Source organism: Streptomyces sp. NPDC002588 (genome assembly GCF_040295925.1).
Taxonomy (GTDB): domain Bacteria; phylum Actinomycetota; class Actinomycetes; order Streptomycetales; family Streptomycetaceae; genus Streptomyces.
Genome location: NZ_JBEOWF010000012.1, coordinates 57,189 through 171,305, shown reverse-complemented (window position 1 = coordinate 171,305; position 114,117 = coordinate 57,189). Strand labels below are relative to the sequence as shown.

At 70.9% G+C, this 114,117-nt stretch carries 104 protein-coding genes and 6 pseudogenes (2 of these 110 running past the window's edge); 56 read left to right on the top strand and 54 right to left on the bottom strand.

The window, feature by feature from the left end:
* Positions 1-439: the beginning of a LysR family transcriptional regulator gene (locus ABT057_RS16275; protein WP_352343708.1), read on the bottom strand. 467 nt of this gene lie to the left of the window's left edge; 439 of the gene's 906 nt are visible here — the first part of the coding sequence; its start codon is at positions 437-439; its stop codon lies off the left edge, out of view.
* 87 nt (positions 440-526) lie between these two features.
* On the opposite strand from ABT057_RS16275, the gene ABT057_RS16270 reads away from it, so the two are divergent.
* The 3 genes from ABT057_RS16270 (at position 527) to ABT057_RS16260 (ending at position 3,404) form a co-directional block, all read left to right on the top strand.
* Complete coding sequence (locus ABT057_RS16270; protein ID WP_352343633.1) at positions 527-1,438, top strand: EamA family transporter; 912 nt, start codon at positions 527-529, stop codon at positions 1,436-1,438.
* A 68-nt stretch (positions 1,439-1,506) separates the two neighbouring features.
* Positions 1,507-2,742, top strand: a complete 1,236-nt coding sequence (gene aroA, locus ABT057_RS16265; protein WP_352343632.1) for a 3-phosphoshikimate 1-carboxyvinyltransferase — start codon at positions 1,507-1,509, stop codon at positions 2,740-2,742.
* Positions 2,739-3,404, top strand: a complete 666-nt coding sequence (locus ABT057_RS16260; RefSeq protein ID WP_352343631.1) for a GNAT family N-acetyltransferase — start codon at positions 2,739-2,741, stop codon at positions 3,402-3,404. Before aroA ends, ABT057_RS16260 begins: the two co-directional genes overlap by 4 nt.
* 10 nt (positions 3,405-3,414) lie before the next feature.
* On the opposite strand, the gene ABT057_RS16255 is transcribed toward ABT057_RS16260, so the two are convergent.
* On the bottom strand, positions 3,415-4,209 hold the full coding sequence (locus ABT057_RS16255) for a sugar phosphate isomerase/epimerase family protein (RefSeq protein ID WP_352343629.1): 795 nt from the start codon (positions 4,207-4,209) through the stop codon (positions 3,415-3,417).
* Positions 4,206-5,147 (bottom strand): bifunctional helix-turn-helix transcriptional regulator/GNAT family N-acetyltransferase, encoded by a 942-nt coding sequence (locus tag ABT057_RS16250; RefSeq protein WP_352343628.1) that lies wholly within the window; start codon positions 5,145-5,147, stop codon positions 4,206-4,208. The genes ABT057_RS16255 and ABT057_RS16250 overlap by 4 nt, the downstream gene beginning before the upstream one ends.
* Before the next feature lie 176 nt (positions 5,148-5,323).
* Here ABT057_RS16250 and ABT057_RS16245 point away from each other — a divergent pair.
* A pseudogene (locus ABT057_RS16245) lies at positions 5,324-5,743 on the top strand (DUF4158 domain-containing protein); the annotation flags it as partial.
* Positions 5,744-5,847: 104 nt separating this feature from the next.
* Here the strand turns inward: ABT057_RS16245 and ABT057_RS16240 are convergent.
* The 3 genes and pseudogenes from ABT057_RS16240 to ABT057_RS16230 form a co-directional block, all read right to left on the bottom strand.
* Positions 5,848-5,991, bottom strand: a pseudogene (locus ABT057_RS16240) (transposase); the annotation flags it as partial.
* A 626-nt stretch (positions 5,992-6,617) separates the two neighbouring features.
* Positions 6,618-7,286 (bottom strand): transposase, encoded by a 669-nt coding sequence (locus ABT057_RS16235; RefSeq protein ID WP_352343627.1) that lies wholly within the window; start codon positions 7,284-7,286, stop codon positions 6,618-6,620.
* A 252-nt stretch (positions 7,287-7,538) separates the two neighbouring features.
* Entirely contained in the window at positions 7,539-8,201 is a 663-nt protein-coding gene (locus tag ABT057_RS16230) for a hypothetical protein (RefSeq protein ID WP_352343626.1), read from the bottom strand.
* Between the two features lie 705 nt (positions 8,202-8,906).
* Here ABT057_RS16230 and ABT057_RS16225 point away from each other — a divergent pair.
* Positions 8,907-9,005: pseudogene (locus ABT057_RS16225) on the top strand (AraC family transcriptional regulator); the annotation flags it as partial.
* A 472-nt stretch (positions 9,006-9,477) separates the two neighbouring features.
* A complete protein-coding gene (locus tag ABT057_RS16220) occupies positions 9,478-10,440 on the top strand; it encodes a tyrosine-type recombinase/integrase (RefSeq protein ID WP_352343624.1) in 963 nt (320 codons plus the stop codon).
* A gap of 206 nt (positions 10,441-10,646) precedes the next feature.
* On the opposite strand, the gene ABT057_RS16215 is transcribed toward ABT057_RS16220, so the two are convergent.
* Entirely contained in the window at positions 10,647-11,693 is a 1,047-nt protein-coding gene (locus ABT057_RS16215; protein WP_352343623.1) for a LacI family DNA-binding transcriptional regulator, read from the bottom strand.
* Positions 11,694-12,086: 393 nt separating this feature from the next.
* Between ABT057_RS16215 and ABT057_RS16210 the strand changes: the two genes are divergently transcribed.
* Genes ABT057_RS16210 through ABT057_RS16200 form a run of 3 tightly spaced genes read left to right on the top strand, consistent with a single transcriptional unit; the run spans position 12,087 to position 15,219 of the window.
* Entirely contained in the window at positions 12,087-13,238 is a 1,152-nt protein-coding gene (locus tag ABT057_RS16210) for a Gfo/Idh/MocA family protein (RefSeq protein ID WP_352343622.1), read from the top strand.
* Positions 13,235-14,389, top strand: a complete 1,155-nt coding sequence (locus tag ABT057_RS16205) for a dihydrodipicolinate synthase family protein (protein ID WP_352343621.1) — start codon at positions 13,235-13,237, stop codon at positions 14,387-14,389. The genes ABT057_RS16210 and ABT057_RS16205 overlap by 4 nt, the downstream gene beginning before the upstream one ends.
* Positions 14,390-14,421: 32 nt before the next feature.
* On the top strand, positions 14,422-15,219 hold the full coding sequence (locus ABT057_RS16200; protein WP_352343707.1) for a sugar phosphate isomerase/epimerase family protein: 798 nt from the start codon (positions 14,422-14,424) through the stop codon (positions 15,217-15,219).
* Positions 15,220-15,293: 74 nt separating this feature from the next.
* Here the strand turns inward: ABT057_RS16200 and ABT057_RS16195 are convergent, their stop codons facing one another.
* Positions 15,294-15,845, bottom strand: coding sequence for an RICIN domain-containing protein (locus ABT057_RS16195; RefSeq protein ID WP_352343620.1), 552 nt, complete (start codon positions 15,843-15,845; stop codon positions 15,294-15,296).
* 323 nt (positions 15,846-16,168) lie between these two features.
* Between ABT057_RS16195 and ABT057_RS16190 the strand changes: the two genes are divergently transcribed.
* From ABT057_RS16190 to ABT057_RS16175, 4 genes are all read left to right on the top strand, one after another.
* Entirely contained in the window at positions 16,169-16,543 is a 375-nt protein-coding gene (locus ABT057_RS16190) for a DUF6507 family protein (RefSeq protein ID WP_352343618.1), read from the top strand.
* Positions 16,540-18,612, top strand: a complete 2,073-nt coding sequence (locus ABT057_RS16185) for a hypothetical protein (RefSeq protein ID WP_352343617.1) — start codon at positions 16,540-16,542, stop codon at positions 18,610-18,612. Before ABT057_RS16190 ends, ABT057_RS16185 begins: the two co-directional genes overlap by 4 nt.
* Positions 18,609-19,490: a hypothetical protein gene (locus ABT057_RS16180; RefSeq protein ID WP_352343616.1), complete on the top strand. Its 882-nt coding sequence runs from the start codon at positions 18,609-18,611 to the stop codon at positions 19,488-19,490. Before ABT057_RS16185 ends, ABT057_RS16180 begins: the two co-directional genes overlap by 4 nt.
* Before the next feature lie 257 nt (positions 19,491-19,747).
* Entirely contained in the window at positions 19,748-21,184 is a 1,437-nt protein-coding gene (locus tag ABT057_RS16175) for a DUF6177 family protein (RefSeq protein WP_352343615.1), read from the top strand.
* A gap of 48 nt (positions 21,185-21,232) precedes the next feature.
* On the opposite strand, the gene ABT057_RS16170 is transcribed toward ABT057_RS16175, so the two are convergent.
* The 6 genes from ABT057_RS16170 to ABT057_RS16145 all read right to left on the bottom strand — a co-directional run bounded on the left by ABT057_RS16170 (position 21,233) and on the right by ABT057_RS16145 (position 28,255).
* Positions 21,233-22,030, bottom strand: coding sequence for a trimeric intracellular cation channel family protein (locus ABT057_RS16170; protein ID WP_352343614.1), 798 nt, complete (start codon positions 22,028-22,030; stop codon positions 21,233-21,235).
* Between the two features lie 363 nt (positions 22,031-22,393).
* Positions 22,394-22,783: a D-ribose pyranase gene (gene rbsD, locus ABT057_RS16165; RefSeq protein WP_352343613.1), complete on the bottom strand. Its 390-nt coding sequence runs from the start codon at positions 22,781-22,783 to the stop codon at positions 22,394-22,396.
* Positions 22,780-23,685 (bottom strand): ribokinase, encoded by a 906-nt coding sequence (locus ABT057_RS16160; RefSeq protein ID WP_352343612.1) that lies wholly within the window; start codon positions 23,683-23,685, stop codon positions 22,780-22,782. Before ABT057_RS16160 ends, rbsD begins: the two co-directional genes overlap by 4 nt.
* Positions 23,686-23,728: 43 nt before the next feature.
* On the bottom strand, positions 23,729-25,684 hold the full coding sequence (locus tag ABT057_RS16155) for an ABC transporter permease/substrate-binding protein (protein WP_352343611.1): 1,956 nt from the start codon (positions 25,682-25,684) through the stop codon (positions 23,729-23,731).
* Complete coding sequence (locus ABT057_RS16150; RefSeq protein ID WP_352343610.1) at positions 25,674-27,197, bottom strand: sugar ABC transporter ATP-binding protein; 1,524 nt, start codon at positions 27,195-27,197, stop codon at positions 25,674-25,676. Before ABT057_RS16150 ends, ABT057_RS16155 begins: the two co-directional genes overlap by 11 nt.
* Positions 27,194-28,255, bottom strand: a complete 1,062-nt coding sequence (locus ABT057_RS16145) for a LacI family DNA-binding transcriptional regulator (RefSeq protein ID WP_352343608.1) — start codon at positions 28,253-28,255, stop codon at positions 27,194-27,196. The genes ABT057_RS16150 and ABT057_RS16145 overlap by 4 nt, the downstream gene beginning before the upstream one ends.
* 214 nt (positions 28,256-28,469) lie before the next feature.
* On the opposite strand from ABT057_RS16145, the gene recD2 reads away from it, so the two are divergent.
* Together recD2 and ABT057_RS16135 are read left to right on the top strand one after the other, a co-directional pair.
* Positions 28,470-30,716 carry an SF1B family DNA helicase RecD2 gene (gene recD2, locus ABT057_RS16140; protein WP_352343607.1) on the top strand — a complete coding sequence of 749 codons (2,247 nt, stop codon included), beginning with the start codon at positions 28,470-28,472 and terminating at the stop codon, positions 30,714-30,716.
* Positions 30,717-30,965: 249 nt separating this feature from the next.
* Positions 30,966-32,255, top strand: a complete 1,290-nt coding sequence (locus ABT057_RS16135) for a citrate synthase (protein WP_352343605.1) — start codon at positions 30,966-30,968, stop codon at positions 32,253-32,255.
* 646 nt (positions 32,256-32,901) lie between these two features.
* Here ABT057_RS16135 and ABT057_RS16130 read toward each other — a convergent pair.
* The 3 genes from ABT057_RS16130 to ABT057_RS16120 form a co-directional block, all read right to left on the bottom strand.
* A complete protein-coding gene (locus tag ABT057_RS16130; RefSeq protein WP_352343604.1) occupies positions 32,902-35,145 on the bottom strand; it encodes a heavy metal translocating P-type ATPase in 2,244 nt (747 codons plus the stop codon).
* 14 nt (positions 35,146-35,159) lie between these two features.
* Positions 35,160-35,399 carry a heavy-metal-associated domain-containing protein gene (locus tag ABT057_RS16125; RefSeq protein WP_352343603.1) on the bottom strand — a complete coding sequence of 80 codons (240 nt, stop codon included), beginning with the start codon at positions 35,397-35,399 and terminating at the stop codon, positions 35,160-35,162.
* Positions 35,400-35,589: 190 nt separating this feature from the next.
* Positions 35,590-36,288, bottom strand: a complete 699-nt coding sequence (locus ABT057_RS16120; protein WP_352343602.1) for a TetR/AcrR family transcriptional regulator — start codon at positions 36,286-36,288, stop codon at positions 35,590-35,592.
* A gap of 153 nt (positions 36,289-36,441) precedes the next feature.
* Between ABT057_RS16120 and ABT057_RS16115 the strand changes: the two genes are divergently transcribed.
* The gene (locus ABT057_RS16115) at positions 36,442-38,673 is read left to right on the top strand and encodes an MMPL family transporter (protein ID WP_352343601.1); all 2,232 of its coding nucleotides are present in this window, start codon (positions 36,442-36,444) and stop codon (positions 38,671-38,673) included.
* Positions 38,674-38,773: 100 nt separating this feature from the next.
* Positions 38,774-39,817, top strand: coding sequence for a zinc-dependent alcohol dehydrogenase family protein (locus ABT057_RS16110; protein WP_352343705.1), 1,044 nt, complete (start codon positions 38,774-38,776; stop codon positions 39,815-39,817).
* Between the two features lie 133 nt (positions 39,818-39,950).
* Here ABT057_RS16110 and ABT057_RS16105 read toward each other — a convergent pair whose 3' ends face one another.
* The 3 genes from ABT057_RS16105 to ABT057_RS16095 form a co-directional block, all read right to left on the bottom strand.
* Positions 39,951-40,151 carry a helix-turn-helix transcriptional regulator gene (locus ABT057_RS16105; RefSeq protein ID WP_352343599.1) on the bottom strand — a complete coding sequence of 67 codons (201 nt, stop codon included), beginning with the start codon at positions 40,149-40,151 and terminating at the stop codon, positions 39,951-39,953.
* Between the two features lie 308 nt (positions 40,152-40,459).
* Complete coding sequence (locus ABT057_RS16100; protein ID WP_352343597.1) at positions 40,460-41,419, bottom strand: helix-turn-helix domain-containing protein; 960 nt, start codon at positions 41,417-41,419, stop codon at positions 40,460-40,462.
* An 85-nt stretch (positions 41,420-41,504) separates the two neighbouring features.
* Positions 41,505-42,431: a sugar phosphate isomerase/epimerase family protein gene (locus ABT057_RS16095; protein WP_352343596.1), complete on the bottom strand. Its 927-nt coding sequence runs from the start codon at positions 42,429-42,431 to the stop codon at positions 41,505-41,507.
* 176 nt (positions 42,432-42,607) lie between these two features.
* Here ABT057_RS16095 and iolC point away from each other — a divergent pair, with 176 nt between their 5' ends.
* The 7 genes from iolC to ABT057_RS16060 all read left to right on the top strand — a co-directional run bounded on the left by iolC (position 42,608) and on the right by ABT057_RS16060 (position 52,424).
* Complete coding sequence (gene iolC / locus ABT057_RS16090) at positions 42,608-43,558, top strand: 5-dehydro-2-deoxygluconokinase (protein WP_352343595.1); 951 nt, start codon at positions 42,608-42,610, stop codon at positions 43,556-43,558.
* A gap of 56 nt (positions 43,559-43,614) precedes the next feature.
* Entirely contained in the window at positions 43,615-44,544 is a 930-nt protein-coding gene (locus ABT057_RS16085; RefSeq protein ID WP_352343704.1) for a Cgl0159 family (beta/alpha)8-fold protein, read from the top strand.
* A 7-nt stretch (positions 44,545-44,551) separates the two neighbouring features.
* A complete protein-coding gene (gene iolB / locus ABT057_RS16080) occupies positions 44,552-45,364 on the top strand; it encodes a 5-deoxy-glucuronate isomerase (RefSeq protein ID WP_352343594.1) in 813 nt (270 codons plus the stop codon).
* Positions 45,361-47,238: a 3D-(3,5/4)-trihydroxycyclohexane-1,2-dione acylhydrolase (decyclizing) gene (gene iolD / locus ABT057_RS16075; RefSeq protein ID WP_352343592.1), complete on the top strand. Its 1,878-nt coding sequence runs from the start codon at positions 45,361-45,363 to the stop codon at positions 47,236-47,238. The genes iolB and iolD overlap by 4 nt, the downstream gene beginning before the upstream one ends.
* Before the next feature lie 14 nt (positions 47,239-47,252).
* A complete protein-coding gene (gene mmsA / locus ABT057_RS16070) occupies positions 47,253-48,755 on the top strand; it encodes a CoA-acylating methylmalonate-semialdehyde dehydrogenase (RefSeq protein ID WP_352343591.1) in 1,503 nt (500 codons plus the stop codon).
* A 178-nt stretch (positions 48,756-48,933) separates the two neighbouring features.
* Positions 48,934-51,573, top strand: coding sequence for a CocE/NonD family hydrolase (locus ABT057_RS16065; RefSeq protein WP_352343590.1), 2,640 nt, complete (start codon positions 48,934-48,936; stop codon positions 51,571-51,573).
* The gene (locus ABT057_RS16060) at positions 51,570-52,424 is read left to right on the top strand and encodes an ABC transporter permease (RefSeq protein ID WP_352343588.1); all 855 of its coding nucleotides are present in this window, start codon (positions 51,570-51,572) and stop codon (positions 52,422-52,424) included. The genes ABT057_RS16065 and ABT057_RS16060 overlap by 4 nt, the downstream gene beginning before the upstream one ends.
* A 78-nt stretch (positions 52,425-52,502) precedes the next feature.
* Here the strand turns inward: ABT057_RS16060 and ABT057_RS16055 are convergent, their stop codons facing one another.
* Positions 52,503-52,901, bottom strand: coding sequence for a rodlin (locus ABT057_RS16055; protein ID WP_352343586.1), 399 nt, complete (start codon positions 52,899-52,901; stop codon positions 52,503-52,505).
* Positions 52,902-53,003: 102 nt separating this feature from the next.
* Positions 53,004-53,408, bottom strand: coding sequence for a rodlin (locus ABT057_RS16050; protein WP_352343585.1), 405 nt, complete (start codon positions 53,406-53,408; stop codon positions 53,004-53,006).
* A gap of 315 nt (positions 53,409-53,723) precedes the next feature.
* On the opposite strand from ABT057_RS16050, the gene ABT057_RS16045 reads away from it, so the two are divergent.
* A complete protein-coding gene (locus ABT057_RS16045) occupies positions 53,724-53,978 on the top strand; it encodes a chaplin (RefSeq protein ID WP_352343583.1) in 255 nt (84 codons plus the stop codon).
* A 106-nt stretch (positions 53,979-54,084) separates the two neighbouring features.
* Complete coding sequence (locus ABT057_RS16040; RefSeq protein ID WP_352343581.1) at positions 54,085-54,969, top strand: hypothetical protein; 885 nt, start codon at positions 54,085-54,087, stop codon at positions 54,967-54,969.
* A 94-nt stretch (positions 54,970-55,063) separates the two neighbouring features.
* Here the strand turns inward: ABT057_RS16040 and ABT057_RS16035 are convergent, their stop codons facing one another.
* The gene (locus tag ABT057_RS16035; protein WP_352343580.1) at positions 55,064-56,329 is read right to left on the bottom strand and encodes a carboxylate--amine ligase; all 1,266 of its coding nucleotides are present in this window, start codon (positions 56,327-56,329) and stop codon (positions 55,064-55,066) included.
* A 116-nt stretch (positions 56,330-56,445) separates the two neighbouring features.
* Between ABT057_RS16035 and ABT057_RS16030 the strand changes: the two genes are divergently transcribed.
* Complete coding sequence (locus tag ABT057_RS16030) at positions 56,446-57,714, top strand: glycoside hydrolase family 26 protein (RefSeq protein ID WP_352343579.1); 1,269 nt, start codon at positions 56,446-56,448, stop codon at positions 57,712-57,714.
* A gap of 28 nt (positions 57,715-57,742) precedes the next feature.
* Here ABT057_RS16030 and ABT057_RS16025 read toward each other — a convergent pair whose 3' ends face one another.
* The 8 genes from ABT057_RS16025 to ABT057_RS15990 are packed head-to-tail and all read right to left on the bottom strand — an operon-like array spanning position 57,743 to position 67,064.
* Positions 57,743-58,927 (bottom strand): GNAT family N-acetyltransferase, encoded by a 1,185-nt coding sequence (locus ABT057_RS16025; protein WP_352343578.1) that lies wholly within the window; start codon positions 58,925-58,927, stop codon positions 57,743-57,745.
* A gap of 11 nt (positions 58,928-58,938) precedes the next feature.
* Positions 58,939-59,586 carry a YveK family protein gene (locus tag ABT057_RS16020; protein WP_352343577.1) on the bottom strand — a complete coding sequence of 216 codons (648 nt, stop codon included), beginning with the start codon at positions 59,584-59,586 and terminating at the stop codon, positions 58,939-58,941.
* Positions 59,583-60,758, bottom strand: a complete 1,176-nt coding sequence (locus ABT057_RS16015) for a glycosyltransferase (protein WP_352343576.1) — start codon at positions 60,756-60,758, stop codon at positions 59,583-59,585. Before ABT057_RS16015 ends, ABT057_RS16020 begins: the two co-directional genes overlap by 4 nt.
* The gene (locus ABT057_RS16010; RefSeq protein ID WP_352343574.1) at positions 60,755-61,477 is read right to left on the bottom strand and encodes a polysaccharide deacetylase family protein; all 723 of its coding nucleotides are present in this window, start codon (positions 61,475-61,477) and stop codon (positions 60,755-60,757) included. Before ABT057_RS16010 ends, ABT057_RS16015 begins: the two co-directional genes overlap by 4 nt.
* Complete coding sequence (gene murJ, locus ABT057_RS16005) at positions 61,461-63,134, bottom strand: murein biosynthesis integral membrane protein MurJ (RefSeq protein WP_352343573.1); 1,674 nt, start codon at positions 63,132-63,134, stop codon at positions 61,461-61,463. The genes ABT057_RS16010 and murJ overlap by 17 nt, the downstream gene beginning before the upstream one ends.
* Positions 63,131-64,462, bottom strand: coding sequence for an O-antigen ligase family protein (locus tag ABT057_RS16000; protein ID WP_352343572.1), 1,332 nt, complete (start codon positions 64,460-64,462; stop codon positions 63,131-63,133). The genes murJ and ABT057_RS16000 overlap by 4 nt, the downstream gene beginning before the upstream one ends.
* A gap of 8 nt (positions 64,463-64,470) precedes the next feature.
* Positions 64,471-65,892, bottom strand: coding sequence for a sugar transferase (locus ABT057_RS15995; RefSeq protein ID WP_352343571.1), 1,422 nt, complete (start codon positions 65,890-65,892; stop codon positions 64,471-64,473).
* Complete coding sequence (locus ABT057_RS15990) at positions 65,889-67,064, bottom strand: glycosyltransferase (protein ID WP_352343570.1); 1,176 nt, start codon at positions 67,062-67,064, stop codon at positions 65,889-65,891. The genes ABT057_RS15995 and ABT057_RS15990 overlap by 4 nt, the downstream gene beginning before the upstream one ends.
* 446 nt (positions 67,065-67,510) lie before the next feature.
* Between ABT057_RS15990 and ABT057_RS15985 the strand changes: the two genes are divergently transcribed.
* From ABT057_RS15985 to ABT057_RS15950, 8 genes are all read left to right on the top strand, one after another.
* Positions 67,511-67,750, top strand: coding sequence for a chaplin (locus ABT057_RS15985; protein WP_352343569.1), 240 nt, complete (start codon positions 67,511-67,513; stop codon positions 67,748-67,750).
* 179 nt (positions 67,751-67,929) lie between these two features.
* The gene (locus tag ABT057_RS15980; RefSeq protein WP_352343567.1) at positions 67,930-68,565 is read left to right on the top strand and encodes a hypothetical protein; all 636 of its coding nucleotides are present in this window, start codon (positions 67,930-67,932) and stop codon (positions 68,563-68,565) included.
* A 177-nt stretch (positions 68,566-68,742) separates the two neighbouring features.
* On the top strand, positions 68,743-69,030 hold the full coding sequence (locus ABT057_RS15975) for a hypothetical protein (RefSeq protein WP_352343566.1): 288 nt from the start codon (positions 68,743-68,745) through the stop codon (positions 69,028-69,030).
* 171 nt (positions 69,031-69,201) lie between these two features.
* A complete protein-coding gene (locus tag ABT057_RS15970; protein WP_352343564.1) occupies positions 69,202-69,705 on the top strand; it encodes a DUF5949 family protein in 504 nt (167 codons plus the stop codon).
* Between the two features lie 5 nt (positions 69,706-69,710).
* Positions 69,711-70,295: a vitamin K epoxide reductase family protein gene (locus ABT057_RS15965; protein ID WP_352343563.1), complete on the top strand. Its 585-nt coding sequence runs from the start codon at positions 69,711-69,713 to the stop codon at positions 70,293-70,295.
* 132 nt (positions 70,296-70,427) lie between these two features.
* Positions 70,428-70,949, top strand: coding sequence for a hypothetical protein (locus tag ABT057_RS15960; protein ID WP_352343561.1), 522 nt, complete (start codon positions 70,428-70,430; stop codon positions 70,947-70,949).
* A gap of 188 nt (positions 70,950-71,137) precedes the next feature.
* Entirely contained in the window at positions 71,138-71,617 is a 480-nt protein-coding gene (locus tag ABT057_RS15955; protein WP_352343560.1) for a tyrosinase cofactor, read from the top strand.
* The gene (locus tag ABT057_RS15950; RefSeq protein ID WP_352343559.1) at positions 71,601-72,467 is read left to right on the top strand and encodes a tyrosinase family protein; all 867 of its coding nucleotides are present in this window, start codon (positions 71,601-71,603) and stop codon (positions 72,465-72,467) included. The genes ABT057_RS15955 and ABT057_RS15950 overlap by 17 nt, the downstream gene beginning before the upstream one ends.
* A 74-nt stretch (positions 72,468-72,541) precedes the next feature.
* On the opposite strand, the gene ABT057_RS15945 is transcribed toward ABT057_RS15950, so the two are convergent.
* The 4 genes from ABT057_RS15945 to ABT057_RS15930 all read right to left on the bottom strand — a co-directional run bounded on the left by ABT057_RS15945 (position 72,542) and on the right by ABT057_RS15930 (position 76,087).
* Positions 72,542-72,856, bottom strand: coding sequence for a chaplin (locus ABT057_RS15945; protein WP_352343558.1), 315 nt, complete (start codon positions 72,854-72,856; stop codon positions 72,542-72,544).
* A gap of 116 nt (positions 72,857-72,972) precedes the next feature.
* A complete protein-coding gene (locus tag ABT057_RS15940) occupies positions 72,973-73,251 on the bottom strand; it encodes a phosphopantetheine-binding protein (RefSeq protein ID WP_352343557.1) in 279 nt (92 codons plus the stop codon).
* Complete coding sequence (locus ABT057_RS15935; RefSeq protein WP_352343556.1) at positions 73,248-74,327, bottom strand: HAD-IIIC family phosphatase; 1,080 nt, start codon at positions 74,325-74,327, stop codon at positions 73,248-73,250. Before ABT057_RS15935 ends, ABT057_RS15940 begins: the two co-directional genes overlap by 4 nt.
* Positions 74,324-76,087 carry a GNAT family N-acetyltransferase gene (locus tag ABT057_RS15930; RefSeq protein WP_352343555.1) on the bottom strand — a complete coding sequence of 588 codons (1,764 nt, stop codon included), beginning with the start codon at positions 76,085-76,087 and terminating at the stop codon, positions 74,324-74,326. Before ABT057_RS15930 ends, ABT057_RS15935 begins: the two co-directional genes overlap by 4 nt.
* A gap of 425 nt (positions 76,088-76,512) precedes the next feature.
* On the opposite strand from ABT057_RS15930, the gene ABT057_RS15925 reads away from it, so the two are divergent.
* From ABT057_RS15925 to ABT057_RS15880, 10 genes and pseudogenes are all read left to right on the top strand, one after another.
* A complete protein-coding gene (locus tag ABT057_RS15925; RefSeq protein ID WP_352343553.1) occupies positions 76,513-76,893 on the top strand; it encodes an S-adenosylmethionine decarboxylase family protein in 381 nt (126 codons plus the stop codon).
* 27 nt (positions 76,894-76,920) lie between these two features.
* Entirely contained in the window at positions 76,921-77,628 is a 708-nt protein-coding gene (locus ABT057_RS15920; protein ID WP_352343552.1) for a 4'-phosphopantetheinyl transferase family protein, read from the top strand.
* Positions 77,629-77,705: 77 nt separating this feature from the next.
* Positions 77,706-77,948 carry a hypothetical protein gene (locus ABT057_RS15915; RefSeq protein ID WP_352343702.1) on the top strand — a complete coding sequence of 81 codons (243 nt, stop codon included), beginning with the start codon at positions 77,706-77,708 and terminating at the stop codon, positions 77,946-77,948.
* Positions 77,945-80,221 carry a heavy metal translocating P-type ATPase gene (locus ABT057_RS15910; RefSeq protein WP_352343551.1) on the top strand — a complete coding sequence of 759 codons (2,277 nt, stop codon included), beginning with the start codon at positions 77,945-77,947 and terminating at the stop codon, positions 80,219-80,221. Before ABT057_RS15915 ends, ABT057_RS15910 begins: the two co-directional genes overlap by 4 nt.
* Positions 80,218-80,739: a copper chaperone PCu(A)C gene (locus ABT057_RS15905; protein ID WP_352343550.1), complete on the top strand. Its 522-nt coding sequence runs from the start codon at positions 80,218-80,220 to the stop codon at positions 80,737-80,739. The genes ABT057_RS15910 and ABT057_RS15905 overlap by 4 nt, the downstream gene beginning before the upstream one ends.
* A 93-nt stretch (positions 80,740-80,832) precedes the next feature.
* Complete coding sequence (locus tag ABT057_RS15900; RefSeq protein ID WP_352343548.1) at positions 80,833-81,504, top strand: hypothetical protein; 672 nt, start codon at positions 80,833-80,835, stop codon at positions 81,502-81,504.
* A 208-nt stretch (positions 81,505-81,712) separates the two neighbouring features.
* Positions 81,713-82,381: a sigma-70 family RNA polymerase sigma factor gene (locus ABT057_RS15895; RefSeq protein ID WP_352343547.1), complete on the top strand. Its 669-nt coding sequence runs from the start codon at positions 81,713-81,715 to the stop codon at positions 82,379-82,381.
* A gap of 103 nt (positions 82,382-82,484) precedes the next feature.
* Positions 82,485-82,760 (top strand): annotated as a pseudogene (locus tag ABT057_RS15890) (hypothetical protein); the annotation flags it as partial.
* On the top strand, positions 82,745-83,719 hold the full coding sequence (locus ABT057_RS15885; RefSeq protein ID WP_352343700.1) for a FecCD family ABC transporter permease: 975 nt from the start codon (positions 82,745-82,747) through the stop codon (positions 83,717-83,719). The pseudogene ABT057_RS15890 and the gene ABT057_RS15885, both read left to right, overlap by 16 nt.
* Positions 83,716-84,516, top strand: a complete 801-nt coding sequence (locus ABT057_RS15880) for an ABC transporter ATP-binding protein (RefSeq protein ID WP_352343545.1) — start codon at positions 83,716-83,718, stop codon at positions 84,514-84,516. The genes ABT057_RS15885 and ABT057_RS15880 overlap by 4 nt, the downstream gene beginning before the upstream one ends.
* 6 nt (positions 84,517-84,522) lie before the next feature.
* Here ABT057_RS15880 and ABT057_RS15875 read toward each other — a convergent pair whose 3' ends face one another.
* Both ABT057_RS15875 and ABT057_RS15870 read right to left on the bottom strand, forming a co-directional pair.
* Positions 84,523-86,220 carry a purine-cytosine permease family protein gene (locus tag ABT057_RS15875; protein WP_352343543.1) on the bottom strand — a complete coding sequence of 566 codons (1,698 nt, stop codon included), beginning with the start codon at positions 86,218-86,220 and terminating at the stop codon, positions 84,523-84,525.
* Between the two features lie 315 nt (positions 86,221-86,535).
* Positions 86,536-87,621: a substrate-binding domain-containing protein gene (locus tag ABT057_RS15870; protein ID WP_502973922.1), complete on the bottom strand. Its 1,086-nt coding sequence runs from the start codon at positions 87,619-87,621 to the stop codon at positions 86,536-86,538.
* Between the two features lie 163 nt (positions 87,622-87,784).
* Here ABT057_RS15870 and ABT057_RS15865 point away from each other — a divergent pair, with 163 nt between their 5' ends.
* The gene (locus ABT057_RS15865) at positions 87,785-88,240 is read left to right on the top strand and encodes a MarR family winged helix-turn-helix transcriptional regulator (protein WP_352343542.1); all 456 of its coding nucleotides are present in this window, start codon (positions 87,785-87,787) and stop codon (positions 88,238-88,240) included.
* A gap of 61 nt (positions 88,241-88,301) precedes the next feature.
* On the opposite strand, the pseudogene ABT057_RS15860 reads toward ABT057_RS15865, so the two are convergent.
* Positions 88,302-88,694: pseudogene (locus ABT057_RS15860) on the bottom strand (multicopper oxidase domain-containing protein); the annotation flags it as partial.
* Between the two features lie 52 nt (positions 88,695-88,746).
* Positions 88,747-89,772 carry a tyrosinase family protein gene (locus ABT057_RS15855; RefSeq protein ID WP_352343541.1) on the bottom strand — a complete coding sequence of 342 codons (1,026 nt, stop codon included), beginning with the start codon at positions 89,770-89,772 and terminating at the stop codon, positions 88,747-88,749.
* 243 nt (positions 89,773-90,015) lie between these two features.
* Here ABT057_RS15855 and ABT057_RS15850 point away from each other — a divergent pair, with 243 nt between their 5' ends.
* Both ABT057_RS15850 and ABT057_RS15845 read left to right on the top strand, forming a co-directional pair.
* Positions 90,016-90,312: a GYD domain-containing protein gene (locus tag ABT057_RS15850; protein WP_352343540.1), complete on the top strand. Its 297-nt coding sequence runs from the start codon at positions 90,016-90,018 to the stop codon at positions 90,310-90,312.
* Positions 90,313-90,425: 113 nt separating this feature from the next.
* Positions 90,426-91,223: a bestrophin-like domain gene (locus ABT057_RS15845; RefSeq protein ID WP_352343538.1), complete on the top strand. Its 798-nt coding sequence runs from the start codon at positions 90,426-90,428 to the stop codon at positions 91,221-91,223.
* Positions 91,224-91,413: 190 nt separating this feature from the next.
* Here the strand turns inward: ABT057_RS15845 and ABT057_RS15840 are convergent, their stop codons facing one another.
* Together ABT057_RS15840 and ABT057_RS15835 are read right to left on the bottom strand one after the other, a co-directional pair.
* Entirely contained in the window at positions 91,414-91,833 is a 420-nt protein-coding gene (locus ABT057_RS15840) for a hypothetical protein (RefSeq protein WP_352343536.1), read from the bottom strand.
* Positions 91,834-92,186: 353 nt separating this feature from the next.
* The gene (locus ABT057_RS15835; RefSeq protein WP_352343534.1) at positions 92,187-92,861 is read right to left on the bottom strand and encodes a hypothetical protein; all 675 of its coding nucleotides are present in this window, start codon (positions 92,859-92,861) and stop codon (positions 92,187-92,189) included.
* Between the two features lie 327 nt (positions 92,862-93,188).
* Between ABT057_RS15835 and ABT057_RS15830 the strand changes: the two genes are divergently transcribed.
* Positions 93,189-93,599 (top strand): VOC family protein, encoded by a 411-nt coding sequence (locus ABT057_RS15830; protein ID WP_352343533.1) that lies wholly within the window; start codon positions 93,189-93,191, stop codon positions 93,597-93,599.
* A 217-nt stretch (positions 93,600-93,816) separates the two neighbouring features.
* A complete protein-coding gene (locus ABT057_RS15825) occupies positions 93,817-94,176 on the top strand; it encodes a hypothetical protein (protein WP_352343531.1) in 360 nt (119 codons plus the stop codon).
* Between the two features lie 81 nt (positions 94,177-94,257).
* On the opposite strand, the pseudogene ABT057_RS49200 reads toward ABT057_RS15825, so the two are convergent.
* The 3 genes and pseudogenes from ABT057_RS49200 to ABT057_RS15815 all read right to left on the bottom strand — a co-directional run.
* Positions 94,258-94,687, bottom strand: a pseudogene (locus ABT057_RS49200) (IS701 family transposase); the annotation flags it as partial.
* A gap of 230 nt (positions 94,688-94,917) precedes the next feature.
* Positions 94,918-95,703 (bottom strand): DUF3592 domain-containing protein, encoded by a 786-nt coding sequence (locus ABT057_RS15820; RefSeq protein WP_352343530.1) that lies wholly within the window; start codon positions 95,701-95,703, stop codon positions 94,918-94,920.
* Between the two features lie 468 nt (positions 95,704-96,171).
* Positions 96,172-96,678, bottom strand: coding sequence for a hypothetical protein (locus ABT057_RS15815; protein WP_352343529.1), 507 nt, complete (start codon positions 96,676-96,678; stop codon positions 96,172-96,174).
* A 270-nt stretch (positions 96,679-96,948) separates the two neighbouring features.
* Here ABT057_RS15815 and ABT057_RS15810 point away from each other — a divergent pair, with 270 nt between their 5' ends.
* The 3 genes from ABT057_RS15810 to ABT057_RS15800 all read left to right on the top strand — a co-directional run bounded on the left by ABT057_RS15810 (position 96,949) and on the right by ABT057_RS15800 (position 98,321).
* Positions 96,949-97,314, top strand: a complete 366-nt coding sequence (locus ABT057_RS15810) for a hypothetical protein (RefSeq protein WP_352343527.1) — start codon at positions 96,949-96,951, stop codon at positions 97,312-97,314.
* Positions 97,315-97,528: 214 nt separating this feature from the next.
* The gene (locus tag ABT057_RS15805; protein ID WP_352343526.1) at positions 97,529-97,858 is read left to right on the top strand and encodes a hypothetical protein; all 330 of its coding nucleotides are present in this window, start codon (positions 97,529-97,531) and stop codon (positions 97,856-97,858) included.
* An 85-nt stretch (positions 97,859-97,943) separates the two neighbouring features.
* Positions 97,944-98,321 carry a DUF5958 family protein gene (locus ABT057_RS15800; protein WP_352343525.1) on the top strand — a complete coding sequence of 126 codons (378 nt, stop codon included), beginning with the start codon at positions 97,944-97,946 and terminating at the stop codon, positions 98,319-98,321.
* A gap of 1,445 nt (positions 98,322-99,766) precedes the next feature.
* Here the strand turns inward: ABT057_RS15800 and ABT057_RS15795 are convergent.
* Complete coding sequence (locus ABT057_RS15795; protein WP_352343524.1) at positions 99,767-100,201, bottom strand: hypothetical protein; 435 nt, start codon at positions 100,199-100,201, stop codon at positions 99,767-99,769.
* Positions 100,202-100,721: 520 nt separating this feature from the next.
* On the opposite strand from ABT057_RS15795, the gene ABT057_RS15790 reads away from it, so the two are divergent.
* Positions 100,722-101,372 carry a COG1361 family protein gene (locus tag ABT057_RS15790; RefSeq protein ID WP_352343523.1) on the top strand — a complete coding sequence of 217 codons (651 nt, stop codon included), beginning with the start codon at positions 100,722-100,724 and terminating at the stop codon, positions 101,370-101,372.
* A gap of 570 nt (positions 101,373-101,942) precedes the next feature.
* Here ABT057_RS15790 and ABT057_RS49195 read toward each other — a convergent pair.
* Positions 101,943-102,422 (bottom strand): SCO4402 family protein, encoded by a 480-nt coding sequence (locus ABT057_RS49195; protein WP_502973926.1) that lies wholly within the window; start codon positions 102,420-102,422, stop codon positions 101,943-101,945.
* Positions 102,423-103,512: 1,090 nt separating this feature from the next.
* Between ABT057_RS49195 and ABT057_RS15780 the strand changes: the two genes are divergently transcribed.
* Positions 103,513-105,291 (top strand): hypothetical protein, encoded by a 1,779-nt coding sequence (locus ABT057_RS15780; protein WP_352343519.1) that lies wholly within the window; start codon positions 103,513-103,515, stop codon positions 105,289-105,291.
* A 138-nt stretch (positions 105,292-105,429) separates the two neighbouring features.
* On the opposite strand, the gene ABT057_RS15775 is transcribed toward ABT057_RS15780, so the two are convergent.
* The 3 genes from ABT057_RS15775 to ABT057_RS15765 all read right to left on the bottom strand — a co-directional run bounded on the left by ABT057_RS15775 (position 105,430) and on the right by ABT057_RS15765 (position 108,053).
* Positions 105,430-105,843 (bottom strand): resolvase, encoded by a 414-nt coding sequence (locus ABT057_RS15775; protein ID WP_352343517.1) that lies wholly within the window; start codon positions 105,841-105,843, stop codon positions 105,430-105,432.
* Positions 105,844-106,591: 748 nt separating this feature from the next.
* Complete coding sequence (locus tag ABT057_RS15770; protein ID WP_352343516.1) at positions 106,592-106,816, bottom strand: cold-shock protein; 225 nt, start codon at positions 106,814-106,816, stop codon at positions 106,592-106,594.
* Positions 106,817-106,961: 145 nt separating this feature from the next.
* Entirely contained in the window at positions 106,962-108,053 is a 1,092-nt protein-coding gene (locus tag ABT057_RS15765; RefSeq protein ID WP_352343515.1) for a DUF1963 domain-containing protein, read from the bottom strand.
* Here ABT057_RS15765 and ABT057_RS15760 point away from each other — a divergent pair.
* A complete protein-coding gene (locus ABT057_RS15760) occupies positions 108,043-108,318 on the top strand; it encodes a barstar family protein (RefSeq protein WP_352343513.1) in 276 nt (91 codons plus the stop codon). The genes ABT057_RS15765 and ABT057_RS15760 overlap by 11 nt on opposite strands.
* Positions 108,319-108,367: 49 nt before the next feature.
* Here the strand turns inward: ABT057_RS15760 and ABT057_RS15755 are convergent, their stop codons facing one another.
* The 5 genes from ABT057_RS15755 to ABT057_RS15735 all read right to left on the bottom strand — a co-directional run.
* Entirely contained in the window at positions 108,368-108,535 is a 168-nt protein-coding gene (locus tag ABT057_RS15755) for a hypothetical protein (RefSeq protein WP_352343512.1), read from the bottom strand.
* A gap of 73 nt (positions 108,536-108,608) precedes the next feature.
* Entirely contained in the window at positions 108,609-110,024 is a 1,416-nt protein-coding gene (locus tag ABT057_RS15750; protein WP_352343510.1) for a TQXA domain-containing protein, read from the bottom strand.
* A gap of 316 nt (positions 110,025-110,340) precedes the next feature.
* Positions 110,341-110,820, bottom strand: coding sequence for a single-stranded DNA-binding protein (locus ABT057_RS15745; protein WP_352343508.1), 480 nt, complete (start codon positions 110,818-110,820; stop codon positions 110,341-110,343).
* A gap of 247 nt (positions 110,821-111,067) precedes the next feature.
* On the bottom strand, positions 111,068-113,137 hold the full coding sequence (locus ABT057_RS15740; protein ID WP_502973919.1) for a YfjP family GTPase: 2,070 nt from the start codon (positions 113,135-113,137) through the stop codon (positions 111,068-111,070).
* Between the two features lie 138 nt (positions 113,138-113,275).
* Positions 113,276-114,117: the 3' portion of a dynamin family protein gene (locus ABT057_RS15735; RefSeq protein ID WP_352343505.1), read on the bottom strand. 766 nt of this gene lie beyond the right edge of the window; only the last 842 of its 1,608 coding nucleotides appear in the window; its start codon lies beyond the right edge, outside the window — the gene reads right to left on this strand; its stop codon occupies positions 113,276-113,278.

Here is a 114,117-nt window from a genome sequence, read left to right as displayed (position 1 = left end):
CCACGGCGAGGTCCACGGCGCCCTTCGCCACCAGGTCCACCGACAGATGCGGGTCGATCTCGCTGAGCCGCGCGTCCAGGGCGGGGTGGGCGCGGGCCAGTTCGGCGAGGGCGGAGGGGAGCAGGCCGCGGGCGGCGGACGGGAACGCCGCGATCGTCAGACGGCCGGACGGCACCCCGCGCCGCTCCTCGAGCTCCGTCTCCGCGCGTTCGACGATCGCCAGCAACTCCTTCGCCGCGGCGACGAGTTGGAGCGCCTCGTCGGTGAGGCGGACGCCCCGGCCCTCGCGCTCGAGGAGCACTGTCTTCGTCTCCCGTTCCAGCTTGGCGAGCTGCTGGGAGACGGCGGACGGGGTGTAGCCGAGCGCGGCGGCGGCCGCCCCGACCGTGCCGTGGACGGAGACGGCGTGCAGGGCGCGCAAGCGCTGGAGATCGAGCACCATGCCTCCCATCGGTAGCGTTGCTTCATCCAATCATGCAGCAATCATCGCTGGTGCTTCACGATGGGCGCGGGTGATCCTCGATCCATGCGACCCGCCCACCTCGCCCTCGCCGTCCTCGTCGCCGCCGTCTGGGGTGTCAACTTCACCGTCATCGAGATCGGTCTCGGCCACTTCCCGCCCCTCCTCTTCTCCGCCCTGCGCTTCCTCGTGGCCGCCCTGCCCGCCGTCTTCCTCGTCGGCCGGCCGAAGGTCGCGTGGAAGTGGATCGTGGGGGTGGGACTGGTGCTCGGGGTCGCGAAGTTCGGTCTTCTCTTCGTCGGGATGGACGCCGGGATGCCGGCCGGACTGTCCTCCCTCGTCCTCCAGATCCAGTCCGTGTTCACGGCCGCCGTGGCCTTCGCCGTACTCGGTGAGCGGCCCACCCGGCTGCGGCTGGCGGGGATGGCCGTCGCCCTCGCGGGGATAGGCGTGGCGGCCGTGGACGAAGGGGCCTCCGGGCCGCTCGGCGCCTTCGCGATGGTCATCGCGGCAGCGGCCTGCTGGGGCGTCTCCAACGTCCTCACCCGCAAGGCGTCCCCGCCCGACGCGCTGAACTTCATGGTGTGGGTGAGTACGGTCCCGGTGCTGCCGCTCCTCGGCCTGTCGCTCCTCACGGAGGGCCCGGACAGGGACCTGGAAGCCCTCCGGAATCTCGACTGGCAGGGCGCCGGCACGGTCGTCTACGTCGCCTGGGTCACGACGGTCTTCGGGTTCGGGGCGTGGGGGTGGCTGCTGCGGCGCCATCCGGCGTCGACCGTGGCGCCCTTCTCCCTCCTGGTCCCGGTCTTCGGGATGTCGTCCGCCGCCCTGTTCCTGGGCGAGTCGATCAGCGGTCTGCGCTGGTGCGCGGCGGCCCTGCTGGTCGGAGGGGTGGCGCTCACGTCGTTGGCGCCCGCGCGCACCTCGCGGCAAGCCGCTCCGGAACCGGCGGCGCTCACCCCGTCCCCCGTCCCGTAACCGGCCCGCCCCGTCCATTTCGTGGACCTGCCCGCATCCGGCGGGTCCGGCGCGAGATCATGAGGGGCATGCCCCTTGTCGCCATTCCCGGTTCCAAGTCCATCACCGCCCGCGCCCTGTTCCTCGCGGCGGCCGCCGACGGGGTCACCACCCTTCAGCGGCCGCTGCGTTCCGACGACACCGAGGGCTTCGCGGAGGGACTGGCCCGGCTCGGGTACCGGGTCGGCCGGACCCCGGACGCCTGGCAGGTGGACGGCCGTCCGCAGGGACCCGCGGTCGCCGAGGCCGACGTCTACTGCCGGGACGGCGCCACCACCGCCCGCTTCCTGCCCACCCTCGCCGCGGCCGGCCACGGGACCTACCGTTTCGACGCCTCACCGCAGATGCGCCGCCGCCCCCTGCTCCCGCTCACCCGCGCCCTGCGCGACCTGGGCGTGGACCTGCGGCACGAGGAGGCGGAGGGCCACCACCCGCTCACCGTCACGGCGAACGGCGTCCAGGGCGGTGCCGTGACGCTGGACGCCGGCCAGTCCTCCCAGTACCTCACCGCTCTCCTCCTGCTCGGCCCGCTCACCCGCACCGGCCTGCGCATCACCGTCACCGACCTGGTCTCGGCGCCGTACGTGGAGATCACGATCGCGATGATGCGGTCGTTCGGCGTGGAGGTGACCAGGGAGGGGACCACGTACGTCGTCCCGCCCGGCGGCTACCGCGCCACCACGTACGCGATCGAACCCGACGCCTCCACCTCGAGCTACTTCTTCGCGGCCGCCGCGCTCACCGGCGGCGAGGTGACCGTGCCGGGCCTCGGCGAGGGCGCGCTCCAGGGCGACCTGGGCTTCGTGGAGGTGCTGCGGCGGATGGGCGCCCGGGTGGACATCGGCGCGGACCGTACGACCGTGCGCGGCACCGGCGAACTCCGCGGCCTCACCGTCAACATGCGGGACATCTCCGACACCATGCCGACCCTCGCCGCCCTCGCGCCCTTCGCCTCCGGGCCCGTACGCATCGAGGACGTCGCCAACACGCGCGTGAAGGAGTGCGACCGGCTGGAGGCCTGCGCGGAGAACCTGCGGCGGCTGGGCATCGGCGTCGCCACCGGTCCCGACTGGATCGAGATCCGGCCCGGCACCCCCGAGGGCACCGACATCAAGACCTACGGCGACCACCGCATCGCCATGTCCTTCGCGGTGACCGCCCTGCGCACCCCCGGAATCTCGTTCGACGACCCCGGCTGCGTCCGCAAGACTTTCCCCGGGTTCCACGAGGCGTTCGCGGAGTTGCGGAAGGACTTGACCGGGTGACGTTCACACTGCGAGGGCCGGTTCTCGAGGGCGAGTTGGTGCGTCTGGAGCCGCTGGAGCGGCGGCACGCCGCCGAGTTGGCGGCGGCGGCGGAGGAGGACCGGGGGACGTACGCGTTCACCTGGGTGCCGAGGGCCGACGAGATCGACACCTACCTGGACGCCCAGTTCGCCCGCGCCGCCACCGGCCGGCTCGCGCCCTACGCCCAGGTGTCCGTCGCCTCGGGACGGGCGGTCGGCGCCACCTCGTACTGGGAACCGCGCACCTGGCGGACCGACGACCGGCTCGACGCCGTCGAGGTCGGCTTCACCTGGCTCGCCGCCTCCGCCCAGGGCACGGGGGTGAACGCCGAGGCCAAGCTCCTCCTCTTCCGGCACGCCTTCGAGGAGTGGGGCGTCTCCCGCGTCGACCTGAAGACCGACGCCCGCAACGCCCGCTCCCGCGCGGCCATCGAGAGCGTGGGCGCCCGCTTCGAGGGCGTCCTGCGCAACTGGTCCCGCTCCTGGGCCCCCGGCGAGGACGGCCGCCTCCGCGACTCCGCGATCTTCTCGATCACGGCCGACGAGTGGCCGGAGCGGCGGGCGCTGCTGGAGAAGCGGGTGGCACGCTTCCTGCCGGGTGTCACGACGTCCGCGCGCGACCGTGGACCGGGTGGTTCGTGAGAGCGCGGCTTCACGCCGAATCGTTGAGCAGCCGCCCCAGGTGCTCGCGGCCCCGCGCCAGCAGCCCCGGCAGCGGGGCCGCCTTCTCGTACCAGCGCTTCTCGTACTCCCAGCACAGCCACCCGTCCCACCCGTGCCGGGTCAGTACCTCCACGCACTCGGCCAGCGGCAGGACTCCGGCGCCCAGCGCCAGCGGCGTGGTGTCCTCGGCCGAGGAGATGTCCTTGACCTGCACGTATCCGAGATACGGGAATAGCGCCGCGTACGTGTCCTGAGGCTGCTCACCGCCCAGCCAGGTGTGCATCACGTCCCACAGGGCACCGACGTGCCGGTGCCCGACCGGGCCGAGGATCCGGATGGCGTCGGCACCGGTGCGGTGCGAGTCGTGGGTCTCCAGCAGGACGCGTACGTCGCGCTCGGCGGCGTACAGCGCGACCGTGCCCAGCCTGCGCGCGGCGACGGCGTCGGCATCCGTCTGCCCCTCCGCGCCGCCGGGGAAGACGCGGACGTACGACGCCCCGAGGTCGACGGCGAGGTCGATCAGCGTCCTGACCTCCTCGACGACCGCCGCGTCGTCGCCGGGAGCCGCGACCCGCGCGTACCCGGCGATCCCGAGCACCTCCACCCCGCCGGCCTGGAACGCGGTGGCCGCGGCGGCGCGTTCCTCCGGTCCGATGCCGGGATGGACCGGCTCCTCCGGATGGGCGCGCAGTTCGACGCCGTGGTAGCCGTGCCCGGAGGCGAGCGCCACTACCTCCGCTACGGACAGTCCGGGCACACCGAGGGTGGAGAAGGCGAGTTTCATGTCTCGGACCCTACTTGCCGTAGCGCGAGCCGCCAGTCCTGGCCGTTCAGGTCCTTGCCGAAGGAGTGGTGGGGCCGCTCGGCGGTGAGCGTGAACCCGTGGCGCCGGTAGATGTGGCGGGCGGTGGCGAGGATGTCGTTGGTCCACAGGACGAGGTCGTCGTAGCCGGCCTCGCGCGCGAAGTCGACGACCGCGCCGACCAGCCGGTCCCCGATGCCGAGCCCCCGCGCCTCCGGCTCGACGAGCAGCAGCCGCAGCCGGGCGGTGCCGGGCGCCTCGTCCCGTACGCACATCACACAGCCGACCGCCCGTCCGTCCAGCTCGGCGATCCACACCCGCTCGAGGTTCGGGTCGTGGTCCTCGGCGTACTCGCCGACGATCCGGGCGACCAGTCCCTCGTACGTCACGTCGAACCCGTGCTCGGCGGTGTAGAGCGCGGCGTTGCGCTGCACGATCCAGCCGAGGTCACCGGGCTGCGGCCCGCGGAGGACGACGTCGTCGGGTGTCCTCGGACGCTTCTCCAGCAGGTCGCGCATGGCCCGCATGGCCTCGGCGAGCCGCGCCCGGTCGGCGGGGGCGACGCTCTCCAGCAGTTCCCCCGTGCTTTCCTGGGCCCGCTCGTCGAGCAGCCCTGCGGCTTCCCGGCCACGCGCGGTGAGGGCGACCCGGCGCCGCCGCGAGTCCTCCTCGGACGGTGTCCGTTCCACCAGGCCGTCCTGCTCGAACCGGTTCAGGATCCGGCTCAGATAGCCCGAGTCCAGCGAGAGCGCGGCCCGCAGATCGGCCGCGTCGGTTCGCGGGGCGTGCGCGAGTTCGTACAGGACGCGGGACTCGGTGAGGCTGTAGGGGGCGTAGAGGCGGCGGCCGTAGTCGAGGGCGCCGATGACGTTCGTGTAGAAGCGGTTGAAGGCGCGGAACTCCTGGACGGTGACTGTCAAGACCGACTCCGATCCCCTCGCGGCGATCTCTGACTCAGTCAGAGATTTTTCTCCGCGAGCCTAGCCCGCGTGGCCCGCCCGCCTCCAGAGGGTGTGACCGAGATACGCGCCAAAGGGGCAACGGGATGATCTTGGAGCCCTGAGCGCCCGTCGCCCACTCAGTGTCGTTGGTGGTGATGTTGAACGTCGTCTGGGGCCTGGGATGGGTTGTGACATCGATTGAACGGACCGCGTATCCGCGGTTCAAGCGGCTGATCACCGCGCATGAGCTGCATCTGTTCTTCTCCCCGAGCCGCGATGAGCTGGAGTGGGCCGCCGATGCCACGGACTGCGATGAGCATCTGCTGGCGCTGCTGCTGATGCTGAAGTCGTACCGGCGCATGGGGTGTTTCCCGGCGCTGGAGGACGTCCCGGAGATGGTGGTGGACTTCCTCCAGCGTGCGGTGGAGCTGCCGGAGGGCACTCTGCCGGTGTACCGGGCGGAGCGGACCGCCAAGCACCACCGGGGCTTGGTCCGCAAGCAGGCCGGCGTGACATACGACCAGGCCAAGGCTCGGGGGATCGTCGAGCAGTCGATCCGCAAGGAGGCCGCGGCGAAGAACCGCCCGGCGGATCTGATCAACATCGCGCTGGAGAAGGTGGTGGAGGCGCGGGTTCCGTACTTGGCTCGCCACTGCTCGTCGCCCTGCTGGAGGCGGGCATGGTCGAGGACTTCTTGCAGCTCGCGGGGTTGCAGGGAGAGGGTCGGGCCGCCGGTCTTCGAGCGGGTGCACTGGTCGCGCACCGGGCAGGGGCGGCATGTCGCCTTGTCGAACTTGATGACGATGGCCTTGGTGCCGCGCAGGGTGGCGGGGCTCCACCAGGTGCTGTTGTCCCCGCGCGGGCAGGTGGCCTGCCGCTTGTCCCAGTCGTGGTGAACGCGGTGCGGTCGAAACCGGCGCCGGCACGCGCCTGGGGTGAGCTGTTCATCAGGACCGGGGTGACCAGGGTGACCCCGAAGTTCTTCTTCATGCCCACGATCAACTCGGCGGAGGCGTAACCGGAATCGAGGAAGTGCTCGGTGGGCAGGAGGTCGCGGGCGGCGAGCATGTGATGGACCGGTTCGGTCATTTCCGCATCGGTCACTGTGGCGTCGGTGGTCGCGATGCTGGTGATCAAGCGCGGCAGCGGTCCGTCGGCCCCGGGAATCAGCGTCTGGCCGTCGGCATCCGGGTCCTGGTCATCGGCATCGTCGCAGGACTCACTGATGTGGATCTTGTAGCCGGTCCACCAGGAGCCCTGTTTGAGGCCGTAGCGCGCGTCGGTGTCGTACGGACAGGCCAGCCGCAGTCTGCCGGGCGGGAGGTCTTTGCTCTCCCGCCGCTTCACCTCCGCTCCGGCCTCGGCCACGGTGCGGTGGTAGTTCTGCACCCACATCGTGCGCAGACCTGCACCGGCTTCCACGAGCAAACGCGAGGAGATGGCCCTGGTCTACGGCCGGGACGGGTTTGCGCTGCTGGAGGCGGTGCATGCCCCTGATGCCCCGGCCTGGCTGCGCGAACTCCCAGCCGGCGGATGCCAGGAGTGAGTCCGTGGGCCGTAGCGTTCGGCCCATTCCCGAACGGGCACCGCCTGGGTCAGCCAGTCCGGGGCCGCGCAGGCCAGCGCCTCCAGCGTGGCCCGCAGTGTTTCCCCGGCCAGCTCCAGCCTGTTCAGGTCGCGTACCGCCGCCAGCACGCGGGTGGAGTCGGTGCGCTGCCTGCCTCCGGCCTTCACCAGGCCCCAGTCCTTGAGGGCGGTCAGCAGCAGGTCGAGCACCTTCTCCTCCATCCCGTGCTTGACCAGTCGCGTGCGGAACTCGGACAGTGCCGAGGCGTCGAACCCGGGATCATCCAGCTCCAGGCCGAGCGCGTACTTCAGGTCCATGCCGTACCGCACCCGATGCGCTGCCGCCCGGTCGGTGAGGTTCTCAGCGAACTGCAACACCGTCACCAGCGCCAGCTGGCCCGGTGACCAGCCCGGCCTCCCTCGGGTTCCGAACGCCTCGGCGAACTCGGCGTCCGCGAACAACTCGCCCAGCTCGTCACGGACCCGCATCGCCAACGGGTACGGGCCCCGTGCCGCCACCGCCGGCGCCACCTGCGCGGTCAGCTCAGGCACCTTCGGCCACGGCCTCGGCCGCATCGACATTCCACACCCCACCCGCGACCGGGAACGCCAAGACGGCCGCTGCTGTCCCAACCAACGAGCCGTCAGCCCCGCCGGGCACGGAGTAAGCCAGCAGGATCGGTGACAGAGTTCTTACCGGAACCCCTGGTCGGGGGCCGCTGGTCGTAGGCCTTGACGACACCGGGCCACCGGCTGCGGGGCGGCTCTGCCGCGACCGCGACGTGCCACGGCCGGCGGCCGGGATCAGGGCGTGTTCAGCCCGAAGGTCTGGTTGCTGGTGTTGGTGGCGCCTGGGCTGTGGATGTTGTTGTTGGTGGTGATGTTGTTGAACATCGGAATCACGCCGTTGAGGTTGATCGGGAGGATGGACCCACCACCCCCATTGCCCCCGCTGCCTCCGTCGTCGCAGTTGGGGCCTGGGATGTCGATCGTGTGGCTCGCCGAGGCCGTGACAACAAGGTCGGTCACGGTGGCTGTGTTGGTGACCGCGCAGGGCGTGTCGCTGGGGATGAACACGACGACGTCGACGACGTAGCTGTCGCCAGGTTCCATCTGGGAGGACCGGCAACCGAGCGACCGCCGGTCGGGTGCCTGAGGGACCACACCCTCACACCCAAACTCCTCGGTGGTGTAGCTGACGATGTGGACCTCTTGGTATCTGATGTCGGCCGGGAAAAACTCGTCCATGTAGGTGGGGCCATTGGTCGGTTCGTTACCGGAATTGCGGACCGTGATGCGATAGGTGCCCACTCCGCCTCGGGTGAACTCCCCTACATGAGTCTTCGTGATCTCCAGCTGTGCCTGCGCGTACGCGGGGGTGGCCCCTGCGGCGAAGGGAACTGCGACGCTCAGTCCCAGGACGGTACCGAGGGCGGCGAAGCGCCGCCTCAACGTGTGGATGGCCATCGTTGTCTCCTGCCGGGTGACTCACGCGGGACTTCTGCACACGCAGAAACGCGGCGGCAAACGGCCTGATCACGGGTGCGATGGCCACACCACTCGATTGCCACGTCCGGATGGCGTACCGCTGGACGGACGGTCACCCGTACGGCCGCGCACGGTGCCACACCCCGCCCGCCCGGTCCAGAAGCCGCCTGGGTCGACAGAAGGCCTGCCAGGGTCCACACGCAGCGCTCGGCATGGGGCCGATCAACGAAGCGCATGCGGCAAAGACGGGACCAGAACCTGCCGCTGGGTCATGCCGCAGACACGGGGCCCGGCAGGCCGCCGACCACGGCAACCCCAACGTCCTGGTCCCATGGGGCGAGCAACCGAAGGCGCTCAGCAGGCTGTGGCCATACGACCTGAACCCAGACGGTACGCCGACACCTCCATGGCAACCCTCGGTGCCCGCCCCGCTCAACCGACACGTACCGCCGCTCATGTCGTAGGAATGCCGTCGTTTGCGGCTGGTGACGATCCTGCTGGCTTATCCGCCTACGCGGCGAGGGAGAGGCCGAGGCGGGCAAGCTGGCCAACGCGGATGCGGTCGAGGGGATGAGCCCCGCCGGGCACGGAACAAGCCAGCAGGATCGTCACCAGCCGCAAGCGGCGGTGATCAGTCCTTGGATTGTGATCTTCCTGGGCTGGGCGGCTCGTACACTGATGAGAATGGAGGACCACACGGCCACTGGGATCGGTGCACGTCCGGCGCCCGTCTTGCGGCAGTACGTCGACTCGTATGTCGGCTTCGACCTCCGCGGACTCCCTGGTTCCGGCCGCCCGGCCAGTCGAATGCCATCTACCGCGCGGAGGTGGCATCCGATCCAGGCGGTCAACGCCTACGACATCCGGCTCGTCCGGCTGCGTGACCACCGCGAGGGCACCTGGGTCACGGTCCCGTGGCGGCTGCTGTCGTCGACCGCGACCCATTCGGCGAGCCGGTGGCTCTGTCGATGACGAGGAGCAGCGTTTCTCGGGCGGTTCGGGAGGCACTGCCCGTGCTGGATGTCGATGGCTTCGGGCAGCAGCTCGGTGCCGATCGGTAAGACGCCGTGTGCTGCTCGTCCGAGGCCCGGGACAAGAGCGCTGACTACGGGCGCAGGTTGCAGCCCTGTCCCGCCGTTGCCGAGTACCAGCAGGCGCCTTCCGCTCTGGCCCTGTTCTCGTAGAGCTACGACCAGATGGCGTGTAGCACTGCGTAATGCTCAGGGCTGCGGCAGTGCCGCAAGGGCGGGACGGCGTGACGATCGAACCGGTGACCGAACTCGGGAGCGGGGGCGCACTTCGGTTGCCGCGCGCTCGGGTCGTACCTCTGTCTGCCCCGCGCGCGTCGTACGACACGGCGGTCGAGCGGTACCTCACCGGTGCGGGCATCGCGGAGTCCTCCACGCGGATCTACCGGATCTCCCTCACGACGTGGGGATGGATGCTCGGGGGCGAACCGACGCCGACCGGACCCGCCCGCCGGGGCGCGAAGCCGCCCGTCTTCCCCGTCGCCGCGATCGACGACCCGGCGCTGCCGGAGGTCTTGGCCGAGCTGGCGGCGGCGCGGGCTGACGAGATGGACGCCGACACCGTCAACCGCGAACTGTCCATCGCCCGAAAGGCGATCGGCTGGTGGCAGCGCCAAGGCTGGATCGAAGGCGATCCCACGATCGGCATCGAGCGGCGGCCGGCACCGCCCGACCGCACCAAGGCTCTCGCGGAGAACCAGATCGCCGCCCTGTGGCGCCTCGACGTAGCGCTGCGGGAGAAGACCCAGTGGAAGATGCTCTACGAGTCCGCCGCACGGGCCGACGAGGTGCTGTGCCTCAACGTGGAAGACCTCTACCCGCAGGACAAGCGCGGCAGGATCACCGCCAAGGGCGGGGCGACCGAGTGGATTCACTGGCAGTCCGGCACCGCCCAGCTCCTGCCCCGACTCATCGCCCGCCGCACCCGCGGCCCGCTGTTCCTCACCGACCGCAAGGCCCCGGCCGGAACACCAACGCTCGACGTGTGCCCGGAGACCGGCCGGGCCCTGCACCGGCTCCGGCACAGTGCCCTCACGCACGACGCGGAGGACGGCACCTCCACCCCGATGCTGCCGGCCCGTTCCCGCCACGCCTCCGTCCGCTCCCTGGAGCGATACGCACGGCCCGGCGTCGACTCGGTCGCCCGGCACGTCGCCGAACGCGACCCCGCTGCACGCCGCCGCACGTAAATCCGAGCAGATCAGGGCTTCAAGATCATCCCGGGGCCCCTTTGACACGAATCTCGGCCACACCCCTCCAGCCCCCGGCGGCCGACAAGTCTCCGGGGCTCTGTACCTACTGGTATGTACAGGACCGGCGGAGGCCGTCCCCGTGGAGCGCCGGTCGGGGGGAGGGGAGCCGCTCGTCCGCGGCCCCGCCCCGTCACCAGCCGCCACTACCTGCGCGGCGCCCCCGAGGACCCCCGCACCATCAACTCGCCCCGCACCGTCGCGATCCCCCCGGGCGGCGGCTCCTCCCGCCCCATCGCGATCCGGCCGGCCCTCGCCCCCGCCTCCGCGAGCGGCAGCCGGACCGTCGTGAGCGAGGGCACCGCGTCGATGCTGAAGGGAAGGTCGTCGAAGCCGGCCACCGAGACGTCCTCCGGGATCCGCAGCCCGGACTCGCGCAGCGCCGCGCACGCGCCCACCGCGACGGAGTCGTTCGCCGCGACCACCGCGGTCAGCGTCGGGTCGCGGCGCAGCAGTTCGAGTGTGGCCTCGTAGCCCGCCCGCCGGTCGTAACGGCCGTGAACCGTCCAGCGGGGGTCCTCCTCGATGCCCGCCGAGGCGAGCGCCGCCCGGTGCCCCTCCAGCCGGTGCCGGGTCGTCGTCCGCTCCTCCGGGCCCGCGATGTAACCGAGCCGCCGGTGGCCGAGCCCGATCAGGTGCTCGGTCAACTCCCGCCCGCCGCCGCGGTTGTCGAAGGTCAGCGCGATCGCCGAGGTCTCCGGTGCCGGCGGCCGCCCGCACAGCACGACGCGCGTCCCGGCCTCCCCGAGCTTGCGGAGCTTCGCCGCCACGGCCGCCGCGTGCGGCTCGTTCTCCATGGCCCCGCCGGTCAGCACGACGGCGGCGGCCCGCTGGCGCTGCAGCAGGGTGAGGTAGGTCAGTTCACGTTCCGGCGAGCCTCCGGTGTTGCACACCACCGCCAGCCGCTCACCCCCGGCCCGGCCGCCGGGTCCCCCGATCTCCGACTGGATCGCGCTCGCCATGATCCCGAAGAACGGGTCGGCGATGTCGTTGACCAGGATTCCCACCAGGTCCGAGGTCGCCGCCGCCAGGGCGCTGGCGGGGCCGTTCAGCACGTAGTCCAGCTCGTCCACCGCCCGCAGCACCCGTTCGCGGGTGGAAGCGGCCACGGGGTAGTTCCCGTTCAGCACGCGCGACACCGTCGCGGGCGAGACCTGCGCGCGCGCCGCCACGTCCGCCAGGGTCACCGTCATCTCGTCGTCCTCCGGTCGCACATCTCGTCGTACGTAGCCGTGCGTCCTCGCACGCGTACGTCCTCGCACGCCGTACGGTCCTCGTACGCCGTCCGTCCTCGCACGGCGTACGTCTCCGTACGCCGTCCGTCCACGTGGCCTTGGTCGTCCACGCCCCGTTTCGTCCTCGTAGACAGACCGGCCGCGGTCACGGTTCCGGCGTGTCGTGCAGACCTTAAGGCCCAAGGCCCGGGTTGTTCGCCCCCTCGAACAACTCGGGATGGACACGGTCTTGTCCAGACCGGTGGTCAGAGGCTAGCTTCTTCTTGGATAGAAAGCGCTTGCTGTACCGCTGATCAGGAAGAGGCGTACGCGGCGCACAACAACCGCGTACTCGCCTTCGAAGGGGCCGACGTGACACGCAAGACGGTTCGTATCGCCATGAACGGCGTGACCGGGCGCATGGGCTACCGCCAGCACCTGGTCCGCTCCATCCTCGCCATCCGTGAGCAGGGCGGACTCGACCTCGGCGACGGCACCGTGCTGTGGCCGGAACCGATCCTCGTCGGCCGCCGAGAGCACGTGCTCAAGGCGCTCGCCGAGCAGCACGGCCTGGAGCACGTGTCCACCGACGTGGACGCCGTCCTCGCCGACCCGACCGTCGACATCTACTTCGACGCCCAGGTGACCTCCGCCCGCGAGGAGGCGATCAAGAAGGCGATCGCCGCCGGCAAGCACATCTACACGGAGAAGCCGACGGCCACCGGCCTGGACGGCGCCCTGGAGCTGGCCCGCCTCGCGCAGGAGAAGGGCATCAAGCACGGCGTCGTCCAGGACAAGCTTTTCCTCCCCGGCCTGCTCAAGCTGAAGCGCCTCATCGACGGCGGCTTCTTCGGCCGGATCCTGTCCGTCCGCGGCGAGTTCGGCTACTGGGTCTTCGAGGGCGACTGGCAGAGCGCCCAGCGCCCGTCGTGGAACTACCGCGCCGAGGACGGCGGCGGCATCGTGGTCGACATGTTCCCGCACTGGGAGTACGTCCTGCACGAGCTGTTCGGCCGGGTGAAGTCCGTCCAGGCCATCGCCACCACCCACATCCCGCAGCGCTGGGACGAGAACGACAAGCCCTACGACGCCACCGCCGACGACGCCGCCTACGGCATCTTCGAGCTCGACGGCGGCACGATCGCCCAGATCAACTCCTCCTGGGCCGTCCGCGTCAACCGCGACGAACTGGTCGAGTTCCAGGTCGACGGCACCGAGGGCTCGGCCGTCGCCGGCCTGCGCAACTGCCGCGTCCAGCACCGCTCCCTCACCCCCAAGCCGGTGTGGAACCCCGACATCCCGGCCACCTACTCCTTCCGCGACCAGTGGCAGGAGATCCCGGACAACCAGGACTTCGACAACGGCTTCAAGGCCCAGTGGGAACTGTTCCTCAAGCACGTCTACGCCGACGCGCCGTACCACTGGGACCTCCTCGCCGGCGCCCGTGGCGTCCAGCTGGCCGAGCTGGGCCTGAAGTCCTCGGCCGAGGGCCGCCGCCTCGACGTCCCGGAGATCTCGCTGTGACCATCCAACTGCCCGACCCCACGGGCGCGCTGAAGACGTACGAGCCCCGCACGGAGCCCCTCGCCCTCACCACGGGCGCCCCTTTCACCTCCCGTACGGTCTTCTCGGCGGCGCACGTCGTCGCCGACCCGTTCGCGGACGTGTCGCCCGACTCGCCCGCCGCCGTCGACTGGGACGCCACCCTCGCCTTCCGCCGCCACCTGTGGTCGCACGGGCTCGGCGTCGCCGAGGCGATGGACACCGCCCAGCGCGGCATGGGCCTGGACTGGGCGGGCGCGGCCGAGCTGATCCGCCGGTCGGCGGCGGAGGCGCGCGCCGTGGGCGGCCGTATCGCCTGCGGCGTGGGCACCGACCAGCTCACCGGCCCGGCGACCCTCGCCGAGGTCCGCGCGGCCTACGAGGAGCAGCTCGCGCTCGTCGAACAGTCGGGTGCCCAGGCGATCCTGATGGCCTCCCGCGCGCTCGCCGCGGCCGCCTCGGGCCCCGACGACTACCTGGACGTCTACGGCCACCTGCTCCGCCAGGCCTCCGACCCGGTGGTCCTGCACTGGCTGGGCCCGATGTTCGACCCGGCGCTCGAGGGCTACTGGGGCTCCTCCGGCCTCGACGCGGCGACCGAGGTGTTCTTGCAGGTCATCGCCGCCCACCCGGACAAGGTGGAGGGCATCAAGGTGTCGCTCCTCGACGCCCGGCGGGAGATCGACATCCGCCGCAGGCTGCCGCAGGGCGTCCGCTGCTACACGGGCGACGACTTCAACTACCCCGAGCTGATCGCGGGCGACGAGAAGGGCTTCAGCCACGCCCTGCTCGGCATCTTCGACCCGCTGGGCCCGCTGGCGGCGGAGGCGGTCCGCGTCCTCGACACGGGCGACACCGCCGGCTTCCGTGCCCTGCTCGACCCCACGGTCGAGCTCTCCCGCCACCTCTTCCAGCCCCCCACCCGTTTCTACAAGACGGGCGTGGTGTTCCTGGCCTGGCTGGCCGGCCACCAGTCGCACTTCACGATGGTCGGCGGGCTGCAGTCGGCCCGCTCCCTCCCGCACTTCGCCCGCGCCTACGAACTCGCCGACGGTCTGGGCCTGTTCCCCGACCCCAAGCTGGCCGAGGACCGTATGAAGACACTCCTCGCCCTCTACGGAGTGACGCAGTGACCGGCTCCCTCTCCCGCTTCAGCATCAACCAGATGACGGTGAAGCAGCTGTCGATGCCGGAACTGGTGGCCGCCTGCGGCGACCTGGGCGTCACGAACGTCGGCCTGTGGCGGGAGCCCGTCCAGGCGTACGGCGTGGAGCAGACGGCCAAGCTGGTCCGCGACGCGGGCCTGACCGTCACCACCCTCTGCCGCGGCGGCTTCCTCACGGCGATCGACCCGGACGAGCGGGCGGCGGCCCTGGCCGACAACCGCCGTGCGGTCGACGAGGCGGCCACCCTCGGCACGGACGTCCTGGTCCTCGTCTCCGGCGGCCTCCCGGCCGGCTCCAAGGACCTGCACGGCGCCCGCGAACGCATCGCGGACGCCCTGGCCGTCCTCGGCCCCTACGCCGAGGAACACGGGGTGAAGCTGGCCATCGAACCCCTCCACCCCATGTACGCCGCCGACCGCTGCGTGGTCTCCACCCTCACCCAGGCCCTGGACCTCGCGGAACGCTTCCCCGCCCACCAGGTCGGCGTCACCGTCGACACGTACCACATCTGGTGGGACGACCAGGCCCCCGCCCAGATCGCCCGGGCGGGCGCGGGCGGCCGCATCCACACCTTCCAGCTCGCCGACTGGACGACCCCTCTCCCCGAGGGCGTCCTCAACGGCCGCGGCCAGATCGGCGACGGCGCGATCGACATGCGCGAATGGCAGGCTCATGTGGAGGAGGCCGGCTACACCGGCGCCATCGAGGTCGAGCTGTTCAACGACGGTCTGTGGGCCCGGGACGGCCGGGAGGTCCTGGCGGAGACGGCGCAACGCTTCCTGACCCACACGGCGTAGCACCGGGACGGTGACCGACAGCCGGGGGGAGAACCACCGTGAAACAGCGGTTCTCCCCCCGGCCCCCGGGATGACTAGCCCAGCTTCCAGTGCTGGTAGGGGCCGCCGTTGCACCCGAGCATGTAGGCGTTGCCGCCGTGGTCGCCGTCCACGCAGTTGGCGAGCGACATGTCCTTGAGCTGGACGTCGTTCCAGCCCGAGCCCTGCGCCTGGAACAGCTGGGAGGCGTCGCCGCCGTTGCACGGGACCGTGGCAACCCCCAACTGCTGGGTCAGGCATGTGTCGGTCGCCATGTGACGGATCATGACGACGTCATAGCTGGCGTGGTAGACGATCTCCACCCGCCACTTCTGCCAGACGTTCCCCGAATCGCAGGGGTTCGTGTAGACGTCTCCCTTGCCGCTCTCGTTGGCGGGGCCGCCGTCGAGGCAGATCCCGGCCTGGCTGCTCAGGTTGGCCGGCCCGAGGAGGGTCACCGCAGACGCGGTGCTCGCTCCGAAGAACGAGAACATCAGGCTCAGACCGACAGCGAAGACCGCCGCCCAGCTCCGGAACGCGAAACGCCCCAGACCGCGGGGCCGGGCCGACGCCCGCCCCTCGTCCGAGTTCGCCGCGTCTAACGCCACTGTATTCAGCATGCTGTGATTTCTCCGCTTTGCCGGGCTCTGTACTTTCTGTGACGGACCTGTGTCGCAAGCCGCCATGACCGGAGTCAACCAGTGACGGATTGCCTTGCTGTTGTCCGCAGCTTCTTCTAGGCACCGGGCCGGAAAATCCTGGACGTGGACGTGGACGTGGACGTGGACGTGGACGTGGACGTGGACGTGGACCTGGTCCCGGCCCTCAGGCGCTTATACACCCGTCCGAATGTCGCGTTGCACCAGCAACCACTGATGCGAGAGTGTGCGACGTACGGTGATGCGAGAGTCGCTGGCGAGGGGGAAACAGTGTGACGGGGTGGGACATCGACGTCGGCGGGGTGCGCGGGGTCCTCCGGACCACGGGCACGGCGGCGAAGGAACTGTCGGACACGGGCGTGGCCATGCAGGGGAAACTGGAGGAAGCGGCCTCGGCGGCGGGCACGATCACCGATCAGTACGGGCCGTACACGAGCACGGCCGGGCTCGTCGGAGCCGCGCTCGCCGAGTTCCTCGAGCACTGGAGCCGTGATCTCCTGTACCTGGCCGAGCGGGCGTCCAGGTCGGTGAACGGGGCGGCCGAGGCCACGGGTCACTACGTCCAGGGTGACCTGGCGATGGCGGCCACGGCGCAGCGGGAGGCGGCGAAGGAGCCGAAGGTCGACCTGCCGGGAGCCGGCAAGTGAGCGACGGAGCGACCCTGATCGACCCGTCCGGGATACCGCACTTCATCGGGGATCTGTCCACCCTGGACACCGACGTGATGCTGCTGACCGCGAACGCGGCCCAGTTCCGGGCGTCGGGCGCGAATGTGCACACCACGTTCCAGGGTCTGTCCGCCTTCTACCACGCGCCCGAGGCGGGCGAGCTGCTCTCCTCGACCCGACCGGTGAAGGCGAAGGCGGGCGCGTTCGCCGACGGCCTGGAGAAGGTCGCCGCGGCGCTGTCCGACTACAGCGCGGAAGTCCAGCCGCTGGTGGAGAGGCTGGCGACGCTGAAGGCGGACGCCACCGCGTTCGTGCAGTCACTGTCCGGGGACGACGACTGGCGCAAGGACCAGGACAAGGTCGACCGCAACAACGCGCTCTGGCGGGACGTCAACCACACGGTCGCCGCCTTCCAGGCCGCCGAACGGGCCTGCCACAACAAGATCACCGCCCTGGTCGGCGGCTCGAAGATCACGGTCGACGACGGCTCGCACGGCCAGAACATGTACGGCTACCGCGCCGACGACCTCGACCACGCCGGGGAGACCCCCTGGGGCGCCCCGGCCGAGCGGGAGTACGAGGGCTGGGACTGGCTGACCCACCAGGCGGGCCAGGTCTGGGACGGCATCTGGACCGACGGCGTGATGGCCACCGTTCACGGCGTGGGCACCCTGTTCGGGGCCGACGGCTCGGGGGCGGCGGGCGAGGCGTGGAAGGGGCTGGCCAGGCTCGCCACCGCGTCCGCGCTCACCAGCGCCACCCTGGGCACATGGTGGCTGGTACCGGACGACAAGCTTCCGTCCTGGCTGCGTGATTCCCGCACGACCTACAAGCAGACCGTCAAGGGGTTCGTCGCCTGGGACACCTGGAAGACCAACCCTTCGCGCGCGGCCGGAGCGGTCGGCTTCAACGTGCTGACGGTGCTGGGTACCGAGGGCGTCGGCTCTGCGGCCGGCGCCGGAGGCAGGGCGGGCGCCGCGGCCCGCGCCCTGTCGACGGCCGGCAAGGTCGGCCGGGCCATGGACCCGATGACCTACGTCGGCAAGGCGGGCGAACTCGCCTTCGTCAAGGTCGGGGACACGTTCCGCGCCCTGAAGGACCTGCACTCCGGAACCACCCTCGACCTCCTCGAACGGGCCGACGCCCTGCGGTCCCCGAGGATCCCGGACAACGCGATCCCCTACGTCGACAACGCCACCGGCGACCTCGTCTACCTCACCGACGAGGGACATCTCCTCAACGAGGACGGCAGCCTTCACCAGCCTGTGGCGGAAGCCCCGCATGAGCTCTCCGCGAACGACCGGTCCGAACTGCACAAAGGTGCGCAGACGGATCGCTCGCACGAACTGTCCGCAGCCGGAGCGCGTGGCGGGGACCACTCGCCCGGCACCGCCCAGCACTCCCAGGGTGGCGCGGCAGCGTCCCACGGAGGCGATGAGCACAGCCCGAGAGGGCCGGAGCACGACACCGGTGCGGTCGGCGATCACACCCCCACGGGCCACGGGAACGACGGACACGGTCACGCCGACGGCACTGGTGACGGTACGCAGGCATCGGGCGGCACGGGTGCTTCGGCAGGAAGCGGTGGTTTCCCGTCGCACCATAGGGGTGTGTGGCCGGCGAGGAGTGATATCCCAGGTCCCGCAGCAGGAGAGGAACTCAAGCGTCCGCACGCCCGACACACCATCAGCGGCGCCGCCAAGGGAGAAATCAAGGAGAAGAACAGCCTCATTCTGCGCGGACATTCCAACGAGATCGACCAGGACATAGCAGCCATCGCAGAGGGGCGGGCAAAGCTCACCGAAGATGGGAATCGCTACGAAATAAATGGCCGCACCTACGGGGTGGAACCGGGCGGTAGGGTCTACCCCGACTCAGGGCCGGGTATCGTGAATCTGGACAGGAATGAATACGCCGCACTCCAGCAGTTGGTGAGAGCCAAGGGAGATATCAGCGCCGCTCCCCAGCTGACGAGGAATCCTCGGTTCGTGAACAATCCACAGGCTGTCCAGAAGGCGCTGGACATCTACCACGGGACATACCGATGACCTACAACTTCTTTACTGTCGATCACCTGCTGTCGTCCCGGATCTCGGATTCTCTGGCGTCGGTCCTCCACGTGGCGCCGAGTGCGGTCGACGTCGCCGACGCGGAAGGCGACCAGGACGATCGCAACTGGGAAGCTCTTGTCCTGTGCGACCGCACGCGGGTACCCGGTGATGTCTCACTGGCGCTGGACGTCTTCGTCCAGGAAGCGGTGACCGACAGGCCGACCGAAGCAGAATGCGCCGCGAAGTTCGCCGCAGCGGCACAGACCGTCGTCCTGTATCCGGCCGAGGAGCGAATCCCCAGCGCATACTGGCTGGTGACGCCTACCGGCCTGGTGACGCGCGCTCGCCTCATGGCTTCCGACGACGAGCAACCCGTGTACTCCCTCGACGCCGTCGAGGCCGCAGTCCCCCAACTTCCCGGAATTCGTGCCATGCAACTTCCAGAGATCGTCCGTGAGCAGCACGTTCCCACGCCGAGCACTGCGGAATTCACTTCGGCTGTGAATACACTCCGCCGGAACGAACAGGACTCCGCCGATTCGGCGCTGAGTGATGACGTGGGAACTCCCCTGTACGGCGCCCGCGTTCACCTCGCCGAATGGGAGAGGATGGTCCGGCGAATGGAGTCTGGCTGGCAGCCGACCGGCCGCTATCCTGCCGAGTTGTACCGGGAAGCCCTGCGGGCGCGGGACCGACTCTCGCTGCTGACGGACGAACTGGCCGAGCCCGTGCCCGGTCTTCTCCGCAAGGCGGTCGATCAACTCGACGAAGAGTTCAGGAGACACACGGAGTCGGACACTCCGTCCGTCGCAACAGCCGAGCAGGGCTGGTGGTGGCACCGCAAGCCTGTTCTGCTGCCGTGGAGCGACAACTGATCGGATCACAGACACCGGCGAAGTGCGGGGGTGAGTATGCCGTCCGGTATCCCTGACGTGCGGCGAAGCTTGCGGGTGATGCCCGCAGATCCAACCGTGGGCGAGACGTGTTTCGGGATGATCCCCGACGAGCACACGATCCTCCAAGGTGTCACCGGAAGCCTTTTCGCTCCGGTCCACCTCGCGGAGGGCCGGGAGCTCGAACGGTGCCTCAATGATCGGGGAGCTTCTGTTCGGGTCCTCAGCGAGGCCCCCGCATGACCAAGGACATCATCGCCCTCACCCCCAAGATGCCCGACACCGGATCGCTCCTGGCTGCTCTTCACGCCGGCGGCCCCGATCTGGAGTTGACTGCCACCGATGACGGGGCCGTGGTGCACCTGTGTACGGCGGAGGGCCGTCGGCTGGTTTCCGTGGAGGCTCCGATGCTCGTCCATGTGCCGGGGGAGGTACGGCGCCTCCTGGGCGCTGAAGTGGCCGCTCCCGAGGCACCGTTCTGGTGGACGGAGGTGCGTGCCTCCACGGCGGTCCCCGAGGCGGAGCCGCTCGCGGGATCCGTGGGCGGACGCCTGACCATGCTGCTCGGCGGAACCACCTGGCCGCCCGGAGCGGCCCACACCGCTCGGGTCACTGTCCCCGACGAGCCGCGCGCGGCACAGCCCGAGGGCCGTCCGGCCGACACGTTTCCCACGGTCGACGTCCTCACCGACTCGACCGCCGTCGTCCTGGCCGACCGCCCGGTCCTTCCGCTCACCACCTGGCTCTCCGCGACTCTGCGTGCCACGGCGGAGACCAACCGCGCTCTCTGCCTCGTCACCCCTCCCCATGTCCGCCTCACCCTGCCCTTGCGCACCGCGCTGCGCGGTGCGCCCAACCGTTGGGTGGTGCAGGATCCGGAGGGCGGCTACTACGACGGTCTGTCCGGAGTCCGGCTGGCCTGGCAGAACGGCACGTTCCTGCCGACCGGCGACGCCCTCGCCGACGCCTTCACGCACGGAGCGGCGTCCACCGGGCAACGGCAGCTCACCATCTCGTTCCGCACAGTGCACCCGCCCGACGAGCACCTCGTACTCGGCCGCTCACTGGAGGCGGCCTGGCGGCATCTCACCGGTGCACCGCCCGTCGGCTGGGGCACGGCGGAACCGGTCAACCTGCCGTGGTCACCTGACCAGTTGACCGATCTTGCTCGCGACCGGGCCCCGGCGCCCACTCACCTCGTCGCCGTGGGCACCCCCGACCGTCCGGCCGTCGCCACACTCCGCATCGCCCGTACGACGGCAGGCGTGGCCGAGGAGGCCAACCTCACGCTCGGCTACGACCGGCCTCAGCACGTGCCCTTGGACGTCTTGGAGTCCCTCGCCGCGGCCCTCGTCTCGGAACACGGTCTCACCACCATGCTCACCACGATCCGTGCCGCCCGCTCCGACCTGACCCTGCCGGCACACCTGGAGATCCCACCGATCCCGGTGTCGTTCACCCTGGGCCCCCGAGACGTGCGCCGGGTCGGCCTCACCAACGCCCGGCGTTCACCAGCCTCGGTGCGGCCACGGCAACTCGGTCCGTCCACCCACCCGGCGCTCCACTACCCACTCGGAGACGGAACGGACCCGGCTGCCTGGACGGCACTCCAGAGCCTGGGTGAGTACCTTGCATCCGCTGCGGATTCGCCGGGAACGTCACGATCGGACCGGTGAGGGTTTCGCTGTCACGGACGGGCACGGTGATGTGGCCGCGGGCGGGGGCTACGTCGACGGGGGACGCGGTGGGCGGCGGGACAGGAGCAGGCGGGGATCCGACCTGCGAAAGATGATGGTGTTCTCCTCCAGCGAGGGCGACTGCGCAGGCGAGGGCGGGGGTTGCGGCGATCGCTGTTCCCGCATTCCCGCGAAGGGGTTGCGCCAGAAGTGGGAGCGGGGCGTTCGCCAGCGGTAGCGCAGGGCCAGGAGACGCATGGTGAAGGCGAAGACCGCGGTGCCGACGGCACTGCCGATGTTCAGGAGGCCCGTGGCGTGGAGAATGGCCGTGCCGCCCGCGCCGATCAGGGCGGGGAGGGCGTACAGGTCGCGGTTCCAGCGCAGGAGCGAGGGCACCTCGAGGGCGAGGAGGCTGGCCAGCACCCCGCCGCCGACAGCGCTGCCGGCGCCCAGCGTCATCGCGGCCGGGATGTTGAAGCCGTGCGCCAGCGCCTTGATCGTGCCGGTGACGCTGAACAGGCCGAGGGCGGCGGCGTCGGAGAGGTCGAGCTTCCCGCTGCGGGCGACCTCGTCGTCGTACCGCAGCCGGTGGCCGAAGTACACGATCGTCGCGGCCACGCACGGTGCGAAGAAGTAGCCGAGATCCGTGAAGGCGACGGGCGGGACGCCGAGCACCACGTCGCGGAAGAGGCCGCCGCCCAGCCCCGCCGCCTCGCTGAGGATGACCGTGCCGAAGATGTCGAAGTCCTTGCGCACCGCCAGGAAGCCTCCCGACAGTGCGAAGGCGAAGATTCCCAGTAGATCCATCACGTACTGAACGGCACCGCTCAGTTCATCGATCGGCATTCCGGACGGCCCTTCCCGCACAGCTGATCTGTTCCAACGTATACAGACAGTTCTGCGTCCGCTCCCGTTGCCGCTTCCGGTCCGGCAAACCAACACGGCCCTTTCGGACAGGAATTCGCTTGTCCGGGGCGGTCCGTGGGGCCGGCGGAAAAAATCTTGGGGAAGCGGTGCAACCTTCTCCGCTTCACCCGTGTCGTACATGGCATCAGGACTTCTGGAGGGGGATCCGGGGGGATCGCGGGGGTTCTGACAGTTGGAGGGGGCAAGCCGAGGGGCCCGGTCGAACAGACCGGGCCCCTCGAAGCATGTCCCGTCCCCGAAGGGACCCCTACGGCCGTTGCAGCGTCCGGCCCCTCGTCGCGGTCAGAAGAACACCCCGCACCTCAGCAGCACATTCGCGTACGGCCGTGCCTCTCCCGTCCGCACCACCAGCCGGGCGCCCGCCGACAGCTCCTTCAGTTCCTCGTGGGAGACGTAACGGAGCTCGGTGAAGCGGTCCGCCAGCAGCCCGGCCGCCGCCGGATTCGCGTCCCTGACCTCGGATGCCGCCGTCGCGCCCTCCAGCACCAGCTCCGCGAGCAGCCCGTCCACGACCTCCGCGAACGACGGCACCCCCGCCCGGAACGCGAGGTCCACCACCCGTGGCCCGTGCGGTATCGGCATGCCGGCGTCGCACACCAGCACCCCGTCCCCGTGCCCCAGTTCGGCCAGCGCCCCGGCGAGATGACGGTTGAGGATGCCGGCCTTCTTCACAGGGCCTCGACCTCCTCCGCCGTCGGGAACGACTCCTGCGCGCCCCGCCGGGTCACCGCGGCCGCCCCGACCCGCGCCGCATACGCCGCGGCCTCCGCGAGCGACGCACCCGCGCCCAGCTTCCACGCCAGCGCCGCCGTGAACGAGTCACCCGCGCCCGTGGTGTCCACGGCGTCCACCTTCACGGGAGCGACCCGTTCCACGCCGCCCTGCGCGGACGCCACCAGCGCGCCCCGCGCGCCCAGCGTCACGACCACCGATCTCGGCCCCTTCGCCAGCAGGATCCGCGCCCAGTCCGCCGGGTCATCGCTCACGCACGCCTCGCCCAGGATCACCCGGGCCTCGTGCTCGTTGACGATCAGCGGGTCGCAGGCCGCGAGCAGCACGGCGGGCAGCGGGCGCGGCGGAGAGGGGTTCAGCACGAAGCGGCTGTCCGGCGCCAGGCTCGCCGCCACCGCCACGACCGTCTCCAGTGGGATCTCCAGCTGGGCCGACACCACCCGGGAGGTGTGGAAGAGGCAGGCGGCGGCCCGCACGTCCGCCGGGGTCAGCCGGCTGTTCGCCCCGGGGGACACCACGATGCTGTTGTCGCCCGACGGGTCCACGGTGATCAGCGCGATCCCGGTCGGCGCCCCGCCCACCAGCATGCCGACGGTGTCGACCCCGGCCGCCCGCTGCGAGTCGAGGAGCAGTCTGCCGTACGCGTCGTCGCCCACCCGGGCCAGCAGGGCCGTACGGGCCCCGAGGCGGGCCGCGGCGACGGCCTGGTTGGCGCCCTTGCCGCCCGGGTGGACGGCCAGGTCGCCGCCGAGCACCGTCTCTCCGGCGCCCGGGCGCCGCTCGACGTCGATCACCAGGTCGGCGTTGGCCGACCCTACGACCAGCAGGTCGTAGTCGTACATGAAGAACTCCCCTGATACCTGAACAGGTGGCGTCTGCCGACTGTCAGCCGCTGAACCCGGCCACGTTGTCCTTCGTGACCACCTTCACCGGCACCTTCACCGTCTCCGCGACCTGCTCGCCCCGCAACGCCTTGAGTGCGTTGTCCACGGCGATCCTCCCCAACTGGGACGGCTGTTGCGCCACGGACGCGTACAGCGTGCCGTTCTTCACCGCGCTCAGGCCGTCCGGGGTGCCGTCGAAACCGACGACCTGGACCGACTTGCCGGCCTTTGAACCCAGCGCCTTGATCGCGCCGAGCGCCATCTCGTCGTTGGCGGCGATGACGCCCTGGACGTCCGGGTGGGCCTGCAGCAGGTTCGACATCACGTCGAGTCCCTTGGTGCGGTCGAAGTCGGCCGGCTGCTGGGCGAGGACCTTGATGCCGGGGTAGGCCTTCAGCCCCTTGGCGAATCCTTCCGCCCGCTCCCGGGCGGCCGAGGTGCCCGCCTGGCCCTGGAGGATCACGATCCTGCCCGTGCCGCCCAGCTTCTCGGCGACCGTCTTCGCCGCGAGTTCACCGCCGGCCACGTTGTCGGAGGCGACGAGCGTGTCCACGGCCGCCTTGTTGACGCCCCGGTCGACCGCGATGACCGGGATCTTCGCCTTGTCGGCGGCCTGCACCGAGTTGCTCGCCGCATCCGAGTCGACCGGGTTGACGATGATCGAGTCGTAGCCGGAACTGGTGAAGTTCTGCAGCTGGTTGGCCTGCTGGGAGGCGTCGTTCTGCGCGTCGGTGACCGACAGGTCCACGCCCAGCTTCTTCGCCTCGGCCTTGGCGCCGGACTGGATCTGCACGAAGAAGGGGTTGTTGAGGGTGGAGAGGGCGAGGCCGACCTTCGGGCTCGACGACGAGGACGAGCCGCCGTGCAGGAAGGACGTCGCGCCGACGATCGCCACGGTGACGACGGCCGCGAGACCGTACGAAGCCGCCTGCCGTCCCCTGCCGCCGCCGAGACCGGCACCGGCCGCCGTCGGGGTCGCCCCGGCCTTGCGGCGCACGGTGTCGAGCAGCACCGCCAGCGCGATGACGACGCCGATGACGACCTGCTGCCAGAAGGCGGACACGTTCAGCAGGTTGAGGCCGTTGCGCAGTACGGCGAGGATCAGCGCGCCGATGAGCGTGCCCGAGGCCTTGCCCGTGCCGCCCGCGAGGGAGGCGCCGCCGATGACGACCGCCGCGATCGCGTCCAGTTCGTAGCCGTCGGCGGCCTGCGGCTGCGCCGAGGACAGCCGGGAGGCGAGCACGATGCCGGCGACGGCCGCGAACACCCCGGACAGGGCGTAGATCGCGAGCTTCTGCCTCTTCACCCGCAGACCGGACAGGCGTGCCGCCTCCTCGTTGCCGCCGATGGCGTACATCGACCGCCCGATGTACGTCCGGCCCAGCACGAAGGCCGCGATCAGCCCCATGACGACCATGACCAGCACCGGCACCGGCAGCCACCCGCCGAGCGTGTCACCGAGGTGCGAGACCGAGTCGGGGAAGGCGATCGGGGAGCCCTCGGAGATCACCAGTGACAGACCGCGGGCCACCGACAGCATCGCGAGCGTCCCGATGAACGGCGGCAGCTTGCCGTACGCGATGAGGAAACCGTTCACCAGACCGGCCGCGATGCCCGTCGAGACCGCCAGCACCACCGCGACGAACACCGGCACGCCGTGCTGGGTGGCGCTCCAGGCCAGCACGGTGGCCGACAGGGCGGCGACGGAGCCGACCGACAGGTCGATGCCCGCCGAGACGATCACGAAGGTCACACCGAAGGCGAGGACGGCGGTCACGGCCGCCTGGACACCCACGTTGAGCAGGTTGTCGGTGGTGAGGAAGTCGCCCGACAGCGCCGACATGGCGATGACGAGGACGATCAGCGCGGTGAGCGCGCCGTTGTCGAGGAGCAGGCGGCGGACCGCCGCGGCGCCGCCACCGGCGCCCGTCGAACTCTTGAGCGTGTCAGCGGCCACGACCGGCCTCCAGTTCAGGGGAAGAGGGGTTGCTTACTGCGAGGGCCATCACGGCGTCCTGCGTGGCCTGGTCGGCGCGGAGTTCGCCGGCGATCCGGCCCTGCGCCATCACCAGCACCCGGTCGCTCATGCCGAGCACTTCGGGCAGATCGCTGGAGATCATCAGGACGGCGGCCCCCTGGGCGGTGAGCTCGTTGATGAGCTGGTAGATCTCGACCTTGGCGCCGACGTCGATGCCGCGCGTCGGCTCGTCGAGGATCAGCACCCTGGTGTCGGCGAGCAGCCACTTGCCGATGACGACCTTCTGCTGGTTGCCGCCGGAGAGGGTGCGCACCTGCTGGCCGAGTCCGGCCATGCGCACGCCGAGCTGTCCGGCGATCCGCGCGGCCGCCTCGTGCCGGCCCTTGAGGTCGACGAGCCCGCCGCGGGTGGCGGCGCGCATGGTGACCAGCCCGAGGTTCTCCTCCACCGACTGGTCGAGCACCAGCCCCTGGCCCTTGCGGTCCTCGGGCACCAGCCCGATGCCGGCGGCCATCGCCGCGTTGATGTCGGACCGGGGGACCGGGGCGCCGGAGACCTTCACGGTCCCCTTGTCGTAGGGGTCCGCGCCGAACACGGCCCGCACCACCTCCGTCCGCCCGGCGCCGACGAGCCCCGCGATGCCGACGACCTCACCGGCGTGCACCTCGAAGCCGACGTCGTGGAAGACGCCGTCGCGCGTGAGTCCCTCGACGGTGAGCAACGCGGAGCCCCGGTCGGCGCGTTCGCGCGGGTACTGCTGCTCGATCGAGCGCCCCACCATCAGGCGGACGAGTTCGTCCTCGGGTGTGGACGCGGGGACCTGCCCGACGGACCTGCCGTCCCGGATGACCGTGACCCGGTCTCCCAGGGCGGCGATCTCCTCCAGGTGATGGGTGATGAAGACGATCCCCACCCCGTCCTCGCGCAGTGTCCGCACGATGGCGAAGAGCTTCTCGACCTCCTCCGAGGTCAGCACGGCGGTCGGCTCGTCCATGATCAGCACGCGTGCGTCCAGGCTCAGCGCCTTGGCGATCTCGACCATCTGCAGACGCGCGATACCGAGTTCGCGCACACGCGCGCGTGGCGACACGTCGACCCCGACCCGCTCCAGCAGAACGGCGGCGTCGGCCTCCATCCGCTTCCGGTCGATCATCCCCAGGCGGCGCGGCTGCCGCCCCAGGAAGATGTTCTCGGCGACCGTCAGATCGGGTACGAGGTTGAACTCCTGGTAGATGGTGGCGATCCCGAGGCGCGCGGCGTCCTGCGCGCCGTGGATGCGCACCTCCTCGCCGTCGGCCAGGATCCGGCCGGCATCGGGGCGGTAGGCGCCGGAGAGCATCTTGATGAGGGTGCTCTTGCCCGCGCCGTTCTCACCGAGCAGCACATGCACTTCGCCCCGGCGCAGGTCGAAGTCGACGCCGTCGAGCGCGACCACCCCGGGGAAGGTCTTGCGTATGCCTTCGATGCGCAGCAACTCGTCCGGGTTGCTCACGGCTGGCTCCTGTTCGTTGCGGGGGACTCCGCCGCGGTCTCCGTCGTGGGGGAGTCCGAAGAGGCAGGCGGTTCGCCGCACGACCGGCGTACGACGAGTCGGGCGGGGAGGGTGACGGACTGCGGGGGCCGTCCCTCGATGCGGTCGACCAGGGCCCGTACGGCGGCCCGGCCCAGCTCGCCCGTGGGCTGGGCGATCGCGGTGACCGGCGGGTCGGTGTGCACGAACCAGGGGATGTCGTCGAACGCGGCCAGCGCGAGGTCCTGCGGAACCCGCAGCCCACGCGCGCGTACGGCGTCCAGCGCGCCGAGCGCCATCAGGTTGTCGGCGGCGAAGACGACCTCGGGCGGCTCGGGCAGGTCGAGGAAGCCCTCGGTGACCCGGCGCCCGCTCTCGGCCTGGAAGTCGCCCTGCCCGATGTAGGCCTCGGGGAGCACGAGACCGTGGGCGCCGAGCGCCTCGCGGAACACATCGACACGCTCCCGCCCGGTCGTGGTGGCCGCCGGGCCCGCGATGATGGCGAGCCGCCGGTGCCCGAGCCCGTGCAGATGCGCCACGAGGTCCCGTACGGCGGCCCGTCCGTCGGACCGCACCACCGGGACGTCCACCCCGGGGATCCACCGGTCGACGAACACCATCGGCGTTCCCGCGCGCGCGGCGTCCAGCATCAGCGGGGAGCCGCCGTCGGTGGGGGAGACGAGGAGGCCGTCGATCCGGCGGTCCAGCAGGGTCCGTACGTGGTGGTCCTGGAGGTCGGGCCGCTCGTCGGCGTTGCCGATGATCACGCTGTAGCCGAGTGCGCGGGCCTCCTCCTCGACGGAGCGGGCCAGTTCGGTGAAGTAGGGGTTCATCACATCGCTGATGACCAGGCCGAGGGTGTGGGTCTGGTCGGTGCGCAGCGACCGGGCGACGGCGTTCGGGCGGTAGCCCAGTGTCCGGACGGCGGCCAGTACGCGCGTGCGTGCGTCCTCGCTGACCGAGGGATGGTCGTTCAGGACACGCGACACCGTGGCGACGGAGACCCCCGCCTCGGCAGCGACGTCCTTGATGCCCGCCATCGCCGCTCCACCTCCTCGTGGAATCGATTACATCGACGTGTGTAGAGGATTGGAATCGATTACACGGCGATAGGCAATACCCCGAGACCGGATCGTGATGAGGGGTGCGCGCAGCCGTTCCAGCCGTACGGCATCCGAAAACATGATCGAAAGCTTGTGTGCGCTGCTTTTACGGGGGACCCCGATTGTCGGTCGGCGCCGGTACCGTCGGATCATGTCCAATCAGGCGGTGGTCGAGGGGGTCCTCGAGCGCATCACGTACGCCAACGAGGAGAACGGTTACACGGTCGCGAGGGTCGACACCGGCAGAGGCGCCGGCGATCTGCTGACGGTCGTGGGAGCGCTGCTCGGTGCCCAGGTCGGCGAGTCCCTCCGCATGGAGGGCCGCTGGGGATCGCACCCCCAGTACGGCAAGCAGTTCACGGTGGAGAACTACACGACCGTGCTGCCCGCCACCGTCCAGGGCATCCGTCGCTACCTCGGTTCCGGCCTGGTCAAGGGAATCGGACCGGTCTTCGCCGACCGGATCACACAGCACTTCGGCGTCGACACCCTCACCGTCATCGAGGAGGAGCCCAAGCGGCTGATCGAGGTCCCGGGGCTCGGCCCGAAGCGCACCAAGAAGATCGCCGACGCCTGGGAGGAGCAGAAGGCGATCAAGGAGGTCATGCTCTTCCTCCAGACCGTCGAGGTGTCCACCTCCATCGCCGTGCGCATCTACAAGAAGTACGGCGACGCCTCCATCTCCGTCGTGAAGAACCAGCCCTACCGGCTGGCCGCCGACGTCTGGGGCATCGGTTTCCTCACCGCCGACAAGATCGCCCAGTCCGTCGGCATCCCGCACGACAGCCCGGAGCGCGTCAAGGCCGGCCTGCAGTACGCGCTGTCGCAGTCCGCCGACCAGGGCCACTGCTATCTGCCCGAGGAGCGCCTGATCGCCGACGCGGTGAAGCTGCTCCAGGTCGACACCGGCCTGGTCATCGAGTGCCTGGCCGAGCTCGCGGCACCGCCCGAGGAGGGCGAGGATCCGGGCGTCGTCCGCGAGAAGGTCCCGGGACCGGACAGCGGCGCGGAGCCGGTCACGGCCGTCTATCTGGTCCCGTTCCACCGCGCGGAACTCTCCCTCTCCGCCCAGCTGCTGCGCCTGCTGCGCACGGAGGAGGACCGGATGCCGGGCTTCTGTGACGTGGCCTGGGACAAGGCGCTGGCCTGGCTGCGGGGGCGCACGGGGGCCGACCTCGCCCCCGAGCAGGAGGCCGCCGTGAAGCTCGCCCTGACCGAGAAGGTAGCGGTCCTCACCGGTGGTCCCGGCTGCGGCAAGTCCTTCACCGTGCGCTCGATCGTGGAGCTGGCCCGCGCCAGGAAGGCGAAGGTCGTACTGGCCGCGCCCACCGGCCGAGCCGCCAAGCGCCTCGCCGAGCTGACCGGAGCCGAGGCCTCCACCGTCCACCGCCTGCTGGAGCTCAAGCCCGGCGGCGACGCGGCCTACGACCGCGACCGCCCGCTGGACGCCGACCTGGTGGTGGTCGACGAGGCGTCGATGCTCGACCTGCTGCTCGCCAACAAGCTGGCGAAGGCCGTACCCCCGGGCGCACATCTGCTCTTCGTGGGGGACGTCGACCAGCTGCCCAGCGTCGGCGCGGGCGAGGTGCTGCGCGATCTGCTCGCCGACGGCAGCCCGGTCCCCGCCGTCCGCCTCACGCGTGTGTTCCGCCAGGCCCAGCAGTCCGGCGTGGTGACCAACGCGCACCGGATCAACGCCGGGCAGCACCCGGTCACCGACGGCATGAAGGACTTCTTCCTCTTCGTCGAGGACGAAACGGAGGAGGCCGGCCGGCTCACGGTGGACGTGGCCGCCCGCCGCGTCCCCGCCAAGTTCGGCCTCGACCCGCGCCGGGACATCCAGGTGCTCGCCCCGATGCACCGCGGCCCGGCCGGCGCCGGCACGCTCAACGGTCTGCTCCAGCAGGCGATCACTCCGGGCCGCCCCGACGTTCCCGAGAAGCGGTTCGGCGGCCGGGTCTTCCGTGTCGGCGACAAGGTCACGCAGATCCGCAACAATTACGAGAAGGGGGAGAACGGTGTCTTCAACGGCACCGTGGGCGTGGTCACCTCGCTCGACCCGGTGGACCAGCGCCTCACGGTACTGACGGACGAGGACGAGGAGGTTCCGTACGAGTTCGACGAACTGGACGAACTGGCCCACGCGTACGCGGTGACGATCCACCGTTCACAGGGAAGTGAATATCCCGCCGTGGTGATCCCCGTCACCACGGGAGCATGGATGATGCTCCAGCGGAACCTTCTGTATACGGCCGTCACCCGCGCCAAGCAGCTCGTTGTGCTCGTCGGCTCCCGCAAAGCGATCGGCCAGGCGGTGCGCACAGTGTCGGCCGGCCGCCGCTGCACGGCCCTGGACTTCCGGCTCGCGGGGGCGGTCTCATCCTCCCGGGGGCAGTGATCACCCCGCGGGAGGGTGGCCGCTTCAAGGGGCAGTGACCACAAAAAATGATCGATCAAATGAGTCATGAAGGTCACAGACCACTTCCGCAACCGTGACGAAGGCGGCAGGATGAGCAAGTTGGCGGCACTGAGTGCCGCCGATAAGCCCAATGGTCGACCCCGAGTGCACTCTCCTGCGCCAAATGGGGGATGGTAGAGACAGTCAGGGCAACCTCGAAGAAGAGGCACAACGTCGGTGAGGGATGACGTGAGCGACAACTCTGTAGTACTGCGGTACGGCGACGGCGAGTACACCTACCCGGTGATCGACAGCACCGTCGGCGACAAGGGCTTCGACATCGGGAAGCTCCGCGCCCAGACCGGTCTGGTGACCCTGGACAGCGGCTACGGCAACACCGCCGCTTATAAATCCGCCATCACTTACCTTGACGGCGAGCAGGGCATCCTCCGGTACCGCGGCTACCCGATCGAGCAGCTGGCCGAGCGGTCGACCTTCCTCGAGGTCGCCTACCTGCTCATCAACGGCGAGCTGCCCACCGTCGACGAGCTGAGCGTCTTCAAGAACGACATCACGCAGCACACCCTGCTGCACGAGGACGTCAAGAACTTCTACAAGGGCTTCCCGCGCGACGCCCACCCGATGGCCATGCTGTCCTCGGTCGTCTCCGCGCTGTCCACGTTCTACCAGGACAGCCACAACCCGTTCGACGAGAAGCAGCGCAACCTCTCCACGATCCGGCTGCTCGCCAAGCTGCCGACGATCGCGGCGTACGCGTACAAGAAGTCGATCGGCCACCCGTTCGTCTACCCGCGCAACGACCTCGGCTACGTCGAGAACTTCCTGCGCATGACCTTCTCGGTCCCCGCCCAGGAGTACGACCTCGACCCGGTCGTCGTCTCCGCGCTCGACAAGCTGCTCATCCTGCACGCGGACCACGAGCAGAACTGTTCGACCTCCACGGTCCGTCTGGTCGGCTCGTCCCAGGCGAACATGTTCGCCTCGATCTCGGCCGGCATCAACGCGCTGTGGGGCCCGCTGCACGGCGGCGCCAACCAGTCCGTCCTGGAGATGCTCGAGGGCATCCAGGCGACCGGCGGCGACGTCGACACCTTCATTTCCAAGGTGAAGAACAAGGAGGACGGCGTCCGCCTGATGGGCTTCGGCCACCGGGTGTACAAGTCCTTCGACCCGCGCGCGAAGATCATCAAGGCTGCGGCGCACGACGTCCTCTCGGCCCTCGGCAAGTCCGACGAGCTGCTGGACATCGCGCTGAAGCTGGAGGAGCACGCGCTCTCCGACGACTACTTCGTCTCGCGCAACCTCTACCCCAACGTCGACTTCTACACCGGCCTGATCTACCGGGCCATGGGCTTCCCGACCGAGATGTTCACGGTCCTCTTCGCCCTCGGCCGTCTCCCGGGCTGGATCGCCCAGTGGCACGAGATGATCAAGGAGCCGGGTTCCCGCATCGGCCGCCCGCGCCAGATCTACACGGGCGTCGTCGAGCGCGACTTCGTCCCGGTCGAACAGCGCTGACACCTGCCGTTGGGGGCGCCGTGTCTTCACCGGCGCCCCGGCACGGGGCCGTCGTTCTTCGGCCTCGTGAACTGAACACGCAAAGCGGAAGGCGCCCCGACGCCGGTCCCCCCACGGGCCGACGACCAGGGCGCCTTCCCATGTCCCGGTGCGGATTCCCCCCACGGGATCCGGCCGGGCGTTTGTGAGGACAGCGCCTGAATTCGCTGTGTCCATATGTGGTTGTTGTGCGATTGTGGTGCGGTTGTTGTGCCTGCGGTTGAGCAGAACGAGCAGAACTCGCCATGCTGCCGCCGTGTGCGATCTGCCGGGACGCGCACGCTGGGAGGGCCGCTCAAAGCTTCCCGGTGTACGTGCCCCGGCAACGCATCTCTGAGGAAGTCCCCCAAGACATCCTCAGACGTCGGTCGGCGCCCCCCAAGACGCTTTCCGACACCGTCAACTTAGACCTTCGAACCCCTCCGGTGGTTACGTTCACAGCACTGTGATCTGTGTCTCTTGCATATGTCCGTTAGATGCGCAAGAGCCCGGATACAGCGATCGAGGCCCAAGCGTAAGGATGATGCGGGAGCCTTGTGAAGAGCTTATGTGAGGCTCGGGCAGGACTCCAGGGGGTCTCGCCTAAAGGTCCGGTCTTGCCGATCTGTTACCTGAAGGTGCGAAGCCGCAGGCTGTTGGTCACGACGAACACCGACGAGAAGGCCATCGCCGCCCCCGCGATCATCGGATTGAGCAGCCCCGCCGCGGCCAGCGGCAGCGCCGCCACGTTGTACCCGAAGGCCCACACCAGGTTGCCCTTGATCGTCCCGAGGGTCCGCCGTGACAGCCGGATGGCGTCCGCCGCGACCCGCAGGTCCCCGCGCACCAGCGTCAGATCGCTCGCCTCGATCGCCGCGTCCGTCCCGGTGCCCATGGCGAGCCCCAGATCGGCGGTGGCGAGCGCGGCCGCGTCGTTGACGCCGTCGCCGACCATGGCGACGACCCGCCCCTCGCCCTGCAGCTGCCGGACGACGTCCGCCTTGTCCTCGGGCAGCACCTCGGCGATCACCCGGTCGATACCGACCGCGGCCGCCACCGCCTCGGCCACCGCCCGGTTGTCCCCGGTCAGCAGTACCGGCGTGAGCCCGAGCGCGCGCAGCTCCCGGACGGCCTCGGCGCTGGTCCCCTTGACCGCGTCGGCGACGGTGAGCACGCCCCGCGCCACGCCGTCCCAGCCGACGACGACGGCCGTACGGCCGTCCCGCTCGGCCTTCTCCTTGGCGCGGGCCAGCTCTCGCGGAAGGCTCTCGAACAGCCGCCCCACGGCCACCTCGCGCCCCTCCACATGGCCCCGCACGCCCCGCCCGGGCACGTTCTCGAAGTGCTCGGCCGCCGGCAGCGGTCCGGTGCGCTCCTCGGCGCCCGCGGCCACCGCGCGGGCGACCGGATGCTCGGAGGCGTGCTCCAGGGCGCCCGCGAGCCGCAGCAGCCGCCGTTCGTCGGTGCCGTCGGCGACGTACACGTCCTGGAGGGTCATCCGCCCGGTGGTGATCGTCCCGGTCTTGTCGAGCAGGACCGTGTCGACGCGGCGGGTGGACTCCAGGACCTCGGGCCCCTTGATGAGGATGCCGAGCTGGGCGCCGCGCCCGGTGCCGACCAGGAGCGCGGTGGGCGTGGCGAGGCCGAGCGCGCACGGGCAGGCGATGATCAGCACGGCGACGGCCGCGGTGAACGCGGCGACGGTGTCCCCGGTGACGCCGAGCCAGCCGCCGAAGGTGGCGGCGGCGATCAGCAGCACCACGGGGACGAAGACCCCGGCGACCCGGTCGGCCAGCCGCTGCACCTCGGCCTTGCCGGTCTGCGCGGCCTCGACGAGTCGCGCCAGGTGCGCGAGCCGGGTGTCGGCGCCGACCCGGGTGGCCTCGACGACGAGCCGCCCGCCGGCGTTCACGGTCGCGCCGGTGACGGTGTCTCCCGGCTCGACGTCCACCGGGACGGACTCCCCGGTGAGCATGGACGCGTCGACCGCGGAGACACCCTCGACGACCGTGCCGTCGGTGGCGACCTTCTCCCCGGGCCGTACGACGAACCGGTCCCCGACCGCGAGACGGTCGACGGGGATCCGCACCTCCCGCCCGTCCCGCAGGACGGCCACGTCCTTGGCGCCCAGCTCCATCAGCGCCCTGAGGGCCGCTCCCGCCCGCCGCTTGGAACGCGCCTCCATGTGCCGGCCGAGCAGCAGGAACACGGTGACGCCGGCGGCGACCTCCAGATAGATCGTCGAGGCGCCGTCCGTGCGGGAGACGGTGAGTTCGAAGGGGTGCCGCATGCCGGGCATACCCGCGTCGCCGAGGAACAGTGCCCACAGCGACCAGCCGAACGCGGCCAGCGTGCCCACCGAGACGAGCGTGTCCATAGTGGTGCTGCCGTGTCGCAGGTTCGTCCAGGCGGCCTTGTGGAACGGGCCGCCGCCCCAGACCACCACCGGCGCCGCGAGCGTCAGCGAGAGCCACTGCCAGTCGTCGAACTGGAGGGAGGGGACCATCGCCATCAGGACGACCGGCACGGCGAGCACGGCGGACACGAGGAGCCGGTGGCGCAGACCGCCGTCGGGCTCGGCGGCCTCCTCCTCCTGCGCGGCCTCCGCGGCCGGAGGCGCGGGCTCCTCCGCCGTGTATCCGGTCTTCACCACGGTCGCGATCAGATCGGCGACCTCGGTCCCCGCCGGACAGCTGACCTTCGCCTTCTCCGTCGCGTAGTTGACCGTCGCGCTGACGCCGTCCATGCGGTTGAGTTTCTTCTCCACGCGGGCGGCGCAGGAGGCGCAGGTCATCCCGCCGATGAGCAGCTCCACCTCGAAGGCCGGGGTGGCTATCGGCGTGTCGCCGGCTGTGCTGCTGGTCGTGGTCATGGCCAGGGGTTGGGTCAGGCCTGGCCGGCGAGCTCGAAGCCGGCCTCGTCGACGGCGGCGCGGACGGCCTCCTCGTCGAGGGGCGCGGCGGAGACGACGGTGACCTCGCCGGTGGAGGCGACGGCCTTGACCGAGGTGACACCCGGCAGCTCGGAGATCTCGCCGGAGACGGCGCCCTCGCAGTGGCCGCAGCTCATGCCGCTCACCTTGTAGACGGTGGTGACGGAGCCCGTGGTGTCGGTCTGGGCGGTCATGTCGTTCTCCTTGGGGCGTCGTGGAGGCGGGGCGTGGAGTCGTGGATGGGGTCGACGGAGACCCGAGAGGTCTCCCGATATTTCACACTATACCCCTAGGGGGTATTTCTCAAAGAAGGGCCCGGCGGGGTCGGTGGGCGCGTCGGGCCGGTGGCGGTCAGCCTCGCCACCAGCCGGATCGCGATGCCGTTCAGGGAGCCGCGGTGACCTCGAGATGTCGGCCGGGGTGGTTGCCGAGACGGGCGCCGACCAGCGGGTCCAGGTAGCGGACCAGGACGTTCTTCAGCTCCTGGACGTACGCCTCGCGTTCGGCGCCCTCGTGGCCCAGGACCAGTTCCAGGCCCGCCTTGTACAGGCCCAGGCACATGTGCGCGGTGCGGGTGAGCTCGGCGGGGGGCGCTTCGGGCAGGAACGAGGAGAGCAGGCTCTCGATACGGGAGACCAGCGTCGCGTGCAGCGCCTCGTGGTCCTCGGCGAAGCTGCCCGGGACGTCGGAGCTGTGCATCAGGACGAAGAATGCCGGGTGGTCGCAGTTGAAGGCGATGAAGCGGTCGACGGCGGCGCCGACGGCCTCCTCCAGCGGGGTCGCCGGGTCGACCGGGGCGAGCGCCTCGCCGTAGGCCTCGCGCATCTCGTGCATCAGCCGGCCGCCGAGCTCGATGGCGATCGCTTCCTTGTTCGGGAAGAACTGGTAGAGCGTGCCCGGTGAGACGCCGGCCTCGCGGGCGATGGCGTTGGTGCTGGCGGCGGTGTAGCCGGTGGTGCCGAAGACGGTGGCCGCGGCTTCGAGCAGCTGCGCGATGCGCCGCTCGCCGCGGGCCTGGCGGCGGCGCGGCTGCTCCTTCTCCGGCTCCCGGCTGCCCTGCTGCCTCTCGTGCGTCTCGGCCACGCGTTATCCCCAGCTCTCCGGACACGGTTGACAAACACGAGTGGTCGCTCGCATTCTGGACTCAGAAACGCGAGCACTGTCTCGTGTTTTCCATTCTACGGTTTTCACGGCTGTCTGCAGGGCGAACCTGCAGGGTGAAGGGGACACCGCACGATGACCGAAGTCAACAGCCCACCCCCGCCCGGAGGGTGGACGCGGTTCGTGACCGCCCGTCCCAGGCTGACGCTGCTCGCGGCCCTGGTTCTCACCCTGCTCGCCGTGCTGGCCGGCAGCGGCGTCGCCGACCGGCTGGGCAGCGGCGGCTGGGAGGACCCGGCCGCCGAGTCCACCTACGCGACCAAGGCGCTGGAGCGTGAGTTCCCCGACTCCCAGCCCAACCTGCTGCTGCTCGTCGACGCGGGGCGCTCCTCGGTCGACGACAAGGCGGTCGCCGCCGAGGCCGTCGGGCTGACCACCCGCCTGGCCGCGGAGAAGGGCATCGTGGGCGTCGGCTCCTACTGGCAGGCGGACGCGTCGACGGCGCCCGCCCTCCGGGCGAAGGACGGCCACGAGGCCCTGATAGCCGCCCGCATCACGGGCGACGAGAAGGCGACGGCGGAGACCCTCGACCGCATAGCGCCCTCCTACCGCGGAAAGCACGGCCCGGTGGAGGTCAGGATCGGCGGCATGGTCGCCGTGCGGCACGAGATGCAGCAGACCATCCAGGAGGACCTGACCCGCGCCGAGGTGATCGCCCTGCCGATCACGCTGGTGCTGCTGGTGATGGTCTTCGGCAGCGCGATCGCCGCCCTGCTGCCACTCGGCATCGGCATCGTCGCGATCCTGGGCACCAACGCGGTCCTCAGCGGCCTCACCGAGTTCACCGACGTCTCCGTCTTCGCGATGAACCTCACCACGGCCCTGGGCCTCGGCCTCGCCGTCGACTACGCGCTGTTCATCGTCCGACGCTTCCGCGAGGAACTGGCCACGGGCGCCGAGCCGCGCACCGCCATCGGCACCACCCTGCGCACGGCCGGGCGCACGGTCCTGTTCTCCGCGCTCACGGTCGCCGTGTCGCTCGCCGCGATGCTCGTCTTCCCCCAGTACTTCCTGCGCTCCTTCGCCTACGCCGGCATGGCGGTGGTCCTGCTCGCCGCCGGAGCGGCCCTGATCCTCCTCCCGGCGGCCCTGGTCCTGCTGGGCCACCGGGTCAACGCGCTGGACCTGCGGCGGGTGTTCCGCAGGAAGCCCCCGTCCACGCCCTCGCCGGACGCCGACGCCGAGGGCGGCAAGGGCTGGGCCCGCGCGGCGGACCTGGTGATGCGCCGGGCCCCGTTCTTCGCCCTGGCGACCACCGCGGTGCTGGTCCTGCTCGGCCTGCCCTTCCTGGGCGTGAAGTTCGGCACGGCGGACGACCGCCAACTGCCCGCCACCGCGGAGTCCCACGTCGTGCAGCAGCACATCAGGGGCGGCTTCCCGGGCAGCCCGGGCGGGGGTCTGGAGGTCCTGGCCGAGGGCAGGGCGACCCCGGCCCAGTACACGGCCTACAAGGAGAGGATCGCGGCGCTCCCCGAGGTGGTCCGGGTCGACGGGCCGCTGGTGAAGGGCGACTCGGCGTACTTCACGGTGCTGCCCAGGGGCGAGACCGTGGACGCCGAGGCGCAGGCCCTGGTCGGTGAACTGCGCGCCACACGGGCCCCCTTCGACACCAAGGTGACCGGCACCGCGGCCGTCCTGGTCGACTCCAAGCACGCGATAGGCGCCCAACTGCCCTGGGCCGGAGCCTTCATAGCCGTCGTCACCCTCCTCCTGGTCTTCCTCCTGACCGGCAGTGTGCTGATTCCGCTCCAGGCGGTGCTGCTCAACGCGCTCAGTCTGACGGCGATGTTCGGCGCGGTGGTCTGGGTCTTCCAGGACGGCCATCTCTCCGGCCCGCTCGGCTTCACCAGCCCCGGTTCCATCGAGACCACCCTCCCCGTCCTGATGTTCTGCGTGGCCTTCGGACTCTCCATGGACTACGGCGTCTTCCTGCTCTCCCGCATCAAGGAGGAGTACGACCGCACCGGGGACCACGAAGGGGCGGTCCGCCTCGGCCTGCGGCGCACGGGCGGGCTGATCACGGCCGCCGCCGTCATCCTGGCCGTGGTGATGGTCGCGATAGGGACCTCGCGGGTCACCAACACCAAGATGCTCGGCCTGGGCATCGCGCTGGCGGTCCTCATGGACGCGATGGTGGTCCGCAGCCTCCTGGTCCCGGCGATCATGCGCCTCACCGGCCGGGCCACCTGGTGGGCCCCGGCACCTCTGCGCAGGTTCCACCGGAGGTTCGGCCTGAGCGAGGGCGGGCCGGCGGCACCCGGGGAGCACCGGGACCGGGACGGGGACAAGGTCGGCGCGCACGGCTAACCTGCACGGCCGACGGGCACGGTGATCTACGGGGGCGTGTCCGGAGCCGGTGTTGTCCGGAGCGTCCCGGAGCGGGGCGGTGGACGAGTGGGAGGCGTGGATGCGGGCTGTGGTGTTCGAGCGGTACGGCGAGCCGGCCGAGGTGCGGGAGGTGCCCGACCCGCGGCCCGCCCCGCACGGAGTGGTCGTGCGGGTGGAGGCCACCGGGCTGTGCCGCAGCGACTGGCACGGCTGGATGGGCCACGACCCGGACATCACGCTGCCGCACGTCCCGGGCCATGAACTCGCCGGGGTCGTGGCGGAGACGGGTTCCCGGGTCACCGGCTGGCGTCCCGGCGACCGGGTCACCGTCCCCTTCGTCTGCGGCTGCGGAAGCTGCCCGTCCTGCGCGGCCGGCGACCATCAGGTGTGCGAGCGCCAGACCCAGCCCGGCTTCACCCACTGGGGCTCGTTCGCCCAGTACGTCGCCCTGGACCACGCCGATGTGAACCTGGTCGCGATCCCGGACGACCTGTCCTACGCCACCGCCGCCTCCCTGGGCTGCCGGTTCGCCACCGCGTTCCGTGCGGTCGTGCAGCGGGGCCGGGTCGCGGCGGGGGAATGGGTGGCGGTGCACGGCTGCGGCGGGGTCGGCCTCTCCGCGGTGATGATCGCGGCGGCGAGCGGGGCGCGCGTGGTGGCGGTGGACGTGTCATCGGCCGCCCTCGACCTGGCCCGGAAGTTCGGCGCGGCGCACTGTCTGGACGCCACGGGGGTCCCCGACACCGCGGAGGCGGTGCGTGAGCTGACCGGCGGCGGCGCCCATCTCTCCCTCGACGCCCTCGGTTCCCCCGTCACCTGCGCCGCCTCGGTGGACGGCCTGCGCCGCCGCGGCCGCCATGTCCAGGTCGGACTGCTGCCCTCGGCGGACGGCAGGACACCGGTCCCGATGGCCCGAGCCATCGCCCTCGAACTGGAGATCCTCGGCAGCCACGGCATGGCCGCCCACACCTACCCAGCGATGCTGGAGGCGGTCCGCGCCGGCCGGCTCCGCCCCGACCTGCTGGTGACGTCCACGATCACGCTGGACGCCGTACCGGAGGCGCTGGCGGCGCTGGGGACGGCGCCGGGGGCGGGGGTGACGGTGATCGATCCGTGGAACTGACGGCGGCCCGGCACCACCACCGGAAGTGCCCGGGCCGCCCACCGCCACCCGCCCACCGCCCACCGCCACCCGCCCGTCGGCCCTCGGCCTTCCCGGCGTTCGCCCTTCCCGGCCTCGCCTTCCCGGTGTGGAGTCAGACGGTTCCGCGTCTGCGGTTGCCCGGGCGGGTGGCGACCCAGGCGCGTACGGTCTCGGCGTACCAGTAGGGCTTGCCGGCCTCGACATGGTCGGGAGGCGGGAGAAGCCCGTGCTTGCGGTAGGAGCGCACCGTGTCGGGCTGCACCCTGATGTGTGCCGCGATCTCCTTGTAGGACCAGAGCCGTCGGTCGGTCATGAGACGCACCTCCCTGCGCACGCGGGGCGGCGGCCGGGAGGCCGCCCGGGGGAGCCCGGCGCTGCGCTGGCGATCACCAAGCCTGTGCCCGGCGAACGACTCACGGTGACTGCACGTGAGGGGCTGTCGGCTACACGTGACGAAGAACCCGCATATGCGGGACATGTGTGACGGTTCAGGGACGTTTGTGACAGAAGTGACGCAGAGAGGAGGCGGGCCGGGCCCGCTGCGACGGACCCGACCCGACCCCGCATCCCCGCCATCCCCCCGGAAAAGACCGGTGCCGGCCGGATGGGTACAGCCTCAGGTCAGCCGGCCCGCCGGGTCTTGGAAAAATGCGCATCCGGTCCGGACCAATCGGCGGGCCGGGCCGGCAGGACCAGGCTCGTCGCCTCCCCGCTCAGCCGGTCCGCGGCCGGGGACACCGGCCCCGGCGCCTGTCTGGCCTGCGAGAACTCCTTCGGCGTACACCCGGTCATGGCCTTGAACTCACCGCTGAGATGAGCCTGGTCGTAGAACCCGCACAGCGCCGCCGTCTCCGCCGCGGTCTGTCCCCGCGCCAGCAGCCGACGGGCGCGTTGCAGCCGCAGAACACGGGCCGCCGCCTTCGGTCCGAGCCCGATCTGCTCCCGGAAACGGTTCTCCAGCTGCCGTACGCTCCAGCCGACCTCCTCGGCCAGCCGGGGCACCGGGATCGCGCCGCCCGTGCGCACCAGCACCGACCAGGCCCGGGCCACCCGTTCCGAACCGGGCGTACCGGCCTTCCACCACTGGCTGAACACGTCGTCGAGCAGCTCGAACCGCTCCGCCCAGCCGGGCAGCGCGGCCAGCGCGGCGGAGAGTTCGCCGAGGGGTGAGCCGAGGGCGTGCGGCAGGGTGTCGGGGTCGACGGTGCGGTTGACGAGTTCGTGCTGCGGGGTCCCGAAGAGGGTGAAGGCGGCCCAGGGGGTCAGCAGCACCTCGACCCCCGAGACGCGCCCGCCGTGTTCACCGACGGCAGGCGTGGTGGTGGGCCCGCAGTACACGGACACCAGCGTGTCCGTGGCCTGTCCCGCACGGGAGATACGGACGGGCCCCTCGAACCCCAGCAGCAGGGTGGAGGCCCCGATGGGGGTCTCCAGCCGCCGCCGGGGCCGGTCCATCGCCAGCCGGATCCCGCGGTAGCTGATCACGCCGGGCCGCAACCGGGGATGGGGAGAGGCGTACGCCAGCTCCCAGGATCCACCGGCCCCTTGTCCGGACCGGACGTGTACCGCGCGGGCAGTCATGGGCACCCATGGTGCTACGGCGGGGCGGCGCGGTTAAGGGGCGCGCGCAACCCGGCGTCCCCGTGGGGCGGCCCCGGGCGGGTCCTCAAGCCCCGCAGGACCGAAGGAACGCCCGCGTCCGCTGCGCGATCGGCAGCGGAGTGTCCGGCTCGCAGGGGTACATGTCCTGCTCGACGATCGCGAACAGATCGACGTCCAGCTTCCCCGCGGCCTCGAGCACCGGCCCCAGCGCGGGCACACCGGTGGGGGGCTCGCACATCACGCCCTGCGCGACCGCAGGACCGAACGGCGTCCCCTTGGTCCGCACGTCCGCGAGGATCTCCGGGTCGACCTGCTTGAGGTGCAGGTAGCCGATCCGCGACCCGTAGGTCTCGATCAGCTTCACGCTGTCGCCGCCGCAGTACGCGTAGTGCCCGGTGTCCAGGCACAGCGACACGAGGTCGGAGTCGGTCCCGTCCAGGAACCGGACGACGTTCTCCTCGCTGTCGATGTGGGTGTCGGCATGCGGGTGGACGACGATCTGCAGGCCGTACCGCTCCCGCACCTCCTTGCCCAGCCGCTCGGTCAGGGAGGTGAGGTTGCGCCACTGCCCGGGTGTCAGGGTGTCGGGCTCCAGCACCTCGCCGGTCTTGTCGTCCCGCCAGAAGGACGGGATGACGACGAGGTGCTTCGCGCCCATGGCCTGCGCGAGCACCGCGTTGTCCGCGACGTGCGCCCAGGTCTTGTCCCACACGGCCTCACCGTGGTGCAGCCCGGTGAAGACCGTGCCGGCCGAGACCTTCAGGCCGCGCTTCGCCGTTTCCTCGGTGAGGACGGCCGGGTCGGTCGGCAGATAGCCGTAGGGGCCCAGTTCGATCCACTCGTAGCCGGACTGCGCGACCTCGTCGAGGAAGCGCTGCCAGGGGACCTGGGCGGGGTCGTCCGGGAACCAGACGCCCCAGCTGTCGGGGGCGGATCCGACACGGATACGGGAAACTCCGGAAACTTTGGACTCAGGTGACAACGACGTCATGGGCGTCAGCGTGCGGGCTCACCGGAGGGGTGTCAAGAGCTCGTCCGAATGTCTGGACAAAGTATTGACAGGGCGCGCCGGACAGGGCTACAAAGCCGTGGAGAGCCGACGCGGGAGCGTTCACGGGGACGAGCCGGGACCCGGGCCGAGACGCGAGCCGAACCGAAGGGAACTCGATGGCGTACGACCTGATCACCATGGGGCGGATCGGGGTGGACCTCTATCCGTTGCAGACGGGTGTGCCGCTCCCGCAGGTCACGTCCTTCGGGAAGTTCCTGGGCGGTTCGGCGACGAACGTCGCGGTGGCCGCCGCCCGGCTCGGCCGGTCCACCGCGGTGATCACCCGCACGGGCGACGACCCCTTCGGCACCTATCTGCACGAGGCCCTGCGCGGCTTCGGCGTCGACGACCGCTGGGTCACCCCGGTCCCCGGCCTGCCGACCCCGGTCACCTTCTGCGAGGTCTTCCCGCCGGACGACTTCCCGCTGTACTTCTACCGCCGCCCGAAGGCGCCCGACCTGGAGATCGACGCCCACGAGCTGGACCTCGAGGCCATCCGCCAGACCGCCATCTTCTGGGTCACCGGTACCGGCCTGAGCGAGGAACCGAGCCGGACGGCGACCCTCGCCGCCCTCGCCCACCGGGCCAGGACCGGCACCACGGTCTTCGACCTGGACTGGCGGCCCATGTTCTGGGCGGACCCCGACTCGGCCCGTCCGTTCTACGCCGAGGCCCTCAAGCACACCACCGTCGCCGTCGGCAACCTCGACGAGGTGGAGGTCGCCACCGGGGTGCGCGAACCGCGGGCCGCCGCGCAGGCGCTGCTGGACGCCGGCGTGGAGCTGGCGGTCGTCAAGCAGGGGCCCAAGGGCGTCCTCGCCGTCAACAGCAGGGGCGAGTCCGCCGAGGTCCCGCCGCTGCCGGTGAACGTCCTCAACGGCCTCGGAGCCGGAGACGCCTTCGGCGGCTCCCTCTGCCACGGCCTCCTCGCGGGCTGGGACCTGGAGAAGATCATGCGCCATGCCAACGCGGCCGGCGCCATCGTCGCCTCCCGCCTCGAGTGCTCCTCCGCGATGCCGACCCCCGCCGAGATCGAGGACGCCGTCGCCGCCGGAGCGGTGCTGTGATGGCGGGACGAAAGCGCGGGGCCACCGACGAGACCGACGACACGGGCTGCCTGGGCATGACCGTGCCACCCCGCCGCACCCCGGAGGCCCCCGCGAGCACGCCCCCGTCCGTCGACGTGTCCGAGCTCGTCCGCCTGCGGGCCGAGCGCCCGGAGGCGATCGCCGAGGCCGCCGCGCGCCGGCCCCGCCGCCCGCTGATCGGCGACTCCGGCCGCCTGATGATCGTCGCCGCCGACCACCCCGCGCGGGGCGCGCTCGGCGTCGGCGGCCGCAAGCTGGCCATGGCCAACCGCGCCGACCTGCTCGAACGCCTCTGCCTGGCGCTGTCCCGCCCCGGCGTGGACGGTGTCCTCGCGACCGCCGACATCCTCGACGACCTGCTCCTCCTCGGCGCCCTCGACGACAAGGTCGTCATGGGCTCGATGAACCGGGGCGGCCTCCAGGGCGCGGTGTTCGAACTCGACGACCGCTTCACCGGCCACCGTGCCGAGGACATCGAGCGGCTGAACTTCGACGCGGGCAAGCTGCTCGTACGGATCGACTACGACGACCCGGGCTCGCTCACCACCCTGGAGACCACGGCCCGCGCGATCGACGACATGGCCGCCCGCCGGCTGCCGCTGTTCGTCGAGCCGTTCATCAGCCGCCGCACCCCCGACGGCAGGCTGAAGAACGACCTCTCCGCCGAGGCCGTCACCAAGTCGATCGCCATCGCATCCGGGCTCGGCGGCACCTCGGCCTACACCTGGCTGAAGCTCCCCGTCACCGAGAACCCCGACGACATGGCCGAGGTCATGGAGACGTCCACCCTGCCTGCCGTCCTGCTGGGCGGCGAGGTCGGCGACGACCAGGACGGGGCCTACGAGAAGTGGCGCGGGGCGCTGCAGCTCCCCACCGTCCGCGGCCTGGTGGTCGGACGTTCGCTGCTGTACCCGGCGGACGGGAACGTCGCCGCCGCCGTGGACACCGCCGTAGGACTGCTGTGAGGGCCGCATGAGCAACGACCTGTACATCGCGCGCGGTACCACCGCCGACGGGAACCATGTTCTCGACATCGACCCGAAGCGGGCCGGCTGGACCTACAGCAGCCTGCGGATCGTCGCACTGGAGCCGGGTGGCAGTCACACCCTCACCACCGGTGACAGTGAGTGGATCGTGCTTCCGCTCGAAGGCGGATGTACCGTGCAAACAGCCGGTGAAGAGTTCCAACTCCTGGGCAGGGAAAGCGTTTTCGCGTCGGTGACCGACTTCGCGTACGTTCCCCGAGACGCCCGGGTCACGATCGCCTCCGGCGCGGGAGGCCGCTTCGCCCTGGCAGGAGCGAAGTGCGAGCGACAACTCCCCGCCCGCTACGGCCCCGCGCCGGAGGTCCCCGTCGAGGAACGCGGCAGTGGCAACCAGTTGCGCCACGTGCGCAACTTCGCCTCCGCCGACGCCTTCGACTGCGACAAGCTGATCGCCGTCGAGGTGATCACGCCCGGCGGCAACTGGTCCTCGTACCCGCCGCACAAGCACGACGAGCACCGGCCGGGCGAGGAGGCCGAGCTCGAGGAGATCTACTACTTCGAGATCGACGGCCCGAACGGCTTCGGCTACCAGCGGGTGTCCCCCTCCCGCGAGGGCGGCTCCGAGGTCCTCGCCGAGGTCCGCTCCGGTGACGCCGTCCTCGTCCCCGACGGCTGGCACGGGCCGTCGATCGCCCAGCCGGGCCACGCCATGTACTACCTGAACGTCATGGCCGGTCCCGGCGAGACGCGCGAGTGGCGGATCTGCTTCCACCCGGACCATACGGAGGGTTACCGATGACCACCAGGCTCACAGTGGCCCAGGCGCTGGTGCGCTTCCTCGCCGCCCAGTACACCGAACGGGACGGCGTCAGGCAGCGGCTGATCGGCGCGACCTGGGGCATCTTCGGCCACGGCAACGTCGCCGGTCTCGGCCAGGCACTGATCGAGTACGGCGACGACATGCCGTTCCACCAGGGCCGCAACGAGCAGTCCATGGTGCACGCGGCCGTCGGCTACGCCCGCCAGTCGAACCGGCTCTCCACCCACGCGGTGACGACGTCCATCGGCCCCGGCGCGACCAACCTGGTCACCGGCGCCGCCCTGGCGACCGTCAACCACCTCCCGGTGCTCCTCCTCCCGGGTGACATCTTCGCGACCCGCGTCGCCGACCCCGTGCTCCAGCAGCTCGAAGTGCCGTACGCCGGCGACGTGTCGGTCAACGACTGCCTCCGCCCGGTGTCGAAGTACTTCGACCGGATCACCCGCCCCGAGGCCCTGATCCCGGCCGCCCTCCAGGCCATGCGCGTCCTGACGGACCCCGTGGAGACGGGCGCGGTCACCCTCGCGATGCCGCAGGACGTCCAGGCCGAGGCCTACGACTGGCCCGAGGAGTTCTTCGCCGAGCGCACCTGGGTCGTACGGCGTCCGGGAGCCGACCCCACCGAACTCGCGGAAGCCGTCGGCGTGATCAGGTCCGCCAGGCGCCCCCTCGTCGTCGCCGGCGGCGGAGTCCACCACAGCCGCGCCGAGGAGGCCCTCGCCGAGTTCGCCCGGGTCACCGGCATCCCGGTCGCCTCCACCCAGGCCGGCAAGGGCTCGCTGCGCCACGACCACCCGCAGGACGTGGGCGGGGTGGGCCACACCGGCACGGCGACCGCCGACGAACTCGCCCGCACCGCGGACCTGGTCATCGGCGTCGGCACCCGCTACACCGACTTCACCACGGCCTCCAACACCCTGTTCCAGGGCGACGGCGTCCGCTTCCTCAACCTCAACATCGCGCCCTACGACGGCCACAAGCTCGCCGGTCTCCCGCTGATCGCGGACGCCCGCAGCGGCCTGACGGAGCTGACCGAGGCCCTGCAACTGCACGACCACCGGGTCGCGGACGCGTACGTCGCCGAGTACAGCGAGGACAAGGAGCGCTGGGAGCAGCGCGTCGACGCCTGCTACGAGGCCGAGGAGCCCGACGTACGCCCGACGCAGCCGCAGGTGCTGGGCGCCCTCGACGCCCTCGCGGACGAGTCGGACGTGATCATCAACGCGGCCGGTTCGCTCCCCGGCGACCTCCACAAGCTGTGGCGGGCGCGCTCCCGGGACCAGTACCACCTGGAGTACGGCTACTCCTGCATGGGCTACGAGATCCCGGCGGCCATCGGAGTGAAACTGGCGTCCCCCGAGCGGAACGTCTGGGCGCTGGTCGGCGACGGAACGTATCTGATGATGCCGACCGAGATCGTGACGGCCGTGCAGGAGGGGATCGCGATCAAGATCCTGCTCGTGCAGAACCACGGCTACGCCTCGATCGGCGGGCTCTCGGAGTCCGTGGGCGGTGAACGGTTCGGCACCGCGTACCGCTTCACCTCGGAGGACGGCACCTTCACCGGCGCGCCGCTCCCCGTCGACCTGGCCGCCAACGTGGCGAGCCTGGGCATGCGCGTGCTGCGCGCGAAGACCGTCCGCGAGCTGCGCGAGGCCCTCGCCGAGGCGCGCGCCGCCGACACTCCCACTTGTGTCTATGTCGAGACCGAAACGGCCGACACTGTGTCGGGCCCGCCGCCCGCGCAGGCCTGGTGGGATGTACCTGTGGCCGAGACCGCGACCCGAGCGTCCGCGGTCAAGGCACGAGAGCTGTACGAACGGCACGTCTCCACCCGACGCCGCCATCTGTGAAGGAGTACTCGGTCATGACGAAGATCGTCAACCACTGGATCGGCGGCAAGACCGTCGAAGGCGCGTCGGGTACGTACGGGCCGGTCACCGACCCGGCAACCGGCGCGGTCACCACGAAGGTCGCGTTCGCGACGGTGGACGAGGTCGACGCCGCGGTCGCGGCCGCCAAGGACGCCTACGTCACCTGGGGCCAGTCCTCGCTCGCCAAGCGCACGGAGATCCTGTTCCGCTTCCGCGCGCTGCTGGACGCCAACCGCGACGCCATCGCCGAGCTGATCACCGCCGAGCACGGCAAGGTGCACAGCGACGCGCTCGGCGAGGTGGCCCGCGGCCTGGAGATCGTGGACCTGGCCTGCGGCATCAACGTGCAGCTGAAGGGCGAGCTGTCGACGCAGGTCGCGAGCCGCGTCGACGTCTCGTCCATCCGCCAGCCGCTCGGTGTAGTCGCCGGCATCACGCCGTTCAACTTCCCGGCGATGGTCCCGATGTGGATGTTCCCGATGGCCATCGCGACCGGCAACACGTTCGTGCTGAAGCCGTCCGAGAAGGACCCGTCGGCGTCCGTCAAGATCGCCGAGCTGCTGGCCGAGGCCGGACTGCCCGACGGCGTGTTCAACGTCGTCCACGGCGACAAGGTGGCCGTCGACCGCCTCCTGGAGCACCCGGACGTCAAGGCGGTCTCCTTCGTCGGCTCGACCCCGATCGCCCGCTACATCCACACCACCGCCTCCGCGAACCACAAGCGTGTCCAGGCACTGGGCGGCGCCAAGAACCACATGCTGGTCCTCCCGGACGCCGACCTGGACGCGGCGGCGGACGCGGCGGTGTCCGCGGCCTACGGCTCGGCGGGCGAGCGCTGCATGGCGATCTCCGCGGTCGTCGCGGTCGGCGCGATCGGCGACGAACTGGTGGAGAAGATCCGCGAGCGCGCCGAGAAGATCAAGATCGGCCCCGGCAACGACCCGACGTCGGAGATGGGCCCCCTCATCACGAAGGTCCACCGCGACAAGGTGGCGTCCTACGTGACCGGCGCGGCCGCCGAGGGCGCGGAAGTGGTCCTGGACGGCACCGGCTTCACGGTCGACGGCTTCGAGGACGGCCACTGGATCGGCATCTCACTGCTCGACAGGGTGCCCACCACCGCCAAGGCCTACCAGGACGAGATCTTCGGCCCGGTTCTCTGCGTCCTGCGCGTGGACACCTACGACGAGGGCGTGGCGCTGATCAACAGCTCGCCCTTCGGCAACGGCACCGCGATCTTCACCCGGGACGGCGGCGCGGCCCGCCGCTTCCAGATGGAGATCGAGGCCGGCATGGTCGGCGTGAACGTCCCGATCCCGGTCCCCGTCGGCTACCACAGCTTCGGCGGCTGGAAGGACTCTCTCTTCGGCGACCACCACATCTACGGCAACGACGGCACGCACTTCTACACCCGCGGCAAGGTCGTCACCACCCGCTGGCCCGACCCGGCCGACGCCCCCTCCGGCGTCGACCTGGGCTTCCCGCGCAACCACTGACGCCCGCGTGACGACGGCCGGTGCGACCCCGTCGGGTCGCACCGGCCCTCTTCGTTCGCGGGCAGGTCCGGTACTGCGGCTGGTGTACGCGGGCGGGGGCACGTACGCCCCGGGGAGGGCGGGGAGTTCGGTCTCCGGTCGACAACTCCCCGACAGGTTCACCCCGTACCGTTGAAGCATGGATCTTCGACTGCCCGGTCTGCGAGGACTGCGGCGGCCGCGGCGGATCGTCTCCGCAGCGGCCGCCGTCGTCGTACTCGCCGGTGCCGGTACGTGGACGGCCGTCGCCGCGGGCGACGACCGGCCGGCGGTGCGCCAGAGCGACCGGGTGATGGACGTGGACGGCGTGCGCCTGGACACCTCGTACTTCACCTCAGGAGCGGCCGGCCGCCGCCCCGCCGTCCTCCTCGGCCACGGCTTCGGCGGCAGCAAGGACGACGTACGGCAGCAGGCCCAGGACCTCGCCCGCGACGGGTACGCGGTCCTGACCTGGTCCGCGCGCGGCTTCGGCAAGTCCACCGGAAAGATCGGGCTGAACGACCCGAAGGGCGAGGTCGCCGACGTCTCCAAGCTCATCGACTGGCTCGCCGAGCAGCCCCAGGTCCGGCTGGACAAGAAGGGCGACCCGCGTGTCGGCGTCGCCGGGGCCTCCTACGGCGGCGCGATCTCCCTGCTCGCGGCCGGACACGACGACCGGGTCGACGCCATCGCCCCCGCGATCACCTACTGGAACCTCGCGGACGCCCTGTTCCCCGACGGCGTGTTCAAGAAGCTGTGGGCCGGCATCTTCTTCAACACCGGTGGCGGCTGCGACAACTTCGAGCCCGCGCTGTGCGCGATGTACGACCGCGTCGCCGAGTCCGGCACCCCGGACGCCACCGCGCGCGAACTCCTCGAAGAGCGCTCGCCGTCCGCCGTCGCCGACCGCATCAAGGTGCCCACCCTGCTGGTGCAGGGCCAGGCCGACTCCCTCTTCACCCTCGCCCAGGCCGACGCCGCCGAGAAGGCGATCCGCGCGAACGGCGCCCCCGTCGACGTCGACTGGATCGCGGGCGGCCACGACGGCGGCAACCTGGAGACCGGCCGGGTACAGGCCCGGGTGACCGCCTGGTTCGACCGGTACCTCAAGGGCGACAAGGGCGTCGATACCGGCCCGGCCTTCCGCGTCACCCGCACCGGGGGCGTCGACTCCACCGACGGGACGGTCCCGCTGCGCGGCGCGAGCGGGGACACCTACCCCGGCCTGGCCAACGACCGCAGGAAGGTCGCGCTGACCGGCCGCGAGCAGAGCTTCGACAACCCCGCCGGCGCCAGTCCGCCCGCCCTCTCCGCGCTGCCCGGCCTCGGCGGCTCCAGCCTCTCCCAGCTCTCGGCGTTCGGCGTGGGGGTGTCGCTCGACTTCCCCGGCCAGTACGCGTCCTTCGAGTCGGCACCGGTCACCCGCGAACTGCGGATCACCGGCGCCCCGACCGTCACCGTCCACGTGAAGTCCACCACCGACGACGCCGTCCTCTTCGCCAAGGTGTACGACGTCGGCCCGGGCGGCAGCCAGCAGCTGCCCTCCCAGCTGGTCGCACCGGTCCGCGTCGAGGGAGCCAAGGCCGGCAAGGACGTGACGATCACCCTCCCGGCGATCGACCACGACATCGAGGACGGCCACCGCCTGCGCCTGGTCCTCGCCTCCACCGACCTCGGCTACGCCTCCCCGGCGGCCCCGGCGAAGTACACGGTCTCCCTCGAGAGCGACCTGCAGATCCCCACCGCCCCCGGTGTGACCACCGCCGCGGCCCCCCTCCCCTCCTGGGTGTGGTGGCTGCCCCTGGCGGGCGCCGGGCTCGCCCTGGTCCTGCTGCTGACCGGCCGCCGCCGCATCACCACCCCCGCCCCCGACCCGGCGCTGGCCGAGGTCCCGCTGCAGATCACCGGCCTCGGCAAGAAGTACGCGGGCGGCGACCGCTACAGCGTCCGCGACCTCTCCTTCCGCGTGGACAAGGGCCAGGTCCTGGGCCTGCTCGGCCCCAACGGCGCGGGCAAGACGACCACCCTGCGCATGCTGATGGGCCTGATCAAGCCCGACGAAGGCGAGATCCGGGTCTTCGGCCACGCCATCCGCGCGGGCTCCCCGGTCCTCTCCCGGGTCGGCGCGTTCGTCGAGGGCGCGGGCTTCCTCCCGCACCTGACCGGCCGGGAGAACCTGGACCTGTACTGGCGGGCCACCGGCCGTCCGGCGGAGGACGCCCACCTGGACGAGGCGCTGGAGATCGCCGGCCTCGGCACCGCTCTCGACCGCGCGGTACGGACGTACTCCCAGGGCATGCGCCAGCGGCTCGCCATCGCGCAGGCCATGCTCGGCCTGCCCGACCTGCTGATCCTCGACGAGCCGACCAACGGCCTGGATCCGCCGCAGATCCGAGAGATGCGCGAGGTGATGATCCGGTACGCGGCCGCCGGACGCACGGTGATCGTCTCCAGCCATCTGCTGGCGGAGGTCGAGCAGACCTGCACGCACCTCGTCGTCATGGACCGCGGACAGCTGGTCCAGGCCGGGCCCGTCGTCGAGATCGTCGGCTCCGGCGACACCCTCCTCGTGGGCACCGCCACGCCGGTGGAGGAGCCGGTCGTCGAGAAGGTGGCCGCGCTGCCCGGCATCGTCTCCGCCGAACGCACCGACGAGGGCCTGCTCGTACGGCTCGGCGCCGACGGCACCGCCCAGCGCCTGGTCGCCGAACTCGTCCGGCTCGACGTCCCCGTGGCGTCGGTCGGCCCGCACCGCCGCCTGGAGGACGCCTTCCTCACCCTGATCGGAGGTTCCGCATGAGCACGCTCACCGAGGTCGCCTCCGGTTACCGGGCAGGCGGCACGCTGCCCCTGCGCGTCGAACTGGTCCGCCAGCTCAAGCGCCGCCGCACGATGGTCATGGGCGGCATCCTCGCGGCCCTGCCGTTCGTCCTGCTCATCGCCTTCGCCATCGGCGGCGAGCCGGGCGGCCGGAACAACCAGGTCACCCTGATGGACACGGCGACCGCGTCCGGCGGCAACTTCGCCGCGGTCAACCTGTTCGTCTCGGCCGGCTTCCTGCTGGTCATCCCGGTCGCCCTGTTCTGCGGCGACACGGTGGCCTCGGAGGCCGGCTGGTCCTCCCTGCGCTATCTGCTGGCCGCCCCCGTGCCCCGGGCCCGGCTGCTCTGGTCCAAGCTCGTCGTCGGGCTCGGCCTCAGCCTGGCCGCGATGGTCCTGCTCCCGGTCGTGGCCCTCGCCGTCGGCACCGCCGCCTACGGCTGGGGGCCGCTGGAACTGCCCACCGGCGGCTCACTCGACCCGGGCACGGCCGCACAGCGGCTGCTGATCGTCGTCGGCTACCTCTTCGTCTCCCAGCTCGTCACCGCCGGGCTCGCGTTCTGGCTGTCGACGAAGACCGACGCCGCCCTCGGCGCGGTCGGCGGCGCGGTCGGTCTGACCATCATCGGCAACGTCCTGGACGCCGTCACCGCCCTCGGCGACTGGCGCGACTTCCTGCCCGCGCACTGGCAGTTCGCCTGGGCCGACGCCGTCCAGCCCGCCCCCGAGTGGTCCGGCATGCTCCAGGGCACGGCCGTCTCCGTGACCTACGCCGTCGTCCTGTTCGCCCTGGCCTTCCGGGGTTTCGCCCGCAAGGACGTGGTGTCCTAGGGGCTGCCGGCGTCAGGGGCATGCGAAACGGCGGGTCACCGGAAGACCGGTGACCCGCCGTGACGGGGGGCGTACGGCTCAGCCGTTGCCCGCGCCGTTGCCCGAGAGGGCCGAGATGTCGTCCAGGATGTGCGACAGCGGCTCGTCGCCCTTGGCCTGGGTGGAGTTCTCGACGCACTGCTGGTTCTGCGCGGCGGACAGGATCGGGACGTCCTGGAGGGCCACCGGGGCGGTGACGGCACCGTTGATCTTGGCGGGCAGGCCGATGCAGGGCTTGTTCAGCGAACCCTGGATCAGCGAGAGCTGCGGGCTCATGTCGCCGAACGTGGCCGAGTTGCCGAACTCCTGCGAAGCGCCGTTGCCGCTGGCGGACGTGGTGCCGCTGTCGTCGCCGATGGCCAGGGCCTGCGGCGCGGAAGCGACCGCGATACCCGCCAGGGACGCGGCGACGGCCGCGGTTGCCCACAGCTTCTTCATGTTCTTTCCCTTCGAAAAAAGCGGACTCCGGGGGAGGAGCTGCATGATCGTCAACGAGCCACCCCGGAGGAGGTTGCGCGTTTCACCCTGATTGGGTGGAAATCAGTGGTTGGTGGCGCCGTTCCCGGCGAGTACGGAGATGTCGTCCAGGATGTGCGACAGCGGCTCGTCGCCCTTGGCCTGGGTGGAGTTCTCGACGCACTGCTGGTTCTGCGGGGCCGACAGGATCGGGACGTCCTGGAGGGCGGCCACCTCGCCGGCGACCGCACCGTTGAGCTTGAGCGGAAGGCCGATGCAGGGCTTGTTGAGGGAGCCCTGGATGAGCGCCATCTGGGGGCTCATGTTGCCGAAGGTGGCCGAGTTGCCGAACGACTGGCTGGCGCCGTTGCCGCTGGCGGAGGTCGTGCCGCTGTCGTTGCCGATGGCGAGCGCCGGAACTGCGGCCGCGGCGGTGGCGCCGATGACGGACGCGGCGACCGCGGCGGTGGCCAGTACCTTCTTGATCACTTGCTAATCCCTTCTGGAGAAACCCCGTCCATCGGAGCGCTCTGGTCAACTGCCCGCTCCGGTATTGGTTGCTCCTCTTCACTCCGATGGCCCATTCCCGCTCTTCCGGCGTTCCGTCAATTCATTCTCCACGGCCCAGGTGAACCGTTTCTTCTGTTGTAGGCGAGACGTGTCATTTATATGAAGACATTCGAGTGAACTTCCCGGCGGCACGCGTTCGTGGCTTCCTTTGCCGTCAATCTCTCGTGTGCAGCCTGCGGGTCATGGTGCGAGCCGATCCGATTGCGCTCGCTCGGTTTCGACCGTCAACGAGGCATGGCCGCAGAGAAGGGAAAATTCATGAAGAAGAGTGCTGTTGTCGTCGCGGGTCTGGTTCTTGCCCTGGGCGGAGCCGCCGCTCCGGCCTTCGCTGACGCCGAGGCCAACGGTGCTTCCGTCGGTAACTCGGGCTTTCTTTCGGGCAACGTGTTCCAGATGCCCATCCACGTCCAGACCAACGTGTGCGGCAACTCATTCAGCGTCATCGGGCTGCTGAACCCGACCGTCGGCAACGTCTGCTTCAACGGCTGACGACACGCCACTCCGGCCGTACGGCTGGGCCGAGGCCGGCCACCAGACAGCTTTCGTGCGTCCGGGGCCGGCCTTTCCCACTTCTTCAAGTAGGAAGACTACGAGATTGCGACAGACCCTGAGCAAGGGAATGGTCGCGGCGGCCGCCGCGACGAGCATCCTGTCCCTGTGCGGTGGCGCCGCTCTCGCGGACTCACGCGCGAACGGGACAGCCACGGCCTCGCCGGAGGTGGTCGCGAGCGCCACCGGCTACGAGGACTCCGGCCACGGTGACCACGGACACGGGAACTCCGGTTACGGGGATTCCGGTCACGGGGACTCCGGCCACGGCGAGCAAGGCCACGGCCACGGCGACCATGGCGAGCACGGCCATGGCGAGCACGGCCATGGCGAGCACGGTCATGGCGAGCACGGCCACGGCGACTCCGGTTACGGCGGCTCCGACCACGGGGACGACGACTCCAGCCACGGCGGCGGGTACACGCATCCGCCGCACGGCGGAGGGACCACGCCACCGCACACCACCGCGCCGCCCACGACCAGACCGCCCCACACCAAGCCGCCGCACACCAGGCCTCCGCACACCCACCCCCCGCACACGACGGCGCCTCCGACGACGAAGCCGCCGCACACCCACCCGCCGCACACCACGGCGCCCCCGACCACCCAGCCCCCGACCACCAAGCCGCCCCACACGCATCCCCCGCACACGACGGCGCCTCCGACGACGCCGCCGCCGTACACCCACCCTCCGCACACGACCCCACCCCACACGACCCCACCCCACACCACTCCGGAGCACAGCCGCCCGTCCCACTCCGCACCCCCGCACACCCACCCGCCGCACACCACTCCGCCCCATGAGCCTCCCCAGATGTCGCACACCGGCAGCGAGGCCAAGGCACTGTTGGCCGCCTCGGGTGTCAGCGCCCTGCTGATCGCGGGTGGCGCCGTGCTGTACCGGCGAGGCAGGACCGCGTCCCGTCGGTGATCCAGCCGGGTGCCGGACGCCTCGCGCGCCCGGCACCCACGGCGGTACGGCGTTCAGCCGTACGAGCCCGCGCCGGCCGCCAGGAGGCCGTGCATCAGTGGCTGCCCGCCCTCTCGTCGTCGGTGGGCTGCGCCACGGGGACCGGCGCGGGCCGGGGGGAGGGGAGTACGGCGCGGTCCGCCGGGCGGGGCAGCCGGTCCAGCAGCCGACGGGCGACATGGGCGCACCACAGGCCCCACATGGCCCGGCCGGGGGCGGGGTCGTCGGCGGCGTACCAGGCCAGTTCCCGGCCGCGCGGCGCCCGGCGCAGGGCGGCCAGCGGAGCGTAGTTCTCCACCACGAACGCCCGGCCCGGCCGCGGCACCCCGTCGGGCAGCGGGCGGTGCGTCAGGTCCAGGTGCTGCGCGCGGACGACGTCCAGTCCGGCGGCGTCGGCGAAGAGCCGGAACTGGGCGCCGGGGCGCGGGTTGAAGTCGAGCAGGTGGTAGGCGCCGGTGGCGTCGCGGCGGAAGTCGAGATCGAGGATGCCGCGGTAGCCGAGGTCGCCGACGAGCCGCTGTGCGAGGGCGTGGACCTGCGGGTTCTCGGTCCAGCGGCCCACCGCCGTCAGTCCCGCCCCGCGCGGCCAGGCGCACAGCTTGCGGCCCACGCCGCCGCCGCGCAGTGCGCCGGAGCGGTCGGTGTACCCGTGGAAGAACCAGTCGCGGTTCGGGGCCGGCGGCAGGAACGCCTGGAGGAGCAGCCGGCTGCCGGCCTCCTCGGTGCGCAGGTAGAGTTCGCGCGCCTCGTCGACGGAGTGCACGACGACCGTGCTGCGCAGCCCGGTTCCGGCGGGCAGCAGCCAGGGCCTGCTCCACTTCGCCACCACCGGCAGCCCGAGCCGCCAGGCGGCCGAGACCACCTGGGAGGCGCTGTCCGGGACGAAGGTTTCGGGGTGGGGCACGCCGGCGGCCGTGCACACCCTGGCCAACTCGGCCTTGTCGGCGACCTGTTCGGGGAGGGCGCCGGGCTGTCCGGGCAGCAGGTAGGCGGGGGCGAGTTCCTCGCGCAGACGGCTCACCGCGATCGCGCTCGCGTCGTCCATGGGGATCAGTACGGCGGGCCGTTCGACGAGGGCGGCCACCCGCAGCAGGTTGGCGGCGATGTCGGCGGGCGCGGCGCCGGGCGGCGGCGGGTGATGCAGCCGGCGTACGAACCGGGAGGCGCGCACGGGGCTTCCCGTCGAGTCCGCGACGACGTGGACGTCGATCCCGGCGCGGCCGAGTGAGCGTACGGCGCCCAGGGTGCCGTGGTGGAAGGGGTTGCGGTCGATCCGCAGCAGGACGGCGGGGACGCGGGTGTCGAGCGGTGGTACCGACATGGTTCCTCCAGGTATTCACCGGTATGGGCGAGTGGGGCACTCGTACGCCGTAACAGCGGTGGCAGAGTTCCGTTTTATGTGACTTTCATATGACTACGTGTCAGAAAGGAGCAGGCATGGCCCCACAGCAGCGATGCGCCCGGTTCCGGCGGCCGGCCGTCGCCTTGGCGGCGGTCGCGGTGTCCGCCGCACTGATGTCCGGGAGCGGACCGGCCATGGCCTCGCCCGACCCGACCTCGACCTCGGACCCGACCCCGATCTCGACGTCGACCCCGGACTCGACCCCGATCTCGTCCCCGCCCCCGACCCCGAGCGCCGTCCCCGCGCCGCAGGTCCCCGCCTTCGGTGCCTACCTCGACTACGGCGCCCGGGGTGTGGGCCGTATCGCCCAGCTCAGCGACTGGCTGGGCGGGGCCGAGCTGCGGGTCGGGCACACCTATCTGCCGGGTGACCGGTGGCACAACATCGAGGGCCCGCCCGGCTTCCTCGACGTGTGGGCGGACTGGCGCCGGGAGAAGGACGACCGGATGCTCGTCCTCAACGTGCCCATGCTGGAGCACAACGAGGAGGGGGTCTCCGACCCGGAGGTGCGTGAACTGCTCCAGAGGGGCGCGGCGGGGGAGTTCGACCACCACTTCCGCGCGCTCGCCGAACGGCTGGTCGGGCTCCGGGTGCCCGACACGGTGATCGTGCTCGGCTGGGAGATGAACGGCAGCACCTACACTCATCGCTGCGGGCCCGACCCGGACGCGTGGAAGGCGTACTGGAAGCGGATCGTCACCACCATGCGCGCCGTGGAGGGACAGCGGTTCCGCTTCGACTTCACGCCGAGCCGGGGCCGCGACTCCGTGCCGTGGACCGAGTGCTATCCGGGCGACGACACCGTCGACATCGTCGGCATGGACTCCTACGACCAGCCGTCCGGCCTGTCCTTCGACCAGCAGGTGACGGAACCCCTCGGGCTCCAGGAACACGTGGACTTCGCCAAGGCCCACGGCAAGCCCGTGTCCTATCCGGAGTGGGGGCTGTTCCGCAACGGCGACAATTCCGAGTACATGCGGCGCATGCTCGCCTGGATGGACGAGCACAAGCCTCTCTACAACATGCTGACCGACTACTGCCCGCACGGGGTGTGGCAGTGCCGGCAGAACCCGCAGGCGTCCGAGATCTACCGCTCGGTCCTGTCCGGCCGCAGTGAGGAACCCGCCTTGCCGCCCACCACCCCGGCCCCCTCCGTGCCGCCGGCCGACCCCGCGACGCCCACGGCACCCGTCACCACGCGGCCCCAGGCGAACTGCTCCCCGGTCGACCTCGGCCGCTGGGTCGAGAACTGGCTCGGCGGCAAGCTGTGCCTGCGTCTCGACCGGCGGTCGCGGTCCCGGTGAGCCGCGGTGCCGGGGCGGCGGGCCCGCGTCAGGTCCCGCCGTCACCGGCACGCTCCGTCCGCCGCCGGCGGCGCTCCGGCAGCCCCCTGCCCCGTCGCTCCCAGCGCTCCAGCACCTCCTTGCCGCGCGCCTCCCAGCGCTGCACCAGCTCCTTGCCCAGCCGCCGCGCGGCCACGTCGCAGACGGCCGCCGCCAGCAGCGGGGCGGTGCGCCGCCGGGCCAGCAACAGCCGCTGGTTGAGCACCGGTTCGGGCCGCCAGTGGTGCTTGTACGGCTCGTTGCCGCGCAGCAGGCTCAGCGTGCCGTGGTCCCCCTTGCGGGTGTGCTCCGCGCACGCGTCGAGGAGCATCACCGCCACGTCCGCCTTGCGTTCCCGCAGCCGTGGATGGGCGCCGTACAGATAGCCGCCCGCCAGCCGGCGCGACAGCAGCGTCAGATCGACGGCCACCACCTCGTCGCCGAGGCGGAACTCGGTGACCACCGCGTCGCCGGAGCGCACCATCGGGCCGACCGAGCGCACCAGGTGCTCGCAGAACCGCGGCCGCAGATGCTCGCCGGTCACCTTCCGCCCCTGCCACTGCAACCGGTGCAGTTCGAGGAGCCGGTGCAGCGCGGCGTCCACCTCGTCGGGCCGTACGGCCTGCCGCTCGACGCCCAGCGCGGTCAGCTTGCGCAGCTTGGCGCGCACCCGCTGGGCCTTCGCCGACGGCAGCCGTGCGAGCAGCTCGTCCATCGGGGCGGCCGGCAGCTCCAGGCACACCGAGTCGCCCACCCGCCGGCGGGGCCCGCGCCAGTGCGCGTAGACCTGCTCCATCGCGCCGCCCGGCCGGACCTCGCGGAAGTCGATCAGCGCGGTGCGGGCGGCCCTCGCGAGGCCCCCGGTGAGCGCGGCGACGGCCCGTTCGGCGTGTTCGTCGTCGACGAGGACGTCCCCGTAGTCGGAGATCGCCCCGCCGAGCGGCACGAGCGCGGGCACCGGCCGGCGGACGGCCATCAGCGGGGCGACGGCGCGGAGTTCACCGCCGTCGCGGACCACCAGCAGACGCAGCCGGCCGCGCCTGCCGTACGACAGCCACCACGAGTGCAGCCAGGCGTGGTTCTGGAACGGGGTGGCGCTCGCGCACCGCCGGTACAGCCGGCCCCAGGCGGGGCCCAGTTCGGCGAAGGCCCGCTCGTCGGTGACGAACTCCGCGGTGTACCCCGGTCTCGTCATGTACACCGGTGTCACACCATCCCGTGGACGTCCGCGGCGAGCGCCGGAGCCGGCAGCGCGGCAGGCCCGGCCGTTGTCGACTCCCCCTCGCGCCTCGGCCGCACCAGCAGCGCCAGACCGCCCAGCAGGCCGCCCGCGCTCGCCCCCACCAGACCGGTGAGCACCGGCGACGGGGAGGACGGGTCGGTGGGGCGGACCGCGGGCGCGAACTGCTCCAGTTCGACGTTGGTGGTCTTCCGGACGGCCTTGGAGTGCCGGGTCAGCGCGAGGGAGACCGCGTTGGCCATGTCGGCGGCCAGGTCGGCGCGCGACGCGGTGGCCGTGATCGAGACCATCGGGGCGTCCGGCGAGGTCGCCGTCTGCACGTTCCGCTGGAGCGTCCTCACCGGCACCCCCGCCCGCTTCTGGGCGTCCCCGAGCACCGCGAGCTGGGTCGCGACCCGCCCGTAGGCCTGCGCGAAGCCCAGCGCGGCCGCCGGGTCGGACTTCTCGGTGGGGACGGCGACGACATAGGCGGTCGCCGTGTAGACGGGCGGCTGCAGGGCGCCGTACGCGCCGCCGAGGAGACCGCCCGCGACCGCCCCGGCGGCCAGCAGCGACCAGGGCGGCAGCGACCTGACGCGGCGCGCGGCGGCGGGGCGGCGAGAGTGCTCGGTCATGGGGAACTGACTCCCTGGGGTGTCGGGGAAGCGGAGACGTCGGAGGAAGCGGCGGACGGCAGGGGGTGTCCGGACAGCGCGGCCGTGTACACGTCCATGAGCCGGGCGGCGCTGTGGGTGACGGCGTAGTGCCGGGCGGCGTCGGGCGCGGTGCGGGGGCCCGGCGGCGCGGCGCGCGTCTCGGCCAGCGCGCGGGCGAACGCCGAGCTCCCGCCGCTCACCTGGCGGGCGCCGGGGGCGGGGAGGCGCTCCAGGGCGGGGCAGGAGGCGTAGAGGACGGGCAGTCCGGACGCCAGTGCCTCCACGACCGCCAGGCCGAAGGTCTCCTCGGGGGACGGGGAGGCGAGTACGTCCATGGCGCAGACGAGCGAGGGCAGGTCGGGCCCTGGGGTGCCGTCCGGGACGTAGGGCCGCTCGCCGGTGAACAGCACCCGGCCGGCGACCCCCGCCTCGTGCGCGGTGCGCCGCAGCACGCCCTCCTCGGGGCCGCCGCCGACCAGCAACAGCCGGTGGTCGGAGGGGAGTTCGGCGAGGGCGCGGACCACGACGTCGAAGCGCTTGGCCGCCGTGAGGCGCCCGATGCAGCCGACGACGTACGCGTCCTGGGGCAGGCCGAGTCGCTGCCGGGTGCGTGCGCGGGCCGCCGGGTCGAAGCGGAAGCCGGCCAGGTCGATGCCGTTGGGGACGACCGCGATCCGGCGGGCCGGGACCCCCCAGGCCGTCAGCCGGTCGGCGACTGCGGGGGAGACGGCGATCGTCGCGCGGCCCAGCCGCTCACTGGCGAGGTAGAGCGCCCGCACCCCGGCGGACAGCCTTCGCCCCTCCAACTGCGTGTTCCCCAGGGAGTGTTCGGTGGCCACGACCGCCCGTACCCCGGCGAGCCGCGCCGCCGGGCGGCCGTAGACGCAGGCGCGGTAGAGATGGGTGTGGACGAGGTCGTAGCCGCCGGAGCGGATGAGCCGGACCAGCCGGGGGAAAGCGGCCAGGTCGCGGTTGCCGCGCATGCCGAGGTCGGTGACCCGGACGCCGTCGGCCCGCAGTCCGTCCGCCACCGGGCCCGGGTTCGTCAGCGTCACCACCTCGCACTCCACCGGCAGGTGCCGCAGCAGCAGCCGCAGTTGCTGCTCGGCGCCGCCCACCCCGAGCCCCGTGATGATGTGCAGGGCCCTCATCGCAGCCCCCGCACGGGACGGCGGCGCAGCGGATGCAGCCGGTACTTGAGGAGGAGGCGCGCGGAGGTGTCGTTCTGCCCGATGTGCACGCGCGGGAAGACGTGCAGCCCGTTGAGCTCCCCGGGGTCGATCGCGCAGGCGTAGGTGTACCCGGCGTCGCGTACAGCGTCCCGGACCCGCTCGTCGACCGTCCCGTACGGGTAGCAGAAGCCGGCCGGCTCGGTGCCCAGCAGCTGGCCGAGCGCGGTGCGGCTGCCGGCGGTCTCGGCGTTCAGGGTGCGGTCGTCGGCGCGGGTGAGGTCGACGTGGGTGAGGCCGTGCGAGCCGATCTCGATGCCCTCGGCCGCGGCCCGCCGGATGCCGTCGGCGGTGAGCAGCGGTTTGCGCGGGCCGAGCGGGTCCCAGGCGTTCTCCCCGCCGAGCCGGCCGGGCAGCACGAACAGGGTGGCCGTGCAGTCGTGCCGGCGCAGCACCGGCAGGGCGTCGGTGAGGAAGTCGGCGTAGCCGTCGTCGAAGGTGAGGCCCACCAGGTTTCTCCGGGTGGGCGCGGCCAGCAGCTCCGCCATGGAGACGCCCCTGAGGCCCCTGCGGGTCAGCCAGGCCAGCTGCCCGTCCAGCCGCTCGGGGGTGACCGTGACCCGGTAGGGGTCGTCGGAGCAGTCGCCCACGGAGTGGTACATCGCCACCCACGGAACCTTGGTGTCAACGGGAACGGACATACGGCAGCCTTCGGGTCGCGGAACGTACGGAACGGAGTGCGCGGACGACGCCCTGGGCACCCAGGGCCCGGCCGAGCAGGAGGAACACGGCGGTCACGGTGAGACCCCCGGCGAGCAGCCCGGACAGCGGGCCGGGATATCGCTCGGCGGCGAGCACCCCGGCCAGGGCCGCGCCCAGGGCCGCGGCCGCCGGCCGGCCCAGCTCTAGCAGCACGCCCCGGACCCGGATCGGGACGCTGCGGGGGCCCGTCCCGGCCAGCAGCACCAGGGCGGTGACGGTGATGCCGGTGGCGTTGGCGGCGGCGATCCCGTACACGCCCCAGCGGCCCACGGTCAGCGCGCCGGCGCAGGACGTCACGACGATGCCCGAGGCCATCGCGCCCACCGGGTACCAGCGGCCGCGGCCCCCCGAGAAGTAGGAGCGCACGAGCACACCGGTCAGGGTCTGGCCGAGCAGCCCGAGCGCGTACACCCGCATCACCCCGGCCGTCGCGGCCGTGTCCCGCGCGGTGAACGCGCCCCGCTGGAAGAGGAGTTCGATGATCTGCGGGGCGCAGGCCACAACGGCGGCGGTGCCGAGCAGCACGATGCACGCGGCCAGCGAGAGATCCCGCTCCACCCGGCTGCGGGCCCGCTCGGTGTCCCCCTCGGCGAGCGCCCGCGCGACCACCGGGAAGGTGACCGTGCACACCATCACCGACAGGATCATCGGCATCTGCGCGACCTTCTGCGCGTAGTTGAGGTGCGAGATCGCCCCGGCGGGCAGGTTCGAGGCGAGGAACCGCTCGATGAGGACCTGCGACTGCCGGCACAGCGCGAACAGCAGCACGGTCACCAGCAGCGCGGTGTCCAGCGGCCGCGGCTCCTCCGCGACGGCCTCCCGCCCCGTGGTCCGCCTCCGCAACTGCCGCAGCAGAGAAGGAAGTTGCACGAGGACCATGAGGAACCCGCCGGCCGCCACCCCGGCCGCCGCCGAGCGCACCCCCCAGCGCCCGCCGAGCACGAACATCCCGGTGACGATGCCGACGTTGTACGCCACGTAGATCGACGCGGGCGCCACGAACCGGCGGTGCGCGCGCAGGGCCGCGCTGCAGTACCCGGCGAGCCCGAAGCTGACCACGCAGGTCGCGGTGAGCCGGGTGCAGTCGACGGCGAGGGCGGGGTCGGGCAGCCCCGGGGCGAGCGCCCCGACCAACCGGGGCGCGATGCCGACGCACAGCGCGCCGACGGCGGTGAACGCCAGCGACAGCCGTGGGAGCGTCCCGGCGACCAGGGCGCGCACCGGGTCGCCGGGGACGCCCTGCGAACGGCGGGCCAGCGCCATGCTGAACGCCGGGATCAGCGCGAAGGCCAGCCCGTCCTCGATCAGCAGAGTGGCCGCGAACTCCGGCACGGTCCACGCGACGAGGAAGGAGTCGGTGTCGCTGCCCGCCCCGAACAGCCGCGCCAGCGCCTGGTCCCGGACCAGCCCGAGCAGCGAACCGGCGACCGAGAGCACTGCGGTGAGAAGGGCGGCCCTGGCGAGGAAACCCCCTGAGGCGGCGGGGAGTTCACCATCCTCGTGGGGCGGGGTCCGTTCGGCGGGTCCGGCGGAGCGGGCCCCCGGTACGGCCGGTCCGCCGTCGGCCGGAGGGACGCGGGAGGACGTCGGCCTCATCGGGTGCCGGCCTCCCCGCCCACCAGGGCCCACCAGGACGCGAGGCCGAGGACGACGGCGGTCAGGACGGTGGAGGGGCCGCCGATGTCGGCGTAGAAGAAGTCGGTGAGCTGCCAGGTCAGCAGACCGCAGGCGACCAGGGCGCAGTCGAGGCCGGGGCCGGACGACCGGTGCACCAGCAGCAGGTTCCGCAGGCCGCACACCAGCAGGGCCAGCCAGCCGCCCGCCAGGGCCGGCAGCCCGAGGAGACCCTGCTCGCTCAGGATCAGCAGGTACATGTTGTGCGGGGAGAGCAGCGGTTGGCGGACGAACCCGGAGCCCGCGCCGTCGGTGTCGCTGCCCGAGGACAGGGCGAGCGAGGCGTGCGCGTCCCGGTGTTCGGGGAAGCCCTTCAACCCGACACCGGTCAGCGGCTGTTCGCGCCACATGCCGACCGCGGCCGCCCACATCGTGTACCGGTCGGTGACCGACTGGTCGGGGGCGTCGGTCACCTGGGTGATGCTGCTCACGCGCTCCTGCAGCATCGCCGAACCGACCCCGAAGCCGCCGACCAGCACCACCCCCGCGGCCAGCACGACGCCCGCCACCTTCAGGGCACGCCTGAGCCCGGCCAGTACGAGCTGCGCCGAGCAGGTCACCGCGGTCGCGATCCACGCGCCCCGGCTGAAGGACAGGGCGAGCGGGGCGAGGAGCGCGAGCGCGCACAGGGTGGCGATCGTGCGCTGCCGCACGGAGCGGCCGCCGAGGGCCAGGCCCAGCGCGCAGATCAGGCCGAACGACACGACTGTCGCCATGCCCATCACGTCCTGCGGCCCGAAGGTGCCGACCGCGCGGATCATCTCGCCCTGGTAGGAGGCGCCGGTACCGGTGACGAACTGGTGGACGCCGACCGCCCCCTGCCAGCCCGCGAGCCCCACGAACGACCAGGCCGCCACCCGGAAGTCGGACCGGTCGCGGATCAGCAGCAGCACGGCCGCCGGGACCAGCACGAAGACCTGGAGATAGCGGCCGAGGCCGGTCAGCCCCTCGCCCGGCGAGGACGCCCCCGTCGCGGCGAGCGCGAGCCCCGTCACCGGCAGCCCCAGGATCAGCGCGGCTCGGCGCGACAGCGGGCGCCGCCGCTGCCGCAGCAGCCGGACCGCGCAGAACAGGACGACCAGGGCGGACACCGCGTCCGCCGGACCGGCCCCGCCCCCCCCGCCGGGAGAGACGGGCAGACCGAGCAGGGCGACCACGGCGACGACCGGCAGCACCGGCGACAGGGTCCGGGCGCGCGGCCGGGACGGGGACAGGGGCGGGGACAGAGGCGCGGAGGGGACCAGGGTCATCGGACGGTTCAGCTCCCGGTCGGCCGCACGAGGGCGGCCGCGGTGCGCAGCAGGATGCAGATGTCCTGCCACAGCGACCAGTTGTCGATGTAGGCGTTGTCGAAGCGGGCCCGGTCCTCGATGGAGGTGTCCCCGCGCAGGCCCTGCACCTGGGCGAGCCCCGTGATGCCGGTGCGCATCCGGTGGCGGGCCGCGTAGCCGGGGTACGTCTGGCTGAACTGGCCGACGAAGAAGGGCCGTTCGGGGCGCGGGCCGACCAGGCTCATGTCGCCCCTGAGCACGTTCCACAGCTGGAGCAGCTCGTCGAGCGACGTCTTGCGCAGGAAGCGGCAGAAGGGGGTCATCCGCACCTCGCCCGCCACGCTCCAGCGGGTCGCGGACTCGTGCTCGTCGACCGGGCGGTGGGTGCGGAACTTCAGCAGGGTGAAGGGGCGCCCGTCCTTGCCGATGCGCTCCTGGTGGAAGACGACCCCCGGCCCGTCGGTCAGCCGCAGCACCAGCGCGCACACCAGCAGCAGCGGGGCGAGCAGCAGCAGGAGGATCCCGGAGACCGCCACGTCCAGCAGCCGCTTGCCGAGGCTGCCCCGGTGGCCGAGGTCCAGGTCCAGGCGGCGGCAGGCGAACCCGGCGAGCTGCTCCCGGCTCGCGTACGTGGGGGAGTCGGCGTCGACCTCCCACACCGTGCAGCCCGACGCGGCCAGCGCCCGCAGCAGCGGGCTCTGCCGGGAGCGGACGGCGGGGTGGACGCACAGGACGTCCTGGACGCCGTTCTGGATGATGGCCCGCTGCACCTCCTGGCCGGTGGTCAGCACCGGCAGTCCGTCCCTGCCGTCCGGCCGTTCGGCGACCACGCCCACCGGCTCCACCCCGCAGCGCGGATGGCGCAGCACGGCGGCGGCCACCCGCTGGGCGGTCGGGGCGGGGCCGATGACCAGCGCGGCGCGCGGGCTGCGCAGCAGCGCCCGGCGGCGGCGCAGATGGGCGAGGCCGCGCCCGGCGCAGGCGGCCGCGGTCTGGAGGGTGAAGCCGAGGAGCAGGGTGCGTGCGGAGAGCGCGTGCGCCGGGTGCCAGGCCGCGACGAGCGCGCCGAGCGTCAGCCAGGCCACCGCGATCCGGCCGCAGACGGTGGGCAGTTCGTCCAGGACGCCGGTCACGGCACTCGGTCTCCGGGAGCGCACCGTTATGGCCGTGGCCAGCAGCAGGGCCGCCAGCGGCGGCCGGTGTCCCGCGGTGAGCAGTGCCGCCGCGCCCGCGAGGGCGGCGAGGGCGTCGGCGAGCAGCAGCTGCAGCGGGGGCGGGGCCGGGGGACGCCGGGTGGGGAAGCGGAGGCCCGTGCCGCTCTTTCGTCGTGGAACGACCGAGAGCGGCGGGTACCCGGGCCCCGGGCCGGGCGAGGGGACGGTGCTCTCCGCAGTGCTTTCCGCGGTCACGGGTGGATGGACTCCCTGGACTCGGTGGGCACGACTCTCGGCGCGGGCACCGGGCCGAGCAGGTCGCGGTACAGGTCCGCGACCGCTGCGGCCGTGCGCCGTACGTCGTGCGTGGACAGGACGTGACGGCGCCCCTGCACGCCGAGCGAGGCACGCAGCGGCGCGTCGGACAGCAGGCCGGCGACGGCCCCGGCCAGCGCCGGCGGATCGCCGGCGGGCACCAGACAGCGGGGCGCGAGGGCGGCCGGCAGGCTCTCCCGCGCGCCGTCCACCTCGGACACCACCACCGGCCGGCCGCAGGCCAGCGCCTCCAGCGGGGCCAGCGCCATGCCCTCCCAGCGCGAGGGCAGCACCACCAGATCGGCGGCCCGGTACCAGGGGACGGTGTCGATGGCGGCCCCCGCGAAGAACACCGACTCCGGCGCCGCGGCCCGCAGCCGCTCCGCGTCGGGACCGTCCCCGACCAGGACCAGCCGGGCGGCCGGCACCCTCGCCGAGATGTCCTTCCACGCCTCCAGCAGGACGTCCTGCCCCTTCTGCCTGCACAGCCGTCCCACGCACACCACCAGCGGCGCGGCCGGGTCGAGACCCGGCAGGAGACCGGCCCGTACGACGTCGGCGGGCGCGGGACGGAAGCGCTGGGTGTCGACGCCGTTGGGGACGACGCTCCACCGGCCCGAGATCCCGGCGCGCATGCCGGTGGTGCGCTCCGCCTCGCTCACGCACACCAGCCGCGCCGCCCAGCGCGCCCCGAACCGCTCCCACTTGAGGGCGAGCGCGGCGGTGGCCCCGCCGACCGCCTCGAAGGACCAGGCGTGCGGCTGGAACACGGTCGGGATCCGCCCCCGCACCGCGAGCCGCCCGGCGAGCCCCGCCTTGGCGCTGTGGGCGTGCACCAGTGTTGGGCGTACCTCGTCGAGCAGGCGGGCCAGTCGCCGTACCTCTCCGGGCAGCGAGGGCCCGGGCGACCGGGTCGCCTCCCACCGCCGTACGTCCGCGCCCAGGGAGCGCAGCCCCCCGGCGAGGGCGCTGTCGGGACAGGCCACGGTGACATGCAGCCCGGCCGCGAGCTGGGCCCGCGCCAGGTCGGTCACGACCCGGGCGACCCCACCGTCCACGGGCTGGGTGAGGTGCAGGACCCGGGTTCCGACGTCGGGTTCTGGCTGGTGCATCGCGCGGTTTCCTCGCTCACGGTGGCGCTCGGGACGGGCGGCGGGCGCGCTGACTTCTCGTCCGTGTGCCGACGGCGACGAAGTGCGCCCCGGCCCACGCCGCGTCCCGGTGAGGAACGAGCCGGAACACCGGCTGGTCACCGCCCTGCCGCAAACCCGCGCCGAGATCGAACAGACCGTCGGCGGGTGCGCGCGGGGCGGTGTGCGCCGGGACACGCGCCTCCGGAGCCGCCCCGGCTCCCTGACCGTGGAGTTCAACACATCGTCAGATCGATTGACCGGCGGGCCGCCGCGGAGGCGGACACGGGGTGGCCGGGCGCGGGTCGAGAGCGTGAGCGAATCAGTTCACTCCTCTGGCGGCACAACCCTCGACGGCGTCGCGCGTTGACACAGCGCCGGGCATCCCCGCCCAGTGTTTGTGTCGAAGATCCAAGGAGCACCTCTCCATGTCGCGTATCGCGAAGGGCCTGGTCCTGACCTCCGTTGCCGCCGCGGCCGTCGCCGGCGCTTCCGGCATCGCCGCCGCCGACAGCGGCGCGAACGGTGTCGCCGAGCACTCCCCGGGATTGCTGTCGGGCAACGTCCTGCAGATTCCCGTCCACGTGCCGGTGAACATCTGCGGCAACACGATCGACGCGCCCGGTCTGCTGAACCCGGCGTTCGGCAACACCTGCGTCAACGACTGACGTCACGACACCTCTTCGTCACGTCTTCGCCGAACGGCCGCCCTCCTGCCAGGAGGGCGGCCGTTCGGCTGTGCGGGCACCTCCGCGAATGGCTCACGTAAGGCGTTCGCTCTGTTGCGGAGTGTGATCACTGCTTTCACGGTGGGGTCAGGATCCGACGCACATCGAAAGGAACCCCCATGCGTGGTCTGCCCGTACGGCGAATCGCTTCCACCGCTGTCTGCGCCACTGTCGTCCCCCTCGTCCTCGGGTTCGCCGCACCCACCGCCGTCGCGGCCGGCGCGGCTCACGAGCGCGGCGCCGCGGCGGCCGGTGCGCCCGTCCCCGGCGCGGACGCGCTGCTCGCCCGGGCCGAGAACCTGGGCGGTCCGGGAGCCGTGCTCGAACCGGTCACCGATCTCGTCACCACCGCCCTCGAGGCCGACGACGGCCGGATCACCGCCGACCGGGCGAAACAGCTGTCCGACGCGATCGACGCGGCCACCGCAAAGATCACGGCGGCGGACTCCGCGCCGCCCGCCGACAGGAAGGCCGCCGCCGACCCGGTGGACGACGCGCTCGCCGCCCTGGAGGTGCAGGTGGCCGCACTGCTCGCGGCCGTCACCTCCGGTGACGCCGACCAGGTCCTGCCGGCCGCCACCGGCGTGGTGACCGGCCTGGCCGCCCTGCTCGCCGCCGCGCTGGACGCCGCCGGCCTGCCGCTGCCGAGCCTGGCCGACCAGCCGGTGTCGGCTCCCGAACCGTCGGTGTCCACGCCGTCGCTCCCGCTCTGGACACCGGTGGGGCCGACCGGGAACCTGCTTCCGGCGCCCTGACGGTTTTACCGATTCCGCACCCTGGGTTCGAATCCGGGGTGCGGAGTCTCTCTGTGCACGCACTTTCCGCGACGCACTTTCGGCGCACGGGGTTTCCGGATCCGACGGGAATCGTTGTACACGGCGTCAGAATTCCCCCCGGAATTCGTGTCGAAAATCCCCTCGAAAGGAACCCCGATGAAGTCCCTCAAGGCTGCCGTTGTCGTTGCCGGGTCCATGGTCCTCGCCGGCGCCGCCGCGCCCGCGTTCGCCGCCCCCGCCGACCTCACGCCCACCAGCCTCAACGGCGCCGTGGACTCGATCACCCGGGGTGGTGTCACGGTGAAGGACGTGATGCCGCTGCAGCACCAGTCGAACGCGCTCGACAGCGAGAACAAGGACTCCGTGCTCAGCACCGTCAAGGGCGCGACCGGTGCGCTCAACGCCCACAACCCGCTCCTCGGCGGGCTGCCCCTGCAGAGCTGAGGCCCCGCTTCCGGAGGGCCGGCCCCGTACCGTACGGGACCGGCCCTCGGCGCCGGTGCGACGTGCCGTAGGACGGCGGGGTCCCTCGTTCGTGTGGAGCGGCCGCGTGGCGTCCTCCGGTCGGGTGAGTACGGGTCCGGGCGGCCGCCGGTGCGCCGATAGGGTCGCGCGGTGACCTCAACCCCAAGCGCAACCCGTCCCTTCCGTGCGGCCGACCTGGGCACCCTCGTCGTGGTGCCGTGGAGCGGCGAGGCTCCCGACGGCAGAGACATGCCCTACCTGCTGGCCTGCTCCCTCGGCGACGCGGCGGACGGCGACGCCGAGACGACCGCCGCCGCCATCGAGCGGCTGCTCACCGACAACGGCCTGCCCGTCGGCGGCGACCTCGTCGACGGCACCCAACGGCCCAGCCTGCCGGTCACCCTGCTCGTCGAGTCCGGCGCGGCGGTGCTGCACATGCCGACCCACAACGCCCAGTGCGTGCCGACGCCGGAGTGGCTCGCTGCGGTCGCCCAGCGCGGCTACGCCTACCTCGTCTTCACCACCCGCCCGTGGCCCGAGGTCGTCCCCGGCCGGCCCATCGAGCCCGAGGCGCTGGCCGAGTTCGCGGGCGCCGACGACACTCTCCGCGCGGCGGCCCACATCGTCCTGCCCGCCCGCAGCCTGCGCGGCTGAGACCCGTGCCGAGGGCAGCGGGCGGCAGCCGCGCCTTCGCCCTGCTGCTCGTCCTCACCGGCGCGGCCGGGCTGCTGGCCTCCTGGGTCATCACCCTCGACAAGTTCAAGCTGCTGGAGGACCCGGACTTCACCCCGGGCTGCAGCCTCAACCCGGTGGTGTCCTGCGGCAGCGTCATGAAGAGCGACCAGGCCTCGGCGTTCGGGTTCCCCAACCCGATGCTGGGTCTGGTGGCCTACGGCGTCGTCGTGTGCGTCGGTGTCGGCCTGCTGGCCGGCGCCGCCTTCCCCCGCTGGTACTGGCTCACCTTCACCGCCGGCTGTGTCTTCGGCGTCGGCTTCGTGACCTGGCTGCAGTTCGAGTCCCTGTACCGGATCAACGCGCTGTGCCTGTGGTGCTGCCTGGCGTGGATCGCCACGATCCCGCTGTTCTGGTACGTCCTCTCCTTCGACGTGGGCAACGGGTTCCTGCCGGCGCCGGCCGCGCTGCGGACGTTCTTCGCGGAGTTCACCTGGGTCGTGCCGGTGCTGCACATCGGCGTCGTCGGCATGCTGGTCCTGACCCGCTGGTGGGATTTCTGGACAAGCTGACAGGTCCTTTCGTAGGCCGACTACGGCAGTCGGGGGAATTGTGAACTGATGCCTTTTCCCGGCTCGTTACCCGGTACGGACGCACAGCCCCCGAACTCCTCCGTACTCCTTCCGAAAGGGCCCGTACCCGAGATGAAGCCGACCACCCGAGGAACCCTGGCCGCAGTGCTGACCTGTGTGGCGGCCGCAGCGGCCTCGGCCACCGCCGTGACTCCCGCCGCCGCCGTCGGCACGGTCCCCGTCCCGGTCCCCCTGGACGGCGTCGAGAAGTCCCTCGACGTGGAACTGCCCCGGATCGGCGGCGAGATCCCCCTGCCGACGCCCGGCGCGCCCGAGGGCCCGCGCTATGCCGAGGGCCGCCTGATCCCGGAACGGGCCGTCCCGCAGCTCCCCGTCAGCGGCGGACTGCCCGGCGCCGGTGTCCGCGCCCCCGTGCCGGAGACCCTCGGCAACGGCTTCAACCACGTCGGCCTCGACGCCCCCGCCTCCGACCTGCGCACACTCGGCCCCGGCGTGGCCCTGGACGCCCCGCTCACCGCGCCCAACCCCGACAACTTCGGCCTGCCGGACCTGAAGCCGCCGCAGGCCGGCGTGCTCACCCCGGTGCTGCAGACCGCGCCGGGCGCGGACCTCGGCCTGGGACAGGGCCTCTAGGGCGGCAAACGCCCTTGCCGCGCGCGGTGGGAGGAGAACAACGGGCCCGGACGCCGCTGTCCGGGCCCGTCCGTGTGCTTCGCGGTGACCCCGCGGGCCGCCGGACGGTTATCGCTGAGGACTACCCGTCCCGGCGCATCACCCCGGCACAACGCCCGGCAGACAGCGCCCCGCACAAGGAGCACACCATGGTCGTCGACGTCGACGCGGTACCCGTACCCGTATCCGCACCGGAAGGGAAGACGGGACCGGCGAGATCCCGGAGCCGGCGGGATCTGCTGCGCGGGCTGTTCGGCACCGCCGCCGGCCTCGCGCTCGTCCCGGTCGTCGCCGCCTCCTGGCCGCCCGACCCGGAGGGGGACCTGCCGGGCATCGGATTCGACGAGATGTACCGGGGCCGGCACATCCAGGGCGTCCTCGCCCCGTCCGCCCGCGCCGCCGTCGGCGGCGGCGCCCACTGGCAGGTCACGGTCGACGGCCGCCCGCTGCACCTGATGCGCCGCGCCGACGGCACCTGGCTGAGCATGGTCGACCACTACCGCTCGTACGACACCCCGCTGGAGGCGGCCCGCGCGGCCGTCGACGAGCTGGGGCCGGGGGAGAAGCTGCGCGAGACCGGCCCGGACCACGGCCACCACCTGGGGGGCGGGCATGGTCTATACGCGTAAGAACGTCAGCAAGCTGACCGCCAACGAGCGGCGGCGGTTCGTGAAGGCGCTGCTGGAGATCAAACGGCGCGGAGAGTACGACGAGTTCGTGCGGACGCACATCGACCACTACGTCTCCGACGGCGAGGGCGGTCTGCGGACGGCCCACATGGCGCCCTCCTTCCTGGCCTGGCACCGCCAGTTCCTGCTGGAACTGGAGAAGGCGCTGCGCCGCGTCGACTCCTCGGTGACCGTGCCCTACTGGGACTGGACGCGCGACCGCAGCGCGACCGCGGCGCCCTGGACCAAGGACCTCCTCGGCGGCAACGGGCGGCCCTCCGACCGCCAGGTGACGACGGGGCCGTTCGCCTACGCCACCGGCAACTGGACGCTCAAGGAGAACATCACGGACGGCACGTTCCTCACCCGGGACCTCGGCCGTGCCGCGAGCCCCATCGAGCTGCCCACCAGGAGCGAACTGGAGTGGGCGCTGCAGGACCCGGTCTACGACAGCTCGCCCTGGGACTCCACGGTCACCGTGGGCTTCCGCAACAAACTCGAGGGCTGGGGGACCGGGCGGGGCAGCGTCGCCTGGCGCAACCACAACCGCGTGCACCGGTGGGTCGGCGGGGAGATGCTGGGCGGCGCGTCCGTCAACGACCCCGTGTTCTGGCTGCACCACGCCTTCATCGACCTGGTGTGGACCCGCTGGCAGGCGCGTCACCGCAAGCACCGCTATCTGCCCGCCGAGCCGCCGGCGGCGGGCAGCCGGCAGTACCGCCGGGTCGTCGCCCGCCACGAGAAGCTGCCGCCGTGGGACGTGACACCGAACCAGTTGGAGGACATGTCCGGGATCTACCGGTACGCGTGACCGGCTGCGGACAGGGTCCGTGACAGGGGAGAGCCCCGGCGCTCGAGGTGCCGGGGCTCTCTCGGTACTGCTGGTCAGCCGCCGTAGCCGTGCCCGCGCTCGTGCTCACGCTCGTGCTCGTGCTTGTCGCCACGGTCCACGCCGTGGTTGCTGACGTTGGCGCAGGTGTTGCCGAAGGCCGGGTTCAGCGCGCCGGTCAGGTTGACCGTGTTGCCGCACAGGTTGACCGGGATGTGGATCGGGACCTGGACCGCGTTGCCCGACAGAACACCCGGCGAACCCACGGCCGCGCTCTGCGCACCAGCGTCCGCCATGGCCAGGCCGGCTCCGCTGACCACCACGGCGCTGGTGCCGAGGGCAACAGCGGCCACCTTCGCGATGCGAGACATCACGTTCTCCTTAAGGGATTCGGTTCGCGCGGCGGCAGGGGGCGCCACCGCACTCCCCGTTCAACGCCGCCGCCCAGGCCGGGTCACGGCACGTCCGTACGGATCACCCTGGGTGGCTAGTGCGACTGGACATGCGTCGTGACGAACTCGGTCAGTGTGGCGATCGACTGCAGACTGTCCAGGCTCAGGTCGAGCGCGGCGACGTCCACCCCGAACCGGGTGTCGATGGCGCCCAGCAGGGTCACCCCCGCCAGCGAGGTCAGGGCGATCTCCGGGCCGAACAGCTCGGTGTCGGAGGGGAGCCGGGCGATGAACACCGGGTCCAGGCGGGCGGCCTCGGCGAGCATCGAGCGGATGTCCCGGTCCACCGTGGCGTGGTCGTGGGCGGCCGTCACGCGTCGGCGTCCTTTCGGTCGGTCACCCGGAGATGGGGTGGCGGGGTCGGCAGGGTGCCGTCGAGGGACCTGGCGAGTTCCGCCGAGTCGGGCGCGGCGGCGGTGGCGGTGGTGTCGTCGGTGCGGCGCAGGCCCGCCTGGCGGAGCAGGATGCGCATCTCCAGGTTGGCGTCCGTGGGGCGCAGGGTCACCCGGAACTCCTCGGCGCCGGCCTCCCGGGCCCGTGCCATCAGCCAGAACAGGAAGCCGGCCGCGGCGCCCCGGCCGGCGACCCGGCAGGACAGGGCGAGCAGGGGGACGGACCACACGGCGGGCGCGGTGCGGTCGACGAGGGCGGTGCCGATGACGCCGTACGACCCGAAGCGGTCGGCCATGCGGGCGGTGAACAGCTCGTGGCCGTCCGCAGCGGCCAGCTCACGCAGCCGCTCCGGGGTGAGGCCGGAGGAGTTGAGGCGGTGGGTGCGGGCGGCGAGCTCCAGCGCGCGGGGCGCCTCGTCGGGGGTGGCCGCGCCGACCGTGAGCCGCATCGCGCACCAGCGCAGGAACTCCTCCCGGGTGCCCTGGAAGCGCTCGCTCTCGGCGCGGCGGGTCTCCTCGGTGCGGTAGCGGCCCACCCGTTCGCGTGACTCGGGGGTGACCTCCCGGCCCTCGAACGCGGCCGACAGCGCGGGCACGTCCTCGGGGGCGAGGGTGCGGACGCCGGGCAGCAGGGCCTCGACCTCGGCGCGCTCGTAGGGCGAGTCGTCGACCAGGACCAGCGCGTCCACGGCGATCCCGAGATCCTTCGCGATCCTGCGCAGCGACTCGCTCTTGTCCTGCCAGGACACCTGCGGGGCGAGGAAGCGCTCGCGCACCTCGGGGCGGTCGGCCGCCAGCCGGTCGAGCACGGCGGGCGCGCTGCGGCTGGCGATGCTGCTGAGCACGCCGTGGGCGGCCAGCCGGTCGATCGCGGCCAGCATCTCGGGTCGGGGAACGGGCAGTTCGCCGGTGGCGGACTCGACGGCGATGTCGTCCCAGAGGGTGCCGTCGAGGTCCCAGACGACGCACTTGACCCGGTCGGGCGCGAAGCCGGTCATCGCTCGCCGCCCTCCTCGGGGAGGAACAGCTTCATCGACAGGCTGGTGGGGTCGAAGCCGAACTTGCGGTAGACCGTGCGCATCGGGACGTTGCCGACGTGGACACGGCCGACGACCTCCGTGATGCCGTTCGCCACGCAGAACTCCAGGCCCGCGGTGAGCAGCAGCTCGGCGACGTCACCGCGGTTGTCCAGCGGGGCGACCGCCAGGGAGCGGAAGTTGGCGTACCGGTCGCCGGTCATCGCGTTCTGGTTGATGCTCACCCAGCACCAGCCGACGGGTTCCCCGCCCGGCCGGTCCGCGACGATCATGCCTTCCCTGGACTTCTCCATGGCCTTGCCGAGGCGTGCCGCCCAGCGGGCCGGGTCGTCGATCGCGTCCTCGCCGAAGGAGACCCGGGCGATCTCGGCCTCGAACGCCCCGATGGCGGGCAGGTCGCGCTCGTCGGCCTGCCGGATGGCGTAGGGGCGGGCCCGCTGTTCGAGGGCGGCGCGGACCTCGGGGGCCGGGGGGTGCCAGCCGATGGTGCGGCCGGTGGGAGCGGGGACGGGGGTGGGCGCGGGGGCCGTCTCCCCGGACCCGACGGTCGCCGGGGCCGGGGCCGGGGCAGGGGCGGGCTCGACCGTGATCAGGCGGCCCGGGCGGAAGGGGCCCTTGCCGCAGTGGGGGCAGCCGTCGGCGCGCAGGGCGGCGACCGAGGTCCAGCGGGCGCCGGGGCCGACCGGGACGGTCCTGCCGCAGGCCGCGCACGTGTACTCGCGCTGCCGGGTCCGTTTGTCGCCGGTGTAGAGGGGACCGCTGTAGTCGCCCTGCGCGGAGGCGGTCGAGCTGGTGGTGAGGAGGTGCTGGAAGAAGCCGACACCGCCGAGGATGCCGCTGCCCTCGTACTCGTTGAAGTTGCGGATGTAGCCGTTGGTGACCAGGCCGAGCGCCATGATCTCCCGCTGGACCTCCAGCATCTCGTCGGGGCTCTTGCCGCCGAAGGAGAAGAACACGCTGTGCGCGGGGCCGGGCCGCAGCCCCTCCACCGCGCGGGAGAGGAAGAGCCGCGCCCCCTCCGGGGTGTACGGCGGGTCGGTCATCGCCACGTCGTGCCGTCCGTGCAGTTCCTTCGGCAGCGGGTGGCGCAGGTCGTGCCGGACGGTCTCGACGCGGGTGCCGAGGCCTCCCGCGACCTTCTGGACGTAGTCCAGGATCTCGTCGGAGATGTCCACGACGGTGACCCGCTCGACGATCGGCCCGCCGAGGACGTCGCCCACCACGGCGACGGCGAGCGAGACCAGGTCGTCGTCGCCGATCAGCAGGAGCGAGCCGCCCGGCAGCGCGCCCGCCGTGAGCAGCGCAAGCACCCGGCGCACCTTGGTCTCCGCCGTGCAGTGCGACTGGTCGATCGCCATGTCGGCGGCGGGACCCGACTCCATCAGCGCCCGCAGCCGTGGTACGGCCTCGGCCAGCACGTCGGGGATCACCAGCTCACGGCCGTCGCAGGTGCGGCAGGTGGCGTCGAGGGAGAGGTCCATGCCGAGCCGGGCGACGAGATCCTGCCCGGCCTCGGTCAGCCGGGACGGGCGCTGCTCGGTGACGAGACCCCGGCGGCGCAGCTCGTTGCCCAGCGCGGCCACGATCGGGACCGGCAGTCCGGTGGCGCGGCTGAGTTCCTTGGTGGAGGCGGGGGCCAGGCGGCGCAGGGCGCGCAGGACGGACCGGACTCCGGGCGGGCCCTCCTGCAGCCGGACGGCGTCCGCGACTTCGCTGAGCACGGAATCGGCGGTGGTGCTCCGAGGGTGCCGACGCGGGTTCGTCACAATGCTGCTCCATGCAAGCTACTGACGGATTACGGGACCATCGAGTATACGGGCTGGTGAGCGGGTCATCGGACTAGGAGTGGCGAGCGGAATTCGAATGCGTGAATCCAATACCGGAATGGGATTTATCCGGTGTTCTCCGGGCGGATTTACGGGAAGGCCCGGCCAGGCAATCCCAGGGGGGTGTCAGATGAATATGCCCGATGTCCCCCGGCCTCCTTGACGTACTGTGCTCGCGAGCCGTAGAGCGCCCCGGATGCTACGCTGGGCACCTCCGGGTGCCGCTTACCGGCCTCGCGAACTTCCTCTTCGGCCGCGCGGACCAGCGCATATCTATGTGAAAGGAGACGGGGGCGGCGGTTCGTCACCCCCGGTTCCCCATGACCAACTCCGCCAGCCTCGCCACCGAGGGTATAAACGTCGACGATCTGTGCTCTTATGCCGTTGACGTGTGGGTGAGCGACCACAGCATCCTGACCGACGAGGAGCGCCTCCTCCAGGTGCTGCGCACGGCCGCCGAAAAGGGAAACGCCACGGTTCTCGGTGAGGCTTCGCACGTTTTCCCGAACGGTGCTGTCACCGCCATTCTCCTGCTTTCCGCCTCGCACCTGAGCATTCACACCTGGCCGGAATTCAGCCTGGCCAACGTGGACCTGCTCGCCTATGGCCGGCTGAACGGCGAGCGCATGATGCAGAGCGTGGAACTCGGCCTTTCCCCCACGAAGATCAACGTGACGCGCATGCTGCGCGCCGTGCACTAGTTCCCCGCGTATCGCGTCGTGCTTTCCGTGCGGGTCTCGTGGGCGCGTCTCGGCGCCGCCCACGAGGGCCTGCTGCCTTTGCTGGACGCGGTGGAGCGGCGCCGTCACGACACGATCGTCGACCCCGCCACCCGGGACCGCTTCCTCCTCGGCTGCGCCCTCAGCCGGCTCCGCCTGGGAGAACGTCTCGACGTGCCCCCGGCGGACGTGCCGCTGCGGCGCGAGTGCCCGCACTGCGGCGGTCCGCACGGCAAGCCCCGTCTCGCCGTCCCCTCGCCGTACGCCTTCTCGGTGACCCACAGCGGCGGACTCGTCGGCGTCGCCGTCTGCCGGGGCGCGGAGGTGGGCCTCGACCTGGAGGAGGCAGACGCCCCCCTGGACGTGGACGCCGCCGCCCGGACCGCCCTCGCCGCCCCCGAACTCACTGCCCTGTACGCCCGCCCCTCCGCCGGGCGGCAGGCCGCCTTCCTGCGTGTCTGGACGCGGAAGGAGGCCGTGCTCAAGGCGCTCGGCGTGGGTCTGCGGGTCCCCCTGCGCGAGTTGCGGGTGTCCGCCCCCGAGGAGCCGCCGGCCGTCCTGTCCTGGCCGCGGCAGCTGACCGCCCGGCCCGGGGTGGGGATGGCGGACCTGCTCGTCGACGGGACGCATCCCGCGTCGGTCGCGGTGACCGGCGCGCGCGGGGTGGACGTCACCTGCGACGACGGGACGGCCGCCCTGGCCGCCTACGTCCCCTGAGGTCCAGGGCCCTTGCCGTGACGCGCACCACACGACGCCCCGGGAACCCGGCTCGCCGCCACCCCGACTACCGAGTCGTGATCGACGAGTCCCGGCAAGCCTTCCCGTACGCCCTCTGCGGATTTCTCCTGCTCCTGTCCCTGATCTTCGCCGTTTCCCACGCAGTGGGTGCCGCCGCGGGTCCCGTCGCGCCCGGAATGCACGGCGACAGCACCGGCGGCGACGGAGGCGGTGACAGCGGCGGTGGCGGGGAAATCCCCGACACGGGCGACACGCACGACACAGGCGGCATGGGCGACATGCAGGGAGGGCACGGGTGACGGGCGCCGAACCGGGGGCCACCCTGGTCACGACCGATCTGACCGTCGGCGGGATGACCTGCGCGGCCTGTGTGACGCGGGTCGAGAAGAAGCTCGGCAAGCTGGACGGGGTGACGGCGACCGTCAATCTGGCCACCGGGCGGGCCCGGGTGAGCCATCCGGCGGACATCGCCCCCGAGGAACTCGCCGCGGTCGTGGAGAAGGCCGGCTACACGGCCGCGCTGCCGGAGCCGCCCAGGAAACCGGACCCCGAGGACGACGACGGCGGCGGTGAGTCCGAGGGCGCCCGGCAGGAACGGCACCGGCTCGTCGTCACGGCCGTCCTCGCGCTTCCCGTGCTCGTGCTGTCGATGGTGCCCGCCCTGCAGTTCCGCAACTGGCAGTGGCTGTGCTTCGCGCTGGCCGCGCCCGTCGCCGTCTGGGGGGCCTGGCCCTTCCACGCGCGTGCGGGCCGAGGGCTGCGGCACTCGGCGGCCACCATGGACACGCTGGTGTCCCTGGGCGTCGCGGCGTCCTTCGCCTGGTCGTCGTACGCGCTCTTCCTCGGCGGCGCCGGTGACCCGTGGATGCGGATGCCGTTCACGCTCGTGCCCTCCGCCTCGGACGGGGTCGCGCACATCTATCTCGAAGCGGCCGTCGGCGTGCCGCTGTTCGTGCTCACCGGGCGGCACCTCGAGGCGCGGGCACGGCACGGCACGGGGCGGGCGCTGCGGGCGCTGGCCCGGCTCGCCGCCCAGGAGGTGTCCGTCCGGGACGAGGACGGCTCCGAACGGCTCGTCCCCATCGAGGAGTTGACGGTCGGGCAGCTCTTCGTAGTGCGACCGGGGGAGCGTGCCGCGACCGACGGGCAGGTGGTGGAGGGCAGTTCGGCCGTCGACCTGTCCCTCGTCACCGGCGAGAGCGAGCCGGTCGAGGTCGGGCCCGGTTCGGCCGTGGTCGGCGGGGCCGTCAACTCCGGCGGACTGCTGCTCGTGCGGGCCACCGCGGTCGGCGCCGACACCCAACTCGCCCGGATCACCCGACTGGTGACGGACGCTCAGGCGGGCAAGGCCCGGGCGCAGCGGCTGGCCGACTCGGTGGCCGGGGTCTTCGTGCCCGTGGTGCTGGCGCTGGCGGTGACCACGCTCGGGTTCTGGCTGGGCGCCGGAGCCGATCCGCAGGCGGCGGTCACCGCGTGCGTGGCCGTGCTCGTCGTGGCGTGTCCGTGCGCGCTGGGCCTCGCGACCCCGACCGCGCTGATGGCCGCGACCGGCCGCGGCGCCCAACTGGGTGTCCTGGTCAGCGGGCCGCAGGCACTGGAGGGGCTGAGGCATGTCGACGCCGTCGTCCTCGACAAGACCGGCACCCTCACCTCCGGGCACATGAGCGTCGCCCGCGTCACCGCCCTCGCGGACGGCCTCGGCCGGGACGAGGTGCTGCGGCTGGCCGGCGCGGTGGAACAGGGCTCCGAGCATCCGCTCGGAAAGGCCCTCTGCGCCTACGCCCGGCGGGAGTCGGGCCAGGAGCCGCTGCCGGCGGTGACCGGATTCGGCGCCCTGCCAGGGCGCGGAGTGCGCGGGCGGGCCGAGGACCGGCTGATCGAAGTCGCGGCACCGGACGACGAGTTGCCCGCCGTGCTCGCGGAGGCGCTGACGGCCGCCGAGTCCGCCGCCCGTACGCCGGTGGTGGTCCGGGTGGACGGCAGGGCCGAGGCCCTGATCGAGATCGGGGACGTCGTACGGCCGGGCAGCCACCGCGCGGTGGACCGGCTGCGGCGGCTCGGCGTACGGCCCGTGCTCGCCACCGGCGACCGGGAGGCTCCCGCCCGAGCCGTCGCCGAGGCGCTCGGCATCGAGGAGGTGCACGCCCGCTGCGCACCCGAGGGCAAGGAGGCGCTCGTAAGGGAGTTGCAGGAACAGGGGTACCGGGTCGCGGTCGTCGGCGACGGGGTGAACGACGCGGCCGCGCTGGCGGGCGCCGACCTCGGGATCGCCATGGGCGGCGGCACGGACGTGGCCATCGGCGCCGCCGACGTGACCCTCGTGCGCGGCGACATCGAGGCCCTCGCGGACGCGGTCCTGCTGGCCCGGCGCACGCTGGGCACGATCCGCGCCAACCTGGTGTGGGCCTTCGGCTACAACGTCGTCACCGTGCCCCTGGCCATGGTCGGCCTGCTCAACCCGATGCTCGCGGCGGCGGCCATGTCGGTCAGCTCGGTGCTGGTCGTCGTCAACAGTCTGCGGCTGCGCGCCTGGCATCCCGCGCCCTCGGCGGTCAGGAGGCACGACCGGTGAACGTACGCGGCCGGATCACCGACGTCCTGCTCGCCGCGCTCGCGCCCGTCGCCGCGTGCGGCGTCGCGCTCGGCGGGCTGAGCGCGTGGACCGCCCACGGCAACGCCGGCAGCCCGCCCCGGATCAGGGTCACCGACGGCGAGGTGTTCGCGCCCTCCGGCGCCACCCCGGAAACGGCGGCCTTCTTCCGGATCACCAACAGCGGCGGCTCGGCGGACCGTCTGCTCGAAGTGACCTCCGGGGAAGCCGGGGAGACCTGGGAAGCCGGGGCGGGCACACCGACCCTGAGCAGACACGTCATGACCGGCGGCAACGCGGCCTCCGACCAGGCGGTGGCCTCCGTCGCCGTACCGGCCGGAGAGAGCCTCGCCATGTCCCCGGACGGCCTTGACGTGATCGTGCCGGCGAGGAAGGACTGGCAGGCCGGTGACCTCGTCGCCTTCACCCTGCACTTCGAGCACGCCGGGGCCGTGCGCACCCTCGCGGTCGTGGTCCGGCCGGGCCGGGACGCGACGTGACGACCGTCACTGGTCCCGGGTTGAGTGGCGGGCGCGGGTGGCGTGCGTACCCACTGGTGACGGGCGGAGCCCGGATACGAGGATGAGGCCGTCATGACTGTCGGTTGGTGCGCGCGCACGCTACGGGCCGCGATGTTCGCGGCCGTCTGTGTGCTGCTCGCCGCCCTCGGCCACATCCTGATGTCGGGCGACACCGTGCCCTGGTGGACGGCGGCGGCCGCCTTCGCCGTCACGAGCGGGGCCGGCTGGAGTCTGGCCGGCCGCGAGCGCGGACTCCCGGTCGTGGTGTCCGTCGTGGTCGTCGCCCAGGGCGCCCTCCACACGGCCTTCTCGCTGACCCGTTCGGCGGGGGCCGGTTCCGTCGCACACGGCATGGGCGGCATGTCCATGGAACCCATGGACGCGATGGACATGGGCTCCATGGGCTCCATGGACTCGGCGCACGCGGCGACCGCCGGGCACGTCGGTCACATGGCCCACGCGACCGGTGCCACCTCGTCCTTCGCCATGCTCGCCGCACACGCGCTCGCAGCCGTGCTGACCGGTCTGTGGCTGGCGTACGGCGAGCGGGCCGCGTTCCGTCTTCTGCGGACTGTCGCCGGATGGCTGGCCGCCCCGCTGCGGCTGCCCCTCGCCGCCCTGCCCGTCCCGCCGCGTCGGCCCGCCCTGCGGCCCGCGCGCGAGCGTTCGGCGCGGGTACCGCGGCTGACGCTCACCCACACGATCATCTCCCGGGGGCCTCCGGGCGGGACCGCTGTCGTCTGAGACAGCCGGCTTCCCGAGGCCGCTTTCCGGCGCCGAGTCCGTCGGCGCCGGGGCTTCGGGCGCGGGGCGTGCGCGGCGTACGCCTCCGTCCCCCTCCCGTCCCGGGACCCTTCACCGTGCGCGCGGTCCACGTTCGGCGTGCTCGATGCGCGCCGTTGTGCGCGGCGCCGTGCCGGTCCGGTCCCGGCCCACCCGAGAAGGCCATCAGGTGATCACTTCTGTCCTCCCCGCGGCGCGCGAGAAACGTGGCGCGGGACATGCCACCGCGGAACAGTCCCCGGTGACGTCGGCATCGGTGCCCGCAGACCCGGCCACCGTCTGGGCCCTCGCGGCCCGGACCGGCGACCCCGACGCCGTCGACCGCTTCGTGCGCGCCCTGCATCCGGACGTCGTCCGCTACGTCACGCACCTCTCCGCCGACCGCCAACTCGCCGACGACCTCGCACAGGACACGTTCCTGCGGGCGCTCGGCAGCCTGCACCGGTTCGAGGGGCGCTCGTCGGCCCGCACCTGGCTGCTGTCCATCGCGCGCCGCACGGTCGTCGACAACCTGCGGTACGCCGCCGCCCGGCCACGCCGGGCCGACGTCGACGACTGGGCGGTCTGGGCCGAGCGGGCCCAGCCGCGCGGTCTGCCCGGCTTCGACGAGGGCGTGGCCCTGCTCGACCTGCTGGACGCCCTGCCCGTGGAGCGCCGGGAGGCGTTCGTCCTCACCCAGCTGCGGGGGCTGCCCTACGAGGAGGCCGCCCGGGTCGGGGGCTGCCCCGTCGGGACGATCCGTTCCCGGGTGGCACGGGCCCGGGCGACCCTCGTCGAGCTGCTCGAAGAACGATCCGAAGGCCCCGGGAACTCCAGCCCCTCCGCGCCCGACCACTAGTACGACGGACGCACCGCGGTCCCAGCGCTCGTGAATCCCGTGCTCGTGAATCCCGTGCTCGTGGTGGCCCGTGTGCGTGCGTTCAGTGACGCCGAGGGAGGTGAAGGTGGCCGCGACCGACGTCGACGCGCTCGTCGTCATCGGCTACAACGACCCGAACCCGGCGGCCTACGCCAAGACACTGCCGAAGGAGTTCCCCCAGTGGTCCGCCGCGAAGAACAACCCGTACGTGGCCCTGTCGGACTCGATGCACCTCGGCCCGGGCAAAGACCCGGCCGTGGCGAAGATCGCCGAGATGCTGCACCCCGGCAAGTTGCGACCGGGCTGGGACTCGTCGTCCTGCCGGTCGTGCTCGTCGCGGTCATGGTGGTGGCGGTGAGCGTCGGCGCGGTGAACATCCCGGTCGGTGACGTGTGGGAGATCCTTCTGCACCATGTCACCGGCCGGGGCGCCACGGGAGACCCGGCCCTGGACCAGATCGTGTGGACCTTCCGCGCCCCCCGCGTCGCCCTCGCCGCACTGGTCGGCGCGGGCCTGGCCGTCGTCGGCGCGGTACTCCAGACCCTGGTCTCCAACCCGCTCGCCGACCCGGTCGTCCTCGGCTTCTCCCACGGCGCCTCGCTCGGCGCGGTCCTGGTGATCACACTCGGCGGTGCCGCCCTCGGCGGGCTGGGCGGACTAGGTGTCTCGGGCGCGGCGTTCGCGGGTGCCCTGGCGGCCGGGGCGCTGGTGTTCGTCCTGGGCCAGAGGGGCGGCCGACTGGCCCCGACCCGCCTGGTACTGGCCGGAGTCGCCGTCGGCTACGTCCTGCTGTCGATGACCAGCTTCGTCCAGCTGCTGGCGACACCCACCGAGCTGCGGACCGTGATGTTCTGGATGCTGGGCAGTGTCGCCGGCGCCCAGTGGAGCCAGTTGCCGACGGTCACGGTGGTGGTCCTGACGGGTACGGCCCTGCTCACCCTGTTCGGCCGGCGGCTCAACGCCCTGCTGGCCGGCGACGAGTCCGCCACCGCGCTCGGCGTGGACGTGAACCGGCTGCGGGCCGTCCTGCTGGTCATCAGCGCCCTGCTCACCGGCACGGTCATCTCCGTCGCGGGCGGCGTGGGCTTCGTCGGCCTGGTGATCCCCCACCTGGTCCGTCTGACCACGGGTGCCGACCACCGACGGCTCCTGCCCCTGACGGCACTCCTCGGCGCCGTCTACCTGGTCCTCGTGGACCTGCTCTCCCGCACCCTCACGCGCCCCGACGAACTCCCGCTGGGCATCCTCACCGCCCTGCTCGGCGCCCCCTTCTTCCTGTGGCTGCTGCGCCGCAACAAGGGCCTGGACACGATATGAAACTGACTGTGGATCAGCTCCACATCACCCTGGACCGCCGGCCGATCCTGCGCGAGGTGAGCCTGGAGGCCGCCAAGGGGGACATCGTCGGGCTGGTCGGCCCCAACGGCAGCGGCAAGTCCACCTTGCTCCGCACGGTCTACCGCTCCCTGCGGCCCGCCGGGGGAGTGGTCCGGGTGGGCGGCGACGACGTGTGGGAGCTGTCCGCACGCACCGCCGCCCGCCGCACCGCCGCCGTCCTCCAGGACGCCGGCACCACCACCGGCCTGACCGTCACCGAGATCGTCGCCCTCGGCCGTACGCCCCACCACCGCCTGCTGGGCCGGGACGACGCCGAGGACCGTGAGGCCGTCGCCGACGCGGTCGCCCGCTGCGGGGTGACCCCCTTCGCGGACCGCGACTACGCCACCCTCTCCGGCGGTGAACGCCAACGCGTCCTGCTCGCACGGGCGTTGGCCCAGCGGCCGCAACTCCTCGTCCTCGACGAACTCACCAACCACCTCGACATCCGGGCCCGGTTCGAGCTGCTGGACCTGATCCGCGGCACCGGCGTCACCACCCTCGCCGTCCTGCACGACCTCGACCTGGCCGCCCGCCTCTGCGACCACCTGGTCGTCCTGCACGAGGGCACGGTGGTGGCGGCCGGCCCGGTCCTCGAGGTCCTGACCCCGGACGTCCTGCACGAGGTCTTCGGCGTACGGGGCGACACGGAACGCCACGCCGACGGTGTCGTCCGCGTCACCTACGCCGCCCGGCCGCTCGCCCGGGACCGGGCGGCCGAGCCGGTGGACGGGTGACGTCGTTCAGTCCGCGGCCGCCCGCACGGCGGGCAGACCGAGGTCGACCGGTCCGCCGCCGGCACCGCTCTTGCACGAGTCGTGGCAGTCCTTCTCCAGGCTGCAGCACAGCGAGCAGACCGCGCCCTCGTGGAAGGTGCAGTTCGCCATGTCGGGCCGTTCGAAGTCGGTCGCGCACACCGTGCAGGTCAGGACCGCGGCCGAGGGCAGCCCGTCCGCGCCGAGCAGCGGCTCGTCGAGGTCGTCGAGACGGGCGATGTAGTACCTGCCCTTGGTCAGGACCGCGAACAGCGGCGAGAGCACCATGGCCAGGAACAGGGCGATGAAGGGCGAGTACGCCTTGCCGTAGTCGCCGAACGCCTCGAAGTACGCGGCGATGGACACCGCCGAGGCGATCAGCATCGAGCCGAAGCCGACCGGGTTGAAGTTGTACAGATGGGCCCGCTTGAACTCGATGTACGACGGGCTGAGCTTCAGCGGCTTGTTGACGACCAGGTCGGCGACGACCGCGCCGATCCAGGCGATGGCGACATTGGAGTAGAAGCCGAGGACCGTGTTGAGGAAGCCGAAGACGCCGCCCTCCATCAGGGCGAGCGCGATCCCCACGTTGAGGAAGATGTAGACGACCCGGCCGGGGTGACGGTGGGTGAGCCGGGAGAAGAAGTTCGACCAGGACAGCGAACCGGAGTACGCGTTCGTCGAGTTGATCTTTATCTGGGACAGGATCACGAAGAACGTGGCCAGGCCCAGCGCGACCGGCGCGGCGAAGGTCTTGAAGCCGTGCACGTACTGCTGGATGGGCTCGTTGGCCTTGCTCAGGCCCACGCTGCCGGCGATGTAGAAGGCGAGGAACGCGCCGCCGATCTGCTTCGCCGCGCCGAGCACCACCCAGCCCGGGCCGGCCGACAGCACCGCGCCCCACCACTTCTTCGCGTTCTGCGGGGTCTTGTCGGGCATGAACCGCAGGTAGTCGACCTGCTCCCCGATCTGCGCGATCAGCGACAGCGCGACGCCCGCGCCCGCGCCGACCCCGAGCATGCTGATGCCGGAGCCGGTGGGGGAGTTCCCGGCGAAGTGGGTGAACTGCGAGAACTTGTCCGGCTCCTGGATCGCGATGGACACGAACGGCGCGACCATCAGCACCAGCCAGACGGGCTGCGTCCACACCTGCATCTTCGACAGGGCGGTCATGCCGTAGATCACCAGCGGCAGGATGATCAGCGAGCAGATGAGATAGCCGACCGCGAGCGGGATGTGCAGACCCAGCTCCAGGGCCTGCGCCATGATCGAGCCTTCGAGGGCGAAGAAGATGAAGGTGAAGCTGGCGTAGATGACCGAGGTGAGCGTGGAGCCGAGATAGCCGAAGCCGGCGCCCCGGGTCAACAGGTCCATGTCGATGGAGTACTTGGCCGAGTAGTACGAGATCGGGATGCCGGTCAGGAAGATGACGACCGCCGCGGCGAGGATCGCGACCATCGCGCTGGAGAAGCCGTTGGAGATGGCGATCGAGCCGCCGATGGCGAAGTCGGCCAGGTAGGCGATGCCGCCCAGGGCGGTGGTGGCCACCACGTAGGGGGTCCAGCGGCGGAAGGACTTCGGCGCGTAGCGCAGCGAGTAGTCCTCCAGGGTGTCGTTCTGTGCCCAGCCGTTGTAGGTCCGTCCGGCTGCTGAGGCCGGCGCCTCTTTGTCGGCGATGTCCGTCACGGGGGTTCCCTCTTCTCTTCCCTCTTCCGCGGGGGCAGTTGGGGGAAGAGTCCCGGCGCATTGTTTCGCGACCGTTTCCCGGCCTTTACGCGGGGCTTCTTGGAAAACCCTTTTGATGACGCGCGTAGAACCTGGCCATCAGGGAGCTTTTTGCGGCTCGGGGTTCTGCATGGCCGGGTTCTGTGCGACCCGGACGTATACGAGTTGGGACTCGCCGAATGGTCGGCCAAATCCTTCCCGCAGAAAGTATTTCCGCATGGGAGTATTGTCAATCACGGGAGGGAGTACCGGAGATGGAGCGCCGCAGAGGGGGTGTCAGAGCTGAGCGACGATGTCGAAGTCGAACGCGTCCGCCCGCGCCAGATACAGCCGCTGCTCGAGGTGGTTGCCGCGCAGTCGCAGCACGCCCCGCGGGCCCTCGTACGAGACCGTGTCACCAAGCGCGCACATCGCGCCCACGTCCAGCGACCGTGCCCGCTCGCTCAGGGCCGCCAGCAGCCGAACCCCTTCGAAGCAGGACTCGCCGAGACTGCCGACGACCGGCGCCGCGATGCCGAACCGGGCCGCGTAACGGCCGCTGAAGTCCAGGCTCTCGGCCGTCGCCAGCGTCTCGAAGTACCCGGCCGCGGCCCACAGCCCGTCGGTCGCCTCCGCCCCGGTGGCCAGCAGGATGTTCTCGTCCATGTGGGTGCTCAGCCGCTGGCACCGCCGGTGCAGCCCGTACGCGGCGAACGCCCGGTTGAAGCGGGCCGCGTCGTCCCCGACCAGCAGCATCAGCACCGCGTCCGCCTCGCACCGCTCGACGCGGCGCAGCACCGGCCCGAACTCCTCGGTGCCCAGCGGTACGAACACCTCGTCCCGGACCCGGCCCCCGCAGGCCCGGGCGTACCGGCGCGCGGCCCGGGCGGTCACCCGCGGCCACACGTAGTCGTTGCCCACCGTGCACCAGCGCCGGGCGCCGGTGGCCTCGGCCAGCAGCCGCATGGCGGGCAGCAGTTGCGCCGCGTCGGTCTCCCCGGTCAGGAACACCCCGGGCGTGCGCTCGCCGCCCTCGTACTGCGCGGTGTAGACATACGGCACCCGGCCCGCGACGCGCGGCACCAGAGCCTTGCGCACCGCGGAGGTGTGCCAGCCCACCACCGCGTCCACCGCGCGCAGCGACACCAGCGCCTCGACCTCGGCCGCCACCCGCGGCGGTGGCGCCCCGCCGTCCACCACGATCAGCCGGACCTCCCGGCCCAGCACTCCGCCCGCGGCGTTCAGTTCCTCCGCGGCCAGTTGCGCGGCCAGCTCGCAGGACGGCCCGAAGACCCCCGCCGGCCCCTGCAGGGGCACGACCAGGGCCACGACCAGGGTCGCGCCGCCCGGGCGGCCGTCTCCCGCCGCCGGCACCGGATGCACAGACCACCTCCGTGAGCGCAAGGGCACGCGGATCACCGCGTCGTGAACCACCTCGCCGGCCCGTGGGGCACCGCCCCCGGTTCCCGGTCCTGGTTCCCGGCCTCGGCACCCTCGCGGAGGCTTTTGACCGTCCGGACACTAGACCTACGGGAAGGACCCCGCAATGCCGTCGGAAGCGTCACCGGATCTCGCCCACCTGCTCAGCCACGCCGAACGGCGCCTCGGCCGGCGGCTGTCCGCCCTGCTGGCGCAGGAGGGCTGCTCGGTCGAGGAGTGGCGGGTCCTGTCGATCGCCGCCGACGGTCACGGTCACCCCATGACGGAGATCGCCGACCACGCCCTCATGCCCGCCCCCAGCCTGACCAAGCTGGTCGACCGCATGGTCGCGGGCAACCTGGTCCACCGCCGCCCGGACCCCGCCGACCGCCGCCGCGTCCTGCTGTACCTCACGCCCCGCGGCCGCATCCTCCACGACCGCGCCGCGAAGCGGGTCCACGCGGACCAGTCGGAGCTCCTCGCCGCCATTGACGACCACGGCGAACTCACCCGCCTGCTCCTCCTGCTCACCGCGGCCCTGGAGGACCGGCAGATCGCCGCGCATCCGCTGAAACACCCCTGAGCAGGTGCTGCCGGCCGGAGCGGGATCGCCGAGTCCCGCCCCGGACCGGCAAGCCGAACGCTCAGGCCCGGTAGGCCACGAGGGCCATCATTCCGGTTTCGCCGTGGTAGGCGTTGTGGCGGTGCAGCATCCACTGGCCGGGGTTGTCCGCCTTCTTCGCGTCCAGCCGCACGTCGTCGTCGGCGGCGCGCAGTTGCGAGGCGGTCAGGGTCAGACCGTCCAGTTCGGCCGGTCGTACGGTCGGCTTCGGCGTGCTTCCCGACCCGGTCCGCATCAGGGCCATTCCGGCGGCGCCCTTGCCCTCGGCGAGTGCGACCAGCGGGATGGTCGGCTTGTGGCCGCCGAGGGCCACCCGGTAGGCGGTGTCGCCGCCCGCGTTGATGATCCGCAGGCGGACGCGCTTGCCGGGCTTGCCCGTGTAGACGGCCGGGTCGGTCGGCATTCGCCCGTTGACCGGCTTCCCGTCAGTGGTGCAGCAGTGCGCCGGGGCCTGCTGCCCTCGCCGTCTACTGGTAGGAGTAGCCCAGAGCGGTGATGTCCTTGACGTCGCCCACGGTGAGCCCGCCGGAGGCCGCTGTCCACCAGGGGTCGAGCCCGGCGTCGGCTCCGGTCACGTTGGGCATGCCGCTGTGGGTGAGCTGCCACTGGTCCCAAATACGGTCCACGTTCGAGTGCAGCAGGAAGAAGATCGGATCCCCGGACGAGGTCATGGGGTTGCCCAGAGTCCCGCCGCACCAGTTGTGCACGTTGTTGTGGGCGGCGATCTCCAGGCCGTCCTGCCTGACGCCGGCCATCACCCTCCCGAACGTGAAGGCCGTGTAGGTGGGGCGGACCAGAAGGCCGTCGATCGTGGCCTGCGTCGGGAGGCTGGTGCCCGGGTTCGTCCCGGGGGCGGGCCGGTTGACACCGGGCGGCTGCCATACCCAGTCGGGGCGATTGTGGTCATTGGCGTAGTCCCAGTAGGGCACTGTGACGTCGGGCTCGACGCTGCGGAGGAGGTCCTCGAACTTGAGGCCGTAGGCGCGGTGCCAGGGCAGGAACCGCTGCGTGGCGGACGGCGGCATCCCGGGCATCGTGTGGTGCCGGTGATTCATGTCCTGGTGTACGGCCACGAGTTCGTCGTACTTGTTCTGGCCGTTCAGTTGCTGCAGCGCCCTGTTGAACCGCTCCCGCTCGGCGTCGGTCAGATGCCGGTGGTCCTTGCGTACCCGCTGCGAGGCACGGACCAGCCTGGTGACCAGGGAGCGGAGTTGCTCCATCCCCATGGGCGCGGTCGTCGGTGCTGCGGCTGGAGACATGCTCATCGCGCGTTCGCCGAGAGCCGCCGGGGTGGCGTGAGCGGCACGACCTGGTGCGGCCGCCGTCGGAGAAAACGCATCGAAACCGCTGGAAATGGCGTCTGTCATCATCCGGCCGAGACGCAGACCGATCTCCTCGCTGTCGACCAGCTGGGCGGGGGCCCAGTCCGAGGCGATCAGATGGGCGTCTTCTGCGGTGGGGAAGCGATCCGCCGCTACCTTCTGGGCATGCATCCGTTGCTCACTCCTTGTCGTCGGGCGTCCCGCACCGCGGCCCGACGGCCCGTCGGGACACCTCTCCCAATGTGGGAGGAACTGCGACGGGAGGCGACCTAGGAGCGCTGAAGGGGTGACCGGGTGCCGGACCGGCGTAGCGATCGGCTGCCGCTGTTCATTTGGGTGTACATATTGCGCCGTTTTCAGCTGTGATGACCAGTATTGACCTTGCGATGTGTTCCCACAGGAGGGTGGAAGACCATGCCGGCGTACGTCACGTTGCTGAACTGGACCGATCAGGGGATCCGGAACTACAAGGACACCGCAAAGCGGGCCGAGGCCTTCGGCGCAGCGGCACAGAAGCTCGGCGCGAAGGTCCTGAACCTCTACTGGACCGTCGGTTCGTACGACCTCGTGGCCGTTGTCGAGGCACCCGACGACGAGACCGCCACCGCGGTGCTCCTGCAGCTCGGCGGGGTGGGCAACGTCCGTACGACGACACTGCGGGCCTTTGGCCCAGAGGAGATGGATCGCATCATCGCCAAGGCCGCCGGCTGAGGGCATGTGAGCATCGACTCCAAGAGTGATCGACGGGGAGCTCCAGGTCGCGGGGCCGGGGCCGGTGTGCCGTCGCCGTGCGGCGCTCGCGACAACGCGCTGCGGGTGACGAGGTGAACTGGTTGACCTCGTTGCCGGCGGTGGTGCTGGTTGTGGGCTGGCTCTTCCTCGCCTTGCTGGTCGCGGCCGTGGCGCGGGTCGGCGTCCGGGCGCTCGTGCCGGCCGAGGAACGGGACCGGGTGCCGCAGATCGCCACGCCCCTGATGCCGACACTCGGCGCTTCCTTCGCGATCTTTGCGGCACTCACACTGGCCAGCGAGGCCGGCTACCTGCGCGCAGCCGAGGGGTTGGTGAGCGACGAGGCGGCCGCAGCCTCCCGCCTGGCATGGGCGGCGACGAGTCCGCGAGTCCACTCGGAGCCGATCCATGCGGCACTGCTGGACTACCTGCAGAACACGCGCGCCAGGGAATGGGAGGCCCCAGCAGCGGCGTCCGGTGACGACCCCGCCACCGGACGCGCGATCGCCCAGCTGGAGCGGAGCGTGCGCGCAGAGGCGGCCCGGCCCGAGGTGGGAACCCCGACCGGCTCGGAGTTGGTGCTTTCCATGGACGCCGTCACCAGTAGTCGTCGCGCCCGCGTTGCGGCCGCCTCGCGCGACGTTCCCGCGCTCTACGTCGTCACGCTTGTGGTCAGCGGACTGGCCTTGATCGTGAACTCCGGCGCACTGGTCTTCCGCAGCAGCCTGCGAACGTCACTGCTGATCGTAGGTGTTGCGAGCGTGGTCGGGCTGAGCCTCGCGTTGCTCTTCGCCCTCAGCGCGCCCTGGAGCGGCCCCTTCATCGTCAGTGGCCATCCACTCGACGCCATCATCGGGAACCTCAAGTCCGGCTTCTTCGACGGCGGGCGGTAGGCGACGGGCACGATCACCACACCGACAACCGCGCGCACCGGACTGGCGAGTGAGACGAGCCCTTTTGGCCCCGCGGCCATGGTCTCAAGCGCGGGCGGTCGGACCGCGAGACGAACCGGCGTGGGATCCTCGCCGAACGGCCGTGAACGGGGCTGAACGAGACGGAAACCGAGGCGGCCCAGCGTTGCCCCTACGGGCACGACAGGTCGTGGGGCAGGTCGCAGACGTCGTCGCGCATGTGAAGCCTGCGGAGGTCCTGGACCAGTGCGACGGGGTAGGGATGCATTGCCCACTTGGCGAGACAGCCGGCCTCGTCGTGCTCCTTGAGCACAGTGTGGGCCGCAGCCAGAACAGCGTGAGCGAACGTGGGACGCGGGTGGGTCGACCGCCACATCACCGTGCCGTCGGAGTCCGGAAGGTCGGGGCTGACGGCGATGTCGGGGAACTTGTGGATGGTCACGTTGATCGCGTCATCCGTTGTGCGCAGCACCCAGCGAAGCTCTTGGGGCTCGGCATCGAAGAAGAACCGGGCTGAACGCTGCTGCCCATACAGCTCGCCTGTGCCTGCTACGAGGTCCGCCAACGCATCAGTGCAGTAACTGGCGATCACCGATGCCGTCTGAGAGCCATCGACCAGGTGGCACCGTGCCCAACCGTGGCCCACCAGTTCCCACTTCAGCTGAAGAGCACTCTCTGACCCTTGATCAATCGGCACTGGCCCAGGCTACTGGCAGCGATTGGCGGCTCTGGCACGACCTCTTCGTCCCGAACTCTCGGCTGGGCGGTCATCGGATTCCGGTGGGCCGGCTGGTCGGCCATCGATGACTGCTGACGGCCGCCTGAGGTCCCGGGGCTCGCGCCCCTGGCGGTCGTCATGGGTCGTCCTCGGCCACTGTCGAGCGACCGCTCGATCCGGTGCGATGGTGGTGCGGCGCGGGGCGTAGGAGAACGGGAGGCCGGCGATCATTCGTACCAAAGCCCGGGAAGCGGTCCACGCCTGCTCGTCGGCGGAACGCCGGGTATCGTGCTGCCCCTTTCGAGGTCGCCCCGGATGTGCAGATAGAGGGAGGGCATCGGCAAGCCGACGGTCTGGATCCAGCCCTTGCCGTGCACGTGGCCGGCGGCTGACAGCTCTGCAGCTTGGCCCTGTGGCGCCATCCTCTCCACGTAGCTTTGGCAGATCGTCTCGCCGCTGTCGGCGAAAGCGTAGCGGGCAGCGTAGGCGTAGCCCTCGTGGAGCCAGACGTACAACACGATCGGCTTGTCCAGGACCGCGCGGAACCACTCGGCGGCAAGCTCGGCGAGCCGTTCCGTGGAGCCCGTTGCATCAAGCGCCCAGAAACTGGGCCGATCCGGGAGCAGATACAGCTGATTGTGCAGACGATCGCCCCGGACGCGGTCACCGACCAGGTGCACGCCCAGCTCGATCAGGTGTCGGCGGGGCTCCTCCCCGTCGGACAGGCCGACGTGAGCGAGGAGCGCTTCCCAGTCGTCCGGGCGTCCGATCTCCCCGACAACATCAGCCGGCGCCCAAGCCCCGCACCGCTCCCTCAGCGCAGACACGAAGGCTCTCTCAGTGTCGTTGAACTCGAAGTCGTCATCCGGATCATCGATCTCGAACCAAGTACGCGTCGTCATGGGACGGACCTTATGGCGAGAGCGAGGTGCGCCCGGTACTCGGGAAGCTCACCAGGCCCGGACCATGATCGGTCCCGGGTTCCTTTCGACTGGTGCCCCGGCGTTGAAACCTGCGACACCCGCTTTGAGAAGTTCGATCCGACGCCCTCAGCGGTCGGCTGCGAAGCTGCAGCCGATGCCTACGACCGCCCGGAGGCGCCGGCGTCCGGCGCCGTTGATGTCAGCCGTTGATGTCGAAGCCCCCAGGAACTTCTTGTTCCCACACCTCAGCGGAGTTGCTTGGGGCCTGTCTCGAAGTCGGGTGTGAGTTCATGACAAGATCGGGGGATGCTGCGACTCACCGATTTCATTATCGACTGCCCGGACACGATGAAGCTGGCGGCTTTCTACTCCGAGGTGACGGGCCGTCCGATCAAGGAAGGCAGCTCCGAGGACTGGGCTGGCATCCAGTTCGGCGAGATCGAGCTGGCATTCATCCGGGTGGACGACTACCGCGCTCCGCAGTGGCCCGACATCGAGCACCCCAAGCAGTTCCACCTCGACTTCGAAGTGGACGAGATCGAGTCCGAGCAGCGCCGCGTCCTCGACCTCGGCGCGACGCTGAGGCAGGACTTCATCGGCCCCAACGGCTACGGCTGGCAGGTCTACACCGACCCGATCGGCCACCCCTTCTGCCTGTGCCGCAACAAGGGCGTCATCTGGACCGACCAGGGCCCGACCTGGCCCAAGCACGACTGACCAGCCGCTCGTGATTCCCCGCCGGCTCTGATGCGCTTGTGGTGCGGCCGTGGGGGTACCCCACGGCCGCACCCTTCTGGTCCGTGGCTCTGGCTGGATCGGTCAGTGACGGCCATACCGGCCCCTGGGCGGGCCCGGAGGGGCGCTACCGTGCGGGGGCGGTTGCTGGAGTTGCGGTGCCTGGCCGCTGTACCGCAAGATCCAAACGGGGGTGACCATGGAACGGCAGGTGCTGGAATCGCTGTTGGCCGGTGATGACGAGGCGTCCGTGATAGCTCTGGCCACCCTCCGCAGCGGCGCCACCTACTGGGTGGGAGATCGGGCACAACCCGCAGGCCGGCATGCCGGAGTCTTCAAGCACCGTCTTCAGCGCATGCGGATGCACGGACTTGAACCTCTTGGGCTGGAACGAGCAGTGCAACTCATCCGCGAACATGGCCGGCCCGTGCGCACAGGGCTGATCGATTCTGCCGATCGGAAATGGACCACCCTGCTCTTTCTCACCGAGGACGGCAGCGCACTAGTGGCCTGCGCCGGCTGGCCGCTGCCGCTGATTGTCAGGGAGCCACCGCTTTAGGGACCGCGGCCTCGTTGGGTTGGGCCGTTTTCACCGTGATTCCCCGCTGTCCCCCGCGGCCCGCAGGGTAACTGCTGCAGGATCCTTCCAGGTCAGGGCATGGGCGGCTTCGATAGGGGTGTGTGGCTGGTGGGCCGAATCGGACCGGCCGCGGGCGAAGTGATGCGCGGGGGTGTGGGGAGTCGCGTGCAGCGGGTAGTACACACAGCCGTCGGTCCGCACCGTGGTCGCGCAGCAGCTCAAGCCGCCGGTCGTTGACCAACTCGGCAGCCCAGGGCGATTCGGACAGGAAGAACTGCAGCCGCTGCAGTTCCGGCATCCCCGCACCTGCCACCGGTTCCGCCCCTGCCGGGCAGGTGATCGTCTTGTTCCGCTCCCGCGGCGCCAGGAGCCCGGTCAGGTACTCGCGAAACCCCCGTCGCTGGGCCAGGCTGAAGAAGAGGTCGTCGAACCGGACCGCGCACTCCCCCTACGGACCCGGCGCGGGCGGACACGGACGGTGAGCGGTCATCTTCAGCCCCCAGCAAGGCAGTTGACTCCTACTACCGGCCCACGACCAATCCGACCTGCCGTCAACCCGTGCGACCTCCGGATTTAACGAACTACCGGTAGCACTCCTGCCCTCATCCGAGGCCTCTGGCGTCCCGTCCAGGGGTCTCGTCCTTTCCGCCCGGGACTATGTGGTGGCCTGTCAGATCGGCGAAAACGGGCTGAAATCAGGCATGATCACGAGTTGCAAAGTCAGGCGCCGGGGCGGGGGGCGTCCGGCGTCTTGTCTGCTTCCGTCTGTTCCTTGACACGCCCCACCTCCCGGACGGTCCCCACCAGAAAACCTGCCGCGACCAGCCCGAACACCACAGAACCCGGTCGAATTCCGTCGGCGTAGGATCCGTCCAGACGGTCAGCGTGGCGGAGTTCCGTGGGGTCCGACGGGTTGTAGACGATGGGTACGTGGCCTCCGGGCTTCGCGTCGTTTCCCGAGCCGTCTCCGACGTCGATATCCGCTTGCACTGTGCTGGACGGTGCGCTGAAGCGCACGGTTAAGGAGTTCGCCCAGCCTTCCTCCGACCGGCCGGCAATGGCGACTACAGTCGCTTCGGTCCTGTGCCCGTGCTCCCGGAGGTTCTGCAGCATCTGGTCCTCCTGGCCGGCTTTCCATCCCATGAATCCGGCGACGGTGGCGAACAGCAGGAAACCCACAGCAGCCGATCGGGCTCTGGCCCAGCGGGGGTCCAGCAGCGGCGATGGCACACCAAGCCTGGTGACCAACCCCGTCGCGAGGCGGCCCGGCGGAGGAACTCGGCTGGCCCAACGACGAGCCCAGCCCCACCGCCGTAGTAGCAAGCTCGCGATAGCGCCCGCTGCGGACAGTGCCACCGCGCCGCCGAAAACCTGGTTCCAGGTCAGCTCGAACGGATCGAATGCGAGCCACACCACGAAGGCCGCGACGCCTGCCAGCGAGGTCCACCCCTTGAGAAAGGGGTACTTCCCCCGGCTGTCGCTCCGTACGGATCTGCGCTCACTCATCCGCGCCCCCTCGCCCCGTTACGAGCTATGACGCACCGGTCGCCGCTGCGGTTGTAGTGGTCGCCGGCCCTGTGTCCGAGGCTCCGCGTTCTTGCCCGGGGGATGTGTTCGTTTCCGGGCTTGGCCTGCGGCAATAGACCAAGATCCCGTCCACGCCTCGTCCACAGACCCCGACATACGGCGGCTCTGGGCGGCATCTGGCTGCACATACGCGAAGACCCCGGCCTCAGCGTTTCCGCTGGTGACGGGGCTTTGGGCACCTCATAACGGGTGCCCCCGGCAGGATTCGAACCTGCGCACACGGTTCCGGAGGCCCTTCGGCTTTCGTACGATGCCGCTGGTCAGGGAAGCTGTGAGCACTCGGGCGGCTGGTGCCCGTCCACGGATAGACCACGGCCCCTGACCACCGCCCGAGGAGACAGGCGGACGGGCTGCCCGCACGGTGTGGTGCTGCGGCGGTGCGTGTTCCTACCGGCTCGGCAGCAGTTTGTGCCCTGCGGTGCGGATGGAGGTGGTGCCGTCCTCACCGATGCGGCGGAGTTTGCCGACGCCGTCGTACTTGCGGGCGTTGATGAGGTAGCCCAGGCCGAAGAAGGGGAGAAGGATGCCGGGTATGCCGGTGTATCCGAACCAGGAAGCGATGTCCGGGTCCATGTCGAGGTCCGAGCCGTCCGGCTGTATGGCGACGTCGAAGGTGAGCCAGAGCAGCAGGGCGGCGAGGGCCAGGCTGGTGAGGCCGAGGACGAAGTAGCGGACTCGCTTGGCGGTGGTGCGGGCGTGGCTGTCGACGGTCACCAGGAACTGCTGGCCGCATGCCTGGCAGACGAGTTTGCCCGTGCTGCTGCCTTCCGCGGGCCGCATGGGCAGCGGCTGGACCCGGTGATTGGTGACCATCACCGCGACCCCCTGCACACTCAGCACGTGGGCGAACATTGTTCTCGGCTGATCCATGACGATGCTGCTCCCGAACGCCATGTGGCGCCCCCCCTTGGCAGTTGCCCCCAAACAGACGGCAATCATGCCCGCAGGATGTAGAACCGAACCGCACGGACGGTCACTCACTTCTGCTGCGGCGTGTTGGCTCGCAGGACAGAAAAGCATCTGATCCGTAGCTCTGGAGAAATCGGTCAATGGAGGTCATACAGGCTGCCGGGAAGGGCTTGGCGGCCGGTGCTGGTCGCTGCCGGTTGCTGGGGTTGCTGTACTTCGTTGCTGTACAGCAGGATCCCGACCGAGGGTGTGATCATGGAACAGGAACAGCTCGAACGGCTGCTGGAGGGCGGCGACGGCACGTCGTCGGCCGCTCTGTCTGCTCTCCGCGCCGGCGCTTCCCACGTTGTCTGGGACGGAACGACGTCAGCCGAGTCACTCGCGACGATCTACGGGCGCCGACTCCGTCACACCCTTCGGAGAGGCATCGAGACCTCCGGCTTGGCGCGGGCCGTGCAACAGCTCGACCTATACAGCCGACCCGTTCGACTGGGACAGATCAAGACTGCGGACGGATCGTGGGTCTTCATGCTGTTTCTGGACCAAGACGCCACCACGCTGGTGGCGTGCACCGGAGTCCGGCAGACCCAACCGGGCCCGGCACGCCCAGACGATTGCTGAAACTCTGCATCACCAACACGCTTTCCAACTGTGGTGGTGGTCCTGGGGGCCTCGGACGGGGCTGTTCACCTGCGTTCATGGGCGGTCGATCGTCTGAGCGTCTACCGACTCTGGTCCCGTCTGAATGTCCGTGAACGGCGCTGAATGAGACGGAAACTGAGACGGACTGCGGGGCCGGGCTCGCTAGCATCTTTGCTGTTGAAGAGGGGGAGTCATGGCGCTGGTCCGCAAGGGATCACGACGGATCGTCGTTGAGGGCACGGCCTACCGCTGGCGGCTGCGAGGCAGGCCGACCTACTTCCAGGGCTTGGCCTGGTCGCCGTGCACGTTCGCGGTCGAGCATGCGGACACCCCAGGAACGACGCTCTTGGTTACCACCGACCAGCCGCATTCGAGCAACTGGATGGGGCGCGAGGCTGAGCCTGTACGGCCGTCCGGTGTTGCCGCGGCTGTTCGGCTTGCCTTGCGTGAGGGGTGGACTCCGACGACTCCGGGTTCCGCGTTCCACCTCGACCAGTCCGCCGACTTCACGCCTTCGCACTGAACAGCCTGGGGAATCGTCGGGGCTCTGGTGAGCGTACCGTCGGTCTGAAATCACGGGGAAGCGGCCAGTGTTGTACGCGCACGAGGTGGTCCTGAACGAACTTGCGCAGGGGCTCAGACCGGTGGTTGAGGGTGTCGAGTGGTTCGAGGGCCTCGCGGAGGGTGACCAACGCAAGGTCCTTCATGCACTGGTGCTGTTCTGCGGGCAGGCCCGCGCCTGCGAGGAGGACGTGCCGGAGAGCATCGCGCGCTCTGGCATTCGTCCCACGCACACGCCGGCGGTGATGCTCACGAAGTGGCGTTTCGGAATGGATCGGCTTCCGGCCTACGAACTGACCAAGTCCTTCTGCCTACTCGTCGCCCTCTTCAGCATCGCGGATACCCGCAGGCGGATGCTGCATTGCGCCGATGGGTGCGGTCACGAGTGGCACAACCTGTTGGATCCGCGGCGGGATGCAATCTAGGTGCCTTCTTGCCCTGGTTCTTGCCGGGGATCTTGGTGAGCTGGGTTATTGCTGGTCAGAGCGGTACCCATGAGCGGTCGAGTGGTCGTCGTTGGTCACTGTCGAGCGGCCTCGGACGGCCCAGGCACGGCCCAGAGTTGCCGCGCTTGGCTTACGCCAGCGCTTTCGATGAGGCCGTCTGAACCTCAGCCGACGACAGTCAGCCACGACGGTGGGTCAGCCGGCCGGTCACGCACGCGTGTGCCTCGCTGCACCCCCACCGGCCCCAGCCACGCTGCCTGGTGGTGGCTGTCAGAGCAGGCCGCGACGGCGGAGTCGTGGTGGGCATTGGGCAATGACTGCTCCATCCCGAACTACGGGCGGGATGGTCGCTGAGGCTTGCTCGGCAGGTCAGTCGGCCGTCGGAGGTTGGTGGCGGATGGCCACGGTTGCTGTACTTCCTTGCTGTACAGCTTGCTTCGCCGCCGCGTTCTGGACATGAGCCTCATGCCGCAGACGACGCTCGTAGTCCGCGATCTGTTGGGGTATAGGCCTGCTGGTTGCAGCTCGGATAAGCCGTTCGTTGTCCCGATCCACCAAGAAAGGGCCATTCCCACCGACTGATGGCCGCTGGCCGGCGAGGCGACCGATGTCCTGCCGCGCGCACCAGTAGAACACCCACCCGAAAGGCACGGGTTCAACCTTGGAGATCGCAAGCTCCAGGTGTACCGCCCTTTCGGTGCGTGCGAGCTCCGCGAGAACAAGCCCTCGTGCTTCGTCTTCAGTGAGCATCTGCCCACAGTCTCAGAGGGGGCGCGCGATCGTCCGCTTGTCCCGATGAAAGCGCCGCCGCGTTCGGGTTCCTGGACCACCAGTTTGGAAGATCGCGTATGCGGACCGGGCCTGAGCTGACGACTCGCTGACCTGCGCGTCCGTGAGGCGTTGCCCAGCGCTCCCCGTGGTTCCCCCTGACGTGCCTCTTGATCGGGCACGCAGGGGGCACGGTGTTGCGTGAGAGCTAGGAGCGGTACAAGAACACCGCTGCGGCACCTGTCAGAGCGGTGATCAAGTGGGCCAGAGCTGTGATCAGCTCCGCCGTCCGGTGGCCTCTGGTGCTTGGTTCACTGATTTCCCTTGGTGTACTATTCCCGTCGTCGAAAGTTGCGTTGCGGTCATGGTGCTGGCCCTTCGGGTTGGTCAACTGGCTCCTCCTCGATGAGTAGATACGCGAAAGCCGTAAGACGTGTCTCCCGCCAAGAGACAGCACGCCCTACGGCTATTTCGTCATGTTCGGGCGCGAGTGTAGCAGACCCCTTCCAACTCCCTTGCGAACGTGGCCCGTCGAGGTCGGCGGAGTCTTAATGACCCAGTCAAGCGCCGTCGGCCGAGTGCTCGCGTACGCGGACGACGTCTGGCCTGCGGCGTTGCTGATCTGCGCCACAACTGGCCGGGATCTTGGTAAGAGCTCAGAGCTGCGGCGTCCTGGCGGCGATCTCGAACCCGGAGGACTCGTCCCACGCAACCGCCCCCCACAGGCTCACCACGGCGGCCCAAATGCGGTGCACCAGAGCACAGTCGGGGTTGTCCCCGCTGAGGGTGAGGGTGGCCAGCAGGTCGCATCCCCAGATTCCCTGCTCGTCATTGGGCGATGCAGCGATCACAGACTCTGCGATCTCGGCTACACCCACGTGTAGTTCCAGCGTCAACAAGTCCGCGACTGGGGTGTCGCTGTCGCTGCTACCAGTACCGAGCTTGAATGCGGCCACCGGATCCTCGAACGGACCCAACCATTCGCCCACCAGGGGGTCGCCGTTCTCCAGGAGGTAGTCCAGCAGGCGATCAAGCGCCTCGTCACCTCTGTCTTCTCCAGAGCGGCAGAAGAAGCTGAGTTGGTAGGCCACGATTCCCCCGTCGTCTGCGCTTGATCGGAAACTGTTTCCACTGCGTCATCATGCATGCCGCACCTGCGATCGAGGTCGGCGGAGTCTTTACGACCGAGTCAAGCTGCTGTGGTGGTGCGCGTCCTTGCTGGTGGGCTCGTGGTGAAGGGTCGGTTGTCGCGGAGCACACACTCACCCTCGCTGCCCTTGCGGTGCGGGAAACTTCTCTGCACCAACGCCGGTGAGGTCAGCTCAACGCATGGGCGGACGCAGCGCGACCCGCTGCTCCGGCTCGTGGAGATGACCGGCAAAGACCGCCTACATCGAGCACGCCACCGTCGTACGCAAGGCTGATGGCGCAGACGCGGCTTACTCAACCCAGACGCGGCGGGGCGATCGAGTGAAGCGGCTACCGCGCCCGTGATCAGGTCGTCCCTCGGTGCGTTCCTGTCATGCAGGCGTCCCGCGTGTACTTCGCTCCCCCATCCCTTCGCGGGTGGAGCCGCAGCACGGCGGCCTTCACACGACAGGAGAGACCACCATGGTCACGCACACGTTGAGGCGGCGGATGTCCGCCCTCGCGACCGTCCTGGGACTGGGCGTCGCCCTACCGTTCGCCCTGGGGGCGACCCCCGCGTCCGCCCAGGCGCAGATCGACATCACGAAGACGCATTCCGGCAGCTTCCCCCGGGGCGGCCAAGGCGTCTACCGCATCACGGTCAGTAACCCAGGCGATCAAACGACCGCCGACGGGACGGTTATGCAAGACACCATCCAGACAGGAGGGGTCACATTCGTCACAGGGACGGTAATCGACTCGGATGTAAACGTTTCGTGCAGCTTCGAGGGGAACGACAGGGTCAACTGCGAGAGCGAGCCGCTGGGCCCCGGTGAGAGCTACACGCTCACCTTCACTGTCAACGTCGCCGAGGACGCCCCGTGCACCGTCGACAACTATGCCGTGGCGCTCGTCCCCGGGAGCATCGGGGACTCGGTCCATGACCCCACCACCATCACCGGCGGAACCTGCGGCGGGGACGACGGAGACGGTGACGGGGGCCCCTTGTCGATCCTCCCCGTCAACCTCAACGGTGTCATCCCGATGTTCAACAACATCACCACGAACAACAACATCCACAGCCCCGGCGCCAGCAACGTCAGCCGCCAGGATTTCGGACTGAACGCACCCTGACCGAACAGGCCCTGCCCCGAGGCCTGGAACGCCTACGTTGGCCGTCCCACGCATCGGGGCGCCATCAGCATGCGGATCGCCAGGATCAACTTCCCGCCGACCGCATCAGCTCCCCTACACGCCTCGCCCGCGCGCTCGACCAGCGGAGGTTCTACGGGCTTTACCTCCAGGAGCCATTCACCTCCCCGTCGCCCGCGACGCCGCTGCCCCTGGGGGGCGGGTCTCCAACTTGGTGCAGTCAACAGACCACCGGTGCGGGAGTGCTGACGGCTGTCCTACGATCAGTCTGCCTGCGTCGGCCGGCGCGCTGTAGGCCCGCAGCACCGGCCCGTTGCGGAGGGGGCCAGCCCCTTCGAGCCGGGTCAGGTGGGCCGACATCTGCTGAGCGGTCTGATGTGAGGTTTGTCCGTGCCGCAGCCGACGATAGCCAGCTACGGCTGCGGGTGCGGCGATCGATCAGGTGCGCGTGCGCCTTGCTGCACCCCCACCAGGCCTTAGCCACGCTATCGGTGTGCGTCGTCGACCAGAGCAAGCTGCGACGGCCGGACCGCGGTCACAGATTCAGAGCCCTCAGCTTGGGAAGCTAAGGGCGTTTAGGAGAGGTTGCCGGGCTGACCTGCGGCGACGCCGTCTCGGAGCTTGGATCTCCGCCGCCTTGTTCCCCGCTGTTCCCCGTGGTTCCCCGCGCGATCTGGCACGGGTCTGGCACGGCCGTGTCGTTGAGCGGCCAGCAAGTTCTCTGAGGTCGTTCGCGAACATGACTTGAGCAAGGCGGCCGGCGATGGCCACGACCTCTGGCCAGACAGATGCCTGGAGATACTCCGCGTCGGTGTCGTTGGGTGCCTCGGTCGCCGCGGCGTTGAGTGCGACACCGAGCTCTCTCATCAGGCCGACCTCTTCGGCAGTGCGAAGACTGACGCCGAGGTACCGCTCTGGCTCGTCGGCGTCGCAGAAGTCGTCGAAGAGTGTGTGGAAGACATGGTCCAGGTCTTCGAACGCCGACAAGCCAAGCCACACGTTCCGCTGCCACGGTGGATTGGCCAGGGCCAATACAACGGGTATGACGTGGACTCGGTGGTTCGCAATGAGTCGGGCGTAGTCACCGCAGTGGATGGAGGCGTTGGCGCTCCTGGAGCGCCGCTTCAGGAGTTCGATCAACGCGGCGCCGGGAGCTTCGGATGTCTGGAAAGCACGGCCGTCACGGGCCGCTCGTAGTTGCTGCCGTCTGCCGTCTGCCGTCTGCCGTCTTGATGCGGATCTCGAATTTTCCCGGGACGGCTCTTCGTTCCCCAGTCGGTTGCTGTCGGCAACTGGGGCCAGGGCCGCCGGTTTGTGGGGTGTGCGGGCCGTGCCAGCCTGTGGCGCTGAACAGCCTCGGCAGCGCCCTCATGGAGGTGCAACGGTTCGAGACGGCCCCCGGACGACGGTGCTTTGCCACCGTCCGGGAAGACTTCGCCCCGATCAGGCGGTCTCCACGACCTCGATCACGAAGGGTTGTTGGTTGTTGGCCCTCGGGGAGGATCGGAACGGCCAGTAGCGACAACGGGCCCACCCGGCGTCTGGCGGCCGCACGGCGGGCCCGTGGGAAACCGGGGGCGTACGGACACTATGCCGGGCAGAATCGGGTGATCAACCGTGCCCAATTGGGGGAACCCGGGGTCCGAATAGGAACGGACCAGGAAACCGGTGCTGCTGTCAGAAGTGGTGAAGCCACCCGCGCCGATCGCCTGCGCCGGGTGTCGGCATCCGATGTACGCCACCCTTGCAGCCGTACAGGTGAACTTGTGTTCGCGGACTGTGGCTGCCCGCTGCGCTCACGTAAGACTTGCCGTCTGCGGCCGATCACTGGTTCGCCTGCGGTCGCGGGGCGGCTGGTGCCGGTCTCTTCCTCGCAAGTGCCCGCTTGCGGGGCCGCTGAGACGAAGGAACCGGGGACATGGCGACGACGGATGACCAGCCGGCGGTACGGGATGTTGCGGGCGGGGTGCGGAACCTGCTGCGTGGCACCGGTGCGTACGCGGACAACAAGTGGCGTCGCGGCCTGCGGCAGGGCAGGCAGGGCAACGCCATGTTCGCTCTGGGACTGCGCGCCGCCGAACGACGGACGGCGGGCTATTCACTGTCCGAGCTGGAGGAGTCCGTGCTGGACCTCTTCCGCGCCGTCATGACGGACGATGAGATCACCGCAGCGGGCGCGGAGTACCGCGCGGCCGTGACGGACCTGAACGGCGACGTGCCGCTGCTGCCGACCACGGTGACCACCAAGCCCTTGTCGGAGGCGTTCGGGGTCTCGGACCTGAAGGCGCACCTGCCGGCGATGGCCGAGGCGAACAGGGGCCGGGCGAACTGCACGGCTGTCAACGTCGGGGCCATGGCGGAAGGCCAGGCGATCGACAGCCCCGCGTTCAAGGCGGCCGTGGACGACGTCGGGTTCGGCACCTCCGTGCTGATCGGCCCGCCGCCGGACGGCACCACCCCGGTGATTTCCCCTTTCAACGCGAAGTTCGAGTTTGAGAACTTCCTGTGCCGGCGCGAGGTCGGCGACGGGTTGAGCGGTCGCGACGAGGTCTACTTCACGGCCGCCGCACGGTCGGACAAGCACACGCAGGAACCCGCCTACCAGTCGGATGAGTTCGAAAAAGTCGAACAAGGAGACGTCCGCCCGTTTCGCAGCGACCAGAGGCTGGTCTTCGGCGGCCCGGCCGGGGCGTTCGTGCTCGTGGTGGTGCAAGTGTGGGAGGCCGACCACAGCCCCGATGAGTTCTACGACAAACTCATGATGGCCCTGGAGGCATGGCTGGACCAGCCGTTCTGGGTCGATCTCACCCTGGAGATCCTTACCGCAATGAGCGGAGTCGGGGGCACGATCATCGGTGTCATCGACTCGATCATCCAAGTCTTTGTCAGTCTCAAAGAATGCCTCAGGGAGTTCTTCAACAACGCGGACGACCTGTCGTGCGAGCGAGCTCTTCTCTTCGACCGCCACGCGATGGCCACCCTGTACCACCGCAAGGACACCGAGTGGGAGTTCAACGGCGACGGCCATCACAGCCTGCGCGTGAAGTACACCGGTGAGCGGCCCGTCCTGCCCACCGGGACGGTCCAGTACGTCGCGATGCGCGCCGACAAGGTCAGCGCGCCGGTGTCCCTGGGATGGAAGAGCGCATCACCGCCCACCCTGGCCGTGTTCGAGAACCAGCTCCGCTGCTTCTACACCAGGCCCGCCGACGACGCCGTCATGTGGAGCACCAGGGACACCCACGGCGTGTGGAGCCCGCCGCAGCCGATCGGCAACTGGGCCAGCATCTACAAGCTCACGCCGGCGGTCTTCCAGAACAAACTGTTCATGGCCCATGTCGGGCTGGACGGAACAGTGTGGATCGCGCACTACACGAGGTCCAACGGGTGGAGCCAGACCACCCGGATCCCTGAGATCCAGACGAGCCAGGCGGTGGCACTGGCCGCCGACGCTACGTGGATGTATCTGATGCACCGGGCTGCCGACCCCGGCAGGAGCGACCTCTTCTGGCAGTCGTCGACGAACGGGTCCGCCTGGACAGCCGCGGAATGGAACAACTGGCAATCCCTGCGGGCCCCGTCCCTGGCCGCCTCCGGCCAGTCACAATGGCTGGTCTCGCTGGGCACCGACGGAAAGAACTACGTGGGCAAGCGCCCCGGCTCCGGACGTTTCAACACGAAGCACATCTGGTCCTGGGGCAATGATGAAGCCCCCACTGTCGTCACGACCTCCAACTTGTGGGTGGCTGCCCGCGCCGACAACGGTGACATCAAGTTCATCAAGCGCGGGTCCACCGACGACCAGTGGATCGAGGTCACAGGCGCCCAGGTCGGCGCCATGCCGGGCGAAGTCGCGCTCGCCTACCACGACGAGGCGCTGTACGCGATGTACCGCCGCTGAGCTTCCTTATGGTCTGGCCTGGTCACGTTCGGCGATTGTCTCGGGGCGTTTCGCGGTTTTACCCACGTCGTAGCGGGTGGCGGGGTGTCGATGCTTGGATCCGAGGGGTCTTCCGGGGACTGGCTGGGGTGACCAGAATCATGGTCCGGCTGTGGCTGCGAGGGCGTAGACGCGGTTCTCGTACCCGCGGCGGGCCTTGCGCTGGGCCGGGACCGCCGCGGCGCCGTCGAGGGCCGGGCAGAGGCCGAGGAGTCGGTGGTGGATCGCGGGCGCGGCGGTAATGCGCAGGGTGTAGCCCTGGCCGCGCCGTACGGTTACGCCCTGGTCGAGCGCGGCGCGCTCTACGGGGGCCAGCTCGGCGGTGCGGAGGAAGTCGGCTACCTTGCCCGGCATGTCGAGGACGACCGGCAGCCCAGGGGCTGGGGTGCCCGGGTCGGCGGCCGTGTACTCGGGCAGGAGGTCCGCGACGGCGGTTCGGATGGCGCCGCGGCTGACGCCGTGGTCGCGGGCGAGGACCGCGATGGAGCGGCCTTCCAGATTGCCGATGGGCACGGTAGGGGCGAGACCGGGATCAGGGCGGTTGCACTGTGGAACGCGCCGAGCCCGGCTGGGAAGGTGCAGCGCACCCGGCGGCCGTTCTCGAACTCGGTGCAGCTCTCCGGGAAGAACGCCCCCTCCGGCAGGGTGACCACCACGGTGAAGGGCGAGGCTGTCCGCTCCGGGCCGGCGTTGGAGATGAAGCCGTGCACCGTCGTGGTGCCGCCGGGTGCGGCGGCATCCGGGTCCAACCGGACCACCTTCAGGTCGGAGTGCGACGGCGCAGCCGCTTCGGCGGTGGTCGTCGGCACGATGGCGGCCATCAAGGCCGCGCGGCCACCAGTGCCCGGCGACGGACGATGTTGCGGATCACTCCGGTTCACCTCTGCTCGGGTACGGGGGCGCCTCGTTGATCAACCCCCGGCCGACCAACGACCGCCACCACGGCAAGGGTGCGAGCCCCACCACCCACACAGCCCAGGCCCCAAGCGACAACCGCCCCGTGGCCAGCACCTTCGAACCGAAGGCCACCGGCGGGCTACTTGCCACCTGGTCCGCCGCTCCTTAACGACACCCCACCCTGGACAGTCCGACCCGCCCCTGGACCTGGCTACCGGGCGGCCCTTCCCTCGTGGCGCCCGACCTCAGGTCAACACCCAGGGGTGGGGAATTTCGGCGAGCAGGTCTGACCCACCCACAAGCGCCGGGTGGGGAGATTCCCCGAGCCCCATCAGTCTGCCGTTGTCGATGCCGGATGTGGTTGTCAGTCTGGCTGAGGCACTATGTTCACTGCGCGGTAGGTGTAGCCGTCCTGCTTGAAGCCAGGGGCCTCCCACTGGAGATCTACCCGTTGTCCCGGCGACAGCGTATGGAAGCCCTTTGTCTGGATGTCGGAGTAGTGGCCCCAACACCCGCCAGGTGTCTCGGGAGAGTCGAGTACCCCCCACCCTTCCTCGTCGTGCCACTCACGGACAGTCGCAGTCACCATGCAGGGACTATACGAGTGCCGGCTGCGCCGACGTATCGGGGACCTCAGCTTGGGAAACCAAGGGCATCCGGGCTCGATTCCCTGCGGTTCCCGGCACGATCCGGCACGGGCCTGGCGCGCCTCTCGTCGGTGCTCTGGCCGTGGCCTAGCAGTCGTAGCGGTGCGTATAGGGCAGTTCGGGGCACTGCCGGCAGAGGAAGACGTAGATGCCTCCCATGTCGCCCATGTCCATGTCCAGGTCTGCTTCTCCGGTGATGCTGAGGAGGTGTTCCATGCGGTGATCGCGCTCGCAGACCGGCCAGTTGGGCGGCTGGTTCCAGGCCGGGTACCCACCAACCTTGTTCTGCAGCGCGCATGCCCACTGGGTGTACTCCAGTCCGAAGCGCTCTTCGATCTCCTCGATGCGGGGCTGCAATGCGTGCCGGAGTTCCTCCGGAAAGTCCCAGTTCGGGTACTCCGTCATCTGGGTTGGGGACACGGTGCACGGACGGGGCATGAAGTCCTCGTCGTACTCGCCCTGTTGCGGAACGGGGATGTCACGCAGCACGCCCCCGGCGAGAACCTCCTTCTCGCTGCGCCAGTAGAGCTGCGGCAGCGCGGCGCATGCCGGGTCCTGGGGGTGGATCAACGCGCACCAGACCAGTTGGAGTACGTCCGTGCCCTCTGGGAACTGGAGCTGGGGCACATCGCGTGCGAACAGCTGGACTACCGGCACCATGGGAGCCGTCCCGGCCGGGCTCTTCTCGTTGGGCCAGGCCCAGTGTCCTGGTTGCCCGCAGTAGGGCCAGGGCTCGTCGGCGGGCCAGAGCATGGGGCCGCCCAGAGAGCTATCCCGGACACCGGGAGAGCCGCTCTCCGGCCACAGCAGCGTGGTCCGTCGGCCCAGAGTCGCGAGCTCGGGTATCAGGTCATCCAGATCGAACGGCGGACCTGCAAAGCTCTGCGTCACGGGCGGGCCTCCTCGGATCAGCAGCTTTCGGCACTTGGGCAAGCTACCTCTTCGTCCCGAAGCAACTTGCGCGGAGCTGCCTGCTTGGTCTGGTGCGTCGCTCACCTGTGACGTTTGGCGGGAGTGCGAGAGGTTCTCCTCCAGGGTCCTGCCGTCGTGGTGCCGCAAGTCGCCAAAGCCCACTACCGCAGACGTCGCGACACCACTGCCTTCAGCGCCATGAACTGTTCGACGAACTGCCACAGCGGATGCGGCCAGGAGGTGACAGCATGTCGCCGTGGTCACCATTGACGTCGGCGGAGTGGCCGATGAGCGGATGCTGCATCTCCTGCTGAAGCGAGAGCTTCGTTTTCCGGACTTCTACGGCATGAACTGGGCTGCCTTCTGGGACGCGATCACCGGTCTGGTCGAGATCCCGGACCACCTTCGATTTCTGGGCTGGGACCAGCTCGTCGACGTCACACCCCGAGGAGCCACCAGTCTTCGAAAGGCACTCGACAGTTACCGAGAGATGTACCGTCCTCAGTTCGTCGTCGAGTATGGGCAGGAATGAGCAAGCCGTTGTGCAGCGAACGGCACCACTGTCCGTGGCGCCTGCGCAGTCATCTCTTGCAGTGTCGGCAGGCCGTGAGGTTCTGCTTCTCGGCCTCTTCCTCGGGCATCGACACGTGACCCAAGTAGGTGTCCTGCTTCCCGTTCAGTGATGGGCAGTCGACATCGGTGTGGTACTTGACCCGGTGGTCCCCGTTGCGTACGTAGACGATGCTCATAGGGGTTCCTCGATGGGTTGTCCCGGCGACAGGTGATCCGCTCATGGCCGTCCGGCGGGTGCCGGGGCCGTGGTCAGTCCTGAATGTCGTGTTCCTTGCGGCCCAGGAGGATCAGGGCCGCTCCGCCGATCACCACCAGGCCGATGGCCGTGCCCGCGATGTAGGGGGTGGCGCTGGAGCCGCCCGTTTCGGCGAGGTTGGTGTCGGTGGCGGTGGTGCCGCCGACCGTGGCGGGGCTCGGATCGCTGAAGGTCTGGGTGGTCAGGCCGGAGGCCTCGGCGGCCTGGGTCTGGCAGTCCAGGACTCCGGCGAAGCGGGTCTCCGTGCCCTGCGGGCCGGTGATCGTGAAGTCGTAGGCCTGGTCTTCCTGGAGCGGGATGGTCACCGTGGTGGAGGTGCCCGCCGGGATGGTGTGCTCGACGTCCATCAGCTCGAAGGTGAAGTCCTCGTCGCCCTGATTGGCGACGGTGATGTCGACGCCCTTCTCGGCGCAGTCCTTCGCCGCCGACAGAGCCGGTACGGCACCCTGCTTCGCCCAGGTCGCGCTCGCCGTCGCGGACACGGTGGACTCGCTGGAGCCGGCCAGGATCTGCGTCTGGCTGCGGCTCTCGGAGGTGAAGGCGCGGCCGACGGGGATGGTGGTGGAGGCCTGGACCGTCAGTTCGGCCGATCCGGCGTCGGCGTCGGCGGGCACGTCGAAGAACAGCCGGCTGCCGTTCTTCGCGGCCGTCACCGGATCGCCGTCCTCGCCGACGATCCGCACTCCGCTGATCGCGGCGTCCATGGGCGGTGTCACCGTCACCGCGCTCGCGTCCGTGTGCACGGTGACCGGGCCGAGCAGCTCGCCGGGCCTACCGGAGACGGCCGGTGCGTCGAGGGTCAGGGACGCCTGCGGCTCGGCGGTGTCGCGGGCGGCCTTGTGGAGGTAGTCCGCGAGCTGCTCGGCCTGCGGGTCGACGGCGTCGACGTCCGCGTCGTCCGAGTAGCGCCAGATGGCCACCTGGGTGCCGGCCGCCGCGTCCTGCTCGGTGAGACCGCCGCGGATACCGGCCTTCTTTGCCAGCGAGGCGAGATCGTTGACCTGCGGGTAGGAGTTCTGCAGGATCCAGCGGATCCTGCCCGCGTGGCCGCCCGCGGCCAGCGAGGTGCCGCTCCAGGGCGTCTCGTGGTACTTGGCGTCCCGCTGTGTGGGATTGTGCAGGTCGACGCAGTACGTCTGCAGAGTGCCGCCGCCCTCGACGGTCATCTCGAACAGGCCCGCCGAGATGTCCTGGTCACCGCTGTCGTCATGGAGCACGGCGGCGCCGTAGGTCTTCAGGCCGCCTATGGTCGCGGTCGCACCGCCCTGGCTCTGCGTGGTCTCGTCGGCCGAGGCCGTGCCCGCGGAGGCGATCACACCGGCGGCGACCAGCCCGGACACCAGTGTCGCCGCGGCGAGGCGGGCCGCGCCCCGCCGACGCGCGAACAGCGCGGAGAACGAAGAAATCAACGCAATTCCCCTTCGAGCAGGACCCGTTGATGTGGGGGGTACGGTCCCTCCAGCAGAATCAGAAGCCCCATGAGCTACGTTCGGCATCCTAGAGACGCCCGCACGCCCCGCCTCGCGATCGGATCATCGATGGACGATCCGACTCGGAATCGTTATCCCCAAGATCGTCCGCGCGGCGCCGCGAGCAGAACTTGTCGACAGATCCACAGAGTTGTCATGAATGGACCGCATAGATCGTGTTCATCTCAGGTGGATCCGCCGACAGGCAGTCGGCCTGTTCAGCCCGAGACGCGCGCCGACGTCATCTCATATGACCTCACGTCACCGGTACCGGCTCCGGCTCGAGCGCCTGCACCGGCACCTGCTCCACCGCCGGTGCGGGCGTCTCCCAGTCGGGTTCCGGCAGTGAGGGCGCACCGGCGGCGGCCGGCTCGGGCCTGGCCGAGCGGCGGAAGGCCGACGTACCGCGGGCGAGGTCATGACCGATCGCCACCGCGTCGATGTCCGCCGAGGTCCAGCCCTGCTGCCCCTCCCGGGTCTCCGTGCGCACCTTCAGCCTGCCCCGCACGATCACGGGATCGCCCACGTTCAGCGAAGCCGCCGTGTTGGTGGCCAGTTGGCGGCCCGCCCACACCGTGAAGAAGTTGGTGTGGCCGTCGACCCAGCTGTTCTTCTCGCGGTTCCAGTAGCGCGCGGTCACCGCCAGCCGGAACCTCAGGGACGGCCCCGCCGCCAACTCCCGGTAGACCGGCCGCGTCGCCACGTTGCCCACCGCGCACACCATCGTCTCGTTCATCCCGCGAGTTCCTCCCCTCGCCCGCGCCCACCGGCCGGGCGGACACACGTACGGGCCCGTCCCGTACGGCTGCTGTCGTCCCGGTGACCGCGTCCGTCGCGATCGCCGTGGAGCCAGACTGCCGCCGCCGGACCGGGCCCGCCGAACGCTGTGGATCACCGCCCGCCTGTGGAGAAGTCCACCACCCGGACGAGTGAGCCCCGTCCACCCGCCGGCGGATTACCCCATGGATCACTCCTCCCCAGCCTCACAGCACCCCCGCTCCCACTCCCGTCACCCGCCCGTACTGCTCCCGCACCTCCCGGTACCGCAGCAGTTCCGCGGCCAGCGGATCCAGGACGCGGGCCCGGCCGCACCCCGCGGCCGCCTCCCGCAGCCGTCGTTCCGCGTCCTGCCCGTACCGCCGGGCCGGTCCCCGCGCCGCCATCCGGCAGCTCCACTCCACGAGCGGGCCGCCGACGATCCCCGCCACCATCAGCAGCACCGGAACACCCAGGTTCGGCGCCATGACCCCGGCGATCTGCCCCACCAGCCACAGGCCGCCCACGACCTGCAGGAGCGTCATGGACGCCTGCGCCAGCACGGCCACCGGCCACCACCCCGGCCGCGGCGGCCGCCCGGGCGGCAGTCCGGCCCGCCCGGCCAGCTCGTCCAGCGCCTCGGGCAGCCCCTGGGACCCGCGTACGGCGGCCTCCCGCACCGCCTGCGCCCAGGCCGCGGGCAGCCCGGCCGAGGCACGGTCGGACACCGTCCGCACCGCCTGCTCGACCCGCTGGCGCGCGGTGGCCTCCTCGTCGGTCTGGGTGCGGACCGGCGTACGGCCCGTGGGCGGGTCGCGCCGGACCTGGCACCACCGCCACAGCCGCAGCCACGGCGTCCCGCACGCGCGGTTGGCGTTGCGCAGCCAGGCTCGTTCGGCCGCCTCGCCCGCCGCGGTGGCGCCCACCGCGTCCGCGAGCCGGGCGGCGAACTCGTCCCGTGCCTCCTCGCTGAGCCCGGTGCGCTGCCCGGTGACGTAAACGGGCCGCAGCCCGGCTGCCGCGGCGTCGATGTCGGCCGAGACCCGACGGGCCGGCGCGCCGCGATCCGCGACGAACTGGCCGAGCAGCTCCCGCAGTTCGCCGAGGCCGTCACCGGTGAGTGCGGACAGCGCGAGGACGGTGGCGCCCGGTTCGCCGTACTCGCCGAGGGCGATGCCGTCCTCGTCGAGCAGCCGGCGCAGGTCGTCGAGGACCAGCTCGGCGGCCTCGCCGGGCAGCCGGTCGACCTGGTTGAGGACGACGAACATGATCTCGGCGTGCCCCGCCATGGGCCGCAGATAGCGCTCGTGGAGCATCGCGTCGGCGTACTTCTCAGGGTCCACGACCCAGATGACGGCGTCGACGAGCGCCAGGATGCGGTCGACCTGCTCGCGGTGCTGTACGGCGGCGGAGTCGTGGTCGGGCAGGTCGATCAGGACGAGCCCGCGCAGTTGGGCCTCCGCCTCGGCGTTCTGCACCGGCCGCCGCCGCAGCCGCCCGGGGATGCCCAGGCGGTCGATGAGGGTCGCGGCGCCGTCGCTCCAACTGCATGCGATGGGCGACGCGGTCGTCGGGCGCCGTACGCCCGTCTCCGAGATGGCGACCCCTGCGAGCGCGTTGAAGAGCTGGGACTTGCCACTGCCCGTCGCCCCCGCGATGGCGACGACCGTGTGCTGACCGGACAGCTTGCGCCGGGCCGCCGCCTCGTCCAGGACCCGGCCGGCCTCGGCGAGCGTCCTGTTGTCGAGCCGGGTCCGGGACAGCCCCACCAGTTCGCGCAGCGCGTCGAGCCGGGAGCGCAGGGGGCCGTCGTAGGCGAGCGGGTGTGCCGACAGGGCGGAGCCGGCGCGGATTTCCGCCAGGGTGGCCTGGGTTTCCTGCTGGACGGCGACGGAGTCCTCGTTCACCCGGCGCGCGATGAGGCCGTCGCCCCAGGGGCCGGCAGGGTCCGCAGGGGGGTCGGTCCGTGGGGTGGCGGTGCGTGGTCCCGTGCGGGTGCCGGTCCGGGATTCCGAGAGCGCCGGGGTGGTTTCCGCACGGGTGCCGTCGGCCACGCGCGCGTGCCCGGCCGGTTCCTTCCTCTCGGAGGACTCCGACCTCCCGGAGCCCTGGCTCTCGGACGCCGAGCCCCCGGGCTTCGCCGAAGCGGACTCCTCCGCCTCCTTTTTGTGCGCCCCCCTGCCCTCGGGCTTGTCCGCGGCTCCGGTCTCGGACCTGTTCTCGTCGGTCTCGATGGTTTCGACGGCCTTGTCGCTCCCTTCGCGCCGCTCGTCGTCGGAATCGCCGGAGCGGGCCATGTGATCCGAGCGATCCGAGCGATCCGCGTTGTGCGAGTGACCCGCGTTGTGCGGATGTCTCGAGTGACCTGAGCGATTCGAGTGATCCGAGTGATCCGAGTGATCCATGTGGTCCTGGTCAGTGAGGGCGGTCACCGGTCACCTCTCCTTTTGCAGTACGGACAGCGCGGCGATGAGCTCGGCCTGGGGTTCGGCGTGGACGTCGAGTCCGTCCAGGGGAGCGAGGCGGCGCTCGCGTTCGGTGTGCATCACGCGGTCCAGGTGTTCGGCGAGCAGCCGTCCGCCGCGGTCGCGCAGTCGCAGCGCGCCGTGCGCGCCGAGCCGTTCGGCGAGGCCCTCGCCCGCGGTGCGGACCCGGCGGCCGCCCAGCAGGGCGGTGGCGACGAGAGCGGCGACCACCTCGGGATCGGGCGCGGCCCCGCGCTCCAGGGCACGCACCTCGTCCTCCGCGTACTCCTCCAACTCCCGCCGCCATCGTCGTACGGCCATCGCGATGCGGTGCTCGGCGTTCTCCGGCATGGACTCCTCGTCCGTCAGGGCCGGTGCGGCGGAGGCCGGTTCGCGGCGCCAGGCCTCGGCGACGCGTTCGTCGGCTGCGGTGACCGCGCACAGCAGCAGGGCGGCCAGGCTCTCCACGAGGGCGTCCAGGAGTTCGCCCGCGGTGCAGTCCAGCGGGAAGGCGCGCCAGCGCTTGAGCGCGTCCCCGGCGAGTACGGCGCCGTTCTGCAACCGGCCCCGCACGCGCGCGTACTCGCTGTCGTAGGCCCCTTCCACCGCCGAGGTGAGGCGCAGGGCGGCCGCGTACTGTGCGGCGGCGGCGCTGGCGAGTTCGGGCATCCGGGAGGAGAGGGAGTTGAGCACGCCGTGGGCCGTGCGGGCCAGGACGTGGCGGCGGGAGGCGGCGTCCTCCGCGTGGTGGACGAGCCAGGCGCGCAGCGGGGCCACGGCGGTGGCCGGAAGAAGCCCACCGCCCCAGGCGG

Bases quoted from the DNA above. Each gene is read 5' to 3' on its own strand.
- ABT057_RS15790 (WP_352343523.1), top strand. From the start codon at position 100,722: ATGGTCACGCACACGTTGAGGCGGCGGATGTCCGCCCTCGCGACCGTC.
- ABT057_RS16045 (WP_352343583.1), top strand. From the start codon at position 53,724: ATGGCCGCAGAGAAGGGAAAATTCATGAAGAAGAGTGCTGTTGTCGTC.
- ABT057_RS15770 (WP_352343516.1), bottom strand. From the start codon at position 106,816: ATGGTGACTGCGACTGTCCGTGAGTGGCACGACGAGGAAGGGTGGGGG.
- ABT057_RS15755 (WP_352343512.1), bottom strand. From the start codon at position 108,535: ATGAGCATCGTCTACGTACGCAACGGGGACCACCGGGTCAAGTACCAC.
- iolB (WP_352343594.1), top strand. From the start codon at position 44,552: ATGAGCAACGACCTGTACATCGCGCGCGGTACCACCGCCGACGGGAAC.
- ABT057_RS16255 (WP_352343629.1), bottom strand. From the start codon at position 4,209: ATGAAACTCGCCTTCTCCACCCTCGGTGTGCCCGGACTGTCCGTAGCG.
- ABT057_RS15815 (WP_352343529.1), bottom strand. From the start codon at position 96,678: ATGGCGTTCGGGAGCAGCATCGTCATGGATCAGCCGAGAACAATGTTC.
- ABT057_RS15880 (WP_352343545.1), top strand. From the start codon at position 83,716: ATGAAACTGACTGTGGATCAGCTCCACATCACCCTGGACCGCCGGCCG.
- ABT057_RS16200 (WP_352343707.1), top strand. From the start codon at position 14,422: ATGACGGTGAAGCAGCTGTCGATGCCGGAACTGGTGGCCGCCTGCGGC.
- ABT057_RS15925 (WP_352343553.1), top strand. From the start codon at position 76,513: ATGACCAACTCCGCCAGCCTCGCCACCGAGGGTATAAACGTCGACGAT.
- ABT057_RS16085 (WP_352343704.1), top strand. From the start codon at position 43,615: ATGACCGTGCCACCCCGCCGCACCCCGGAGGCCCCCGCGAGCACGCCC.
- ABT057_RS15980 (WP_352343567.1), top strand. From the start codon at position 67,930: ATGCGTGGTCTGCCCGTACGGCGAATCGCTTCCACCGCTGTCTGCGCC.
- ABT057_RS15810 (WP_352343527.1), top strand. From the start codon at position 96,949: ATGGAACAGGAACAGCTCGAACGGCTGCTGGAGGGCGGCGACGGCACG.
- ABT057_RS16175 (WP_352343615.1), top strand. From the start codon at position 19,748: ATGACCAAGGACATCATCGCCCTCACCCCCAAGATGCCCGACACCGGA.
- ABT057_RS16100 (WP_352343597.1), bottom strand. From the start codon at position 41,419: ATGACTGCCCGCGCGGTACACGTCCGGTCCGGACAAGGGGCCGGTGGA.
- ABT057_RS16035 (WP_352343580.1), bottom strand. From the start codon at position 56,329: ATGTCGGTACCACCGCTCGACACCCGCGTCCCCGCCGTCCTGCTGCGG.
- ABT057_RS15825 (WP_352343531.1), top strand. From the start codon at position 93,817: ATGGAACGGCAGGTGCTGGAATCGCTGTTGGCCGGTGATGACGAGGCG.
- ABT057_RS15745 (WP_352343508.1), bottom strand. From the start codon at position 110,820: ATGAACGAGACGATGGTGTGCGCGGTGGGCAACGTGGCGACGCGGCCG.
- ABT057_RS15955 (WP_352343560.1), top strand. From the start codon at position 71,138: ATGGTCGTCGACGTCGACGCGGTACCCGTACCCGTATCCGCACCGGAA.
- ABT057_RS16170 (WP_352343614.1), bottom strand. From the start codon at position 22,030: ATGCCGATCGATGAACTGAGCGGTGCCGTTCAGTACGTGATGGATCTA.
- ABT057_RS15830 (WP_352343533.1), top strand. From the start codon at position 93,189: ATGCTGCGACTCACCGATTTCATTATCGACTGCCCGGACACGATGAAG.
- ABT057_RS16020 (WP_352343577.1), bottom strand. From the start codon at position 59,586: ATGACCGAGCACTCTCGCCGCCCCGCCGCCGCGCGCCGCGTCAGGTCG.
- ABT057_RS16000 (WP_352343572.1), bottom strand. From the start codon at position 64,462: ATGACCCTGGTCCCCTCCGCGCCTCTGTCCCCGCCCCTGTCCCCGTCC.
- iolC (WP_352343595.1), top strand. From the start codon at position 42,608: ATGGCGTACGACCTGATCACCATGGGGCGGATCGGGGTGGACCTCTAT.
- ABT057_RS16095 (WP_352343596.1), bottom strand. From the start codon at position 42,431: ATGACGTCGTTGTCACCTGAGTCCAAAGTTTCCGGAGTTTCCCGTATC.
- ABT057_RS16180 (WP_352343616.1), top strand. From the start codon at position 18,609: ATGACCTACAACTTCTTTACTGTCGATCACCTGCTGTCGTCCCGGATC.
- ABT057_RS15885 (WP_352343700.1), top strand. From the start codon at position 82,745: ATGGTGGTGGCGGTGAGCGTCGGCGCGGTGAACATCCCGGTCGGTGAC.
- ABT057_RS16115 (WP_352343601.1), top strand. From the start codon at position 36,442: ATGACCGAAGTCAACAGCCCACCCCCGCCCGGAGGGTGGACGCGGTTC.
- ABT057_RS15990 (WP_352343570.1), bottom strand. From the start codon at position 67,064: ATGCACCAGCCAGAACCCGACGTCGGAACCCGGGTCCTGCACCTCACC.
- ABT057_RS16270 (WP_352343633.1), top strand. From the start codon at position 527: ATGCGACCCGCCCACCTCGCCCTCGCCGTCCTCGTCGCCGCCGTCTGG.
- ABT057_RS15850 (WP_352343540.1), top strand. From the start codon at position 90,016: ATGCCGGCGTACGTCACGTTGCTGAACTGGACCGATCAGGGGATCCGG.
- ABT057_RS16110 (WP_352343705.1), top strand. From the start codon at position 38,774: ATGCGGGCTGTGGTGTTCGAGCGGTACGGCGAGCCGGCCGAGGTGCGG.
- ABT057_RS15865 (WP_352343542.1), top strand. From the start codon at position 87,785: ATGCCGTCGGAAGCGTCACCGGATCTCGCCCACCTGCTCAGCCACGCC.
- ABT057_RS16105 (WP_352343599.1), bottom strand. From the start codon at position 40,151: ATGACCGACCGACGGCTCTGGTCCTACAAGGAGATCGCGGCACACATC.
- ABT057_RS15805 (WP_352343526.1), top strand. From the start codon at position 97,529: ATGGCGCTGGTCCGCAAGGGATCACGACGGATCGTCGTTGAGGGCACG.
- ABT057_RS15740 (WP_502973919.1), bottom strand. From the start codon at position 113,137: ATGGCCCGCTCCGGCGATTCCGACGACGAGCGGCGCGAAGGGAGCGAC.
- ABT057_RS15960 (WP_352343561.1), top strand. From the start codon at position 70,428: ATGAAGCCGACCACCCGAGGAACCCTGGCCGCAGTGCTGACCTGTGTG.
- ABT057_RS16010 (WP_352343574.1), bottom strand. From the start codon at position 61,477: ATGTCCGTTCCCGTTGACACCAAGGTTCCGTGGGTGGCGATGTACCAC.
- ABT057_RS15985 (WP_352343569.1), top strand. From the start codon at position 67,511: ATGTCGCGTATCGCGAAGGGCCTGGTCCTGACCTCCGTTGCCGCCGCG.
- aroA (WP_352343632.1), top strand. From the start codon at position 1,507: ATGCCCCTTGTCGCCATTCCCGGTTCCAAGTCCATCACCGCCCGCGCC.
- ABT057_RS16015 (WP_352343576.1), bottom strand. From the start codon at position 60,758: ATGAGGGCCCTGCACATCATCACGGGGCTCGGGGTGGGCGGCGCCGAG.
- ABT057_RS15835 (WP_352343534.1), bottom strand. From the start codon at position 92,861: ATGACGACGCGTACTTGGTTCGAGATCGATGATCCGGATGACGACTTC.
- recD2 (WP_352343607.1), top strand. From the start codon at position 28,470: ATGTCCAATCAGGCGGTGGTCGAGGGGGTCCTCGAGCGCATCACGTAC.
- mmsA (WP_352343591.1), top strand. From the start codon at position 47,253: ATGACGAAGATCGTCAACCACTGGATCGGCGGCAAGACCGTCGAAGGC.
- ABT057_RS16060 (WP_352343588.1), top strand. From the start codon at position 51,570: ATGAGCACGCTCACCGAGGTCGCCTCCGGTTACCGGGCAGGCGGCACG.
- ABT057_RS15765 (WP_352343515.1), bottom strand. From the start codon at position 108,053: ATGGTGACCACGGCGACATGCTGTCACCTCCTGGCCGCATCCGCTGTG.
- ABT057_RS15935 (WP_352343556.1), bottom strand. From the start codon at position 74,327: ATGACCGGCTTCGCGCCCGACCGGGTCAAGTGCGTCGTCTGGGACCTC.
- ABT057_RS16130 (WP_352343604.1), bottom strand. From the start codon at position 35,145: ATGACCACGACCAGCAGCACAGCCGGCGACACGCCGATAGCCACCCCG.
- ABT057_RS16160 (WP_352343612.1), bottom strand. From the start codon at position 23,685: ATGTACGACTACGACCTGCTGGTCGTAGGGTCGGCCAACGCCGACCTG.
- iolD (WP_352343592.1), top strand. From the start codon at position 45,361: ATGACCACCAGGCTCACAGTGGCCCAGGCGCTGGTGCGCTTCCTCGCC.
- ABT057_RS16025 (WP_352343578.1), bottom strand. From the start codon at position 58,927: ATGACGAGACCGGGGTACACCGCGGAGTTCGTCACCGACGAGCGGGCC.
- ABT057_RS16030 (WP_352343579.1), top strand. From the start codon at position 56,446: ATGGCCCCACAGCAGCGATGCGCCCGGTTCCGGCGGCCGGCCGTCGCC.
- ABT057_RS15975 (WP_352343566.1), top strand. From the start codon at position 68,743: ATGAAGTCCCTCAAGGCTGCCGTTGTCGTTGCCGGGTCCATGGTCCTC.
- ABT057_RS15950 (WP_352343559.1), top strand. From the start codon at position 71,601: ATGGTCTATACGCGTAAGAACGTCAGCAAGCTGACCGCCAACGAGCGG.
- ABT057_RS16145 (WP_352343608.1), bottom strand. From the start codon at position 28,255: ATGGCGGGCATCAAGGACGTCGCTGCCGAGGCGGGGGTCTCCGTCGCC.
- ABT057_RS15820 (WP_352343530.1), bottom strand. From the start codon at position 95,703: ATGAGTGAGCGCAGATCCGTACGGAGCGACAGCCGGGGGAAGTACCCC.
- ABT057_RS15855 (WP_352343541.1), bottom strand. From the start codon at position 89,772: ATGCATGCCCAGAAGGTAGCGGCGGATCGCTTCCCCACCGCAGAAGAC.
- ABT057_RS15945 (WP_352343558.1), bottom strand. From the start codon at position 72,856: ATGTCTCGCATCGCGAAGGTGGCCGCTGTTGCCCTCGGCACCAGCGCC.
- ABT057_RS16065 (WP_352343590.1), top strand. From the start codon at position 48,934: ATGGATCTTCGACTGCCCGGTCTGCGAGGACTGCGGCGGCCGCGGCGG.
- ABT057_RS16125 (WP_352343603.1), bottom strand. From the start codon at position 35,399: ATGACCGCCCAGACCGACACCACGGGCTCCGTCACCACCGTCTACAAG.
- murJ (WP_352343573.1), bottom strand. From the start codon at position 63,134: ATGAGGCCGACGTCCTCCCGCGTCCCTCCGGCCGACGGCGGACCGGCC.
- ABT057_RS16055 (WP_352343586.1), bottom strand. From the start codon at position 52,901: ATGAAGAAGCTGTGGGCAACCGCGGCCGTCGCCGCGTCCCTGGCGGGT.
- ABT057_RS16230 (WP_352343626.1), bottom strand. From the start codon at position 8,201: ATGGCCATCCACACGTTGAGGCGGCGCTTCGCCGCCCTCGGTACCGTC.
- ABT057_RS16215 (WP_352343623.1), bottom strand. From the start codon at position 11,693: ATGACGGTGACCCTGGCGGACGTGGCGGCGCGCGCGCAGGTCTCGCCC.
- ABT057_RS15900 (WP_352343548.1), top strand. From the start codon at position 80,833: ATGACTGTCGGTTGGTGCGCGCGCACGCTACGGGCCGCGATGTTCGCG.